96 protein-coding genes, 3 rRNA genes and 2 riboswitches (2 of these 101 cut by a window edge) are annotated in these 115343 nt (G+C 59.5%); of the genes, 19 read left to right on the top strand and 80 right to left on the bottom strand.

Translation table 11 applies throughout. The features are described 5' to 3' along the window. The 4 genes from K349_RS0107345 to K349_RS20085 all read left to right on the top strand — a co-directional run. Positions 1-694 carry the 3' portion of a FlgT C-terminal domain-containing protein gene (locus K349_RS0107345; protein ID WP_029165216.1) on the top strand. Its footprint begins 245 nt before the window's first position, so 694 of the gene's 939 nt are visible here — the last part of the coding sequence; its start codon lies beyond the left edge, outside the window; the stop codon is at positions 692-694. 3 nt (positions 695-697) lie between these two features. Then, complete coding sequence (locus K349_RS20080) at positions 698-1957, top strand: tetratricopeptide repeat protein (RefSeq protein WP_084460278.1); 1260 nt, start codon at positions 698-700, stop codon at positions 1955-1957. A 371-nt stretch (positions 1958-2328) separates the two neighbouring features. Then, a complete protein-coding gene (locus K349_RS0107355) occupies positions 2329-2997 on the top strand; it encodes a hypothetical protein (protein WP_157367326.1) in 669 nt (222 codons plus the stop codon). 145 nt (positions 2998-3142) lie between these two features. Then, positions 3143-3403, top strand: a complete 261-nt coding sequence (locus tag K349_RS20085; RefSeq protein WP_157367327.1) for a hypothetical protein — start codon at positions 3143-3145, stop codon at positions 3401-3403. Positions 3404-3561: 158 nt separating this feature from the next. On the opposite strand, the gene rrf is transcribed toward K349_RS20085, so the two are convergent. The 16 genes from rrf to K349_RS0107450 all read right to left on the bottom strand — a co-directional run bounded on the left by rrf (position 3562) and on the right by K349_RS0107450 (position 21289). After that, positions 3562-3677 (bottom strand): 5S ribosomal RNA (gene rrf / locus K349_RS0107365). A 49-nt stretch (positions 3678-3726) separates the two neighbouring features. After that, positions 3727-6699: ribosomal RNA gene (locus K349_RS0107370) — 23S ribosomal RNA — on the bottom strand. 89 nt (positions 6700-6788) lie between these two features. Next, positions 6789-8311, bottom strand: a 16S ribosomal RNA gene (locus K349_RS0107375). The 16S, 23S and 5S rRNA genes sit together here, the layout of an rRNA operon. Before the next feature lie 321 nt (positions 8312-8632). Continuing rightward, positions 8633-9796 carry a recombinase RecA gene (gene recA, locus K349_RS0107385; RefSeq protein ID WP_029165220.1) on the bottom strand — a complete coding sequence of 388 codons (1164 nt, stop codon included), beginning with the start codon at positions 9794-9796 and terminating at the stop codon, positions 8633-8635. Positions 9797-9808: 12 nt separating this feature from the next. Beyond that, entirely contained in the window at positions 9809-10393 is a 585-nt protein-coding gene (gene thpR / locus K349_RS0107390; protein ID WP_029165221.1) for an RNA 2',3'-cyclic phosphodiesterase, read from the bottom strand. 2 nt (positions 10394-10395) lie between these two features. Next, complete coding sequence (locus K349_RS0107395) at positions 10396-11610, bottom strand: nicotinamide-nucleotide amidohydrolase family protein (protein WP_029165222.1); 1215 nt, start codon at positions 11608-11610, stop codon at positions 10396-10398. A gap of 11 nt (positions 11611-11621) precedes the next feature. After that, the gene (locus K349_RS0107400) at positions 11622-12092 is read right to left on the bottom strand and encodes a phosphatidylglycerophosphatase A family protein (protein WP_029165223.1); all 471 of its coding nucleotides are present in this window, start codon (positions 12090-12092) and stop codon (positions 11622-11624) included. After that, on the bottom strand, positions 12089-13381 hold the full coding sequence (gene rimO, locus K349_RS0107405) for a 30S ribosomal protein S12 methylthiotransferase RimO (RefSeq protein WP_029165224.1): 1293 nt from the start codon (positions 13379-13381) through the stop codon (positions 12089-12091). Before rimO ends, K349_RS0107400 begins: the two co-directional genes overlap by 4 nt. A gap of 34 nt (positions 13382-13415) precedes the next feature. Beyond that, positions 13416-14384, bottom strand: a complete 969-nt coding sequence (locus tag K349_RS0107410; protein WP_029165225.1) for a helix-turn-helix domain-containing protein — start codon at positions 14382-14384, stop codon at positions 13416-13418. Beyond that, the gene (gene rpe, locus K349_RS0107415) at positions 14377-15075 is read right to left on the bottom strand and encodes a ribulose-phosphate 3-epimerase (protein WP_034265232.1); all 699 of its coding nucleotides are present in this window, start codon (positions 15073-15075) and stop codon (positions 14377-14379) included. Before rpe ends, K349_RS0107410 begins: the two co-directional genes overlap by 8 nt. Beyond that, complete coding sequence (locus K349_RS0107420) at positions 15072-16178, bottom strand: PASTA domain-containing protein (RefSeq protein ID WP_029165227.1); 1107 nt, start codon at positions 16176-16178, stop codon at positions 15072-15074. The genes rpe and K349_RS0107420 overlap by 4 nt, the downstream gene beginning before the upstream one ends. 115 nt (positions 16179-16293) lie before the next feature. Beyond that, positions 16294-17613: an RsmB/NOP family class I SAM-dependent RNA methyltransferase gene (locus K349_RS0107430; RefSeq protein WP_029165228.1), complete on the bottom strand. Its 1320-nt coding sequence runs from the start codon at positions 17611-17613 to the stop codon at positions 16294-16296. Further along, positions 17613-18308: a DUF6391 domain-containing protein gene (locus K349_RS0107435; RefSeq protein ID WP_034265347.1), complete on the bottom strand. Its 696-nt coding sequence runs from the start codon at positions 18306-18308 to the stop codon at positions 17613-17615. Before K349_RS0107435 ends, K349_RS0107430 begins: the two co-directional genes overlap by 1 nt. 140 nt (positions 18309-18448) lie before the next feature. After that, the gene (locus K349_RS0107440) at positions 18449-19147 is read right to left on the bottom strand and encodes a zinc metallopeptidase (protein WP_029165230.1); all 699 of its coding nucleotides are present in this window, start codon (positions 19145-19147) and stop codon (positions 18449-18451) included. Between the two features lie 124 nt (positions 19148-19271). Further along, positions 19272-20408 carry a DegT/DnrJ/EryC1/StrS family aminotransferase gene (locus K349_RS0107445; protein WP_029165231.1) on the bottom strand — a complete coding sequence of 379 codons (1137 nt, stop codon included), beginning with the start codon at positions 20406-20408 and terminating at the stop codon, positions 19272-19274. A gap of 200 nt (positions 20409-20608) precedes the next feature. Then, positions 20609-21289, bottom strand: a complete 681-nt coding sequence (locus K349_RS0107450; RefSeq protein WP_029165232.1) for a GntR family transcriptional regulator — start codon at positions 21287-21289, stop codon at positions 20609-20611. 164 nt (positions 21290-21453) lie between these two features. Here K349_RS0107450 and K349_RS18670 point away from each other — a divergent pair, with 164 nt between their 5' ends. Next, positions 21454-21669 (top strand): hypothetical protein, encoded by a 216-nt coding sequence (locus tag K349_RS18670; RefSeq protein WP_029165233.1) that lies wholly within the window; start codon positions 21454-21456, stop codon positions 21667-21669. Here K349_RS18670 and K349_RS17970 read toward each other — a convergent pair. Both K349_RS17970 and K349_RS0107465 read right to left on the bottom strand, forming a co-directional pair. Next, on the bottom strand, positions 21621-22187 hold the full coding sequence (locus K349_RS17970; RefSeq protein ID WP_029165234.1) for a citrate lyase holo-[acyl-carrier protein] synthase: 567 nt from the start codon (positions 22185-22187) through the stop codon (positions 21621-21623). The genes K349_RS18670 and K349_RS17970 overlap by 49 nt on opposite strands. Beyond that, a complete protein-coding gene (locus K349_RS0107465) occupies positions 22184-23542 on the bottom strand; it encodes an aminotransferase-like domain-containing protein (protein WP_029165235.1) in 1359 nt (452 codons plus the stop codon). The genes K349_RS17970 and K349_RS0107465 overlap by 4 nt, the downstream gene beginning before the upstream one ends. Positions 23543-23637: 95 nt before the next feature. Between K349_RS0107465 and K349_RS0107470 the strand changes: the two genes are divergently transcribed. Further along, positions 23638-24480, top strand: coding sequence for an HAD family hydrolase (locus K349_RS0107470; RefSeq protein ID WP_029165236.1), 843 nt, complete (start codon positions 23638-23640; stop codon positions 24478-24480). 5 nt (positions 24481-24485) lie between these two features. On the opposite strand, the gene citC is transcribed toward K349_RS0107470, so the two are convergent. From citC to K349_RS0107490, 4 genes are all read right to left on the bottom strand, one after another. Next, positions 24486-25574 carry a [citrate (pro-3S)-lyase] ligase gene (gene citC / locus K349_RS0107475; RefSeq protein WP_245588022.1) on the bottom strand — a complete coding sequence of 363 codons (1089 nt, stop codon included), beginning with the start codon at positions 25572-25574 and terminating at the stop codon, positions 24486-24488. A 110-nt stretch (positions 25575-25684) separates the two neighbouring features. Continuing rightward, entirely contained in the window at positions 25685-27166 is a 1482-nt protein-coding gene (locus K349_RS0107480) for an AMP-binding protein (protein ID WP_029165238.1), read from the bottom strand. 89 nt (positions 27167-27255) lie between these two features. Next, positions 27256-28449: a M20 metallopeptidase family protein gene (locus K349_RS0107485; protein ID WP_029165239.1), complete on the bottom strand. Its 1194-nt coding sequence runs from the start codon at positions 28447-28449 to the stop codon at positions 27256-27258. 49 nt (positions 28450-28498) lie between these two features. After that, entirely contained in the window at positions 28499-29893 is a 1395-nt protein-coding gene (locus tag K349_RS0107490; protein WP_157367328.1) for a type 1 glutamine amidotransferase family protein, read from the bottom strand. Between the two features lie 111 nt (positions 29894-30004). Here K349_RS0107490 and asnS point away from each other — a divergent pair, with 111 nt between their 5' ends. From asnS to K349_RS19875, 3 genes are all read left to right on the top strand, one after another. Beyond that, positions 30005-31309 carry an asparagine--tRNA ligase gene (gene asnS, locus K349_RS0107495; protein WP_029165241.1) on the top strand — a complete coding sequence of 435 codons (1305 nt, stop codon included), beginning with the start codon at positions 30005-30007 and terminating at the stop codon, positions 31307-31309. Positions 31310-31475: 166 nt separating this feature from the next. Then, a complete protein-coding gene (locus K349_RS0107500; RefSeq protein ID WP_029165242.1) occupies positions 31476-32279 on the top strand; it encodes an oxygen-binding di-iron domain-containing protein in 804 nt (267 codons plus the stop codon). 5 nt (positions 32280-32284) lie between these two features. Next, entirely contained in the window at positions 32285-33133 is an 849-nt protein-coding gene (locus K349_RS19875; RefSeq protein ID WP_157367329.1) for a methyl-accepting chemotaxis protein, read from the top strand. A 502-nt stretch (positions 33134-33635) separates the two neighbouring features. Here the strand turns inward: K349_RS19875 and K349_RS0107520 are convergent. The 9 genes from K349_RS0107520 to K349_RS0107580 all read right to left on the bottom strand — a co-directional run bounded on the left by K349_RS0107520 (position 33636) and on the right by K349_RS0107580 (position 44110). Beyond that, positions 33636-34592 (bottom strand): RluA family pseudouridine synthase, encoded by a 957-nt coding sequence (locus tag K349_RS0107520; RefSeq protein WP_029165244.1) that lies wholly within the window; start codon positions 34590-34592, stop codon positions 33636-33638. Between the two features lie 72 nt (positions 34593-34664). Further along, positions 34665-34859, bottom strand: coding sequence for an Rdx family protein (locus K349_RS18675; protein WP_034265239.1), 195 nt, complete (start codon positions 34857-34859; stop codon positions 34665-34667). A 53-nt stretch (positions 34860-34912) separates the two neighbouring features. After that, positions 34913-35965 carry a 3'-5' exoribonuclease YhaM family protein gene (locus K349_RS0107530; RefSeq protein ID WP_029165245.1) on the bottom strand — a complete coding sequence of 351 codons (1053 nt, stop codon included), beginning with the start codon at positions 35963-35965 and terminating at the stop codon, positions 34913-34915. Positions 35966-36204: 239 nt separating this feature from the next. Continuing rightward, positions 36205-36843: a histidine phosphatase family protein gene (locus K349_RS0107535; protein WP_029165246.1), complete on the bottom strand. Its 639-nt coding sequence runs from the start codon at positions 36841-36843 to the stop codon at positions 36205-36207. A gap of 3 nt (positions 36844-36846) precedes the next feature. Beyond that, complete coding sequence (serA, locus tag K349_RS0107540; protein ID WP_029165247.1) at positions 36847-38487, bottom strand: phosphoglycerate dehydrogenase; 1641 nt, start codon at positions 38485-38487, stop codon at positions 36847-36849. Between the two features lie 4 nt (positions 38488-38491). Continuing rightward, positions 38492-39634: a pyridoxal-phosphate-dependent aminotransferase family protein gene (locus K349_RS0107545; protein ID WP_029165248.1), complete on the bottom strand. Its 1143-nt coding sequence runs from the start codon at positions 39632-39634 to the stop codon at positions 38492-38494. Between the two features lie 515 nt (positions 39635-40149). Then, entirely contained in the window at positions 40150-41547 is a 1398-nt protein-coding gene (locus K349_RS0107555) for an HD domain-containing phosphohydrolase (RefSeq protein WP_029165250.1), read from the bottom strand. Positions 41548-42313: 766 nt separating this feature from the next. Continuing rightward, positions 42314-43552: a type III PLP-dependent enzyme gene (locus tag K349_RS0107575; RefSeq protein ID WP_051464288.1), complete on the bottom strand. Its 1239-nt coding sequence runs from the start codon at positions 43550-43552 to the stop codon at positions 42314-42316. A 156-nt stretch (positions 43553-43708) separates the two neighbouring features. Beyond that, entirely contained in the window at positions 43709-44110 is a 402-nt protein-coding gene (locus tag K349_RS0107580) for a hypothetical protein (protein ID WP_029165252.1), read from the bottom strand. Between the two features lie 409 nt (positions 44111-44519). Here K349_RS0107580 and K349_RS0107585 point away from each other — a divergent pair, with 409 nt between their 5' ends. From K349_RS0107585 to mnmE, 4 genes are all read left to right on the top strand, one after another. Beyond that, complete coding sequence (locus tag K349_RS0107585; protein ID WP_029165253.1) at positions 44520-45728, top strand: aminotransferase-like domain-containing protein; 1209 nt, start codon at positions 44520-44522, stop codon at positions 45726-45728. A gap of 295 nt (positions 45729-46023) precedes the next feature. Then, positions 46024-47232, top strand: a complete 1209-nt coding sequence (locus K349_RS0107590) for an aminotransferase-like domain-containing protein (protein WP_029165254.1) — start codon at positions 46024-46026, stop codon at positions 47230-47232. Between the two features lie 154 nt (positions 47233-47386). Continuing rightward, the gene (locus K349_RS0107595; protein WP_029165255.1) at positions 47387-48889 is read left to right on the top strand and encodes a leucyl aminopeptidase; all 1503 of its coding nucleotides are present in this window, start codon (positions 47387-47389) and stop codon (positions 48887-48889) included. A gap of 42 nt (positions 48890-48931) precedes the next feature. Continuing rightward, a complete protein-coding gene (mnmE, locus tag K349_RS0107600; RefSeq protein WP_029165256.1) occupies positions 48932-50389 on the top strand; it encodes a tRNA uridine-5-carboxymethylaminomethyl(34) synthesis GTPase MnmE in 1458 nt (485 codons plus the stop codon). A gap of 120 nt (positions 50390-50509) precedes the next feature. Here mnmE and cysK read toward each other — a convergent pair whose 3' ends face one another. From cysK to K349_RS0107690, 17 genes are all read right to left on the bottom strand, one after another. Next, entirely contained in the window at positions 50510-51439 is a 930-nt protein-coding gene (cysK, locus tag K349_RS0107605; RefSeq protein WP_029165257.1) for a cysteine synthase A, read from the bottom strand. Between the two features lie 2 nt (positions 51440-51441). Further along, entirely contained in the window at positions 51442-52104 is a 663-nt protein-coding gene (epsC, locus tag K349_RS0107610; protein WP_029165258.1) for a serine O-acetyltransferase EpsC, read from the bottom strand. Between the two features lie 487 nt (positions 52105-52591). Next, positions 52592-54679 carry an elongation factor G gene (gene fusA, locus K349_RS0107615; RefSeq protein WP_029165259.1) on the bottom strand — a complete coding sequence of 696 codons (2088 nt, stop codon included), beginning with the start codon at positions 54677-54679 and terminating at the stop codon, positions 52592-52594. Between the two features lie 202 nt (positions 54680-54881). Further along, positions 54882-56354 carry an Asp-tRNA(Asn)/Glu-tRNA(Gln) amidotransferase subunit GatB gene (gatB, locus tag K349_RS0107620; RefSeq protein WP_029165260.1) on the bottom strand — a complete coding sequence of 491 codons (1473 nt, stop codon included), beginning with the start codon at positions 56352-56354 and terminating at the stop codon, positions 54882-54884. After that, a complete protein-coding gene (gene gatA, locus K349_RS0107625; protein WP_029165261.1) occupies positions 56351-57847 on the bottom strand; it encodes an Asp-tRNA(Asn)/Glu-tRNA(Gln) amidotransferase subunit GatA in 1497 nt (498 codons plus the stop codon). Before gatA ends, gatB begins: the two co-directional genes overlap by 4 nt. Position 57848: 1 nt before the next feature. Then, positions 57849-58145, bottom strand: coding sequence for an Asp-tRNA(Asn)/Glu-tRNA(Gln) amidotransferase subunit GatC (gene gatC / locus K349_RS0107630; protein ID WP_029165262.1), 297 nt, complete (start codon positions 58143-58145; stop codon positions 57849-57851). Positions 58146-58158: 13 nt separating this feature from the next. Further along, positions 58159-60321, bottom strand: coding sequence for an NAD-dependent DNA ligase LigA (gene ligA / locus K349_RS0107635; RefSeq protein WP_029165263.1), 2163 nt, complete (start codon positions 60319-60321; stop codon positions 58159-58161). A 17-nt stretch (positions 60322-60338) separates the two neighbouring features. Further along, positions 60339-61850 (bottom strand): lysine--tRNA ligase, encoded by a 1512-nt coding sequence (lysS, locus tag K349_RS0107640; protein WP_034265243.1) that lies wholly within the window; start codon positions 61848-61850, stop codon positions 60339-60341. Beyond that, positions 61813-62901 (bottom strand): tRNA dihydrouridine synthase, encoded by a 1089-nt coding sequence (locus K349_RS0107645; RefSeq protein WP_029165265.1) that lies wholly within the window; start codon positions 62899-62901, stop codon positions 61813-61815. The genes lysS and K349_RS0107645 overlap by 38 nt, the downstream gene beginning before the upstream one ends. After that, a complete protein-coding gene (locus K349_RS0107650; protein WP_029165266.1) occupies positions 62888-63676 on the bottom strand; it encodes a type III pantothenate kinase in 789 nt (262 codons plus the stop codon). The genes K349_RS0107645 and K349_RS0107650 overlap by 14 nt, the downstream gene beginning before the upstream one ends. A 69-nt stretch (positions 63677-63745) precedes the next feature. After that, the gene (locus K349_RS17975) at positions 63746-65224 is read right to left on the bottom strand and encodes a ComEC/Rec2 family competence protein (RefSeq protein WP_157367332.1); all 1479 of its coding nucleotides are present in this window, start codon (positions 65222-65224) and stop codon (positions 63746-63748) included. A 50-nt stretch (positions 65225-65274) separates the two neighbouring features. After that, a complete protein-coding gene (locus K349_RS16750) occupies positions 65275-66003 on the bottom strand; it encodes a ComEA family DNA-binding protein (protein WP_029165268.1) in 729 nt (242 codons plus the stop codon). Between the two features lie 3 nt (positions 66004-66006). Continuing rightward, positions 66007-67479, bottom strand: coding sequence for a tRNA (N6-isopentenyl adenosine(37)-C2)-methylthiotransferase MiaB (gene miaB / locus K349_RS0107665; protein WP_029165269.1), 1473 nt, complete (start codon positions 67477-67479; stop codon positions 66007-66009). 77 nt (positions 67480-67556) lie between these two features. Further along, positions 67557-67718 (bottom strand): rubredoxin, encoded by a 162-nt coding sequence (gene rd, locus K349_RS18680; RefSeq protein WP_084460283.1) that lies wholly within the window; start codon positions 67716-67718, stop codon positions 67557-67559. Positions 67719-67841: 123 nt separating this feature from the next. Beyond that, complete coding sequence (locus K349_RS0107675; RefSeq protein WP_029165270.1) at positions 67842-68942, bottom strand: M24 family metallopeptidase; 1101 nt, start codon at positions 68940-68942, stop codon at positions 67842-67844. A gap of 112 nt (positions 68943-69054) precedes the next feature. After that, a complete protein-coding gene (locus K349_RS0107685) occupies positions 69055-70047 on the bottom strand; it encodes an AIR synthase related protein (RefSeq protein ID WP_029165271.1) in 993 nt (330 codons plus the stop codon). Then, positions 70044-70733, bottom strand: a complete 690-nt coding sequence (locus K349_RS0107690) for an epoxyqueuosine reductase QueH (protein WP_338022311.1) — start codon at positions 70731-70733, stop codon at positions 70044-70046. Before K349_RS0107690 ends, K349_RS0107685 begins: the two co-directional genes overlap by 4 nt. A 177-nt stretch (positions 70734-70910) precedes the next feature. On the opposite strand from K349_RS0107690, the gene K349_RS0107695 reads away from it, so the two are divergent. Continuing rightward, on the top strand, positions 70911-71546 hold the full coding sequence (locus tag K349_RS0107695; protein WP_029165273.1) for a lysophospholipid acyltransferase family protein: 636 nt from the start codon (positions 70911-70913) through the stop codon (positions 71544-71546). Positions 71547-71907: 361 nt separating this feature from the next. Here the strand turns inward: K349_RS0107695 and K349_RS0107705 are convergent, their stop codons facing one another. The 3 genes from K349_RS0107705 to K349_RS0107715 are packed head-to-tail and all read right to left on the bottom strand — an operon-like array spanning position 71908 to position 76067. Beyond that, positions 71908-73194: an MFS transporter gene (locus tag K349_RS0107705; RefSeq protein ID WP_029165275.1), complete on the bottom strand. Its 1287-nt coding sequence runs from the start codon at positions 73192-73194 to the stop codon at positions 71908-71910. Between the two features lie 12 nt (positions 73195-73206). Next, a complete protein-coding gene (locus K349_RS0107710) occupies positions 73207-74124 on the bottom strand; it encodes a tRNA (adenine-N1)-methyltransferase (RefSeq protein ID WP_029165276.1) in 918 nt (305 codons plus the stop codon). Beyond that, a complete protein-coding gene (locus K349_RS0107715; RefSeq protein ID WP_029165277.1) occupies positions 74121-76067 on the bottom strand; it encodes a transketolase in 1947 nt (648 codons plus the stop codon). Before K349_RS0107715 ends, K349_RS0107710 begins: the two co-directional genes overlap by 4 nt. Before the next feature lie 360 nt (positions 76068-76427). Between K349_RS0107715 and K349_RS17980 the strand changes: the two genes are divergently transcribed. Next, on the top strand, positions 76428-76994 hold the full coding sequence (locus K349_RS17980) for a carbonic anhydrase (protein WP_029165278.1): 567 nt from the start codon (positions 76428-76430) through the stop codon (positions 76992-76994). Positions 76995-77573: 579 nt separating this feature from the next. Here the strand turns inward: K349_RS17980 and ald are convergent. The 11 genes from ald to K349_RS0107795 all read right to left on the bottom strand — a co-directional run bounded on the left by ald (position 77574) and on the right by K349_RS0107795 (position 90358). Further along, positions 77574-78698 (bottom strand): alanine dehydrogenase, encoded by a 1125-nt coding sequence (gene ald, locus K349_RS0107735; protein WP_029165279.1) that lies wholly within the window; start codon positions 78696-78698, stop codon positions 77574-77576. A gap of 165 nt (positions 78699-78863) precedes the next feature. Continuing rightward, positions 78864-79988, bottom strand: coding sequence for an alanine racemase (gene alr, locus K349_RS0107740; protein ID WP_029165280.1), 1125 nt, complete (start codon positions 79986-79988; stop codon positions 78864-78866). Between the two features lie 58 nt (positions 79989-80046). Further along, positions 80047-81423 carry an alanine/glycine:cation symporter family protein gene (locus K349_RS0107745; RefSeq protein ID WP_029165281.1) on the bottom strand — a complete coding sequence of 459 codons (1377 nt, stop codon included), beginning with the start codon at positions 81421-81423 and terminating at the stop codon, positions 80047-80049. Positions 81424-81677: 254 nt separating this feature from the next. Further along, entirely contained in the window at positions 81678-82850 is a 1173-nt protein-coding gene (gene grdD, locus K349_RS0107750) for a glycine/sarcosine/betaine reductase complex component C subunit alpha (protein ID WP_029165282.1), read from the bottom strand. Between the two features lie 16 nt (positions 82851-82866). Continuing rightward, complete coding sequence (grdC, locus tag K349_RS0107755; protein ID WP_029165283.1) at positions 82867-84411, bottom strand: glycine/sarcosine/betaine reductase complex component C subunit beta; 1545 nt, start codon at positions 84409-84411, stop codon at positions 82867-82869. Positions 84412-84471: 60 nt separating this feature from the next. Then, positions 84472-85779 carry a glycine reductase complex selenoprotein B gene (gene grdB / locus K349_RS0107765; RefSeq protein WP_084460284.1) on the bottom strand — a complete coding sequence of 436 codons (1308 nt, stop codon included), beginning with the start codon at positions 85777-85779 and terminating at the stop codon, positions 84472-84474. Between the two features lie 30 nt (positions 85780-85809). Then, complete coding sequence (grdA, locus tag K349_RS0107770; RefSeq protein ID WP_084460285.1) at positions 85810-86286, bottom strand: glycine/sarcosine/betaine reductase complex selenoprotein A; 477 nt, start codon at positions 86284-86286, stop codon at positions 85810-85812. Positions 86287-86381: 95 nt separating this feature from the next. Continuing rightward, positions 86382-87668, bottom strand: a complete 1287-nt coding sequence (locus K349_RS0107780; RefSeq protein ID WP_029165288.1) for a glycine/sarcosine/betaine reductase component B subunit — start codon at positions 87666-87668, stop codon at positions 86382-86384. A 23-nt stretch (positions 87669-87691) separates the two neighbouring features. Then, positions 87692-88015: a thioredoxin family protein gene (locus K349_RS0107785; protein ID WP_029165289.1), complete on the bottom strand. Its 324-nt coding sequence runs from the start codon at positions 88013-88015 to the stop codon at positions 87692-87694. A gap of 146 nt (positions 88016-88161) precedes the next feature. After that, positions 88162-88566: a GrdX family protein gene (locus tag K349_RS0107790; protein WP_029165290.1), complete on the bottom strand. Its 405-nt coding sequence runs from the start codon at positions 88564-88566 to the stop codon at positions 88162-88164. Positions 88567-88598: 32 nt separating this feature from the next. After that, a riboswitch (glycine riboswitch) is annotated at positions 88599-88673 on the bottom strand. Positions 88674-88676: 3 nt separating this feature from the next. Then, positions 88677-88793: riboswitch (glycine riboswitch) on the bottom strand. A gap of 221 nt (positions 88794-89014) precedes the next feature. Then, positions 89015-90358, bottom strand: coding sequence for a sodium-dependent transporter (locus tag K349_RS0107795; RefSeq protein WP_029165291.1), 1344 nt, complete (start codon positions 90356-90358; stop codon positions 89015-89017). Positions 90359-90637: 279 nt separating this feature from the next. Here K349_RS0107795 and K349_RS16760 point away from each other — a divergent pair, with 279 nt between their 5' ends. The 3 genes from K349_RS16760 to hypE are packed head-to-tail and all read left to right on the top strand — an operon-like array spanning position 90638 to position 92995. Beyond that, positions 90638-90943, top strand: coding sequence for a HypC/HybG/HupF family hydrogenase formation chaperone (locus K349_RS16760; RefSeq protein ID WP_029165292.1), 306 nt, complete (start codon positions 90638-90640; stop codon positions 90941-90943). Then, positions 90936-92009 carry a hydrogenase formation protein HypD gene (gene hypD, locus K349_RS0107805; protein WP_029165293.1) on the top strand — a complete coding sequence of 358 codons (1074 nt, stop codon included), beginning with the start codon at positions 90936-90938 and terminating at the stop codon, positions 92007-92009. Before K349_RS16760 ends, hypD begins: the two co-directional genes overlap by 8 nt. Next, positions 92006-92995, top strand: a complete 990-nt coding sequence (hypE, locus tag K349_RS0107810; protein WP_029165294.1) for a hydrogenase expression/formation protein HypE — start codon at positions 92006-92008, stop codon at positions 92993-92995. The genes hypD and hypE overlap by 4 nt, the downstream gene beginning before the upstream one ends. A gap of 336 nt (positions 92996-93331) precedes the next feature. Here hypE and K349_RS0107815 read toward each other — a convergent pair whose 3' ends face one another. The 13 genes from K349_RS0107815 to K349_RS0107880 all read right to left on the bottom strand — a co-directional run bounded on the left by K349_RS0107815 (position 93332) and on the right by K349_RS0107880 (position 105941). Beyond that, complete coding sequence (locus tag K349_RS0107815) at positions 93332-94150, bottom strand: hypothetical protein (RefSeq protein ID WP_029165295.1); 819 nt, start codon at positions 94148-94150, stop codon at positions 93332-93334. Positions 94151-94774: 624 nt separating this feature from the next. After that, on the bottom strand, positions 94775-96256 hold the full coding sequence (locus K349_RS19880; RefSeq protein ID WP_029165296.1) for a S8 family serine peptidase: 1482 nt from the start codon (positions 96254-96256) through the stop codon (positions 94775-94777). Positions 96257-96315: 59 nt separating this feature from the next. After that, on the bottom strand, positions 96316-96789 hold the full coding sequence (locus K349_RS0107825) for a DEAD/DEAH box helicase family protein (protein WP_157367334.1): 474 nt from the start codon (positions 96787-96789) through the stop codon (positions 96316-96318). Between the two features lie 713 nt (positions 96790-97502). After that, complete coding sequence (locus tag K349_RS0107835; protein WP_029165298.1) at positions 97503-97769, bottom strand: stage V sporulation protein S; 267 nt, start codon at positions 97767-97769, stop codon at positions 97503-97505. A gap of 192 nt (positions 97770-97961) precedes the next feature. Next, the gene (locus K349_RS0107840) at positions 97962-98735 is read right to left on the bottom strand and encodes a TIGR00282 family metallophosphoesterase (RefSeq protein ID WP_029165299.1); all 774 of its coding nucleotides are present in this window, start codon (positions 98733-98735) and stop codon (positions 97962-97964) included. 2 nt (positions 98736-98737) lie between these two features. Then, on the bottom strand, positions 98738-100276 hold the full coding sequence (rny, locus tag K349_RS0107845) for a ribonuclease Y (RefSeq protein ID WP_029165300.1): 1539 nt from the start codon (positions 100274-100276) through the stop codon (positions 98738-98740). Between the two features lie 151 nt (positions 100277-100427). Then, on the bottom strand, positions 100428-100928 hold the full coding sequence (locus K349_RS0107850) for a DivIVA domain-containing protein (RefSeq protein ID WP_029165301.1): 501 nt from the start codon (positions 100926-100928) through the stop codon (positions 100428-100430). Beyond that, the gene (locus tag K349_RS0107855; RefSeq protein WP_029165302.1) at positions 100925-101371 is read right to left on the bottom strand and encodes a cell division protein SepF; all 447 of its coding nucleotides are present in this window, start codon (positions 101369-101371) and stop codon (positions 100925-100927) included. The genes K349_RS0107850 and K349_RS0107855 overlap by 4 nt, the downstream gene beginning before the upstream one ends. Next, a complete protein-coding gene (locus tag K349_RS0107860) occupies positions 101364-102116 on the bottom strand; it encodes a YggS family pyridoxal phosphate-dependent enzyme (protein WP_029165303.1) in 753 nt (250 codons plus the stop codon). The genes K349_RS0107855 and K349_RS0107860 overlap by 8 nt, the downstream gene beginning before the upstream one ends. Positions 102117-102207: 91 nt before the next feature. Further along, positions 102208-103143, bottom strand: coding sequence for an efflux RND transporter periplasmic adaptor subunit (locus K349_RS0107865; protein WP_029165304.1), 936 nt, complete (start codon positions 103141-103143; stop codon positions 102208-102210). Then, entirely contained in the window at positions 103140-103763 is a 624-nt protein-coding gene (locus tag K349_RS0107870) for an HAD family hydrolase (protein ID WP_029165305.1), read from the bottom strand. Before K349_RS0107870 ends, K349_RS0107865 begins: the two co-directional genes overlap by 4 nt. Continuing rightward, positions 103760-104935 (bottom strand): class I SAM-dependent rRNA methyltransferase, encoded by a 1176-nt coding sequence (locus tag K349_RS0107875; RefSeq protein ID WP_029165306.1) that lies wholly within the window; start codon positions 104933-104935, stop codon positions 103760-103762. The genes K349_RS0107870 and K349_RS0107875 overlap by 4 nt, the downstream gene beginning before the upstream one ends. A gap of 43 nt (positions 104936-104978) precedes the next feature. Then, on the bottom strand, positions 104979-105941 hold the full coding sequence (locus tag K349_RS0107880; protein ID WP_029165307.1) for a DUF72 domain-containing protein: 963 nt from the start codon (positions 105939-105941) through the stop codon (positions 104979-104981). Positions 105942-106424: 483 nt separating this feature from the next. Between K349_RS0107880 and K349_RS0107885 the strand changes: the two genes are divergently transcribed. Continuing rightward, on the top strand, positions 106425-108536 hold the full coding sequence (locus tag K349_RS0107885) for a glutamine synthetase III family protein (protein ID WP_029165308.1): 2112 nt from the start codon (positions 106425-106427) through the stop codon (positions 108534-108536). Positions 108537-108846: 310 nt separating this feature from the next. On the opposite strand, the gene K349_RS0107890 is transcribed toward K349_RS0107885, so the two are convergent. From K349_RS0107890 to K349_RS0107910, 5 genes are all read right to left on the bottom strand, one after another. After that, on the bottom strand, positions 108847-111600 hold the full coding sequence (locus K349_RS0107890; RefSeq protein ID WP_084460288.1) for a Synerg-CTERM sorting domain-containing protein: 2754 nt from the start codon (positions 111598-111600) through the stop codon (positions 108847-108849). A 262-nt stretch (positions 111601-111862) separates the two neighbouring features. After that, a complete protein-coding gene (locus K349_RS0107895) occupies positions 111863-112378 on the bottom strand; it encodes a type II secretion system protein (RefSeq protein WP_029165310.1) in 516 nt (171 codons plus the stop codon). After that, positions 112299-112727: a type II secretion system major pseudopilin GspG gene (gspG, locus tag K349_RS0107900; RefSeq protein ID WP_029165311.1), complete on the bottom strand. Its 429-nt coding sequence runs from the start codon at positions 112725-112727 to the stop codon at positions 112299-112301. The genes K349_RS0107895 and gspG overlap by 80 nt, the downstream gene beginning before the upstream one ends. 66 nt (positions 112728-112793) lie before the next feature. After that, positions 112794-113945 (bottom strand): type II secretion system F family protein, encoded by a 1152-nt coding sequence (locus K349_RS0107905; RefSeq protein WP_029165312.1) that lies wholly within the window; start codon positions 113943-113945, stop codon positions 112794-112796. A 5-nt stretch (positions 113946-113950) separates the two neighbouring features. Continuing rightward, a protein-coding gene (locus K349_RS0107910) for a GspE/PulE family protein (protein WP_029165313.1) crosses the window boundary here: on the bottom strand, positions 113951-115343 show its 3' portion. 164 nt of this gene lie beyond the right edge of the window; 1393 of the gene's 1557 nt are visible here — the last part of the coding sequence; its start codon lies off the right edge, out of view; the stop codon is at positions 113951-113953.

Here is a 115343-nt window from a genome sequence, read left to right on the forward strand (position 1 = left end):
TCCCTTGGCCGATGTCTCCACCCTGGATGAAGAAGACCGCGCGCTCTGGCTCTCCGGTGCACGAAGAGGCGAAGATTTCGCCGTGGAGGTCGAACTGTACCGTTTTCTCCCCAAGAGAACCGGCACTCCCATCCCCGTGGGAACGACCACCAAGGGATCCGTGGCGTTGCGGATGACCGTCTACGACGGGACTTCAGGCAGCGTCCGCAACAGGAGCGTCATCGAAGCGAAAGAGGCGCGCCTCACCTTTGACCCGGACTACGACCCCAGCAAATCCCCCTACTGGGAATCTTTTTCCCGCAGCGTGTACTGGGCGACCATCCAGCAGGCCTGCCGTCAGGCGGTGGACGATCTCGTACGGGGGTACACGGGGTTCCGTATTCTCGGGCGACTTATCGCCCCCACAGCAACTTCCACTAAGGAGAGGCGGGAATACATTCTCTCTCTCGGGAAATATGATTCTCTCAAAGTAGGCGACGTGCTTTCCGTCATGCGGAGCGACACCTATATCACTGTGGATCCCGAAAATCCCGTGGTCCTGCTTCCGCAGCTCATCGGCGAAGTGACCGTGACCTTCATCAAGGAACGGGAGGCGATCGTGGTCGTCACCAAAGAAGATTCCAAAAACCCCATCCGCTTGCGCGACCTGGTTTCCGTGCCGATCTACAAACCGAGGAAAGGAGAAGGTTTCTGAATCATGATTCGACGAATCGTTCCCTTCGCAAGGGGAAAGCAAGAGCAGGAGCTTCCTCCTCTCGGCAGATTCTTCTTCGGATGGCTTGCCTTTGTCTGTGCCTGGGGGATTCTCCTTTTTCCCTCCGGAACCACGGCAGCCCCTTCAGGACAAATATCCGTACAACAATCGGTTTCAGAAAACGAGGACGAGGATGTCCTTCGTCTCGCCTGGAAAGCAGGACAACAGCTGTGCCTTGAAGGACGGTTCACGAAAGCCGTCGCCTATCTCCGGCAGTACGTCAAGGAACGCCCGAGATCCGCGGACGGGTGGTATTGGCTTGGCAAGGCACAGGAAGGAGCAGGAAATCTCGAAAAAGCCCAGGAAGCCTACCGCACGGCACTCGAGGTGGACCCCGAATACCCGGCTCTTTCAAGGATCCTCGCCGCCCACGAGGACGGGAATGCACTTCCCCTTTGGGATCCCGCACAGCAACCCTTCGGTGCGCAACCGATAATCCCGAAAGGCCAGGCCTACTACATTGCGCCTCAGGTACACCCGGTGGAAATCCTTGTTCCCCAGGGTGTCGTACAGGGACCCGCTCCACAAATGCTCCCGATGGCGGCTCCAGGCACATTTCCACAGCAGGGCGGCGTGGTACCGATCATGCCGTCCCCACAGGGCATGGTCGTCCCACCTGGAGGAGTTCCCCGGATCGAACTTTCCGAACCGTTCCCGAGCCTGTCAGAACAGCAGGAACAACTGGAGCCGGTTTTTACCGATCCTTCCCCTTCCTCGAACAAACCGAGTTCGACACGGCCTCGGGTTCCTCTTTCCTCTCCCGTCGTTGTGAAACCCGCAACGCCGCTCCCGTCGGGAGAGCAACAGCATCCATCCTCCTCGAAGAGCGTACCTGTCTACGTTCCACCCGCACCAACGTCACAATCAGGGACATCGACAGCGACAGGAACACCTCTTCCCCAACAGAATCTTTCGCTTTCGCCGGCGCAACCCTCGGAAGAAGAAACCCCGATTCCTCAAACGCCTCTGTATATGCCGCCAGTTCCTTCCGAAGGCGCACCAACCGTTCCTCTTCAGGATCCGCCAACAATTCCGCCGGCGACACCGGGAAGTCCTGTTTTTCTGCCACCAACGCCGGCTACGCCGCAGCAACCCTCTCTGGACAGGTTTTCACCTTCGGCGACTACCGATTTGGAGAGCGTTCCCCAAGCACTTTCCGGAGACGTCTCACAGGATAACAACACTGCTCCCGACTCGGATTGAGCACGTTACTGGATCACCTTAAACATGTTATACTTATAAAATCTCTGAATAAGGCTACGTCAACCCCGCAGGGCGCCTCGCAGAGCCTGATGCGACCCGAGTCAAGGAAAAGCCAAAGGTCTTTATTCAGGGCTTCCTTACTAAAGAAGAGGCGATTCTTCCCTGCCGGAAGTTGCTGACAAGACTCTCGTGTTTTCCATGTGTTCTTGGGCGTCAAACGGGATATTTGCTCCGCGGCAAAGGTTTTCTTCGGGGAGCTTTTTGGACAAAGGTGTTTCGCAAAAGCTTTTTCAAGGATTTCACAACCGATGCAAGGAAGGTGACTGTCTATGCGTCGATTTGTTTTACTGCTTTTCGCAGTGGCTTTGTTCTTGGGGGCGTTGGCCGGCGGCGGAGAGTGCACCACCTATGTGGTCGAACCCATTCTGGTCGCACAACCCGTTTACGCTGGCATGACCTTTCATGTCTATCGTCCCGCGACGTTGCCTCAGGGGTGGTTTCTTACCTATGATGGTTACGCGGTGACCCAGGCACCGGGAGGCGTATGGTTTTACGGTTCCTCCGCCGGAAACGGTCACATCATTCGCACTGATTTCGTAGTGGGCGCCGTTGTGCCGACCGCAGTTGCCCTGGTTCCTTACGTTTCGATTCAGAGCACCCCATCACAGCAACCCGTCACCGTTGTGCAACCAGGCATGATGTCTCCCTCCTGGAGCAACAATGGGAATTTTCAAATGGTAGCCCGCTGGAGAGGCTTTGTGGATCGAATGGCAGTTCTGGACAAACCTCGCGTCCCCCTTGCATGGAAAGGCGACGAACCAACGGTGGTCTTTGCCTGGACGGGGCAAAGCTGGTATCAGATGAAGGCCCGGAAGGGTGAAACTGCTCCCCAGGTACTTCAGCGCCACCTTTATTCCCTGACGAGGATGGTAAAGACCAATCAATATTCCTGGAATGACCAGGAAACACCGCTTCTGGCAAATCAGTCGGTGCTCTGGGGCTTTTTGTGGATGGGGCACGTTGCCCCGATCAACTTCTGATCACAGCGAAACACATAGTTCATAGTTCCGGAAAAGACGACTCCACCGGCTCGTTGCAGGATCGGTGGAGTTTTTTCCCGGGAGCGCTCTTATTCGTTCGAAAGGTCGTCTGTTTTTTCGGGTCCGGTATGCCCGGATGAGTTCGGTGCTCGGCGTTCCGGTCTACTTCGCCCATCCCCATAGCCCCTGGGAACGGAGAAGCAATGAAAACACCAACGGCCTCCTCAACGGCCTCCTCAGGGAGTTCCTGCCCAAAGGAAAGGACTTCCGGAGCGCGAGCCGAGAGGCGTTGGATAAATACGTATCGCTCCTCAAAGAGCGGGCCACAAAAGTGCGGCAGATGGCGTACGATTGTGGAGACATCTCTGAATCCGGTTTTACCTCTGTTGCGTTTGGGAATCTCTGAATAAGGCTACGTCAACCCCGCGGGGCGCCTCGCAGAGCCTGATGCGACCCGAGTCAAGGGAAAGCGAAAGGTCTTTATTCAGGGCTTCCGTAGGAGAAGAAACGGCATGAAAAAAGAGATCCCGGAGATTTCTCTCCGGGATCTCTTCGATATTAGGTTTCTGGCAGTGACCTACTCTCCCACGGGTACCCCCCGCAGTACCATCGGCGCTGGAAGGCTTAACTTCCGGGTTCGGCATGGAGCCGGGTGTGTCCCCTCCGCCATGACCACCAGAAACCAATTCTTGCACCCGAAACATCTCAACAACCTGCGCAGCATTTCAAGAGGAAGAGGCCTCGGCGGATTAGTACCGGTCGACTCAACGGCTCTCACCGCTTACATCTCCGGCCTATCTACCCTGTCGTCTTCAGGCCGCCTTACCTGGCTCTCCAGTGGGGAATCTCATCTTGGGGTGGGCTTCCCGCTTAGATGCCTTCAGCGGTTATCCCTTCCGCACATGGCTACCCGGCTTATGCAGCTGGCGCCACAACCGGTACACTAGCGGTGCGTCCACTCCGGTCCTCTCGTACTAGGAGCAGCTCCCCTCAAATTCCCTACGCCCATGGTGGATAGGGACCGAACTGTCTCACGACGTTCTAAACCCAGCTCACGTACCGCTTTAATGGGCGAACAGACCAACCCTTGGGACCTGCTTCAGCCCCAGGATGCGACGAGCCGACATCGAGGTGCCAAACCTCCCCGTCGATGGGAACTCTCGGGGGAGATCAGCCTGTTATCCCCGGGGTAGCTTTTATCCGATGAGCGACGGCCTTTCCACACAGCACCGCCGGATCACTAGGACCAGCTTTCGCTCCTGCTCGAGATGTCTCTCTCACAGTCAGGCTACCTTATACCCTTGCGCTCAACGGGCGATTTCCATTCGCCCTGAGGTAACCTTCGCGCGCCTCCGTTACTCTTTGGGAGGCGACCGCCCCAGTCAAACTGCCCACCTGACACTGTCCGGCGCGCGGATTCACGCGACGCCGTTAGAATCCCAGCACATCAAGGGTGGTATCCCAACGTCGGCTCCACGAAAACCGAAGTCCTCGCTTCAATGCCTCCCACCTATCCTGTGCATGATCTACCGAAATCCAATATCAGGCTACAGTAAAGCTCCACGGGGTCTTTCCGTCCCACCACGGGTAACTGGCGTCTTTACCAGTACCACAATTTCGCCGGGTCCCTCGTCGAGACAGCGCCCAGATCGTTACGCCTTTCGTGCAGGTCGGAACTTACCCGACAAGGAATTTCGCTACCTTAGGACCGTTATAGTTACGGCCGCCGTTTACTGGGGCTTCGGTTCAAAGCTTCGCTTGCGCTGACCTCTCCCCTTAACCTTCCAGCACCGGGCAGGCGTCAGTCCCTATACGTCGCCTTACGGCTTATGCAGAGACCTGTGTTTTTAGTAAACAGTCGCCTGGGCCTGGGTTCTGCGGCCACCCTCAGCTCCAAAAGTCTTTTCTTCACCAGGGTGGCACCCCTTCTCCCGAAGTTACGGGGTTAACTTGCAGAGTTCCTTAACGAGGGTTTTCCCGTTCACCTTAGCCTGCTCAGCCAGCCCACCTGCGTCGGTTTACAGTACGGGCGCTCGATGTCCTCCCTAGCGGCTTTTCTCGGCAGTGGGGCGTCAATGTCTTCGCTTCCGTGGAAGCTCCGCGTCAGGTCTCAGGATTATGGACTCGCGGATTTGCCTACGAATCCTCCCTACGCCTTTGCACCGGGACGTCCATCACCCGGCACACCTAGCCTGCTGCGTCACCGCTTCGGTAATAACGGCCACCAAACGGGGCAGGAATGTCTACCTGCTGGCCATCGCCTACGCCTTTCGGCCTCGGCTTAGGTCCCGCCTAACCCTGGGCGGATCAACCTTCCCCAGGAATCCTTGGGCTTCCGGTGAACATGATTCTCACATGTTTCGCGCTACTCATGCCGGCATTCTCGCTTCCGTACGGTCCACCAAGCCTCACGACTCGACTTCTCCCCATACGGAACGCTCCCCTACTACCAAGATCTTCCGATCTCGATCCGAAGCTTCGGCTGCAAGCTTAGCCCCCCACATTTTCGGCGCGGCAACGCTCGACCAGTGAGCTATTACGCACTCTTTCAAGGGTGGCTGCTTCTAAGCCAACCTCCTGGCTGTCTGGGCGTCACCACATCCTTGTCACACTTAGCTTGCCATTCGGGGCCTTAGCTGTCGGTCTGGGTTGTTTCCCTCTCGACTACGGACCTTCTCACCCGCAGTCTCACTCCCATGGATCCGGTCTACGGTATTCGGAGTTCAGTTGGATTTGGTAGGTCCTGCGACCCCCGCACCCATCCGGTGCTCTACCCCCGTGACCTTCTGCCCATGAGGCTGCACCTCAATGCATTTCGGGGAGAACCAGCTATCACCCGACTCGATTAGCTTTTCACTCCTATCCACAGCTCATCCGAGACTTTTTCAACAGGCACCGGTTCGGTCCTCCAATCGGTTTTACCCGATCTTCAACCTGGCCATGGATAGATCGTCGGGCTTCGGGTCTTTTCCTCGCGACTCTACGCCCTCTTCGGACTCGGTTTCCCTGCGGCTCCGGACCTCCTAGTCCTTAACCTCGCCACGAAAAAAAACTCGCCGGCTCATTTTCCAAGAGGCACACCGTCACGGCTTGCGCCGCTCCGATTGCTTGTAGGCACGCGGTTTCAGGTCTCTTTCACTCCCCGCCAGGGGTGCTTTTCACCTTTCCCTCTCGGTACTGCTCCACTATCGGTCGCTTATGGTATTTAGCCTTGGAGGATGGGCCCCCCTGATTCAGACGGAATTTCACGTGCTCCGCCCTACTCGGGATCCGACTTCCGAAGGTCCGTTCCTTTCGCCTACGAGGCTTTCACTCTCTGCGGCAGGCTTTCCCAACACCTTTCGGCTAGAAACGAACTTGCTCACTTCGGGAAGACGCTGCGGCATCTTCGCATTCGGTCCCTCGACCCCGACTACGCAACGCCCGCAGGCTTGGCACGTACTCGGTTTAGGCTCTGCCCGTTTCGCTCACCACTACTCGGGGCATCTCTTCGATTTCTTCTCCTCCGGTTACTGAGATGTTTCACTTCACCGGGTTGCCGCCTCTTGCGAGGCGCCTCGTCTTCTACGAGGCGGGTTACCCCATTCGGGTATCCGCGGTTCTCGGGATGCTTGCTCCTCCCCGCGGCTTTTCGCAGCTTGCCACGCCCTTCTTCGGCCATAAGCGCCAAGGCATCCCCCGCGTGCCCTTGATACCTCTCCCTCTTGCTGCTGCTACGGTTGTCAAGATGCTTCGGGTTCTCTATACCCTACAAGTCCGAAGGCGCAGAGAGTGAATACGGGGCTCCTTAGAAAGGAGGTGATCCAGCCGCACCTTCCGGTACGGCTACCTTGTTACGACTTCACCCCCCTCACCAGACACACCTTCGACGGCTCCTCCCTCCGAAAAGGTTAGGCCACCGGCTTCGGGTGCACCCGACTCGGGTGGTGTGACGGGCGGTGTGTACAAGGCCCGGGAACGTATTCACCGCGGCTTGGCTGATCCGCGATTACTAGCGATTCCAGCTTCATGGAGTCGGGTTGCAGACTCCAATCCGAACTGGGAACGGCTTTCTTAGGATCCGCTCAGGGTCGCCCCTTCGCTTCCCGTTGTGCCGCCCATTGTAGCACGTGTGTCGCCCTGGACATAAGGGCCATGATGACTTGACGTCATCCCCACCTTCCTCCGGCTTGTCGCCGGCAGTCCGCCGAGAGTTCCCGCCCGTAGCGTTGGCAACTCGGCGCAGGGGTTGCGCTCGTTGCGGGACTTAACCCAACATCTCACGACACGAGCTGACGACAGCCATGCAGCACCTGTGCACGCTCCCTCACCGAAATGAGGGTCCTTCACCTTTCAGTTCCGTACTACGTGCATGTCAAACCCAGGTAAGGTTCTTCGGTTTGCATCGAATTAAACCACGTGCTCCACCGCTTGTGCGGGCCCCCGTCAATTCCTTTGAGTTTCAGTCTTGCGACCGTACTCCCCAGGCGGAATGCTTATCGCGTTAACTCCGGCACGGATGCCCGACGGCACCCACACCTAGCATTCATCGTTTACGGCTGGGACTACCGGGGTATCTAATCCCGTTCGCTCCCCCAGCTTTCGCACTTGAGCGTCAGTATCCGGCCAGGAAGCCGCCTTCGCCACTGGTGTTCCTCCCGATATCTACGCATTTCACCGCTACACCGGGAATTCCACTTCCCTCTCCGGTACTCCAGTCCGACGGTTTCGTCCGCAAACAAGGGTTGAGCCCTCGCCTTTCACAAACGACCTGTCGGTCCGCCTGCGTGCCCTTTACGCCCAGTGATTCCGGACAACGCTCGCCCCCTACGTATTACCGCGGCTGCTGGCACGTAGTTTGCCGGGGCTTCCTCGTGTGGTACCGTCACTCGCTTCTTCCCACACAACAGGAGTTTACATCCCGAGGGACTTCTTCCTCCACGCGGCGTCGCTGGGTCAGGGTTGCCCCCATTGCCCAATATTCCCCACTGCTGCCTCCCGTAGGAGTCTGGACCGTATCTCAGTTCCAGTGTGGCCGGTCGCCCTCTCAGGCCGGCTTGCCGTCTTCGCCTTGGTAGGCCGTTACCCCACCAACCAGCTGATAGCCCGCGAGTCCCTCCGGAAGCGGATCGCTCCCTTTCACCTCTCGGCTTATGGGGTCTTAGCAGTCGTTTCCAACTGTTGTCCCCCTCTTCCGGATAGGTCCTCACGCGTCACTCACCCGTCCGCCACTAACATCCGGCTTCAGCAAGCTTCCACCAAATGCCCGTCCGACTTGCATGTGTTAGGCACGCCGCCAGCGTTCGTCCTGAGCCAGGATCAAACTCTCCAGAGTTTTCCTGCTGCTCGCTCTTCGGCTTCCGCCGATAGGGCTTCCCCTTCACGCTTCACCATAAAAAGATTGCTCCCCTACGGCTCCACGACTCCGAGGGCGCCCTTCCCGTCTTTCTCTCTGCTGCCTTCGAACTTGTCAAGGTGCTGAAGCGTTGCTTGCTCCTCTTGGGAGCGCAAGGGATATTTTATCAGCCATCTCTAAAGCTGTCAACATCTCCTTTGGCTCAGTTTTTACACAGTTTTTCCGTGGCGAAAAGACGAGCAACCTCCACGGCAAAAGCCTCCACGCGGGGGGCACGGAGCAGGGCCGTGCCGGTTTGCATCAAGCGTTGTCCTTGTTTTCCTCTATCTGTATTTGCGAGACATCGAGATCAAGGATGCCCTCCTCGAGCAGAAGCTCGTCCGAGGGGTGCGAACTGCCTCCCTCCTCATCATCCGGAGAGGCGTCCGGAGGTGACAAATCGAGACCCATTCCCTGCGTTTTTCGGGCAAGCACTTCCTGGACGATCTCCGCAAGCAGTTCCGGGTGCTCCTGGAAGTATTTGGCGAGGTTGTCCTTTCCCTGCCCAAGGGTTTCCCCTTTATAGGCGAGCCAGGAGCCCTTACGTTTGATGACACCGATGTCCAGTGCCATATCCACCGCGGCCATTTCCCGGGGAACGCCTTTTCCGTAAACGAGAGTGGTATGAGCTGTCCGGAAAGGAGGCGCCAGTTTATTTTTCACTACTTTGATCCACAGTTCGTGCCCGATCGCGTCGTCTCCCTTGTTCATGGCTTTACCGCGCTTTACCTCGATGCGGAGGGAGCTGTAGAATTTCAACGCTCTTCCGCCGGTGGTGGTTTCCGAAGGGCCGGAACCGTATCCGGAAGAAATCTGGGCACGGAGCTGGTTGATGAAGACCACCACCGTCCTGCTTCGGGAAATGGAAGAAGTGAGACGACGTAACGCGTAAGACATGAGCCGCGCCTGGAGACCGACCTGCTGAGGATCTCCGATCTTCCCGTCGATCTCCGCCTGGGGACTGAGGGCGGCGACGGAGTCCACGACGACAATATCGACAGCCCCACTTCGGACGAGTGCGTCGAGAATGTAGAGCGCCTGTTCGCCGCTGTCCGGCTGAGACAGGTACATGGAAGCGATGTCCACCCCGACTGCGGCAGCCAGACGGGGATCCAGCGCATGCTCCGCATCGATGAAGGCAACGATGCCTCCCTGCTTCTGAGCCTCCGCCAGAGCATGAAGGGCGATGGTCGTCTTTCCCGACCCCTCCGGACCGAAGATTTCCACGACCCTCCCCCTTGGAAGTCCTCCGACACCGAGAGCAACGTCAAGTGGAAGAATTCCCGTAGGGATCACTTCCGTCTGCGGCAGATTAGCCTGTTCTCCCAGACGCATGATCGCTCCCTCGCCGAACTTGCTGCGGATATCTCCCAAAGCCTGGTCGAGAATATCTTCCCGAGTCAACTGATCCTTTCGTTTTGCCATCTTCCGATCCTCCTACGACGAGGGTAAAAGCGTCTGCTCGCTGATGGATGTATACACGGGACCCGTCGGTCGCAGATCGCTTTGCATAACCACAAGCGTGTTCCCGATCCATTCGACGCCATGAAGTGGATTCGACGAGAGAGATTCAAAAAGGGAAATGCTGCAGTCTCCTGGTTCTCTGGCTCTCGCAAGTGTCAGATGTGGCAGGAAACGCCGTTTTTCCCGGGGGATACCTTTCGTTTCCGCCACGCCCTCAACAAGCCGTTGGAGCTTTTCCAAAAGAACCACATCTCCCCCAATCCGAAGGCAAAGAACGCGAGGATCCCGCAAATGGGGCAACATCTCTACATTCTCGAGCCTGAGGGCGATTGCGGGGATTTTTTCTTCCTGTAGCGTTCTCCTCAGCGTTTCGCAGTAGTCGCAGAGGAGCGGATAAGGAAGGGCTCCGAGAAATTTGAGTGTCACGTGAAGCGCCTCGGGGCGTACCCATTTCAATGAAGGGGCCGTGTTCTTCAGCTCGCGTATCCATGCGGCAATCCTTTTCTGCAGATCATGCTGCAAGGGGAGGCACACAAAACTGCGAAGAAGCTCGTCCATGGTCATTTCTCCTTGACGCGACGCCACAACCACTCCAACGCCAGCGCTGTTGTCCTGGCGCGCACGAAGAAGCGATCTCCGAAAAGACGATGGAGTGTCGCTTCGGATCCTTTTTCGTCCGCGATGCCGATCCACACAGTTCCCACGGGTTTACGCGGCGAGCCTCCCGAAGGTCCCGCAATGCCGGTGACAGCCACGGCCATGTCACCTTTGCACACAGTCCTTGCCCCTTCTGCCATGGCGAGAACACACCGTTCGCTCACGGCTCCGTCCTCGCGGAGAATGGCTTCCGAAACCTCCAGGAGCCGCATCTTCATATCGTCGGCATAGCAGACAACACCACCCTTGAACACGGCGGAACACCCTGGTACGTCGGTGATTCTGGACGCGACGAGACCCCCTGTGCAGGATTCGGCAGTGGCAAACGTCACACCTCTTGCTTCCGCGGCACGCACAAGCGCCTCCTCAAGAGTCGACACTCCTGGTGGAAGGCAGTCGCAGGGCAACAGGTGACGCATTGTTTTCTCACCGGAGAGGACAGCCGCTTCTTCGCCTCTGAGCACGACGGTCACGCCTTCCGGGGATGGCAAAATGGAAACCGCCAGGGAAGAATCCGCAAGAAGCGGGGAAATGCGCGAGGCGAGAACCGTCTCTCCCATTCCGACCACGCGGATCTTCGTGGAGACTGTCGCCCCCTTCTCCAGAGAGGAAAATGTTTCATCCGCCATGGCCCGAAATTCCCAGGGCACTCCCGGAAGCGACAGAACCCTTGTACCGGAATGATCGAAGCAGATTCCCAACGCGGTTCCGAGAGGGTTGAAGATCGCTTCAGCGGAGGCGGGAATAGCCCCCTGCGAGAAACGCAATTCCTCGACGCGGCTCTTTCGTTCGAGATCTCCCTCGTACCGCTTGATCACCTCGTCGAAAAGAGGGGTCGGAAGCAGCTCCGCTTCCAGGAAAGTCGCCAAGGCGTTCCGGGTTTTGTCGTCATGGGTAGGACCGAGACCTCCGGAGAACACGAGAAGCTCCACAGATCCTATCCAGCGGTGACAAGCATTCACGATCGCCTTCACGTCGTCGGCGATGATCTCCATTCCCGCGATTTCCCATCCCAGAGCAGTAAGTTTTTCCGCAGCATAGCGGCAATTCTCCTCCCGACCGATTCCCCGGAGCAATTCATCACCAACGGCGACGAGAGCGGCTCTCCTGCGAAACATCACGGCACGGCTCATCCGAAGAACGAGGCGAAACCGCCCCGGAGGAACAGCCACAGGAATCCGTGGAGAATCAGGTTTGCACCGACTCCGGCGGCGATGTCATCCGCCATGATTCCCACGCCTCCGGGAAGTCTTTCCAGAGTACAGACCGGAAAAGGTTTCACAATGTCCAACACGCGAAAAAGGAACAGCGCCCCAAGAGCGTTCGCGGGAGCATGGCCGAACATGGCGATCCATGTTCCCACCACTTCGTCGACCACGACCTCCGGAGGATCGGGATTTTCCGTGCGGCGTGCATGAACATCGGAAGCTATACCGCCGACCACGGCGACCACCGCGATCGCCCACAGCGGAATCGGGACGAGAAGCGCAGCGAGAAAAGCCGCCACGGAACCCACCGTTCCAGGCATCGCCGTGAGGCGCCCCAGTCCCCCCAGTGTGGCCAGGGGTGTACACCATGCGTTACCCAAACTACTACTCATCGCGCAAGAGCCTCCCCTATCATGTCATGCTCCGTTACCTCGGTAATACGAACGGGAATGACCGTTCCAGGCAGAAGCATTCCGGCGCAACCGGCAACTTCGATTCCACCGTCCACTTCCGGAGCTTCACGGAACGAACGTCCCCAAGCGACGCCAGCGGCGGCGTCGTATTCCTCAACGAGGACCTCGAGTGTACGACCTTCGAAACGGAGCTGCCTTTCATAGGAAATATCCTCCTGAAGCCGCATAAGGCGGTCCAACCGCCCCTTCGCGATTTCCGCGGGAACCTGCTGCCCCAAAGACGCTGCGGGGGTTCCTTCCTCGTTGGAAAAGACGAACCCTCCCAGGCGGTCGAACCGAATTTCTTCGATAAAGCGCAGGAGATTCGAAAAAGCCTTCTCGTCCTCTCCCGGAAATCCCACCATGACGGTGGTGCGAAGGGTGAAATCGGGGTCCAACTCTCTCGCATAAAGAAGGCTCCTGGCAAAGACCGATCCCTCGCCCCTTCTGTTCATTGCGGAGAGGATGCGGGCATCCGCGTGCTGCACCGGAATATCCGCGTAGGGAAGAACCTGGGGAAAAGCCCGTAGGGCATCCCAGAAACGGCAATCGACCCGATCGGGATGGAGATAGAGCAGGCGGAGCCAGAGATGCGACGGTAAAGAGCGGGAAAGATCCGCCAAAAGAGGAAGCAGGGCGTTTTCACCGAAATCGGCACCGTACATGGTGAGATCCTGCGCCACTAGGCAGATTTCGCGAGCTCCCGCTTCCACAAGGCGCTCTGCTTCGGTAATTACCTCGGCAGGCGGAAGGCTTCTCAGGGGGCCTCGAATGGATGGAATCGTGCAATAACTACAGCGGTTGTCACACCCCTCGGCGATTTTCAGGTAACGCGACCAGGAAGAGATGCCGGGGAAGAGGGCACGACACGGATCGGCTGACGAAGGCACGCCGAGAAACGATTTGAGGGATTCCCACGCCTCAACGCCACCCCAAAAATCAACCAGGGGAAGCTCCTGACGAAGCTCTTTTTCATACCGTTCCACCAAACAGCCGAGGACTCCGATCTTCTTGATGGCCCCCTGATTTTTCAATTGTTCCAGGTCGAGGAGAACATCCACTCCCTCCTCGACGGCGGACGCGATAAAACCGCAGGTGTTCACGAGAACCATCTCCGCAGCGGAGACATCGTCGACGAGACAGTGTCCGCCCTCCCGGACAATGCCGGCGAAGCGCTCGCTGTCCACCTGATTTTTCGCACATCCGAGACTTAAAAGGTGGATTTTCATGCGCCGGATGCTTTCCGACCAAAGCGCTCCATGGTCATCGCATCTCCCCCTGGGGAGTAAAGCGAATCGTTCGGGGCTTGCCTGTTCCATCCGAAGCAGGAAGGCTCTTTCCCTGCCATGTGATCGTCACCACTGCAGGATTCCCCAACCGGACACTCGTTTCGGCGGACACGGAGAACTCCTTCGAGTCCCCCTTCTGCATCGTTCCTGTATAAAGGATCCGTTCTCCCTGGCGAACCTGTACCCAGCAGGCTCCTGCAGTCGCAACGCGAAGAAGATCCGTCGGCTCCTCCTGCGGTTGGGGGGTTGCCTGAGCCATCTCGTGAAGCCAGGGGAAATCGACACTTTTCACACCAGCGGCTCCCTCCGAGACAGGAGGAACTTCATCGGAGAGGGGCAGCAACACCTGCAGCGCATCGGGCGAAAGGTCCGGGCTCGGGAACATTTCGGAAAGCACTCGCGCCACTTCTGCGGGAGAAATTTCTGGGCTCGTCGTTCCAGTGCCGCCAACAACCTCCGGAAGGGATTCCGGAGTCTCTTCTTCCGGAATGTGGGGGGGAACCACCACCGCAGAGGGAGCTGTGCGCTCCGCGACACTGCGCCGTATCGTATCCCACTGACTCCAGGCAAATGCCACCGCCGCGATGACAAGCAACACGAGAAGAATGTAGGCACCCCTTCGGGTGACACGACGAAAGCCTTTCGTGGCGGTGGAATACGTACCCAATGCATGCGTGACGTTCGTCGCACCCGAAAGCGGGATTGCCCTCTCAAATGCGGGCCACAGGTCCTCCGCGTCAAGAAAGGACAGGTAAGATTTGACGAAACCGCGCACGTAGACTGCCGCTGGCAGGTCCTCCAAGCGTCCCTCTTCAATGGCGGAAAGGATGTGTTCTCTCACGCGCGTGTGCAAAGAAACCTCCGAGAGGGAAATGCCCTTTGCCAGCCTCATTTCCCGTGCTCTGGCGCCAAGCTCTCCAAAGGACACGTGTCCCTCATCCACGGTTCAACCCCCTCCTTCCCGCTTCCAGCAAAGCCTTCGCCGCCAGTTCCGGATGTGGCATACCGAACACGGAGTTCCCCGCCACGAGAACGTCACACCCGCTTTTCACGAGGCACTCCGCGTTCTCCGCGGAAACGCCGCCGTCAACCTCGATGAGAAACCGAAGCCCCTGCACCTCGCGGAAACGATGAAGCGCCTCGATTTTCGGCACAACTTCCGGCAGAAAGGATTGTCCTCCAAAACCCGGATTTACGGACATAACGAGCACTAAATCCACCAGATGAAGCACCGGGTACAGAAATTCCACCGGCGTTCCCGGATTGAGCGTGACACCCGGATGAACCCCCAATTCCCGAACGGATTGAAGGAGGCGATGAATGTGAGGCGTGGCCTCCACATGCACAGTGAGAACATCAGCCCCCTGAGTCGCGAAGGGAACGAAAAAGGATTCCGGAGAAACCACCATGAGGTGCACATCCATCGGCACTTCCGGGTAGGTACGTCGCAACGCCCCCAGAAACGCCGGACCAAAAGAGAGGTTCGGCACAAAATGTCCGTCCATGATATCCAGGTGAAGCCAGTGATGCGCTCCATTCAGTGCATCAATATGAGCACGTATCCCGAGTGGATCCGCCGCAAGCAAAGAAGGTGCGAGGAGAGGCCGGCGCTCCCTGGTTTGGAACAGATTCATCGATACCTGTCCTGCCACACGAAATCGCCTCCGAGGTAGATCGTCACCGCTGCTTCGCTTTGATAGGGCTCGTTGAGAGTGATGTATTCGCCGCCTTTGACTTCCTTTTTCAAGATCTGTCTCGTCCCCTTGACATCCACAATCTCGATGCGCAATTCCAGAGGCTTCGTCAAGGGAGGCACCTGATACCGTATTTTGGCCAGTTTCTTCACATCCTCGGGAGATGTCTGCGGTGGCGTCTGGGGGACCGGCGTCGGGCGAGCCGGTTCATTTCCCTGGGGCAACGGCTGGGAGGGTTGTTCCACCACGACGGTCTGCTGTCCCGGCTTTTGCTGTCCAGGGATTGTCACCGCTCCGGGAGCGGTGACTTCCTGTGAAGGCGTCTCCTTGGGTTTCTGGGCGGAGGCAACGATAATCTCCACTCGCGTTCCTTGGCTCACGGTTTTCCCAGCTGCGGGTTCCATGCGCATCACCACACCGGGAGGTGTGGTCTGCGTATAAAGATACCGCACAGTCCCAAGCTTGAGTCCCGAACCTTCGAGAAGACGCTTCGCCTCGGCTTCGCTCCGTCCCGCCAAATCCGGAACAACGGCGGTTCCGGCCTTGGCACCGCCAAGGCTCACGAGGAGATCCACTCGCGTCTCTCGGGGAACCGCTGCGGGAGCGGCAGGACTTTGAGCGACGATCACGCCGGGCGGCACCTGCGGGTTGGAGATCCGGATCACATCTCCCGCGGTGAATCCCTCTTCCTGCAGCGCTCTGAGGGCTTGCTCATATTCCATACCCCGGACGTCGGGAAGGGGAAAGCGCTGCCCGCCTTTGCTGACTTTGAGGATAAGGACTTTCCCGTTCTTCACAAGCGTCCCCGCGGTAGGCCATTGCGACAGCACCAGTCCGGACTTCTTGAGCGAATCGACCTGATCCACGCGCACGACCAATCCCATGCGCTGGGCGACATCCACCGCTTCGATGATGGACATTCCCTCCAAGGAAGGAACGGAAACCTCCTTACCTCCCCAAAAAACAGCGTAGACGGTGAACACTCCCGATCCCAAAACTACAAGAAACACGAGAAACAAGGTCAACGTGACTATTTTTTTCATGATTTTTTCGCTTCCTCCCCTTCCCGACCGCATTCCTCCGGAAGGCTGTCATTCCCGCATCCCTCACACGCCTCTTTTCCATTAAGAACGTGGTTCGTCATGCAAACACGGCTCGTCACTCCCGCTTTTTGAGCACACAGACATAAAAACCGTCAAGCCAGGGAAGAAGAGGCCATAACACCGCACCCCAAGGACGTCCCTTCTGGAAGGGTTTCCCTCCGGCAAAGGGTATGTCCACCACATTCCGGAAACGGCTCAGGGCATCCGCCACCACTTGTTCGTTTTCCTCCCGAAAGAGACTGCACGTAACGTACACTACATAGCCTCCCGGGGCAACCATCCGAACGGCTTTGGACAAAAGTTCCTTCTGAAGCTCCGCACAGAGAGACACATGCCTCTCCGAAAGTCGCCATTTCCCTTCCGGATGGCGTCCCCAGGTTCCGCTTCCCGTACACGGCGCGTCAAGGAGGACCATGCCCGGAGGCTCCTCCGGTTCGAGGACCAGGGCATCACCATGGGAAAGGCGTATCCTCTCCGAAAAGCCGAGACGCCTCATCTCCCTTTCGTGAGCCCTTGCCTTGCCTAGGGACAACTCCCATGCCTCGATTCTGGCTTCCGGCAGAAGTTGCGCCAACAGAGCCGTCTTACCGCCTCTTCCGGCACACATGTCAAGAACGCCCCGTCCCGCCTCCCAGAAAGAAGCGACAATCTTGCCGACAAGCATGGCGGATTCGCTTTGCAGGGAAACCCTTCCCGCAGCGAAACCGGGGAGCGCTGGAGGATGAAGCGTCGACGCCGTTCTCACACCGAAAGGAAGGAGCGGCGAAGGCCAGGCGCGAACACCGCAACACCGCAACTCCTCCAGATAGGCCGTGCGCTCCCCTTCGGAGGCAAGACGCAGGGAAGCAAAATTTTTCATAGCGAGAAGGCGGATCAGTCTTTTTGCCTGGGCCCCGCCGATTTCCCGCTCCCAAAGAGATGCCGCCCACTGGGGAATACCTCGGAAGAGCGCAAATTCCTTGAGGGTGGCACTCGATTTCAGATCTTCCATCAATGCAGGCGCCGTTTCCACGACCCCACGCAACACGGCATTGACGAAATTCGCCGCACCGTGTCCTCTGCGTCGCTTCATCTCCGACACGAGCGCGCTCACAAGCACTGCGGGTGCAAACGTCCGAAGCGAACAGAGACCTGCCGTTCCAAGAAGAAGGGCGGCTCGTTCATCCTTTCCCAGTTCCGCGAGAGGGCGTCTTACAAGTTTCTCCAGGAGATGCTCCCAGAGGGTTTTTCGCCGGAGCGCCTCGTATACGAGCGTCGTCGCAAGAGTCCGCTCCGTTCCCACAACATCCGCCGTCACTGCACGAAGTTTTTCCGACGCGAAAGCGCCTTTCTCTACTTCTTCCCAGACGAGAAGCGCCGCCTCGACACCCCGCATCAGAACAGGATCTCCGGTTCGCGAACGTCCCCGCGCTGGCGCGTGGCAATAAAAAGTTCCTCGGGAAGCACAAAGCGCATTCGCATGGAGTGCACAACCCTGTTCCCCCTGATCTCGATGCCCGCAATCTCCAGTCGCTCCACATCCACCGCCGTAGTCATGTATTTCTGCACAAACATTCCTGCCGCGGGGCCGATCAACTGAGCGAGAAAAAGAAGCAGCACGATGGAGAGAAAAGTGACGTGTCCCGACAGGACGAGAAGAAGAAGAAACAGGAGCGATGCAAGGGTATTCGTCACGATGATGGTTGTTCCGCACTTCCGGTGAAGCGCAAGGTGCACCTCTCCGTCACGCAGTCGACGAAGCGCCTGTCGAGCCGCCTCAATCACGACAGCAGGATCCAGAATGCCCCCCCTCAGGGAAAATCCATCGTCGCTGGCAAGTCCGGAAATGTTCAGGGGGCCGAAGCGTTCCTCCAGGACGTTTACCGTAGCATGTTCCAGTGCATGGTTGCGACGAACCGCCCTGTTCGTGAGAACACGAAAGATCCTCCGAGGGCCCTCGACAAGCCAGAAAAAGGAGTTCGCCGCAAAACCGAGTGGCAGGAGAAGCAGAAACAAGAACAGAAAGAAGAGGAGAAGCACAAGCCCTACCCACGGTAAAAGCAACAGGAAGAACCCGAAAATCAACAGCATGGAATGCACGGCAAGGGATCTCCTTTCTTGTCGGTCTCTGAATAATGAAAAACGGGGTGGCCAGCCACCCCATTATATAACGGTCTCGAGCATCCTCTTACAAAAGATTTTCCCGTTTCGGAACCGGTGTTGCATTTGTGTCAATCGTCTCGTCCGCCCACCATGCCACGAAGCAGAACCAGGCGGAGAAGTTGTGCGGCCGCCATCACCGTGGCCGCCACATAGGTCAGGGCAGCAGCGTTCAGTACCGCACGAGCGCCGCCGATTTCGTCGGGGGCCAGAATCTGTGTTTCGCTCAAAAGGCGCAGGGCCTTCGAGCTGGCGTCGAACTCCACCGGGAGCGTCACCAGATGAAAGACCACCACGCCGAGAAACACGAGGATGCCTACGTTCATGAGCGCCGGCGCTCTCATGATGAGCCCGATGAAGAAGAGGGGAAAGGCAAGACCCGATCCGATGTTCGCCACGGGAACGATGGCATTCCGCAGACGAAGCGGAGCATAGGCCTTCAAGTCCTGCACTGCATGTCCAACCTCGTGAGCCGCAACGCCGATAGCGGCAATACTGGTACTGTTGTAGACACTCTGGGAGAGGGAGAGGGATTTGGCCCTGGGGTCGTAATGGTCCGTCAGCTCTCCCGGAACCATGCCCACGGGAACACCCGAAAGGCCGAAACGATCGAGAAGAATCCGTGCCACCTGTCCTGCGGTGAGATTTCGTCGAGAAGCGACCTGGCTGTACCGGTGAAACGCCCCTTTCACCTTCATCTGTGCCCATATAGCCAGGAAAAGCGCCGGAAGAAGAAGGAGAAACGTGGAATCGAAGAAAAAGGGAAACATGGATATCACCTCCATAACGGGATCCAGAGAAAAGCGTCCTGCTTTCAATGCATACTACCGATGCGGACAATCATCCGCATCGGTAGTATATCCGAAAACAGCAAAAAGGACAAGATTGGTCAGTTTAGAGGTGATAAAACTCCGCGATGGTCGCGACGACCCACTCCTGTTCCTCTGCGGTGAGTTCCGGGAAGATGGGGAGAGCCAGGACATCCCGCGTCAACGCTTCTGCCACGGGCATGTCTCCCTCGCCGTAGCCGAGGAAGGCAAAACAGGGCTGCAGGTGGAGACAGAGCGGATAGTAGACCCGGGCGGCAATGCCCTTTTCGCCGAGGAATGCCAGAAGAGCATCCCGTCGCTCCGCCCGCACCACATACTGGTGATAGATATGATAGTTTTCCTTCATCTCTTCCGGAGGCGCGATGCGGTCGAGAAGCCCCGCCTCGGCGAAAAGGAGCCTGTAGCGCTCCGCCACCTGTCGCCGCTCCTCGTTCCAGGCGGAAACGTGGCGCAGACGGACCCGAAGAATGGCCGCCTGTATGGCGTCCAGGCGGCTGTTGAGCCCCATTTCCTTATGAAAGTAGGTACTGTCCGCGCCGTGCACGCGGAGGCGACGAAGACGTTCCGCACAGTCGCTACGGACGGTGGTGACCATGCCGCCATCACCGTAGCACCCGAGATTCTTCGTCGGGAAGAAGGAAAAACATCCCATATCGCCCACAGCACCGGAACGGAGCGGTTTCCCTTCAATATTCCGCCATGCGCCGAAGGATTGAGCACAATCCTCCACGAGAGCGATGTTTCGCTCTTCGAGAGGTTTTCGAAGCTCCTCCAGGGGAACCATCTGCCCAAAAAGATGGACGGGAATGACCGCTTTCGTCCGGGGAGTCACCTTTTCAAGGATCAGATCCGGGCGAATGTTGTACGTGCGGGGGTCCACGTCCGCGAAAACCGGGCGTGCCCCTGTGCGGACGATACAGCTTACCGTGGCGAAGAAGCTGAAAGGAGTGGTGATCACCTCGTCCCCCTCGCCGATCCCCAGCGTCATGAGGGCGAGAAGCAGCGCATCCGATCCCGACGCACATCCCACGGCGGAGGGAACCCCCAGATACTGCTCCACCTCCTCCTCCAGAGCCTTCACCTCAGGCCCCAGAATGAAATGCTGACTTTCAAGAACTTTCGCCAGAGCCTCGGTGATCTCATCCTTCACGCGAGCGTAATTCCTTTTCAGATCAAGCGTCGGCAGCGTTCGTGCACCCATGGAGGGCGCCCCCTTTCTCCTGTGGTGATGTGACTTCCGGAAAAGCTCCTTCGGTTTTTGAACCGGCAACGCTTCTTCGAACCCGCTAATATCTTCCCCGAGAAGACGCAAAGCGTGGCCTCCGAAAAAAAGGAGGCGCACCCCCCGAAGAGGCGCACCTCTCTGCATGTTTTTCATATCCAGTCAAGCGAGAACGACGCTCACTCCGTCTCCTTCTTCTGGGTGGCTTCCTCTTCGGGGCGACGGAGATCCTGCATGGAAAGCGCCAGGTGTTCCCGCATGAGCGCCACGGCCTTTTCTTCGTCCCGGAGACGTAACGCGTTCACGATGGCCCGGTGTTCGGCGATGCTGGGATTTGTCTCGATGTCATAGAAGGGGTCGTAGAAAACGATGTATACGTTGGTTCTCGCCAGAATGTTCTCCACATAGTCCGCCAAGACTCTGTTTCCGCTGGCCTCGGCGATGATCCGATGAAACGATTCGTTGACCTCGAGGTACAGTTCCAGGTTCTTCTCCTCGAAGGCGCGCTCTTCCGCGATGACGGTCTCCTCAAGGCGGCGGAGATGGCGATCCGAAAGACGTCCCACGGCAAGTCTGATCGCCAGAGATTCCAGCTGTTCGCGAACCACATAGGCGTCTTCGATCTCCCGCCTGCTCGGAGAAGCCAAACGGGCACCGCTGTTGGGAATGACAAGGACGAGTCCTTCACTGGCCAGCCGCCGCAGCGCCTCTCGCACGGGAGTCCGACTGACCCCCATCTGAACGGCGATATTGACCTCGGGAAGCCGCTGCCCCGGCTTGAGCTGCTTCGTGATGATCCGGTGGCGCAGTTCCTGGTATACATAATCGGCGGATGTAGTATATAATCTGGGTTCTCTCACGTCAGTGCCTCCTCGTCTTCGGGCCTGCTCTTAACTGCATAACTTTTGTGCATGTTTCCCAAACGCGCTGATTGTATCACCACCTGTCAGTGCACACAACTCTTTCCCCGAATGATGAAACACTTGCCTCGTGAGGAAAAAGAAAAACTTCTGGAGGGAATCTCATGCGTTTCGCCGTTTTGCTTTTTTCTCTCGGGTCGATCGTGGGATACGCCAAGGCTGTGGCTGGATTGGGGGGGTATTTTTTCGGAAAAGGGCGCCCGGATCTCATTATTCTGGGTATTCTTTGCGGCACACTGAGCGCCGGAATCGCCCTCTTGCTCTGGAAACGTTATCTCGTTGACGCGGGTACGGCGGAAAACCCTCCAAAAGAGCGCTGAACACTCTCCCCGTTGTCGCGGATCCGTGCCAGCAGCACCCGTACAGTCTCTCGGAGAACATGCATGGAATGGGTACCCCGCCGGGCACAACTTTTCGCATCATCCTCGCAAAGAAGACAACGCCTCGGAGGAAGCCCGAATTCCCTTCGGGACAAGGGGCCCTGAGGAACCACCACATCCGCGTCGAGAATCCTCCCCCAGGAAAGGCTCTCCTCCAGAAAAACGCAAAGCCGTTTGAGCGCATTCCCGTCAACTTCGCACAAGGCCATGCAAAGCGCGAGCCCCGCTCCATTTTCCAGCAGGCAACGGGCCAAAAAGCCCGCGCCGTCCGGGAGTGCCCTCCGAAACAACGTATAGGTGCGCAGAAGACACGACAAATCGCCCTCCATGCGTTTCGGATACCCGGGGATGTTCAGCGCCAACTGCACGATGACGGAAGCACCTCGTTCGAACAGACTTTCCTGGAGAAATCTCCGCTCGTCCCGGCCATCGAGGACGGAATGCACAATGACGTTCATGCGCCCAGCCTCCGGATCGCCGCGAGAATCTCCACGGCTTCCCGGATCCCCTTCGGTCCCTCGCAGCTCACGGAAAGACGGAGGGCCTCCACGGCATCGTCCTCGGGAAAGGTGAACACCCCTCCCGAGGCGACGAGAACCCCCTTCCGCCGCGCCGCCGCGGCAAGTTTCGAACCAGTGGTTCCAGGCGTGTGCAGCCAGAGATAAATGCCTCCCATGGGTTGCTCGAAATGCCATTCGGGGAGCATTCTTCGCAACTCTTCCGCCAAATGACGCATCCGCTGCGCCATGAGCGTCCGTGCGGCGGAGAGCGATTCTTCCAGATGGCCTTCCTCGATAAACCCGCGGACGAGATGCTGCACGAGAGACGAGGTCGCTCCCGAAATCTGCTCCTTCGCCGCACAAAAAGACGCCAGAATTTCCCGGGGGACGAGCACGTACCCCAAGCGTAATCCCGGAAAAAGAAGTTGGCTGAACGACCCGAGATAGAGAATCCGCTCCCCTTCCGCCATCGCCTTGAGAGCGGGAACGCTCGTCTCGCCGTAGCGGAGTTCTCCGTAGGCATCGTCTTCGATAATCCAAAACCGCCGTTCCACTGCAGCGGCAAGCACTTGTTCCCGAAGACGCAAGGAAAGAGTTCTTCCCGTGGGGTTCTGAAAACTGGGAATGAGATAGAGAACTTCCCCTTGGCGAACCCGCGTCAGGGCCTCGCCGAGAAATCGTTCCTCCATGGGCAGCAATCCCACGCCGATTCCGAGAGATCTGGCCAGGCCGAAAATCCGGGGATACGTAAAGCGCTCGACCCAGATTTTCCGGACACCCTGCGCGGCGAGGGTAGCCACGGCAAGATACAGTCCTTCCTGTGCTCCGGAGACCACCACCACGTCCTCCCACCTTGCGGGAATTCCTCTCGCCGCAGCATGGCGCACAAGAGCATGCCGAAGCCCCGTATCCCCCACAAGCGGACTTCCCAGAAGAACGTCCTCTCCGGAGGCGGCAAAAAGATCTCTGCTGAGCTTGCCGATCTGCCCTCCCGGAATGAGGCTGGGCGAAGGCAATCCCGAGGCCATATCGACATGTGGAAGAAACTCTTCTCGGGATGCACACGCACCGGACAGAGGGATCACGAAAGCACCGCTTCGACCCTCGATACGAAGCATCCCCTCGGATTCGAGGAGTGCATAGGCCTGCTCGACCGTAACGCGGCTCACGCCCAGGAATCTTGCGAGGGAACGCGCTCCAGGAAGGCGATGTCCCCCGGGAAAGGCACCGTGAGTGATCATGCGACTCAGGTGCGAGGCGATCTGGCGATACAGAGCTTGCGAGGATTCCCGATCCAGCGGAATTTCGATCATATATACATTCCCTCTCCGATCTGGTACCCTTCTTGCCGCCGGAGGCAAAGACACCTCTTGCCGGAAAACAATATCAACACAGAGGAGTCGGTCCCATGTATTCCCGAACCGTACCGGACAGCTTCATCTTCGACGTGGATGGCGTCCTCATCGATGTCCGTCGTTCCTATCCGGAAGTGATCCGCGAAGGTATCCGTCTCGGATGGCATCACCTGCTCGGCAGAAAGGACGCTCCTTCTTCACCCTTCTGCGACGAACATTTGCGCATCACCAAACGCCATCCTGGATTCAACGACGATTATGATATCGCCTGGGCTTTTCTGGCCGCCGCAGCCTCCTCGGGGAAAACATCTCTCGACGAGGCATCTCCCTCTCCGAAGGACTGGGAACGTACTCTCGACAGCTGTCCCCGGGACAAGGACATCGCATCCTGGGTCGTTGCCTCCTTCGGAGAGATCCCTTCCAGAGAAGAAACGAGACGCCTCTGCGAAGAACTCTACTTCGGCTCCGACTACGAGTGGATCCGGAAGGCGAGCCCCCGCTACGCCCGAGGGACAGGGCTATGGCGCAGCGAGACGCCCGAACTCTCCCTGCACTGGTCGTCTCTGCCCCTCCCCTGTGGCATCTACACGGGGCGCCCCAGGGACGAACTGGCTCTCGCGCTGGAAAAACTGGGCTGGAAGGACTTTCCTCCCCACCTGTGCATCACTCCCGAGGACGGCATCCTCAAACCATCTCCGGAAGGACTGCGCCTCCTGGCGGAACGAATGAAATCCCTTTTTCCGCTCTATTTTGGAGATGCCCAAAGCGACCTGGAAGCACAGCGCCGGTTCGGGAGGGGCCTCTTTGTCGCCATCGGCGACGTACTGACAAACCATTCCCCCCGCAGGAACTCCCTGCGGGAAGCGCTGAACGAGCTGGATGAACTCTGTCCGTAGTAAATTCAGTGGCGGGTCTCGCTCTTCCGCACTCGTTCCAGGATTTCGGCGGTAGAAGCGTCACGCAGATACGCCCAGGTCACATCGGGAACAAGGCGTCGCACGAGATCCCAATTTTCCTCGCGAAGCCCCTGCCGCACCGTGGAAGCCGAGATCGCCGCACCTCCTTCTTCGAGAGGAAGTCGCGGAAGTTCCACCACCTCGACACCAAGGGGGGGAAGAACCTCGCGCATGGCCTCGTTGTAGGTCCGCGTGATCGGGCAATAGGGTTCCGTCCCGACAAAACGGGTGTGAATGCCCAGCTCGCGACAGAAAAGTCTCGCGAAAAGCGTCACATCGAGTCGAGCCTGGATTCTTGCCTTCGCGAGATCATCGCGATCCTTGAGGAAATAGGAGGGAAATGTTGCGGGGGAGACTGCATAGTCACCACTCCGAAGAACCGTTACATTGCCGAGATGCGCCGTCCCCTCCTGGACAAGCCGCAGCCGGTCCTTAAAAGGGAAAACGGAAAGATCGGCTTCCACCACCACGACATAGAGATGCTCGCACGAAGCACTCGCCTGCTCCACAAGCCATAGGTGCCCTCTCGTGAAGGGGTTGCAGTTGACCACGATTCCTCCGATCCGGGCACCCGGTGGAGGAGAAGGGAAACATGCCTCCCGAACCTCCCGAAGATATCGCTTGTACGCCTCAACTCCCGGTTCTCCCATTTCAAGAAGCATCACGTGAGGATCGTAGCGTGCAAGTTCCACGAAGCCCAGAGCGAGAAATCGGTCTCCCGCCTCGGGTTTGGTGAAAACGAACAGGGATGTCCGCCCCAGGGAACGCGCCTCCCCCACCAGAAGAGAGACCACTTTCGAGGAAAGCCCCGCCTCTTTCCAGGCAGGATCCACCGCCACCATCTTGATGACCTTTCCCTCAAGGCTTCCCGTGGCGACGATCCTTCCTTCCGCATCTTCGAGAAAGACCGTTACCTCCGGATTCCCTTCGTAGAAAAGCCCATGGGCGGCGAGAAAGGATTCGAGCCGTCGCCGTTCTCCCGGAGAGAGACGGGAGCGAATCCGCACGTCGAAGGAATCGAACAACCGACTCACACTCCTTTTGGGAATCTCTGAATAAGGCTGCGCCAGCCCCGCAGGGCGCCTCGCAGAGCCTGATGCAACCCGAGTCAAGGGAAAGCGAAAGGCCTTTATTCAGAGCTTCCCTACCAATAACGAAGCTCGCGCTTCAGGATTTTTCCGATCCCGGACCGGGGCAATTCGTCCACGATGTCGATCTTTCTCGGAACCTTGTAATGCGCGAGATGCTCCTTGCAGTAGGCAATCAACTCCCGCGCTTCGACGGAAACTCCCTGGGAGGGAATGACGTACGCCTTCACGACTTCTCCGCTTACAGAGTGCGGAACACCCACGACAGCACACTCCCGAACGCCGGGATGTTCCAGAAGAACGCTTTCCACATCCTGAGGGTAGACATTGAATCCACCGACAATGATCGCGTCGCTCGCCCTGTCGAGAATGGAGAGATATCCCGCCTCATCCATGAAAACCACATCTCCCGTGTTGAACCACCCCTGGTCGAACCGGGCGGCCGAGAGTTGGGGAGCAAGAAAATACCCCTCCGTCACCGAAGGACCCTTGAGCCACAAAATCCCTTCTCCGCCTTGAGGAAGAACATTCCCCGCCTCGTCTCGAATCTGAACGGAATATCCGGAAAGGCAGGTTCCCACAGTACCCAATTTCCGTTCTTCCATGGAACGGTTCACGCTCACCACAGGCGACGTCTCGGTAAGACCGTATCCCTCCAGAGCCCCGACACCGAGCAGTTCCTGGCAGCGTCGATCGAGTTTCGTGGGAAAACGGTCACCCCCGGACACAAGCAGCCGGATCTGCCGCAGGGGCTCACCTCGTCTTCCGACGGCAGCCAGCAGAAGAGCGATGAGGGTGGGAACCCCGACCAGGATGGACGCATCAGCCCGGAGAATTGCGTCGAGAGTTCCCTCGGCGGGCATAAAGGAAGGCATCAGCACCTGAGAGAGCCCCATGACCAGGGGAAGAACACCGCACACGGTGAATCCGAGGGCGTGAAAGTTAGGGAGAACGTTCGTCATGATTTCTCCCTCCCTGAGATCTTGCACATGCGCCATGGAGGCAGTGACGTTGTCGAGGATGTTCGCATGGGACACGGGAACGGCTTTGGGAACCCCCGTCGTTCCAGAGGTGAAGAAGATGACCGCCGTGGCATTCCCCATGTCCGCTCCTTCACGACGAGGCATCTCCGAAAGAGGGCCCTCCAGAGGCATGGTCGCCGCGGGAATGCCCGCATTGACGAGCCTCTCGGCCAAAGATTCCATCCCCTGGGGAAGGACGGTGGAGAAAACGTCGGAAAAACGCAATGCCTTCTGGATGGCAGAAAATCCCGCCTGAATATTCAGGGGGATCACAGCTCCCCCAAGTCGCCATGTCGCAAGGGAAAGCGCCAGGAAAAGAGGGGAGTTCGGCAGGAGAAGCCCCAGGCGCTGTCCGGGCGAAAAACCGTTCCTCTCCAGTTGCACTGTGCACTGATCGGCCAAGCCGAGGAACGCCCCCCTGGACCACCATTCTCCCCTCCACCAAAGAGCTTTTTCGCCCAATTCCTCCCGACACCGTCGCATAACGTGCTCTTCGAGACGCCCAAGTGCACCCACTCTTCGCATCCTCCAGTCGATTTCAACTCCGTATCCCGACGATCCGCCCCTCTCACGCTCTCCGAAGGACGCGGAGGGGGAATCGCCGTTCACAACGTAAGAGCCAGAAAGGCCTGCCAGGCAGAGGCAAGATGGAGCAACTCCTCGGGAACGTCGTATTTCGGATGATGCAGACCATATTCCGCACCAGTCCCGAGAAGCATGAAATTCGAGGGACACTCGAGGGAGTAGAAAGAGAAATCCTCTCCGGCCAGAAGCGGACGATCCAGCACATGCGTCTCCTCCACACCGAAGAAATGCCGCGACAGTTCCAGAACCTGGCTTGTCAGCTCCACATCGTTCGACACGGGAGGATAGTTCCGCACGTATTCCACCCCGGCCGTACTGAGAAAGGCCCTGCAGACGTCGACGATCGCGCCTTCGAGCCGTTTCTGCATGCGATCCCGCAGGGCGGGGTCGAACGTGCGAAGCGTTCCCCACAGATGGGCCCTCTCGGGGATAACGTTGTAGGCATCGCCCGCTTCGATTTGCCCCACCGAGATCACCACACTGTCGAGAGGATCGACCTCTCGGCTCGTGAGGTGCTGCAACGCAAGAAGAACGTGGGCAGCAACCGCGATCGGGTCCACCCCCATATGGGGCGACGCCGCATGACATGCGGCACCCTGGATTTCCACGTGGAAACGATCCGAAAGCGCCGTGATGGGACCTGGGCGGGTGAAAAGCGTTCCATAGGGCAGCTTGGGCCAGAAATGCAACCCGAGCACCCGTTCGATGCCGAATTTGCCAATGATTCCCGCCTCGGTGAGAGCCCGGGCACCGCCCTTCCCCTCTTCCGCAGGCTGAAAGACGAACACCACAGGGTGCCGCAGCAGGTCCACCCGGGACGCAAGCAGCTCCGCCGCACCCAAGAGAGACGCCATATGTGCATCGTGGCCACAGGCGTGCATGATTCCGGGAATACACGAAGAAAACGAAAGGCCCGTTTCTTCCTCGAGCGCCAAGGCATCCATATCCGCCCGAAGCATTGTGGCTCCTCCCGGCAGGTTTTCCCCCAGAACGCCCACCACCGCCGTGGGAACACCGAACCCCTGAATCACCCGAATACCCTCTATGGAAGAAAGAACCTGAACGACCCTGGAAGCGGTGACGTTCTCCTCGTAGGCCAGTTCGGGAAATTGATGAAATTCTCTTCTCCATGCGATGATATCCTCGCCGAAGGACTCGGCCTCGGCGAGAAGATGGGGTCCCCAGGTCAACCAGTCTTCTCTTTGGTCCTTCATGGCAGATCTCCTTCCAGCACTCTCGTTTCTCCGATTCGAAACGGGCACACTACATTCCGGCAAGCCAGCGCCGGATCTCGTGAATGCAGTTCCAGGGTTCGATGCGAAGCTGCGTGATGATTCCCCGTTTCAGGCTCCAGGAATCGGTCAGCAGCTCCTTTCGGTCCTTCACATCGAGCACCGACCATTCCCCCGAGTGTTCCCGCTCCCCGGAGATGACCAGGTTCGGAGACCAGTACCCGCGCACCCGCTCTCCGCTTCGCAGCAGGGGACCGTTTCTGACGCACTGCGCCTCGACCCGGCAGAGAGGCTTCTCTTCTTTTCCCGACCGGTTCCCCCCGTTTCCGGAATAGCGAGCCTGTACCGGGAAAATGCCGAGCCCCGTCCATTCGCTTCCATCTCTTTCAAAAATTCGTTCCCCTGCAAGAGCGGCACAGTTGCCTTCCATGAGGAATGCCTTGTTTCCAAAGACAAACTGCCCCACGGCCCGCTTCAGGTTCGCATTGTTCAAAACCGCTCCACGGATGTACTGTTCGGCACCGTGAGGCACATACAAGACGTCCGCCTCGGAGGGAATCGTCTCGTCCGGGCGCACTTCCACAATCCAGGCTCCAAGTCGATGGAGCAGCCGTTCCAGGTTGTCCCCTCCCAATCCGAGAGCGGGATGGCGCAACACGACGACGTTCAGCGCCGCCGGAAACGGCTCCACCTCGAAGGAGAGGGGTGTCCATTCCGGTGCGAGTTTGCTCATCGCCGCCACGAGAGACCAGAAGATTTCATCCTCCATGGCACACAACTGCGCCACCGCACTGCGAAGGGAGAAAAAACGGGGAGAGGTGACTTCCTGCGTGAAAAGGACTTCCTTGAGGGGCAGCTCCCGACCGAGCGAGGCGGGGAAATATCCTGCGGCAATCCACGGGAGACGACGCCCCAGTTCGATCTCCAGAAGCTGATATTCCTTCGGGTTGAGCACCGCATTGAAACAGATAGCCATTTTGGGAATACGATCGAATTCCTGCAGTTGCCCGAAAAGGTTCTCCGCGGTTCTTGCAGCGAGGGCCGCTGCGGAATCCGCGTTGAGAACGGGCAAGAGAGGTGCATCCAAACATTGAGCAACCCGAAGCGTCCAGCGGTCGAGAAGGAGTTTGTCCTCACGCTCCCGCTCCGTCGCGAGAGGACCGACGATGAGATTCAACGCACTCGGATCGGCGGCGGATTCGAAGAGAAGTTGCAAGGGTTTTTCGCCACCCGCGAGAAAAGGTTCCAGGAGCGTCACTTCCTGCCGGCAGGCCCATCTGAGGAGACACAACGTGACCTCGTCCAACCCGGTGGCGAACAGGCGAAGAGGATATCCTCTTTCCCGGAGTGCCGCCGCGAAAAGGACCGAGACGGGAACCATACCAGAACGTCGCTCGTCGGCAAGTACCAAACGTGGAATATGCAAACCCCTTGCTCCTTTGTCCCGAGAATGTTCTATAGTGTATCATAGATTACAGTGCTCCAAGCGATATGGTGCCCTTTCCGCGAGGAAAGCACCCGAGGAGGTTGAGAACACATGCCCGTATCCTGCGTACAGATTCAAGCGTTGCCGCAACACATCGACGAAGAGGTCGTCGTCCGCGGATGGATGTACAACAAACGAAGCTCCGGCAAGATTCACTTTCTTCAGCTTCGGGACGGATCGGGGTTTGTTCAGGCCGTCATGGTGAAGAACGAGGTGGCGGAAGAGGAGTTCGAAAACGCCAAGAACCTCTGGTTTGAAGCATGCCTCGAAGTGACGGGAAAAGTCCGCGCCGATCAGCGCGCTCCTTCAGGCGTGGAACTCTCCGTGACGGCTCTCAAGGTTCTCCACAACCCAACGGAGGAATACCCCATCGGCAAAAAAGAACACGGCATCGATTTTCTTCTCGACCTCAGGCATCTGTGGCTTCGAAGTCAACGGCAGCACGCCATCATGAAGATCCGGGAACAGGTGATCTGGACAACCCGGGAATACCTGCGAAACAACGGATTCCTCCTCGTGGACAGTCCGATCATCACCGGTTCCATCGGCGAAGGAGCCTCGGGGCTCTTCGACCTCGACTATTTCGACATGGGGAAAGCCTATCTCGCCCAGACAGGACAACTCTACGCCGAAGCCGCCGCCGCTGCATACGGCAAAGTGTACACTTTCGGGCCCACCTTTCGGGCGGAGAAATCGAAGACACGGCGCCATCTCACCGAGTTCTGGATGGTGGAACCAGAAGTCGCCTTCTACGACCACGAGGACAACATGCATCTTCAGGAAAACCTCGTCTCCGCCATCGTGGAGCAGGTTCTCCTCCATTGCGGCAAGGAACTCGCGTTGCTCGAACGGAATGTCGAACCGCTGAAAAAGGTCGTTCCTCCCTTCTACCGCATCACCTACGACGACGCGGTAAAAAAACTCCACAGCCTTGGCAGCGATATCCGATACGGCGAGGATTTCGGCAATGACGACGAAACGATTCTCACCCAACAGTACGACAAGCCCGTCTTCGTCGAATGCTACCCGAAGAAGGTGAAAGCCTTCTACATGAAGGAACATCCCACGAATCCAGATCTTGTGCTCTGCGACGACCTCCTCGCGCCCGAAGGATACGGAGAAATCATCGGCGGTTCCCAGCGTGAGGACGATATGGAGCGACTCGTGGCGAGAATCCGCGAACAGGGGCTCCCGGAGGAATCCTACACGTGGTATCTTGATCTCAGACGCTACGGCACCTTCATCCACAGCGGATTCGGCATGGGAATCGAGCGGGTTGTGGCCTGGATCTGCGGCCTTCAGCACATCCGGGAAGCGATCCCCTGGCCCAGAACCATCTACCGGCTCAACCCCTGATATTCCGGACAGTGCTTTCGATCCGGTTCGTCGCAAAAACGCTTCTCCCCACGGTTTATTCCTCGCCAGTTACGGGGGAAAAATCAACCACGCGGCGCTCTTCGGCGAATTTCTCCGTCACCTTCTCCGGAGAGCAGAGAAACGACAGGGACAAGGAGTGAGAACCATGGCACAGTTCAGCACACTCAGCCTCTACGATGATCCGCGCCACAAGTATCTTCTGCTCGGATGGGAGGAACAGGAGGAAGAAGGAGTTGTCCAGACCAATCAGTACATGATCCTTCACGAGGACGAAGTGCTCCTCGTGGACCCGGGAGGCGCGCACGTCTTTCCCAGGGTTCTTGCGAACGTGGCGGAGAAGGTGAACATCTCTCACATCAGGAACATTTTCTACTCTCACCAGGATCCCGACGTCTCCTCGGGAATCACCCTGTGGCTTTCTCTGGCGGAAAACGCCAAGGTCCATATCTCCGGGCTCTGGGTGCGTTTTCTTCCCCATTTCGGCGTGTACGACCAGAAACGCATCGCCGCCATTCCGGACCAAGGGGGCTCCTTTACCCTCCGCGACGGGACACGTCTGGAACTCATCCCCTCTCACTTCCTCCACTCCACGGGACAGTTCTCCCTGTACGACCCCGTTTCGAAGATCCTTTTTACCGGAGATATTGGAGCGGCCATTTTTCCACCGGGAAAGCGCTATCCCGTGGTGGAGGACTTCGACGCGCACAGTAAACTCATGGAGGGATTCCACAAACGATACATGGCCTCCAATGCGGCATGCCGAAAATGGGTTGACATCGTTTCCTCCAGAGAGATTTCCGCCATCGCGCCCCAGCATGGGGCGGTCATGAAGGGCGATTCCGTTCGCCGCTTCTTCGACTGGTTCCGGGAACTCCGTTGCGGCGTCGATCTTCTCGATTCCCTCTACGGAGGCCATTCCCTTCGCCCCACGGGGCGCAGAGCGGGGTAATACTCATGGCGATGACGGACGGACAGAACGAGGCCATCCGGGAACTTTCGTCCACCTATTTTGGCGCGACCCTCATGAATTCCTTCATGGCCCAGCTCGACGAGGTCCTCGTCCGGAGGGTCCTGGCGGTACAGAACGAGCTTTCAGACATCTCGGAGAGATTCGCCGTCCTCAGCGAGGTGCTCGGAAAAACCGTGAATGAATTCGAGGCGAGCAGCCGGGAGGCACAGGACAATGTCCTGCGCATCAAGGACATGAACCAAACCCTGGAAGAAGAGTTGAGCAAGTCCGGAACGAATATCGACGGCATGAGCGCCGACGTGGCAAAGACCGTGGAGGCGACTTTCGGTACGCTCAACAGTTTTCTCGAAGTGGAGAAGATGTCCCAGGAAATCAACAAGATCGCCAAACAGACCAACCTGCTGGCCCTGAATGCCTCCATCGAGGCTGCGCGCGCGGGCGAACACGGCAGGGGGTTCGCCGTGGTCGCCTCGGAAGTACAGAAACTTTCCTTTCAAACCAAGGAAGCTTCGGACAAAATCGGAGAAAAAGTCCTCGAGATCTCCGGTTCTGTGAAGGAAGCGATCGAAAATGTGCAGCGCGTGAACGACATGTTCGGCGTGATCCGGGACTCTCTCGGTTCGTTCATGGACTTCCTGAACACGAACAAGGAATTCATGGGGCACCTCACCACCATCATGCACGACGCAAGCGGAAAGGTACGAAGCGGCTCCGTGGAGATGGACAATTCCGTGGAAATCATGAAGGACGCCATCTCCAAGTTCGAATCCATGGCGACCATCATCACCTCCATCGTCCGTGCTCAGAAGAACCTCAAGGAGATCAAACTCTGAGAAGAAAAGCACCAGGCAACGTGGCGCCCGGCCTTTTCCACGTGGGCGCGTTCTCTGCCCCGGATTCGTTCCACAGCGGAAAGGGGGCGCGCATGCGCCCCCTTTCTCGAAGGAATCGGTTGAATGGGAACGTCGAAGCGATACACTCCCTGCAGTTCTCAGAGAGAGCAGGCTCCTCCCGCTCTGGCAATCCGGGCTGTCTCCACGAGGAGCATGGTGTTCCAGAGAAACCCCTTCAGATCGACCCGCACCACATCGTCATGAAAGGTCATTTCCTCGGGAACGTACAGACGGACATTCCCGTCCTGGAGTACCGCATTTCCCTCTTCCGCGTCGGGCTTGCCGTTCTCGACGAGAGCGGCATACTGCGCAGCTCAACCACCACCGATACGTCGCACAATCACATGGGCGACGCCGCCCCATTTCTCGATTTTCTCCCGCGCCTTTTCCGTGAGTTCCAACGTGAGTTTGTTCATCCCTATCCACTCCCTTCCTGCAACCATTATACCCCCTCTAGGTAAACTTGCCAAGCAACCCCGGAAAGGGCCTTCCGAAAATCATGCGGAAGAGGCGCAACAAAGGTCCGTTCCGAGAGATGCTCTAGCGGTGGGACCAGAACAGGCAAAAAAAGTGCCCTGGCATGCAAAAGAGGACGCCTTGCCGCCGGAGAAAAAGGCCTGTACGTCGTGGACCCGTATTTCCCGTCCCCCACCACGGGATGTCCGATATGGGCGAGATGTACTCGGATCTGGTGTGAACGCCCGGTCAAAAGCCGTATCCTGGCCAGAGACATTCCCTCGACACAGGCAATGCGCTCGAACTCCGTCAATGCGTCGCTCCCCTGGTCGTCCACAGCGACGCTATTCGTGGCCCCATCCTTTCGGAGAGGAAGGTCGATCTTGCCGTATTCGGGAAGCGTTCCCTCCACGAGGGCCCAATAAATTTTCTCCACACCGCCGGAACGCCACGCATCGTGCAGAACCCTGGAGGCGCTTCGGGACAGGGAGAGAAGGAGCACTCCCGACGTGTTTCTGTCGAGGCGATGCACCGGAACGGCCAGTGAAGAGGTCTGCCCGTTCCGCAGAAGTTCTTCGGCGATACAGTCTCCTCCCGCCTCGGAAGGCTGGCTCAGGATGCCAGCGGGTTTGTTCGCCACGAGGACATGCTCGTCCGCATACAGAACGGGAATCGCCACTCGCTTCCCGGAGCGCACTGCGGAAAATCCCGTCTCTCCCGTCCGTTCTTTTTTTTCGGGAGAGGCTGGTTCCCAAGGAACAAGGATTTCCTGCCCTTCCTCCACATGGGCGGAACAGACTGTTTTTTTCCCCTCGACCCGCACAAGCCCTTTTCGAACGGCTCGCATGAGGGCTCCCAGGGGCACATCGGGGAAAAGTCCTCGTAAAACCCTGTCGAGACGTCGCCCGTGATCGTCCCGGGTGATTCGAAACGTCCTCCCCACTGCACTACACCTCCGAAAAAGAAGAAAGCGGCGGAAACGTTCCGCCGCTCCGATGTATCCGTACTTCCACCACTACAGTCGCTTCGCGACTTCCTCCACGAGAAATGCCGGATCCGGATGTTTTCCCGTGGCCTTTTTGCTGTACACCAGTTCGCCGTCCACGAAAAACTCGAACACACCCCCCCCAGAGGGAATCAGCTCCAACGAAGCGATGTCGTTCTTGAACCGCGCAAGCAATGCCTCGGCAACGCCGAGCGCTTTCGGCAGGTACCCTCAACTGGTACAATATTCCACTCGTATGCGCATCACGACTCCTCCTCTCACCGCTCTTCGGGTGCCTCCTGCGTGGAGTTGCCCCATTTCCAGTAACGCCTCTGGGTCACCGCATGATAGTCGCTCACACCGCCGGGCAAGGTGGTTTCCACGGCGGCGTCGTAGCAAAAGAGTCGAAAATCCAATTCGTCCGCCACCGAGACGATCAGGGCCTCCCGGGTGGCGGGAAGCACGGGTGAACCATATTCCTTCTCTCCATGGTGGCTCAGAATGATATGCCCCAGATGCATTGCCGTCACTTCATCCAGGCCGAAGGAATCGGCAAGGGATCGAAAGCGGGCGAAACCGAGGGGCACGTGGTCCAACACCGCTCCGGGCAGTGTCATGGCCGGAGCGGGAGTCAACCCGTAGGCATCGATCTTTCCGATGTCGTGGAGAAGACCTCCTCCGATCACGACATCGGAATCGAGCCGAGTGCCGCTCTTCACATAACTGTCCGCCATGGCCAGCGCGGACTCCGTCACCATCACCGTGTGCTCGAGCAGACCGTGCACGTAGGCATGATGATGGGTCACCGCCGCGGGTATGATCTGAAATCGATCCCAAAGTTCGCCGGAAAACACGCATTCGAGAAAGGAGCGCCTCCTGCCATTCGCCCGGGCGAGCAATTTCCAAAAACGCGCCTCCAGTTCTTCGAGGGGAATCGTCGATTTTCGGACAAAGAGGTGGGGGGGATATTTCTCCTGATCGACCAGATAGATTTCCTCGAAGACAAACTGCTGCTGGCCTCTGTAGGAATTTACCTTTCCCTTGACACCCACGGATGTTCCTTCAACGCTCCGGACAAACCCCTCATCGAGAGGGTTCACTTTCTTTTTCTGTCCCGCACCGGAGGAAAGATCGATCCAATCCGCGCTGCTCCAGATCTTGGCGTCGATGCCGCCGTCACCGTCCATGACGGAGCAGTTCCAATAGGGCTGTCCGTTCTTGGGGCTTACCTTGGGAGAAAGCCGCTGAAGCAGGAAGACGCCGCAGAAACTCTCGTTTTCTCCAAGCGCCTTTATCTGCCTTGTGCTGAGTCGTTGCTGCTCCGAACTCATGGAGTCACTCCTTCACAGTCATTGCCGGGAAGACGACAGGGTCCGAACGGGTGTCGCGGAAAACATCCTCCAGTGCTCTTTGGGAGACAGTGTACCTGAAGAGAGGTTCTCCGTCACCATTCTTCGTGCGGGAGCGTTCTCCATTCGTCGGAAACAGGAGTCACCTCTCCATCATGTGACGGCGGAAACGGTCGAAGCAAGGTGGGAAAAACCGTATCGCCGCTCCTCCCACCTTCGCCTCAGAGCCCTTTCTGCTCCTCCCGCACAAAGGCATCACCCATGTGGCACATGTCCCCTATGACGGAAAAACGCCATCCGCCCGAGCGTTCCTCAAGGACCGTGATACTTCCGTTTCCCAGTTGAAATTTCCAGAACCCCGAAAGGGGCATCTCCAGGAGATGACACAGAAGAACCTTGAGAACCGCATCGTGGGCCACGAGAAGCACCTCGTCCCCGCCCCGGCTTCGAATGTGCTCGAGAGCGTCCTTCGCCCGGCACAGAACATCTTCCAGAGATTCCCCGGTCTCTCCTGGCATCTGCACATCCTGGGGCATCTCATGCCAGCGCCGCAGCAATTCCGGCCAACGTCGCGCCACGTCGGCGGCGAGGAGTCCTTCCCATTCTCCATGGTCGATCTCCGCCGCACGAGGCAAAAGCTCCACGGAAAGGCCAAGACGGCATGCCACCGCCTCGGCGGTCTCTCTCGCCCGGGAAAGCGGACTGGCATAAACGTGATCGAGAGAACGGGCTCCAAAGGCTTCGCCCACGCGCCTCGCCTGTTCTCTTCCTCTCGGGTTGAGGGGAATGTCCTGTTTCCCCTGAAAGCGTCCTTCTTCGTTCCACGCAGTAACACCATGGCGTACCCAATACATGCGCATAGGTCACAGTTCCTCCGGAAAGGTCGTCACAGCCGCCCAAAGCAGATCCGCATCCTCGGACAGCTGCCGCATCACATCGGGAGCGATGTCGTTGTCGATTTGCAGGGCCGCAAGGGCGAGGCCGCTGCCGTTCTTGCGCCCCAGCGCGAAATTCGCGATGTTCACCCCGGCGTCGCCGAGCAGCGTCCCCACCTTACCGATGACACCGGGCCGGTCATGGTTGCTGAAGAGAAGCAGACGCCGTTCGGGGATGAACTCAATGGGGTAACCGTTCAGGCGGACCACGCGCTGTCGCCCTTCCTCCGTAACGGTCCCCTGAAGGGCAACACTCTCCCGATCTCCCTCCACGACGAGCTCCAGAAGATTCTTGTAGGTCCCGGATTCGCCCTTCCCTTCCTCGACGGAAAGATGCCGCTCCTCCGCCATGAGGGGAGCTGCCATATAGCTCACCTCGGGGCCGTGGCGGACTTCCAGCAGCCCCTTGAGAGCCGCCACCGTGTAGGGAGCGTAGCGGTAGGGGACATCGAAGTGGATGAGAGAGGAATCCTCCTTGAACAATCCTCCCTTGAGGAGAAGCCTGACCGATTTGGGCGCTCCCCGCAGAAGTTGCCCCGCGAGGTTGCCGAGTTTTCTCGCCAGGGAAAGGTACGTTTTTTCGAGGGGAGGGAGCTGTCCCTCCATGAAAGGAAGATTCACCGCGTGCTCGTAGGGAAATCCCTTGAGGGCGTTCACGAGATTCGACGTGGCGATCTGGGCCACCGCGGACTGGGCTTCCCTGGTGTTCGCTCCGATGTGCGGGGTGAGCACGATTCGGTCCCGTAGGTCCTCCGCCAGAAAAGGGTGTTCCTTTCCCGGGGGCTCTGCTCCATAGACATCAAACGCGATCCCCGCGAGCCGTCCCTCCCGAAGCGCTTCCGCACAGGCCCGCTCGTCCACGAGGCCACCCCGGGCGCAATTGACGAGAAAGCTCCCACGTTTCATGGCTCGCAGCGTTTTTTCGTCGATCATGCCCCTTGTCTCCGCCGTAAGAGGAACGTGGAGGGTCACCACATCCGCCAGGGCCAGGGCTCCGGGAAGCTCCTCCACGAGCGTCACTCCGAGCGATTCCGCCCGCGAGGCCGACACGTAAGGATCGAACGCGGAGACATCCATACCGAAGGAACGGGCGCGGAGGGCCACGTTTCCGCCGATCCTCCCCAGCCCCACGATGAGAAGACGTTTTCCGAAGAGCTGCGTTCCCATGAAGCGTTTGCGCTCCCACTCGCCGTCGAGAATGGACGTATGGGCCTGGGGGACTTTCCGGCAGAGCGCGAGGAGATTCGCCATGGTGAGCTCCGCCGCGGCGAGGGTGTTTCCCGTAGGAGCGTTGATGACCACCACGCCCCTCCGGCTCGCCTCGGCAATGTCGATGTTGTCCACGCCCACTCCGGCCCGGGCGATGACCTTCAGACGCGTCGCACGGAGCAGCAGTTCACGGTCGACGGGGGTTCCGCTTCTCGTGAGCAGCGCATCGTATCCCTCCACCGCGTCGAGGAGTTCCTCCCGCGACAGCCGGAGCCGCTGTTCCACCTGGATGTCGGGATCCCTTGCCAGCAGCTCCAATCCCGTCTCGTGAACAGGCTCCGTGACGAGTACCTTGAACATATCCTCACGCTCCTTCTCTGTTCCATGCCGCATACGCCGCCTCGAGAGCACCCGTTTTCGGATCGGCGCCGCACTCCCGAAGAGCCGCATAAAGACTTCCCAAATACAAGGCGATCTCCGGCCAGCCGAGATCACCGTAATGGGCGAAGCGGATCAGGTCCTCCTTGAGACATCCCTGTCCCTCCGCCACCTCGACTCCGAGTTCACGAAGCGTCTTCTGCAGCCGTTTCGACATGCCGGGAATCCGTAGCGCCGTCACGCCCCAGGAGCGGCGCGCCTCCTCCGCCACCAGAAGCGTGCACCCCAGAGCGCAGACTCCTTCCGCGAAGCTCCGGGCGAAACGCCTTCGTGCGGCGAACCACCGGGCGTGACCGTATTCGCCGAGGAAGGCCAGGGCTGCATCGAGAGCGTAAAAGAGCGTCACCGGAGGCGTATAGGGATTCTGTGGCTCCACCTTCTCGAGAAACGTCCGGTGTGCCCGCAAGTCGAAGAAAACGCTCCGGGAAGGTGTTTCCTCCACAGCCTTCCATGCTCTCGGGGAGAGCCAGACAAGGGCAACTCCGGGAGGCGTGAGCAACCCTTTCTGGGAACTGGAAGCCAGACCATCCACGCCCCAGGTTTCGGGAGAACAGGGCATGCATCCGAGACTGCTCACGGCATCGACGAGAACGAGAGGACGAGGTTCCGGCATGGCTCGAACGATCCGCCATATGGGATTCGTGACCCCCGTAGAGGTCTCGTTGTGAGTGAGCAGGACAAGCCGCGCATCTCCGTGTTCCTGAAGGGCTTCGCGGACCCGTTCCGGAGAAACGCTGCTCCCCCAGGGCACATCCACGGAAACGACCTCTCCCCCCATGCGGAGAGCGATATCCCGAAAACGATCGCCGAAGGCACCACAGGAAACGGAGAGGACTTTCATACCCGGGCGAAGCGTTCCACCGAGCATTCCCTCCAGCGCGCCGGTTCCCGAGCCTGGGAGAAGCAACACTGGTCCGTCCACACAAAGGAGGTCCCGAAGACGATTCTGAAGACGGCCGAGAAGGGAACCGAAATCCGGTTCCCGGTGACTCATCAGGGGTCTCGCCGCCGCGGCGGCGACCATGTCCGGAACCGGAACCGGACCGGGCGTACAGAGAAACTTTCCCATGAACATTCCTCCCGTCTGCGTATTTCCCTTCTCAACACCATGCCCTTCCGGGCCTGTTTCCCTCTTCGGACATGACATCTTTCCCGTCGAAAAACCCGAAGTTCCATTGCGAACGGAAAACGAACAAGAGGGCCGGAAAACTCTCCCGGCCCTCTTCCGCATCGTCGTGGTGGAATACGTTCCGAAATATCCGCTACTTCCACTCCTCCATTTGCGGTGCCGGGAAACGCGACATATCCTCTCCCCAAGACCGGGAAGAGGAGCAGATACCAGCGCCACAAAGAGATCGAGAGAAGAGCATCCAAAACATAACGACGCCTCCAGAAAAAAATGTTAGCGCCACTTATAGCACCAATCCGTGCCGTGGTCAAGGAGGATTTCTAAGGAATCTCTGAATAAGGCTGCGCCAGCCCCGCAGGGCGCCTCGCAGAGCCTGATGCGACCCGAGTCAAGGAAAAGCGAAAGGTCTTTATTCAGGGCTTCCCTAAACGAAAAGACAGTTTGACCGAAGTATGTCACCCTGTTTCAGGAAGGAAGGCGAATCCCTCATCGAAAAGGGCACAACAGGCCCCGGCGATATGGGGATCGTAGAGAGAGCCCGCCTTGCTCCGCACCTCGCCGAGAGCACTCTCGATGCCGAGAGACGGCCTGTAGGGCCTGTGGGAGAACATGGCCTCCACCACATCCGCCACAGCGAGCACCCGGGCTTCTACCATGATGGAATCCCCGCAAAGTCCTCTGGGATAGCCGGAACCGTTCAGGCGTTCATGGTGCTGGTGAACGATTCTGTCCAGCGGCCAGGGAAGGCGGACAGCACCGAGAATTTCCGCACCGACTTCGGGATGTGTTTTGATGATCATGTATTCGATGTCGGTCAACTTTCCAGGCTTGCTCAAAATTTCCGAGGGTATCTTGATCTTGCCGATGTCGTGCGTCAGAGACGCCATGAACACCGCATCGACCGTCTCCTTTCCCAGCTCGAGTTTTTCCGCGATGGCCTTGGCAAGCTCGGCCACGCGTCGCTGATGCCCCGCCGTATAAGGATCCCGAACCTCTACGAGCTTCGCCATGGTCCTTACCGTATCCCGCACGGACTCCTCCAGTCGCAGCAGGCTCTTCCGGAGATCCTCGTCCCGTTCGAGAAGACGCCGCTGCATCTCTTCGGATTCAGTGAGGTCCCGCAAAACAAGAACCGCTCCGACCAGCGCTCCCGACGTGGAGAAAATCGGCGAGGCGGAGACATTCACCGGCATGGAGACATGGGAGGCCGAGGCAAAAAAGGAAACACGGGTCGTACAGGAAACGCTCCTGCCTTCCCGCAATGCCAGCCCAAGAGGATCCACGTTCCCACCGTTGAAAGCGAGAAGCGTTCCGGCGGGCATTCCCGCAGCGCGCTCCTCTCCGACGCCGGTAACAAGCTCCGCCCGAGGATTCATCGTCTTCACCCTGCCATGGGCGTCGGTACTGATCACTGCATCTTCGAGACTTCGGAGTGTTCCGCGAAGCCATTGCTCCCCTTCCTTCAAAAGCCGCTCCATTTCGTGCTTTTTCAGTGCGACTTCGATGCTCGCCGGCAGAGTGAGATCGTCTACGGGCTTGAGCAGATATCCGTAAGGACTCGTCGCCTTGGCCCTCGCAATGGTTTCCTCATCTGCGTAGGCAGTGAGGTAGATGATGGGGACATCGAAACGGCTGAGTATTCGTTGCGCCGTTTCGATACCGTCCTCGCCTCCCTTGAGGCGGATATCCATGAGAATGAGGCGAAGAGGCGTGCGCTCCACGAAAGCGAGCGCCTCGTCTCCGGTACAGGCAACTCCCACCACGGAAAAACCGGCTCTCTCCAGCTTGTTCCGAAGATCCTGAGCAAAAATGAGCTCGTCCTCCACCAGAAGGATCGTTCTCTCGTCCGCCACGACGAGTCCCCCCTCTTCTTCTCTGCTACAGGAACCATTACCGCGAAGAAAACACGAGAAAAAAGACTGGGGTTTCGCCCGCACGGCGCAAGATGCCCCCGAGAACTCCCTCTTTCCCGACTCTCATTTTCCCAAATCTTTTCAACTTTCACAACACCTTTGCAAAAGAAGGGACTGTTGTTTCGGGGTCCTTGCGGAAGCCTTTCTCAAAAACAGCCGGTACGGCAGGAACGTTCCGGAACGCGCCGGAACAAGATGATGATAAAGAGGTGTCCGACTTTTTGCCCCGATGAGCGCTGAATCGTGAGAACCCAGCGGACCGGACGAACCCGCACAAGATCACTCGCACACTCTGGTTTCGGAAAAAGAGTTGCGGAACAGAGGACGCTCTTCGGGCACAAAAAACATCTCTCGGAAATCCATGAAGCACTCTCGTCAAAAATCTTGACACAAGGACACTTGACTAGCAAAATGAAGCATGCTAGAATGCAGTCGTGGGCAGGTTGATCGCCTTCCTCCAGGACAGTAAGGCACAGGTAAGCAGTTTCCAAGGCAGTGAGTGCCCCGTAATTGGACACGTAAAGTAGGGTAGGTAGGGTGTGGTTGAGCAGCGCATGAAGAAATCTCCTCAAGAAAGCACCTTTGCAAGTCACTTTCGGACGGAACGGAAGGCGACGACCTGCCCCTGAAAGACACGGAGACGACCGGGAAAATTTTCCCGGTCGTCTCCGTGTCTTTCTCCCGAAACCCCTTTCCGCATCCCCTGTCAGGGAGCGGGGAACTCCTTCTCGCAGAACTCTTCCTCGTCGAAAACGTAGGCTTTCAAGGGAGGAAATCCGTTGAAGTTCACCGAACAATAGCTTTGCGTGTATGCTCCGGTGGTAAAAAAGTACAGACGATCCCCCTCCTCGATGTCGGCGGGGAGTTCATATTTCTCGTTCTCGTAGAGAATATCCACACTATCACAGGTCGGACCAGCGAGAATGACATGCTGACAGGGTCCGGTCCGCTCGGAGTAGATGGGATACTTGATCGCCTCGTCGAGTGTCTCGATGAGGCCCCCGAATTTCCCCACATCCAGATAGACCCAGTTGTATTGGTTGAACTCTGACTTCTTGGCAATGAGTACCACTTCTGTGACGAGAATGCCCGCGTCTCCCGCGAGAAATCTTCCGGGCTCGACAAAGACGTCGGGTAACTCATCGCCGAAGTCCTCCCGGAGAAACCGGGTAATCTCCCGGGTGTAAACCTCCGTGGCAAGGGTCGGCGCCCGGTAGTTCGCCGGAAACCCTCCTCCGAGATTAATCATGCGAAGGGTAATCCCTTGTTCTTTCGTTGCGTCGAAGAGATACTTGCACGTCGCGATGGCGTGATCCCACTGGCCGATATCGCGCTGCTGCGACCCCACGTGAAAGGAAATGCCGTAGGGATCGAGACCGAGTTCCGCCGCCGAGAGGATGATGCGGTAGATCGTGTCGGGATGGGCACCGAATTTTCTCGAGAGCGGCCAATCCGCTCCGCTTCCGTCGGTGAGAATGCGAAAGAACACGCGAGACCCCGGAGCGTTTTCAGCGATCTTGAGAACATCGCTGTCAGAGTCGGTGGCGAAGAGGCGCACTCCCTTTTGGTACGCGTAGGCAATGTCACGGGCTTTCTTGATTGTGTTGCCGTAACTGAGACGATCCGGAGAAACACCGAGACGCAGCATCTGATCCAATTCATGGATGGACGCGATATCGAAACAGGCTCCCTTGTCGATGAGCATGCGTAGAATCTGCTCGTTCGGATTGGCCTTCACCGCGTAGTAGATCTTCGCGAAAGGCAATCCATCCTGCAGTTCCTGGTACTTCCGCGCCACTTTCCGCAGATCGATCACGAGAAAAGGAGTTTCCTTGTTCCGGCTGAACGTCTTGATACGTTGGAAACGCTCCTCCGAAATGTAACGCTCCAGATCGAACTCGAAATCCCTTGTGCTTTCCACGTACCGCTCTCCCTTCTTGCTCATTCCCCGAGGTCCTTCCCCGAAATGAGGATGTAGAAAAACAGGGTAAGTGTACGCGCTGGGAAAGGGATTCGCAACAACGGAAGGCCACGCGAGGCAACGGTTTTTCTGCTTTTGCCTCTCAATCCGATAACGGATCGGAGGAACGCTTTTCCTGTTTCAGACTCGAAGAACAAAGGTGGGGGAGAAGAACTCCTTGGTATAACGGGGGTTGTCATGCACTCGATAAGCCTGTCTGGCCGTATTTTCGCGCAATGCTCGAAAACCCGGACTCCATTCGGCGAAAACCGAACTGTCCGAGGAATACCCCTCTCCTACAAAAGAACTCGACGGAAGATGCGTCGCCTGCCGTGGAACAAGTCCGACCACTCGCCCCCCCGCAACCTGGGACGCACGAAACAGTGCTTCCCGGAGTTCCCTGGAAGGACTTCCTTCCACATCACCATGAGGATAAAAAGGGAAATGCACGTCCTTCCGCTGCTCGAGCCGTGCTTTTCGCCCGGGAGTGTACTGTTCGACGAATTCATCATAACTCGGCCACAGAAGCATCCTTGCGTTCATGGTCGTTCCGTCCCTGGTGGAGAGATATTTTTCATGTTTTATTCTATTCTAGCGAAGAAATAACACTGTGCAAGTCCCACCGTTCATGATTCTGAAGAATCAGACGAGACCGGGACAAAATCGACCGAACTCTCGAAAGCCGTACCATCGGATGGGACCGACGGGAGGACACTTTCTCAAGAAACCGCGAGTAAGGTCCAATGCACGTTCCTGCGTACAAAAGTGGTATACTGTCCTCGAAACAGGCAAAGAAGCGTATCGAACCCCCGGCGGAACACGCCGGGCTTTCGCAAAAAAAGGACACCGGACAAGAAACTTCCATCTCGAAAGGGAGTTTCGGCTGGGAAAAACGAGAGGGAGCAGCAAACATCCACAAGGAGCTTCATATCCTGCAAGAGGAGGAATCGTCATGTCCGCGCAAATGTGGGAGTCCCTGTACTCGGAGGTGGGGCGCACTCTGCAACCTTCGCCCATTCGGGAGCTGTTGAAGCTCACGAAAAAACCCGGCATGATCTCGTTCGCCGGGGGCATGCCCGACCCGGACATCTTTCCCGTGGCGGAATTCGAGGAGGCATCGGGAATCCTCGCGAACAGGGGGAAGGAAATTCTGCAGTACGGCGCCACCGAGGGATATGAGCCGCTCAAGGCTTTTCTCGCGGAATGGATGGCACCACGCATGGGACGTGTGACCGCTTCGGAGGAAATGTGCATCACCACAGGCTCGCAGCAGGTCATGGATCTTTTCGCCGCAGTCATGCTCGACCCCGGTGACGTCGTCATCGTCGAGGCTCCTACCTATCCAGGGGCACTTCATTCCCTGAAGAATCGCGGAGCCCGCTTCGTCTCCGTTCCCTGCGATGCGGAGGGCATGCAGGTGGATCTCCTTCCCGGCATCATCGAGTCCCTGCGCAAGGAAGACAAAAAAGTCAAGTTCATCTACTCCATCGTAAACTTCCAAAATCCCTCGGGAGTTACTCTGTCGGCGGCACGCCGGCGCACCCTCCTCGAAACGGCATGCAAATACGGTCTTCCCATCTTCGAGGACGATCCCTACGGCCATCTTCGCTTCGACGGCGAACACGAGCCCACGATCTTCTCCATGGACAAAGAAGGCATCGTCCTCTATGCCTGCTCTTTCTCGAAGATTCTCGCTCCGGGAACCCGCGTGGCCTGGGTTGTGGGTCCCAAGGACATCATCCGAAAAATGGTCATGGTCAAGCAGGGAAGCGATCTCTGCACCAGCGTGGTAGCACAGGCCCTGGTGTACGAATATTGCCGTCTCGGACATCTTGACGGATTCCTTCCCAAGATTCTTTCTCACTATCGGCACAAACGGGACGGCATGGCGAAGGCCTTCCGGGAGTACCTCCCGGAAAAGACGGAATATGCCGTTCCCCAGGGGGGCTTTTTCTTCTGGCTCCGCCTCCCCGGAATCGACACGAAAGAGCTTTTCTACAAGGCCGTGGATCGCGGCGTAGCCTTCGTCATCGGCGAATCCTTCTTCCCCGGTGGGGGCGGAAACGAGTTCGCCCGAACTTGCTTCACCTTCGCGAGCGAAACCGAGTGCGAAGAGGGGGCGAAACGACTGGCCCTCGCCATCGGCGACCTGGAAAAGTGACGTGCCATCCGCGTGGGAAACCGTGCGATACGAAAAATCTCCGCAGGCGAAAAGGGGGAACCGTGATACCCACTGGTGCAACGTCGTTATCCTTTTCTCCCCCGGATATCTGAATCGGGGATTTTCTTACAGAATTTCCCGAAAATCCGGGGGATAGGCTATTCCAGGAAAACTTCACGCTGCGTCCGAGAAAACGCACCGCGACGCTCCCACTTCTCCCTGAAACGGACATCCTACGCTCTATGCGGTATACTCCGACAAGAAAGACATAAACACACGATAAGGAGGCAGCAACATGACGTACTGGGAGAAGCTCTACAGTCGTACGGCCCTGGATCTGAAACCTTCACCGATCCGGGAGATGCTCCATGTGATCCGTAAGCCGGGTATGATCTCCTTTGCGGGAGGGATGCCCGACCCGGACATTTTTCCCGTGGAACAGTTCGCCGAAGCCTCGGGAATTCTCTCAAAGCAGGGACGAGACGTCCTGCAGTATGGCACCACCGAGGGATATGATCCTCTCAAGGAGTTCATCGCCACATGGACGGAACCCCGTATGGGGAGAAAAACGGACCCAGCCTCGGAAATTCTCGTCACCAGCGGCTCCACCCAGGTGGTGGACCTGCTGAACTGGTCCCTCGTGAACCCCGGGGATTGCATTGTCACCGAAGAGCCGACGTTCCTCGGATCGACGCTGAACATGCGCAACCACGGCGCGGAAATTCTCACCGTTCCCTGTGACGACGAGGGAATGAGAACGGACATCCTGGCCGAACTCCTCGAAAAAGCTCGCCGGGAAGGCAAAGCGGTCAAGTACATCTACTCCATCGTCAACTTCCACAATCCTCTCGGGTGCACCCTCTCGATGGAGAGGAGACAAAAACTTCTTGATCTGGCCTACACCTATGACGTCCCCATTCTTGAGGACGATCCCTACGGATACGTTCGCTTCGACGGTGAGCACCTTCCCTCTCTCTTCTCCCTTGACAACCGGGGCATCGTGCTTTTCGCCTGTTCTTTTTCGAAGATTCTCGCACCGGGGACACGCATCGGCTGGTGTGTCGGCAACAAGGAGATCATTCGCAAGATGGCGGTGTTCAAGCAAGGCGTGGATGTCTGCACCAGCGTGGTCTCTCAGGCCATGGTCTACGAATACTGCCGCCTCGGTTATCTGGAGAGCTTCCTTCCCCGGATCATCGACCATTACCGGAAAAAACGGGACGCCATGGAAGAAGCGTTCCGTCGCTTCCTCCCCCTTGAGGAAGTGTCCTGGGTGAAACCTCAGGGAGGGTTTTTCTACTGGTTGGAGACCCCTCGCATCGAGGCCAAAAAGCTCTTCGAGAAGGCCGTCGAGAACAACGTGGCCTTCGTTCTGGGTGAACCCTTCTATCCCAACGGGGGAGGACTCCACAATTTCCGCATGTGCTACACCTTTGCGTCCCCCGAACAGATCGACGAAGGATGTCGTCGCCTCGGCACCGCCATGAAGGAATTGCTGCGCTGAAAAAATTCTTTCCGGCCCTTTCGAGTCCTGACGATCTCCACTGGCTCGAACCATCCGCGTCACACACAGTTCCGGAAGAGCCGCCGGTTCCGAAGCGAAAGGATCCGCCAACGGATTCGAAAGACAGCACGATCATACGGGAGGTTCATTATTCATGTCCGTTTCCGTGTTCCCCGCGCCAGCAACACCCTCCGAATTCACGTCGGAGGCTCTCGGAATCACCCTTTTCGAGGAGGATCTTTCCCGCCTTGAAGAATTGGGAAATCCCTTGGCACCCCTTCTCGCCGAGGCTGCGGGACTCCATCGCTTCTCCGGCAAAAAGGAACAGGCGTTTTCCCTGCCGCTTCCGTCTTCCCTGGGGGTCTCCACCGTCCGCCGGGTCTATGTGGCGGGCATGGGACCCTCCGCCAAGGCGACTTGCGATTCCTGGCGCTTCGCCGCTGCGGGAATCGCAAAAAGCGCCGTCAGGGACAAGGTGACCGAACTGCTGCTCTGGAGCCCCGGCGCACTTGAACCCCCCTGCGGCATTCCGAAGGGCACCGCCACCAAAGCACTTGTAGAGGGAGCGCTTCTGGGAAACGACCGGGGTACCTCGTTCCGCACCAAAAGGGAGGACGACGACAACGGAGAAGCATCGCTCGCACGCCTTTCTGTCGCCGGAGGCACCGAAGAGGACTTGACCGCGGGACGCCTCTTCGCGGAGGCGCAGATCTACGCACGCCATCTCGCGAATGAACCGGGCAACATGGTAAATCCCTTGATCCTCGCCGAGCGGGCTCAGGCGCTTGCCCAGGCGGAAGGACTCGAATGCACCGTCTACGACGACACGGCGATCCGGGAGATGGGCATGGAAGGGCTCTGGTCTGTCGGCAAAGGATCCAAGACGCCTCCTCGCCTCATTCATCTCGTATACCGCCCCGACGGCACACCCCGAAAAAAAGTAGCCCTCGTCGGCAAGGGGCTTACCTTCGACAGCGGCGGCCTGAACATCAAGACAGAAGGACACATGCGCACCATGAAGGGCGACAAGAGCGGCGCCTGCGTCGTCCTGGGAACCATGCAGGCCCTGGCGCGCCTCCGCCCCGATCTGGAGGTGCACGCTCTCGTGGGCGCCGCGGAGAACATGCCCGATGGCGGTGCCTACCGCCCCGACGACGTGGTGCGTGCGAAAAACGGGAAAACCATCGAGATCGACAACACCGACGCGGAAGGGCGCGTCACTCTTGCGGACGTTCTCTGTTTCGCCTCGGAACTCGCGCCCTCCATGATCATCGACGTAGCCACCCTCACGGGTGCCTGCGTGGTGGCCCTCGGAGAGTATACGGCCGGGCTCTTCTCCAATTCCGACGCACTGGCGGAACGCATCTACGCGAAAGGAAAAGAGACAGGGGAACGTTTCTGGAGACTTCCCCTCGACGACGAGCGTCTGCGCAAGAAGATCTCCTCGCCCATCGCGGACGTGCTGAACTCCGGCGGCCGCTACGGCGGTGCCATCACCGCCGCCATGTTCCTTCAGGAATTCGTTGCGGAGGGGATCGACTGGGCGCACCTGGACATCGCCGGCGTGGACAACTACAAGGAACCCTACGGCTACTACGGCAAGGGAGCCACCGGCTTCGGCGTGCGGATCCTTCTGGAAGTGCTCCGGTCTCTCTAGCCGGAGGCGGCACGTTACGGACGCTCCGGGGAGAATGCGAACATGACGGACAGCGAAACATCCCGCGACGGGAACACCGTACCCCGAACTCCGCCGGATGCGTTTTTCCCTGAAGAAAGCGGCGATGGTGCGAAAGAAAGCACCATCGCCGCCATCGCCACCGCGCCCGGAGAGGCGGGCATCGCCATCGTCCGCCTCTCCGGACCGAAGGCCGGAGCACTCGCTTTGGCCCAATTCACCCCATTTTCCGGCACGAAGGAAACCATTTCCCCCCGCACGTTCCGCCTCGGCGTGTTCCAGGACGGCACAGGTCAGCCTCTCGACCAGGTGCTCTTCGTCCTCTTCGCCGCCCCCCGGAGCTACACCGGCGAGGAAGTGGCGGAACTCCACTGCCACGGAGGCACCCTCGCGGCAAAGCTCGTCCTGGCCGAACTCTTCACTTTGGGCGCCCGTCCTGCGGAACCCGGTGAATTCACCCGCCGGGCCTTTCTGAACGGGCGTATCGACCTCGCCCAGGCAGAAGCCGTTCTCTCGGTCATTCGCGCCCGGAGCGACGCGGCACTTCGAGCCGGCGTCCGTACACTCCAGGGGCGTTTTTCCTCGCGGCTCAGGCCCCTTCACGACAGCATCCTCCGTCTTTCCGGGCTCCTCGAAGCCTCACTGGATTTCCCCGAGGAAGAGCTCCCGGAGTGCACAAACGAGGGTGTGCTCCGGGAACTGTCGGCGCTCTCCGAGGCATTATCCCGCATCTATGAGCGCAGTCGCCAGGGAAATCTTCTCCGTGAGGGCGTTCGCGTAGCCCTGGTGGGGCGTCCGAACGTGGGAAAATCCTCGCTCCTCAACGCTTTTCTTCAGGAATCGCGGGCCATCGTGACCGCTGTTCCGGGGACGACCAGGGACATCATCGAGGAAGTTCTCACCCACAAGGGCGTGCCGCTGCGCCTCCTGGACACGGCGGGCATCCGCACTCCCGAAGGCCCCGTGGAGGCCCTGGGCATCGACCGGGCGAACCGCGCCTTCGAAGAAGCGGACATCCGGCTCTGGGTGGTGGACGGAAGCGAGCCCCTGACCCGCGAGGACGAGGAACTCGCCTCCCGACTGGCGCCACGCCCCCACCTGGTAGCGATCAACAAGGCGGACCTTCCGCTCAGGACAGGTCCGGAGGAGATACGCACCCTTCTGTGGGAAAGTACGATTGTCGTCCTTTCCGCCGAACGCGGAGAGGGTATCGAAGAATTGAAGGACGCCCTCGTGCGGCTCTGGGGAAACGATGCTTCCGACGATGAGGCACACAATGTCTCCTCCAGGCAGGTGGAGGAACTCCGCCTTGCTCTGGACGCCCTCTCCGCGGCGAAAGGCGCACTTTCCTCCGGCCTGGGGCAGGATGCGGCGGCCACGGCCATTGCTGAGGCCAGGGGCTGTCTGGAGCGGATCCTCGGTCTCTCCTGGGATGACGCGCTCCTCGACACGATCTTCAGCCGCTTCTGCATCGGGAAATGACTCAATCCACCCGACACGATCGAGGGACCCCCGCCTCGTATGGACAACGCCCCGGAGCAAAGGGGACCATGGAGAGCAATTCCCCCCTTACGCGCTCCCCTTCGTCGTCTTCTTCACGTTTCAGGTGAATGTTCCTCGAAAGACGCCCAAACTGAGATATTTGTCCCCCCGGTCTGGAGAAAGGGTGACCACTACGTCCTCCGGGGAAAAGAGTCGGGCGATGTGCCGCGCCGCCGTTACGTTCGCTCCCGTGGAGACCCCGCAGAAGAGCCCGAACTTTTCCGCAAGCCAGCGCGTGGCTTCGAAGGCATCTTCGGTGGACACGGAAAGAATCTCGTCCACCACATCCCTGTCGAAATTACGAGGCACAAATCCGGCCCCGATCCCCTGAATCCGGTGAGGACCAGGCGTTCCTCCACTGAGAACCGGGCTTTCCGAAGGTTCCACCGCCACGATGCGCACCTGGGGATACACGGCCTTGAGAGTACGTCCCGCACCGGAAAGAGTTCCCCCTGTACCGACTCCGGCGACGAACGCTCGGAGATGCGCACCTCTGAGGGCCGTCAGAATCTCTGGACCCGTGGTAACCTGATGTGCCCAGGGATTTCCAGGATTCGAAAACTGATCCGGCAGCAACCCTCCCGGAATTTCCTGAAGCAGCTCCTGCGCTCTCCGCACCGCACCTCCCATCCCTTCCGCAGCAGGAGTGAGAACGAGATCCGCCCCGAGGGCCGCCAGTACGGCCCGTCGTTCCAACGACATTGACTCGGGCATGGTAAAAATCACGCGAAGTCCGAGCGCCCGCCCCAACATGGCGAGGGCGATACCGGTATTGCCCGATGTCGGCTCCACCAGCACCGTTTCCGCGGAGAGCTTTCCTTCCGCCTCGGCGTAGCGGAGCATTCCCCAGGCAGCGCGGTCTTTCACGGATCCTCCCGGGTTGTTGCCCTCCAGCTTCACGAGAATCGTCGCACCACCCTCCGAAGGCAATCTCAAGAACGGCGTTTCGCCTATCCGAGACACGACCACAGCATTATCAACACGAAACATCCTCACGCAACTCCTCTCGCATCCGAATCCGCCGCATTCTCCAACTCTTTGAGCCTTTCGTGGAGCCTGTGGTACTCCTCCTCCAACGCGTCGAGGCGCTCCAAAAGGGTTTTCGGATTCCATAGGACTCTCCCACCATGCTTGATTGCAAAGGCGGGAAAACCCACTACGGTCGTTTCGGGGGGGACGTCTTCCACAACCACTGCCCCGGCTCCGATTCGTGCCCCCCTGCCCACGGTGATGTCTCCCAAAATTTTCGCGCCGCTACCGAGAAAGGCTCCCGCCTCCACGGTGGGATGGCGTTTCGCCCCGGCCTCGTTTCCTCGGGCACCGAGAGTGACTCCCTGGTAAATCGTCACCCCATCACCGACACGGGCGGTCTCGCCGATGACCACACCCATACCGTGATCGATGAACACCCCTTTTCCGATCTCGGCTCCGGGATGGATCTCGATGCCCGTGAACCAGCGCATCACCAGAGAGAGAAAGCGGGGAAGGACGGGCAGCCGCATTCTCTTGTGAAGAAAATGGAACAACCGATGCCCAAAAATTGCCCAAAAGCCAGGCGTACAGAGCACGATCTCGAAAAAACCCCGGAGTCCCGGCGGAATGGATGGATCCATTCGTCGTACGGAACGGTAATCTTCCCTCAACGTCGTCAACACGGCATCTTCCTCCTTGCTCTTTCCGAACACAAAAAATCGGGGGTTCTCCGCAGTTGCGGCAGAACCCCCGATTTTCGCCATTCCAACGGGATCTTACGCTATGACGCGTTTTCTTTCGGTTTTTCCGCAGCACCGCTATAGGCCGCCGCGGAGAGAAACCCGCGGTGGGAAACTAGACGTTTCTCCACCGACAACAACAGAAAACGTTCGTCAATAAAAGCATGATCCGCAATACCTCCTTCAAACACCGCTCCACAAGAAGAAGAACAAACTGCCGTCATTGTAGCGGCTTTTTCGATTCCGTCAAGTCCTCGATCTGTCCGACACACCCACAAATCCGTACACCGGACAGGCAAGCGCACGCCAATGGCGAAATTCGGGAAGATCCCTGGAGCCTCGGGAATAACGCATCGGCGGAAAAGGGCATCTCCCCAGGGAGTTTCCGGGAGAACGCCTCACCTCGCGGTCGTATCCCCTGCGGCGACAATCAGTCCTTCTCTTCCTCCGCCTGAGCCTGGTATTCGGCGACGACTTTCTTCGTCACTTCCGCAGGAGCCTCCTCATAATGGGAGAAGGCCATGGTGAAATTACCCCGCCCAGAGGTCATGGAGCGAAGGACGATGGCATAACGGAACATCTCTCCCATGGGAACCTGGGCCTTCACGACCTGGAGGCGCCCCTTGGAGTCGATACCCATGATACGCCCTCTCCGGCTGTTCATGTCCCCCATGACATCCCCCAGGTACTCCTCCGGCACCACCACTTCCACGTTCATGATAGGCTCCAAGAGAACGGGAGAGGCGCTCTTCATGGCTTCCTTGAACGCAAGGGATGCGGCGATCTTGAAGGCCATTTCCGAGGAATCCACGTCATGGTAGGAACCGAACACGAGGGAAGCCCGTATGTCCACCATGGGGTACCCCGCCAGATATCCCTTCGGAAGGGCTTCGCGCAATCCTTTTTCAACTGCGGGGATATAGGACTTGGGGACAACACCTCCCACAACCTTGTCCAGAAATTCGAATCCTGTCCCACGTTCCATCGGTTCGAACTCGATATGAGCGTCACCGTACTGTCCACGGCCTCCGGTCTGTTTCTTGTATTTTCCCTGTGCCTTGGCCTTCTTCTTGATGGTCTCCCGGTAGGGAACCCGCGGCGTACGGGTCTCCAACTCCACACCATACCGCTCCTTGATCCTGGAGAGCATGATGTCCAGATGCAGGTCACCCATGCCGGAGAGGATATTGTCGTTCGTCTCAGGGTCTTTCTTATAAGAAAGCGTTGCGTCCTCTTCGAGCATGCGGTGCAGCGACGTGGCGAGTTTGTCCTCGTCGGCTCGGCTCTTGGGCAGGACCGCCACGCTGTAGACCGGAAGCGGGAACTGGATGGGAGGAAAGGTGAGGGAGCATCCCTTGACGGCGAGCGTGTCGCCCACCACGGTGCTGTGAAGTTTCGGAATCGCCAGAATGTCTCCCACCACTATGTCCTTGGTGTCCTTGCCCTCCTTGCCGCACATGAGTTTGAAGGCGCTGACGCGTTCTTCCTCTCCTTTATTCACGTTGTAAATAGGCTGATCGGACGTGAGCGTCCCGGAAAAGACGCGGAGGAAGGAGAGCTTTCCCACGTAGGGGTCAACCATGACTTTGAAGCAGAGCGCCATGAAGGGACCTTTTGGGTCTGGGGCAACCTGGACCTCCTCGTCGCCCTTCAGCGCAGGACGAGGAGCCATTTCGAGAGGCGAGGGAAGGACATCCGCGACGATGTCAAGGAATTGGTAGATCCCTACGTTGGCTCCGCTGTCGCCGGGGATGACCGGAAAGAGACGCCGCTCGCGCACGGACTTGCGCAGCGCGGGAACGAGTTCCTCCATGCTGATCTGCTCCCCGTCGAGGTAGCGCATCATCAACTCGTCGTCCGCCTCGACGATGCACTCCACGAGAGACTCCCGGGCGGCTGCGACCGCATCGGCCATGTCGGCGGGAATCGGTCCCTCGCTCATGTCCTTGCTTCCGTCTCCCTTGTAGAGATAGGCTTTCCCGGAGAGAAGGTCCGCCACGCCCTTGAAGGTCGTCTCCTTTCCGATGGGGAGGAAGAGGGGCATGGCGCGCTCCGTCATGTACTGGCGGATCTCGCCGAGAGAGCGCTCGAAATCCGCGTTTTCCCGTGCCATTTTGCTCAGGAAGAAAACGACGGGGATATTGAAATCCTCCGAGAATTCCCAGGCTTTTTCGGTCTGGACCTCCACGCCGTGCACGCCGCTCACCACCATGACCGCCGCGTCGGCAACGCGCATGGAACTGCGCATGTCGCCAATGAAGTCCGCATAGCCTGGCGCATCGAGCAGATACAGGGTCTTGCCCTTGTACGGCAGGGTCGCCACCGATGCGTTGATGGAGATCTGGCGCTTCTGTTCCTCGGAACTGAAATCGCTGACGGTGTTGCCATCCTCGATCTTCCCCATACGGGTCGTCACGCCGGCATCGAACAACGCAACCTCGGTAAGCGTCGTCTTACCCGATCCTCCATGTCCGACAACGACGACAGCCCTGATATCCTCGGGTTTTCGCGTCCCCATACGTCCATTCCTCCTCGTTGCAACATTTTGGGTCACCTTCAGTACACACACAACCACATGTATGCCTGCGGCAAGATTACCACAGCGCTACAGGTATGTTACGTCCCCGAACAAACTCCGTCAATGCGGCAGGCCCGAGCCATTGCGACAGTGCCAACTCCGCCTGCTCCCGGGAAAGGGGAAAACCGGACAGCGGAAACGGTCACTGCTCTCCGCGGAGCATGTCCTCGAGAAACTGCAGCACGCTCTCCGGATTCGCCTGTCCCCGGGCCTTCCGCATGACAAGCCCCTGGAGAAATCTGATCTTCTTGCCCTTGACGTCTCCTCCGGAACGGATTTCCGTGACCACATCGGCGTTCTCTTCCAGGACGGACTGCAGAAGGTCCTTCAGAGCATTCTCTCCGAGATTTCCCGAGGCAATGCCGCACCGCCGGGAAGCCTTTTCAAAGGAGAGGTTTTCTTTGCGCATCGCATCGAACACCTCTCTCGCCGCCGTCACAGACAACTCACGGCGCTCCACCGCGGCGAGAAGCGATGCCAGTTCCACCGCCGCGACGGGGAATGCGGCCATGCCACCCCCCACTTCATTGAGAACACGAAGAACTTCCGTGCGGATCCAGTTCGCCGCACGGGAAGGGGTAACCCCGGCACTCACAAGGGCATCGAAGTATTCCGCCAGGCACCGATCCTCCAGAAAAACGCCCACGTCGTCGCCGGAAAGACCGAAGGTGGAAGCATAGCGCTCCCGTCGCATCCAGGGTAACTCGGGAAGAGTCGCGGCAATGGACGTCACCCAGGATTCCTCGAAAAAGAGTGGTGGAAGATCCGGATCGGGGAAGTAGCGGTAATCGTGGGCCTCTTCCTTGCTCCGCGAGGAACGGGTGTGCCCCGAAACATCGTCCCAGTGGCGCGTTTCCTGAAAAACGGTCTCTCCCTTTTCCAGGACGGCGGTCTGGCGGACAATCTCGAAATCGAGAGCGCGCTCCAAGGCACGGAGAGAGTTCATGTTCTTGATCTCCACCTTGCTTCCCCAGCGCCCGTCGGAGCACTTCACGGAAATGTTCGCATCCACCCGGAGCGACCCCGATTCCATGTCTCCGTCGGACACGTCGAGACAGCGCACGAGACGGCGGAGTTCCGCCACATATTCGCGGGCCTCCCGGGGAGTACGGATGTCCGGCTCGGAGACGATCTCCATGAGCGGAATACCCGCCCGGTTGTAGTCCGCCAGGGAATGGTCCGCCCCGGAAAGCCTGCCGTCACCGCAGGCATGAACAAGTTTTCCCGCGTCCTCCTCCATGTGCACCCTCGTGATGCGGATGCGGTGGACAGCCCCGTCCGTTCGGACGTCCAGGGAGCCGCCCAGGCCGAGGGGAAGGTCGTATTGGCTGATCTGGTATGCCTTGGGGAGATCCGGATAGAAATAGTTCTTCCTGTGAAAGCGGGTCCCCCTCTGTACGGAGCATCCCAGCGCGAGGGCAGTACGGAGGGTGAACTCCACGGCCCTCGCATTCGGCACGGGCAACGTTCCGGGAAGACCGAGGCAGACGGGACAGACGTTCGAGTTGGGAACAACCCCTATGTATCCGGTAGGGCAGGCGCAAAATAGCTTTGTCGCCGTGGCGAGCTGCACGTGGATCTCAAGACCGATCACAGGTGTGTAGGAACGGGTCACGACTGTTCACCTCCCTTGGAGTGCGTCTTCGCCTCAAGAGGCGCAATCCGTGGTATGCCGAAATGAGATTCGAGCACGGCGGCGATTCCGAGAAGCTGCTGCTCGCTCCATGCTTTTCCCACGAGCTGCACGCTCAGAGGAAGGCCGTTTCCGGCGTACCCCGTACAGAGGGAGAGCCCGGGTAAGCCCGCGAGGTTCACGGGAAGAGTGAAGACATCCGTCAGGTACATGCGAATGGGATCGTCCACCAGTTCGCCCCTGGAGAAGGGAAGACAGGGCGACGTAGGCAGGAGAATTGCATCCACGCCGGAAAAAACCTGCGCGAATTCCTGCACGATGCGGCGCCGAACCTTCTGAGCGGTCAGGTAGTACGCATCGTAATATCCGGAACTCAGCACATAGGTGCCGGTGAGAATCCGTCGCTTCACTTCCTTGCCGAATCCGGCGCCACGGGTCCGAAAATACTGCTCCAGCAGCGTGTCGCCTTCGGCGCGAAGCCCGTAGCGGACCCCATCGTAGCGGGCGAGATTGGAACTGGCCTCGGCGGGAGCCAGAATGTAGTAACAGGCCAAGCCGAACTCGATGGTGATGGGCAGGGAGATGTCCACCAACTCGGCCCCCGAATCCTGGCAGATCCTGGCCGCGTGAACCAGCGTGTTGCGCAGCTCCGGATCCACGTCGAATCCGGAGAATTCCTTCACCAGCCCGATTCGCCTGCCCCGGAGCGAATCGGTCATCATGGCGTCGAGATACCGCGGGCGCGATTCGGTGCCGCACGTGGCATCCCTCGGGTCCGGCGCGGCGATGACGTCGAGGGCGAGAGCCAGATCGCCCACATCCCGTGCGAAGGGGCCTATCTGGTCGAGAGACGAGGCAAAGGCCACAAGACCGTAACGGCTCACAAGACCGTAGGTGGGTTTGAGCCCGTGAACACCGCAAAAGGCGGCGGGCTGCCGGATGGATCCGCCCGTATCGCTGCCCAGCGCGAGCGGCGCAAAACCGGCGGCGACAGAGGCGGCGCTTCCTCCCGAACTGCCTCCGGGCACGCGGGAGAAATCCCAGGGATTCGCGGTGAAACCGAACGCGGAGTGTTCCGTGGAGCTTCCCATGGCAAACTCGTCCATGTTGGCCTTGCCGAGGATCACCGCTCCCGCCGCCTCGAGAGACGTGACCACCGAGGCATCGTAGGGGGGGATCCAATTCTCCAGCATTCTGCTGCCGCAGGTGGTCCGCACTCCCCTGGTGCACATGTTGTCCTTCAGGACCACCGGAACACCCGCCAAAAGCCCCGGCTCCTCACCGCGGGCATGCCGCTCGTCCAGCTCCGCCGCCCTACGCCGGGCTTCTTTTTCTGTCACGGTGAGCAGAGCGAAAATCTCCGGATTGTGGGCCTTCAACCTGGCAAGATGTGTCTCCACGACCTCGGAGACGGAAAGCTCCCCGCGCACCACCGCTTCGGTGATACGCCACGCGGGCAACTGCCAGAGTTCCATGTCACTCCGCCTCCCCGAGAATGCGCGGAACCCGGAAGAAATCGCCCTCCCGGACCGGCGCCGCATTGAGGGCCTCATCCCGGAGATCCCATGTCCTGGGGATGTCGTCCCGCAGGAGTGTCTTCCTGACCTCGTCCATGGCGAAGGGATCCACGTCGGTCACATCGAGGCGTTCCAGTGAATGGAACTGCGCGAGAATGTCATTGAAATGCCTCTGGAAGGAAGGGATCTCCTCCTCGTGGACTTCCAGCCGTATCAGGGCGGCCACGCGCCGTACCTCGTCCTCGGAAACAGTCATGCACAACGCCTCCTCACTCAGGAAGACCCGAAACATCCTCCACCTCCGGCGCCGGAGAGGCCGCGAAGGGAAAATCGTCGTTCCGGAACGGTTTGATCATCTGCCAAAATTCCTCCTCGGAAACAATCCTGCAGCCGAGGGCCGTCGCTTTCTGGAATTTACTTCCCGGGTTGCGGCCCACGACGACGAAGGATGTTTTCGCACTCACACTCGAGGTGGGAACGCCGCCAAGACGCTTCACCAGTTCCTCCACCTCTCCGCGGGTCGCTCGCTCGAGATCCCCGGTGAAAACGATCCGCATGCCGAGGAAGGGACGTTCCATCGGAAAATCCGCATCCTCCTCCGGAGAGGAAGCCGCTTCCATCTCCCAGGCAACGCCCTTTTCCCTGAGGCGCCGGAGCATGATTCGGTTCTCCGGATCCTCCACAAAGGCTCGCACCGACGCAGCGATGCGGGGACCGACACCGTCCACGGCGGCGAGTTCCTCCTCCGTCGCGGTCAGAAGAGCCTCCATTCCGCGGAATCGCTCGACGATCAGCTCCGCGGTCCTGCTCCCCACGTGCCGGATACCCAGCGCAGCGAGTAGTCGGGCAGGAGGACGGCGGCGGGACGCTTCGATGGCCGCGACCAGCTTCCGGGCCGAGGTCTCTCCCATGCGCTCCAATCCGGCAAGATCCTCTGTGCGAAGATCGTAGAGATCCGCCAGGTTCCGAACCAAGTTCCGTTCCACGAGCTGGTCCACAAGCTTTTCCCCAAGGCCGCGGATATCCATGCCGCTTCGCGAGGCGAAATGACGGAGTCCTTCCTTGATCTGGGCGGGGCAGGATCTATTGGGACAGCGAAGCGCCACCTCGTCGGGCAAGGTCACCACCGGAGAACCGCAGACAGGACAGGTTCGGGGGAGCAGAAAGGGGGGTGGATCGTCTTTTCGGGCATCCCGATCCACCCGGACGATCTCCGGGATGATCTCCCCCGCCTTTCGGACCCACACATAGTCCCCCACGCGAACGTCTTTGCGCGCAACCTCGTCCTGGTTGTGGAGACTCGCCCGCTGGACCACCGTGCCCGCGAGATGAACAGGCTCGAGAATCGCCACGGGGGTGAGAGTTCCCGTGCGGCCCACGGAGACGACGATCTCCCGAAGAAGCGTTCGCTTTTCCTCCGCGGGATACTTGAAGGCCACTGCCCAGCGGGGTGCCTTGGCAGTCCGTCCCAGAACATCCCAGAGACGGAGGTCGTCCGCCTTGATCACCACACCATCAGTGACGTAGGGCAAAGAAAAGCGCGCCTCCTTCCAATGAGCAATGAACGCGCAGACCTGATCCAAAGACTCGACCCTCCGGGACGAATCCTGAACGGGAAAACCGAGATCCCGGAGCCATTCAAGCGTCTCGATCTGGCCTGCAAGCCCCCGCTGAATTGCATCGGGGACAAAATAGGCGAAGAAACGGAGTTTTCGCGATGCCGTCACGGCAGGGTCAAGCTGGCGCAACGCTCCTGCGGCGGCGTTGCGTGGATTGGCGAAGAGCGGCTCCTCCCGCTCCTCCCGCTCTTCGTTAAGAGCGGCGAAATCCTCCCGGCGCATGTAGACCTCTCCGCGGACCTCCAGTCGTCCGGGAACAGTCTTGCGGAGGGCAAGGGGGAGACCTCGGAGGGTTCTGAGATTCGCCGTCACATCTTCGCCGACGAGGCCGTCACCTCGGGTGGCTCCGCGGACGAAAAGACCGTCCTCGTACAGCAGGGAGACCGCCAGACCGTCGATCTTGAGTTCGCAGGCGAAACCGCGGAGGCCATCCCGCCACAGGTGTCCCTCCGCTTCACGGAGGCTTCGTGCCCAGAAGGCCCGAAGTTCCTCCTCGGAGAAGACGTTGTCCAGGCTGAGCATGGGTGAGAGGTGCGCGACCTTGACGAACCCCTCTCGAGGTGCTCCGCCGACCCTCCGGGTGGGTGAATCGGGCGTGACCAGGTTCGGATGTTTCGCCTCCAACTGCTGCAATTCCCGGAGAAGCGCATCGTAGACATCATCCTGAAGCTCCGGCGCATCCTCCACATAGTACAGGTATTCCGCCCGGGTGATGGCGCTGCGAAGCTCCAGAATGCGGTGCGCCGCTTCGTCCTCCGTGGCACCCGAACCGTTGTTTCCGCCCCCCGGGCGCAGGTCATCTCTGTCGGGCATGAGGACGCAACCCCCGGTCATTCCCGCGGACGCATGGCTGGGAAGAGGATCACGTCCCGAATGGAGCGGGAGTCGGTGAGAAACATGACGAGACGGTCGATGCCGATGCCCAGTCCACCCGTGGGAGGAAGCCCGTACTCCAGGGCGGTGACGAAGTCCTCGTCGAAGGCGTGGGCCTCCTCGTCGCCGGCCTCTTTCTTCGCCTGCTGATCCAGGAAGCGCTCCTTCTGGTCGAAGGGATCGTTGAGTTCGCTGAAGGCGTTGGCCACTTCCTTGCCGTAGACGAAGAGTTCGAAGCGGTTGGTATAGTCCGGATTGTCCGGATCACGCTTGGCCAGGGGAGAAATCTCCACGGGATGCTTGAGCACGAAGGTGGGCTGCACGAGCTTCTCCTCGACGAATTCCTCGAAGAAGCGACTCAGGAGCAGAAAACGGCTTTCCTTTCCCGTGATCTCGAGCCCTTTCCGCTTCGCCGCCGCCCGGGCCTCCTCGTCGGTCTCGAAGGCGCCGAAATCCACGCCGCAATGGTCCTTCACGAGGTCCATCATGGTGGCTCTGCGGAAGGGAGGCTCGAAACTGAGAGGCGTTCCCTGGTAGACCGTCTCCCTTGCCCCGACTTCCTCCGCGGCGGCCACGATGATTTCCTCCGTGAGGTTCATCATGTCCTCGTAGTTTGCGTAGGCCCAGTACACCTCCATGGCGGTGAACTCCGGATTGTGCATGGTGTCGACACCCTCGTTGCGGAAGTTCTTGCCGATCTCGTACACCCGGCCGAACATTCCCACGATGAGGCGTTTGAGGTACAGCTCCGTGGCGATCCGGAGATACATCTCCTGGCTCAGTGCGTTGTGGAAAGTGATGAAAGGTCGTGCGTTGGCGCCGCCGGCAATGCTGGAGAGGATGGGAGTCTCCACCTCGAGCGTTCCGTGATTCTCCAGCACGCGTCGCACCGTGTTGATGATGCGGGAGCGCTTCCGGAACGTCTCCCGCACCTCGGGGTTGGCGATGAGATCCACATAGCGCTGGCGATAGCGCACTTCCGTGTCCTTCAAGCCGTGCCATTTTTCCGGCAGGGGACGCATGGCCTTGGAGAGGAGCGTGAAGGATTCCACGAGAATCGTCAGTTCCCCCCGTTGCGTCCGGAAGGGATGCCCCACCACGCCGAGAAAATCCCCCATGTCCACCCATTTCTTGAAAAAGCCGTACTCCTTCTCACCGAGAACGTCGAACTGGAAGCAGAGCTGAAGACGGCACGTCTCGTCCTCCATGTGCGCGAAGGAGGCCTTGCCGTGCTTGCGCAGGGTCATGACGCGACCGGCGGTGACGATCCGGGCGTCCTCCGCGTGCTCGTTCTCCTGAAGTCCGCCATAGGTCTCGAGAACGTGGGCAAGAGAGTGCTCCCGGAGGAAGCGCTCCTGGACGAAGGGGTCGTACCCTTCCTCGTTCCGCAGGCGTTCAAGTTTTTCCCTGCGCTGGGAGAGAATCTCCTCCTCAGGCATCTGTGTGCTCTTCTGTTCCTTCTCCTCCATAATCGTCGCTCCCTTCAACCGTTTCCTGCCATGCGCGCAGCACCGCCGCCACATCGTCCACCGTTCGCAGCGTACTGATGGTGGTGCGTAAATGGGCCGCTCCACGCGTGCCTTTAAACATACCCGAGAGAAAGCGCTTCATCAAGGAGAGCGCTCCTCTTTCTCCCTCCCGCTCCTCCATGCGAAATCCAAGCTCCATCAGAAGGCCGACGCGATCGGCCGGCGAGGGCAGACAGAGCGCCGGTTCCACAGGATATTTCAGTGCGGCGAGGCTTCGGGGAACCAGAAAAGGATCCCGCATCCCTCCCCTGGCAACGAGAACCCCCACACAACCTCGACGGAGGTACTCCAGCACATCCTCCACCCGGTAGACATCGCCGCTGCCGCTGATTTTTCCCGGAAAAGCACGGGCGATGCGCTCCACCGCATCCCGATCGGCCTTTCCGGCGTAGAGCTGTTTCTGGGTTCTTCCGTGCACGGAGACATGGTCTGCCCCAGCCTCGAAGAGCATCTCCACGAAGTTCTCCGTGGACAGGGGATATCCCTCGGCACAGAGGCGTATCTTCACCCATACGGGAAGGCCGAACTCCCCGAGGGCTTTCACCATGGCTTCCGCGATGTCCGGGGTTTCGAGAAGCCGGGCGCCCTCGCCCCGGCGAAAGACCTTCCGCACCGGGCAGGCCATGTTGAGCTGCAGCACCTGCGGGAGAGCACCCCTGGTCAGTGCGACGGCGGCCCCTCGACGAACATCCTCGGCACCGCAGCCAAAAAACTGGAGCACGAGAGGCGCCTCTCCCACCTCGGGAAGCATGCGCACCGTGGTACGGTTGCCGTGAAGAAGCCCGGAAAGACTGATCATCTCCGTGTGAGTCAATCCTGCGCCGAGACGGCGAAACATCTCCCGCACGGGAAAGGTGCTCACGTCGGCGAGCGGCGCAAGCCAGAGCGGGTTCGCCACGGAAACACCGCCCACGAAGATGCCGCCCGTCGCGCGTTCCAAAGGGCATTCCGTCTCCGTCACGAGGCGGGCAGGCCTCTCAGGCAAGGACATGGGCACTCCTGTCGGGGCAATTCCGAAGGAAGAGCAGGCGCAATCCCTCCAGAGTAAGCCAGGGCTCCACCGTGCCGATGGTCTCGGAGAAGGGAGCCACCGCCAACGCCTGCCCTCCCGTCGCCACGAGGGGTGTCCGTACTCCCAGCTCCGCCCAGATTCGCCGCGCCAGGGAGTCCACGAGCCCCGCATAGCCGAAGAGAATGCCCGACTGGATGGATTCCATGGTCGTGCGCCCGATGACCGAGGGCGGCGCCTCCAGGGCGACCTTCGGCAGTTTCGCCGTCTTTCCGAAGAGCGCCTCCATGCTCACGGAAAGTCCCGGAGCGATCGTTCCTCCGAGATAGGCCCCGTCTCCATCCACCACATCGAGCGTGAGGGCCGTGCCAAAATCGGCAATGATGAGGGGAAATCCGAATTTCGCCACACCTGCGACAGCATTCACAATCCGGTCCGCTCCCACTTCAGCGGGAGCACGGTAACGAATCTCCATTCCCAAATCAAGGGAAAGTCCCACCTTGAGACATTCGATGTTCAGGGCGTTGCGGATTCCCTCCTGCCAGGGCGCCTCCAGGGGAGGAACGACACCCGCCGCAATGGCACCCCGGATACGGCTCGGGGCAACCCCTGCCATCTGCATCAGGTTCAGAAGGAAGATCGTCAGTTCATCCGCGGTACGCCTCTCGGACATGAGGCGCCAGGAGTGACGCAACACCTCTCCTTCGTAGATGCCCACCACGGTATTCGTGTTTCCCACATCCAGCACGAGCAACATCGTCTTTCCACCTCCGCATCCACCACCGACACGAGGAACGCGTTTTGTTCCCCTTTCGGTCCTCCGGCGTCATGCTCCGAAGAACGCCATGACACTTCCGCTCAGGATGATCGAGATCAGGAATGTCCGTCTCCGGTCGATTCCGCAACTTCCAAGGACAAGAGCCGTCACCAGAAAGACCGTTCCGCCTCCCAGCAGCCGCGACCATTCCAGCGAGGCGGAAAGGAGCGTCGCCGCACCGTCGGCGCCTTTTTCCCACCAGAGGAAGAGCCATTCCATCGCTCCTGCGGCATATTCGCCACCGGGAATTCCCAAAAGGGCCGGCAACGCCGCAAGGGAAGCAAGGGGGAGCAGGACAGCGAAGACCGGAATGGCAACCATGTTCACAAGTGCGCCCGCAAGAGGAACGGGACCGAACACGGAGGCGCTGATGCCCGCCGTGGCGATCCATGCCAGCAGTCCCGCCGCGATTCCCTGTCGTGCCACGGAGAGAGCGCTTTCCTCATTTCCGCCGGGTTTGCCCGCGTCCCGTCGCCCGAGAAGATCCGCATAGGCTCCGAGAACGAGAACCGCCGTGACGGAAAGACGCCACCCCACATCCTGAAACCACCAGGGGCGCCACAACAGAAGCCCTGCGGCGACAACCGCGACGGCGTTCGTCACACCGCTTTTCCTGCCGAGGAACGCTCCCGTCAGAAAAAGCTGCACCATCGCCGCAGCACGAAGTGCACTCGGCCCTGCTCCGGCGAGGAGGGCATATCCCCACACAAGCCCCCCCGCAAGGAACATCCCGAGACGTCTTTTTCCCAGGAGGACCCAGACGAGAGCAGCCACGAGACCGACATGAAATCCCGAGACGGCCAGAAGGTGAGAAGTCCCCCACCGTCGATGCAGTTCCGCAAGCTCCGGATCCCGGCCTCCGAGCCACGCGGCGAGGAGGTGGCCCCGAACGCGACGTGGCAGCTCCAGCAGGATACGACGACGCAGAACGGAGCGCCAGGCGGCGAGGCTCGCTCCGGAAGCGCCCTCGTTGCGAACCGAGTAGGGACGCAACACTGCACGGACACCTCTCGCCCACCAGAAGGGACGCATGTCCAAGGAGCCGTTTCCTCTTTCCAGTGGTTCCGCATATCCCTGCACGGACAGACGGTCACCCTCTCTGTGGCCCCCGAAGGGCGACACGAAGAGAAGAAACCGCCCCTGGGGCAGATCGAGGAGAAGAGCCCGCATCCTGCCCCAAGGGCGCTCGAGCGTGACCGTTCCCGTTCCCGAAACGCCTCCGGCGAAGCGAGGAGGTGTCACCATCCTCCAGGCGAGGAAAACGCATCCCAGTGCGGTGACGAGAAAAAGCGTTCCCATAACGGCACCGTTCCATCTTGCGAGCGCACTGCCACTGCCGACTGTTTCTCCGGGTTCCGGAAAAGACTGCGTTCCCGCCGCGACATCCGTGCCCGTCCCGCTCCCAAGCAGGAGCAATCCCGCCGCAAGCAGAACTCCGACCCCCGTCGCGGGAATCGCCGGGACGCCCAAAGCAGAAACCCAAAGCACGGCGCTCCAGGAAAAAAGCGGAAGCAATGCCGGACAAAGGGCGACGAACTTCACGGGCCTACGGTCACAAAATCCTTCAAGGCTTCGAACTTCTTGGAACCGATGCCCCGCACGCGCTGCAAATCCTCAATCCTGCCGAAGGGACCGCGAGCCTCACGGTCCGCCACGATGGCCGCCGCAGTCTTGGGGCCCACACCGGGAAGCTTTTCCAGATCCGCCTCCGTGGCAGTGTTGAGGTTGATTTTGACCGCGCTCCCCCCCGTTCCCACGGAGCCAGGCCTTGGCGGCACGGAGGGGGCGGAAGCACCGGCGGACGGGACTCCTCCGGAAGAATCGTGCCGTGGCTCCTCGCCTTTCCGCGGCACATGGAAATGAACCCCATCCGCCAGGGGTGCCGCGAGATTCACCGCTTCCGTATCCGCCTCGCCGGAAAAGCCGCCCGCCCGTTCAAGGGCCGCATAGACCCTCGACCCCGCAGGGAGGGCATAGACACCGGGACGGATCACGGCGCCGGTGACGTAGACGAACCACTCCTCCGGAACGGATGCGGAAGGCCGTACAGGAGACGGCGCCGAAATCCTCGCGTTGTCGCTTCCGGAACCGGTTTTTTCCTCCGGGTTCTCCCGGGTGCTCAGAAAAGGCAACGCGGAGCCCGCTTCGGTCGTGGGTGCTCCTCCGTGCCATCTTCCCGCAAAGAGGCCAACAAGCCCCCAGGCGGCGAGAAGACAGGCCACCCCAGCGGCAAGAACGAGCATCCCCCGGATCCGTGGAGAGAACATCGCTTACACGTCCTTTTCCGGGCAAAAACAGCAGGCACAGGAAGAGGAGCCACAGGGTATCACCGCCGAGAGGACCTCCGGCGGCGTTCCCGGGGCCATGCCCGACGGAGGAGCGGTGTTTCCGGCGGAAACGCCCCGTAGAGGACGACGATCCGCAGAAGGAAGGATTCGACCTCTCAGACACCAGTGCTCACCCTGGAGGATTTCCACGTGAACGAAATGTCCCAGGAGCGTCTCGGGAGCCTTCACCAGAACGACCTTGTCGTGAGGCGTGCGCCCCTGGAGGAGCCCACCGCCACGGGGAGCATGACCGTCCAGAAGCACCTCGAACACTCTTCCTTCGAGGCTTTTGTTGATTTCCAGGGAGATCTCGCGCTGCAGCGCATTCACGACGCGAAGACGCTCCTGTTTCACTTCCTCCGAGAGATGGCCTTCCATGGACGCCGCCCGCGTACCTTCCCGGATCGAATAGGAGGCGGTGTGCACCATGTCGAAGCGGAACCGCTCGAGACATGCGCAGGACGCACGAAAATCCTCCTCGCGCTCCCCTGGAAAACCCACGATGAGATCGCTGGTGATCCCCGGAGCGACGAGGGTGCTTCGGAGCTTGTCGATGAGAAGGGCATATCGCTCCACGGAATATCCCCGGTTCATGAGAGCGAGAATACGATCGCTTCCCGCCTGGAGAGGAAGGTTAAGGGACGGGCAGACGGCGGGTTCCTCCGCCATGACGGCGATGACATCGTCGGTGAGATCCTTTGGATGGTTGGTGGCGAAGCGGAGGCGTTTCACGCCGGAAAGGCGTGCCGCCTGCCGCAACAGGAACGCGAACGTCCACCCTTCCGCGGCGCCGTCGGTGCCGTAGCTGTTGACGTTCTGTCCGAGAAGCGTTATTTCCTGGACGCCATCGTCCACGAGCGCCCGAATTTCATCGAGGATCTCCCCGGGAGAGCGGGACTGAAAACGCCCCCGCACATAGGGGACGATGCAGTAAGAACAGTAGTTGTCGCAGCCGTGGGCGATGGAGACAAACCCTTTCCAGGGGTTGTCGCGTCTTGTCGGAGGCACGCAGAGATCACGCACCTCCCGGGGATCTTCGTCGAGGAGAAGGCGGAGCGCTCCGTCGGCAAGGCTCTTCTCCAAAGCCTCGGGGAGATCTCCCAGATGACGGGGACCCACCACGACCCGAATCCAGGGAAAACGACGGGCCATGCGCTCGCCCACACGAGCAGCCATGCACCCCGCCACGGCAACAAGGGGGTATTCCGCACCCTTTCGTTCCGCACCAACCCTCCCCAGCTCGCTCCACACCTTCTGTTCCGCCTTGTCGCGGATGCTACAAGTGAGAAAGACGAGCACCCGTGCTTCCTCCTGCGACGTCTCGGTCCAGCCTCGTTCGACGAAGGCTGTGCGGAGACGGTCCGCGTCATAGACGTTCATCTGACATCCGAACACCCGCAGGGAAAAGGACGTCACAGAAAACACACCTCCCAAAAAAGAAAGACGGAGGCCCGTAGGCCTCCGGCGCGTCCGCCTTCAAACGACTCTCAAGCCTACTCCGCAGGTTCGAACATGTCCTTGGCAACACCGCAAACAGGGCAAACCCAATCCTCGGGAATATCTTCGAAGGCCGTTCCCGGTGCGATACCGGAATCGGGATCTCCGTTAGCAGGATCATACACGTACCCACATACCGTGCAAATGTACTTCTTCATGCGTCAAGGCCTCCTCTCGGCTGAAAAAGTTGTACGCCTCCGGCAATTATAGAAGCCCCTGAGGTAAAACACAACCGAAGAGAAACTCGTCCGGCACGGAACGAACGGAAAGGGCACCTGCCGTCAGATCACGAAGAGTTCCCTGGACAGATACTCGGTAAGGCAGACCGCACCGCTCTCTTCCATGAGGTAGTTATCCTCGACGCGCACGCCGCCCCGTCCCTCAAGATAGACGCCCGGTTCCACCGTCACCACATCCCCCACCTCCAGGATCTCCTCCGACCGGAAGGAAAGACGCGGTGCCTCGTGGACCGAAAGGCCGATGCCGTGTCCGAGGCCGTGGGAAAAACACTCGCCCATGCCCGCCGCAACGATGACGTTTCTCGCAGCCTCGTCCACCTCCCGCACGGCGGATCCCGTGCGGAGCGCCGCACTCCCTTTCGCCTGGGCCTCCAGGATCAGGGCATGCATGTTCCGCGCCCAGGGATCCGCTTCTCCCAGGGAAATAGTGCGGGTGATGTCGCACACGTACCCTTCGTAGCGAGCACCGAAGTCGACGGTGACCCATTCCCCACGCTCCATGGAGCGATCCGTGGGACGCCCGTGGGGCAAAGCACTTCTCGGACCCGAGGCCACGATGAAATCCATGGTTCCCCAGCCACCATCCGCTCCGGCTTCCCGGAGCAGAAACTCCAGAAGGGCCGCAACACGGCGTTCCGTCATTCCCGGCTCCAGCCGCTTGAGCATCTCGAGAAAAGCGAAGGATGCCCGCTTCGCCGCCTCCTCGATAAGACGACGCTCCTGTGCATCCTTGCGACGGCGGAGCCGGGGAAGCAGGTCCGACACGTCCTCCCACCACACCCCCATGTCCGCAAGCCTCCGGTACGTGGCGAAGCTGACCTTGTCTCCCTCGAATCCCACGGACTTGAGATGCCTACGCCGCAAAAGATCACCGAGGACATCCAGAAGCCCCTGTCCCTCCTGAGGCACCAGGGAGAAGGGGCTCTGACGGCGCGCCTGGGCGAGATATCTTCCGTCCGTCACGAGAACCGCATCGTCCCCGGTGACGAGAAGTGCGCCGCTCGTCCCCCGGAATCCCGAAAGGTAATAGACGCTCTCCCAATTCACACCCTCTTGAAGCAGAAGAACGAGGGCATCCACGTTCCGTTCCGCGAGTAAAGCCTGCACCGCGATAACCCGACGCCACACATGCTCTCCCGCCATCAAAGATTGCCTCCGTCGCTCAAATCGCCCTCCCGAACCGTCGTCGCACTTTTCCCGCAACAGCGGGCGAGAAAGAAAAAGCACAGAGCGGAAGAAGGGAACAAAAGGCACATCAACGAGGCACCTCCATAACCAGCAGTCTCCAGAGTTCCTCCCTCGCGTCGAAGGAAACGTTTCCTCCTGCCTCCACGAGATTTCCCACCACGGAAAAGGGAATGCCCACTCCGGAGAGGCAACGGCACGCCTCGTCCAGATGCTCCGGGGGCAGCACCGCGAGGAGCACACCGGAGGAGATGAGGTGCAGCGGATCGAAAGCGAGCGTTTGTGCACAGCGACGCGTGAGCGGATGCACAGTCACCGTTTCGGGCAGGAGCCGAACCTCGGCCCGGGAGAGGCGTGCAAGCTCTCCGAGTCCTCCGAGAAATCCCCCCTCCGTCGGATCGTGAAGAAAGCGTGCCCAGGGACGAAGAATCCTTGCCTCGGGCAACACGGACAAAAAGTCGCCCCAGGAACGGATCTCCCGGATTTCTTCCTGGGTACAGCAGACGGCGAGAAGGTCCGGGCGGTCCGCGGCGAGAATGGACATCCCCTCCAGGCCGACGTGCTTGGTCATGAGGAGCACATCCCCAGGCCGCATCTCCTCTGCTCGAAGACAGCGCTCCGCATAGCCGAGAAGCGTTCCCGAGAGCACCGGCGCGGCATAGCGGTCGGAAAACTCCGTATGCCCCCCCACAATGGCGATGTTCAGTTCCAGGCAGGCCTCGTGCATCTCCTCCATGAACGCCGCCGCGTCGCGCTCGGTCATGTTGCGGGGGAGAATCATGGTCACCAGTAAATACGCCGGTTCACCCCCCTTGGAAGCCACGTCGTTGGCGTTCACATGCACGAGCAGTCGCCCCGCCCCTTTCGCGGCCCCCACCACCGGATCGGAGGCGACCACGAGAAACGGTCCTCCCGGAAGGGCGATGACCGCCGCATCCTCCCCAACGGCGGGACCGACCAGTACATCCTTCCGGGGACTTCCCCGAAAGGCGAGGATATGCTCCTCCAGCGCCCGAGGAGCCATTTTCCCCGTCGGCGCCCTAGAATCTCTCTCGATGGTCATGAAAACTCAACTCCTCCGTTCCTCTCGTTGCGGCTGTACAGACATCCGCAATATCCCTGGCGGTAGAGACCGAGACGACGGCTTTCCTCCACGGAGCGTGCGAAACCGTTTCCCTTCCGCCAGATTCGATGAAGCCACCGAAGTCCGAACTGTTCCGCCACGGCGACTCCGATACGGTTGATCTCGTCGGGGTTCTTGTGGGGACTGATGGTGAGAGTCGTGCAGAGAACGCGGCATCCCCGGCGCAGAGCCTCCCGGGCGGCGTTCTCAAGTTGAAGCCGAAAACAGCGCCGACAGCGCTCGCCTCCCTCCGGCTCCGCCTCAAAGGGAGCAAGAAGACGAAACCACTCCTCCGGCGCGTAGTGCTCCACCACAAGACGCCGATGTTCCGAGGCAAGGCGTCGCACTGCGGCGAGGCGCAAGAGGTATTCCTCTTCGGGATGGATGTTCCCTCCATAAAAATACCCCGTAACAGTGAAGGGTTCCTCCTCCAGCGTCGGCCAAGGAATCGTCCCATCGGGCGCACAGCAGAGATGCAGAAGAAGCCCTTCCGTCTCCTTCCGCAGTTCCCCCCCACTGTCCTTCGACAGCGGCAAACCCGGCACGCCCCCTTCCGGGAAGAGACGTCCCGCAGCCCCGTTCCACCTGATGTTCTCCCCCGTTCCCTCGCGAAGACGCTTCCGCACGGATCGACAGACCTCCATACCGGCAGAATTTTTCGAGCAGGAAGTATCCTGTCGGATGCGCCCCGCTCCCACCTGTGCTACTGTCTTTTTCATCCCGGTCCGGAAAGCGAACCGTCAGGAACATCAGAAGAAAAAACGCTTTCCGAACACGTTCTTTTCGTCAGGAGGTTTTCCACAATGCTCTATTTCTTGGTGAAATGGTTCTGCCGTCTCGTCTTCACCGTCTACAACCGGCTCCAGGTGGAACAACGCGACCGGATTCCTCCCGGAAAGCCTCTCCTCCTCGCCTGTAACCACTGCAGTTACCTCGATCCCCTCGTCGTAGGCGCCGTCTTTCCCTACAGGCTCTCCTACGTGGCCTGGGACGATCTTTTTCGAAGGCCCGTTCTGAAGTGGCTCATTCCCCATCTGGGAGCGATCCCCGTCTCGCAGGAGGACCACCAGAGCGCGGCGGCAATCCTCAAATTTCTCCTCGGACTTCTTGCCGAAGGCGAACGGGTTCTCATCTTTCCCGAGGGAAAGCGATCCCTGGACGGACAGCTCCAGCCCCTCGAAGGAGGAGTGGCGCTTCTCGCCCTGAAGATGGGCGTACCCGTCCTTCCCCTCTTCGTGAAAGGTACCTTCGAGGCCATGGCTCCCACCATGAAGATTCCCCGTCCTAGGAAGATCCGCCTCCGCTACGGTGAGCCTCTCGATCCCGCGATACTTCCTTCGGACATCCCCGAGCGGGAACGCCGCGCACAGTTTCTCAGGCTTCTGGAGCAGCGTTTTCGTGCCCTTGAGGCCGAAATGCAAAGCACCGCGAAACCATGAGCCCCTCCGCACATGCACCGGCGGCCTCTCAGGAAGTCCCTTCTCAAAGGAAAGGGCTTTCGGAACGTGGGCCGAGAGGAGCCGGATCAGTACGCATCGCTCCTCAACACAACAGGTCACGAAAGTCCCTCGGATGGCGCACTCCGGCGAAGGTCGCCCGGGAGCCGGCTCCACCTCTGTCGCGGTTGGATCGACAATCCGAGCAGAAAAAAGGAACTCCTCCGCGGCACACGACAAAAGGCGAACCGTCTGTTCTTCGAGAACCGTCTCGGAAATGCCGCAAGAGGGAAACCAAAACAGTTTGCGGCTTCGAAGCACTCCAGATAAGAAGAATGCCTTTCCGGACATACGGACACGCTACTCAGGAACTCTTCGAAGCCTCTTCCACAAGACACTCCTCCGTCGCGTTCTTTCTTTCGCGCATCGGCACCTCGACTTTCCGGAGCAGCACCATGCCCGTCAGAAAGAAAAGGACGAGAACGGGAGCACCCACACGAAGCGAGCCGAACAGATCCGCGAGAAGAGCAAACAGAAAGGGTCCCAAAATGCCCGCAAATTTGCTCGACATGTCGTAGAAACCAAAGTACTCCGCGCTCCGCTCGGGGGAAATGAGTTCCGCGTAGAGAGAGCGAGAGAGGGCCTGCGCCCCTCCCTGGACAACCCCGATGGAGAGGGCGAGAACCCAGAAGTGCCAGACCCCATGGACGAAGAGAATACCCAGGCTGATCACGCTATATCCCGCAAGACTCGTGAGCAGCGCCCTTTTCGTTCCCCAGACTTCCGCGAGCCTACCGAAGAGCATGGTGCAGGGAATGCCCACGAACTGGGTCGCCACAAGAGCGCCGAGCAGATGTCCTTCGGCGATCCCCAGAGAACTGCCGAAAATGACACCCATTTTCATGATCGTGCCGATACCGTCGTTATAAAGCCAGAAGGCGACGAGAAAACGCAACTGGTTGGGGTGTTCCCGCATGGACCGAAGCGTGTTCAGGGGACGGCGCCAGACGGCACTGATATCTGCATCCTCCGCCTCGGCGGGCGGCTCGGGCACCCGCCTCAGAAGCGGAAGCGTGAGAAGAGCCCACCAGAGGGCGACACTCACGAAAGCGAGACGAAACCCCAACAGTCCGGGCAGGAGAAACACCATGGCGACATTTGCGACCAGCAGAACACCACCACCGAGATATCCGAAGGCGTATCCGGCCGAGGAAAGTCCGGAGCGCTCCTCCGGGGGCGCGAGATACACGAGAAACGCATCGTAAAAGATGGATGCCAGGGAAAAGGACGCTATTCCCGCCGCCAGAAGCACCAGCCCTGGGCTCCAGGTCCCTTGGGAGAGAAAAGCCATTCCTCCCGTCGCCGCGACACCCGTGGCAGTGAAAACTGCAAGCCCAAGCTTGCGCTTCCCCCGAAGATCTCCGAAGGATCCCGCGAAGGGAGCGATGACGGCGGAGAAAAGCAGCGCACCTCCCGCCACATATCCCCACAAAGCCGCCCCCCGGGCCTCCCCAAGGGGCACCGCGAGAATGCGGGCGTAGAAAAGCGGAAAAAGCACCGCCATGATCGTGGTGGCAAAAGCGGAATTGCCGACATCGTAGAGCACCCAAGCTCTCTGGCAGGGGTTTCGCAGAAAACGTCTCCACTCCATGAGAAACTCCGATCACTCCCGAGACGCCGGGAGCACCTCGCCGTCCTCTTCTCCGACATCCTCCGCCAGGGGAGCGACGTCGGAAGGCGTGCCGCACGCTTCATTCGATGCGGCATCGACAAGCACCTCCGGATGGGCACAGGTTACCGAGGAAGCGAAGATCAAGAATCCCGTATGCCCCACCATGAGATCCTCCGGGCGAATGCGCCGTGGATTCGTCTTGTATCCCCGGAGAAGGATCTCCACCACTTCGATCTGCACGAAGGCATTCGCCTCAAGCGCCTCCAGCGTCTGCTGGATCTGATTGAAAGTGGGCACCAGGATTCCCAGGCGACGCCCCGGCGCAAGGGCACGCTTCGCCTCGGGAATGTACTCCCAGGGATTCTGGAGATCCAGAAAAACCGCGTCGGCTCCCTCCTCGTCGAATCCCTCTCCACCGTCGAGATCGCGCACCTTGAAAACCACCCGGTCGGCGACACCGAATCGTTCGCAGTTGGACCGGGCAAGCTCCGAGAAGGGTTCCCGCCGCTCGTAGCTCACCACCCGCCCCGAAGGTCCCACAAAGGTGGCGAGGATGGTGGTGAAACTCCCGGAACCGCTGCCGCACTCCACCACCGTTGCTCCGGGAAACACGTCCAGGTGCAGCAACAAATATCCTGCTTCCTTGGGATAGATGATCTGGGTGTTTCGTTTGAGACGTCGGGTGTATTCCCCAAGACTCGGCTTGAGCACGAGAAAAGGACGTCCCAGATGCGTGTATATAGTCTCGCCGTAGCCGGAATCGAGGATCGTGTCGTGGGGAATCTTGCCGAGATGGCTTCCCTGGACCGCTCCGGGCTGGAGCCGCACAAGATAGGTCTCACCCTTCGCCGGAGAAAGAAGGAGCACGAGGTCGCCTTCCTTGAGGCGGGACGCGTCTCCAAGGGTCATGAACGGGAACCCGCCAGGCGGCGCACGCCTTCGGCGATCTGTTCCGGAGCAAGCCCCATGGCCGCAAAGACATCCCCCGACGGGCCGGAATCACCGTAACGGTGCACTCCGAAGGAGGCGAAACGCGGCGCGAGTCCGGCATGGAGCAGTCCGAGCCCCACCGAAGCGCCGAGGCCGCTCGCCACGTGATGGTCCTCGTAGGTCACCACCAGTCCTGTGGCAGCCGCGTCACGAAGCATCTCCTCCTCGAGTGCGAGAGGACAGGAAACGACGAGGACCTTCACGGAAAACCCTTCGGCGGCGAGGAGTTCCCGCACCGCGAGAGCTCTCCAGGCCATATGGCCCATGCAGAGGATCGCCCCGTCCGTTCCATCCCGCAGGAGATCCGCTTTGCCGTAACGGAAAACGTATCCGTCACCGTAAAAAGGGGTCCCGTCCTCCCGGAGCAGCACCGGGAGCTTGCTGCGCCCCATGGCGAGACACACGTTGCCTCGCTCGGAAAGAGCGTACCGGGTAGCCTTGTCGGTCTGGTTGGGATCCGCAGGCACGACGAGTTTCCAGCCGAAGGTGTTCCGAAGAAGCCCCACGTAGTCGATACACTGATGCGTCATGCCATCCTCGCCCACGTCAAGCCCCACGTGGGTGAGAACCAGCTTGAGATTCGTTCCGTTGATGTCGTTGAGGCGCTGTTGGTTGTAGACTTCGCAGATGCCGAAGACACCGAAGTCCGCCCAGAGGGGAACCACTCCGCCGAGACTCGCGGCACCCGCCGTGGCGGCGGTGGAATGCTCCTGGATACCCGCTTGAATGAACCAATCGGGACACTTTTTGGCAAAGCCGTCCACTTTCACCGAACCGGCAAGATCGCAGTCGAAGACGACGAGGGGCGTCCGCCCATCCCGCTTGTAGTTGCGCTCGCCCACGTCGGCGAGGGCCTTTCCGAAAGCGGAACGATTGTCTGTTTTGTCCGCCGCTCCGTAGCAAAAGGGCTCTCCCGAATCGAGCACCACCGGGGGAAGCGGGGGGCGTTTCCCTTGCGGCGGCGGCGTGGTTCTACGCCGACGAGCCTCCGCAAGAAGTTCCGGATCCCCGCCCAGTTCTTCCATGGCACGGACATAGAGTTCTCCCGTCGCAGCCTTGCCGTGATAGTCGGGGCGATCCTCCATGAAGCTCACACCATGCCCCATTTTCGTTCGACAGAACAGCACCGTGGGCAGGTCGTCCGTCGCCGCGTCCCGGAGCGACGCGTAGAGCTGCCGCACATCGTGACCATCGCACTCGAGAACGCGCCATCCATCGGCCTCCCAGAGGGACCGGAGGGACGCGGGCATGATCTCCCCCGTTCTCCCGGAAATCTGGATGTCGTTGCAATCGATCAGGGCCGTGAGATTGCTCAGCTTCTCCTTGGAGGCCATGCGCCGCGCCTCCGCGATCTGCCCCTTCACCTGCTCTCCATCACCCATAAGGACGAAAACACGGCCGTCCTTTCCCCGGATCCTCTGCGCCAGAGCGTAGCCGACGCCCGCGGAGAGCCCCTGACCGAGATTTCCGCTCCCCCAGTCAATGCCGGGGACATCCCGCTCCACATGTCCCTGGAAAGGGCTGCCGCAAGACCGGAAATGGGCCAGAACATCCCCGGACTCCACAAATCCCCAGGCAGCAAGAGCCGCATAAGCCCCCGGAGAGGTATGACCGTGACTCACCACCACGAAATCCCTATCGATTTCTCCCCAGTTTTCGGGCGTCACCTTCGCAACACCGTACACAAGAAGATACATCTCCAGACTGGAGAGCGAGCCCGCGGGATGTCCACTGTCGGCAAGGGTAGTCATGGTGACGATCCAGGAACGGCACCGTTTCGCCGCCGCCTCGATCCGGGATACCGTCGCCTCGTCCGGCTCCGGAATGGGGAAATCTCGCAGGTTCACATCGTGCAGTATCATCGTTCCATCGCTCCTCCGCCACAATCGTTCCAAAACGCCCTTCATCCCCCGCGAGGGGGGTGCGACAATCGCGACCATTATAGACGTCCCGCCCCGTTTGGTACACCGAGCACGAGCGGGTTATACTGAAAGAGAGGGAGGAAAACACCCGACATCCCGGTCTTTTCTCCGGAGATGCGATATCGAGAAACAAGATCTTCGTTCTTCAGGCCGTCCTCATTCATTCTTTGGGGAATCTCTGAATAAGACTACGTCAGCCCCGCAGGGCGCCTCGCAGAGCCTGACGCGACCCGAGTCAAGGGAAAGCGAAAGGTCTTTCTTCAGAGCTTCTTTACTTTTCACAACAAGGAGGAACCACCGATGAGAAGGTTACAGCAGGGCTACACCACGTTTCTCGCAAAAAACGAGACGGCTTTCTACGAAAAGATCGCCCAGGGACAGCATCCGCATAGCTTCATCATCTCCTGTTCGGACAGCAGGATCGTGCCGGAGCACATCTTCGGCGCCGCACCGGGAGAACTCTTCGTACTCCGCAACGTGGGCAATCTCGTCACCCCGGAAAATCCCGCCTTCGCCGCGGCACTCACCTACGCCGTCTCCCACCTGAACGTGGAGAACGTGGTCGTCCTCTGTCACGGGGATTGCGGCGCCGTAAAAGGGTCAAAACATCCGGATCACCTTGAGACGGAACTGCAGGAATGGCTCGCGGAAGACCCTTATGACGGAGACACTCTGGAGGCTGCGATCAAGCGCAACGGCATCCGTCAGTTCGAACGGCTCCGGGAGCTTCCCCTCATCCGGCAGGGACAGGTCACGAGAGGGCTCCGCATTCTCCTCCTCTTCTTCGATATCGCCACACGGCGCCTGGAGCGGTTCGAGCATGGAGCATGGGAACCATTTCTGGAAGAACACTCCCCGGACGCATAGACGAAAAACCTTCCAAACCCCTTGCGACCCTTTCGTTGAGTGCAGTCCAGAAGCAAAGACAAGGTCTCGCGAAAGCAACGTCTCCCTGCCGGAAACAGTGCGGAAACCAGACCACCAGCGGCATCCTCAGGGAGTTCCTGCCCAAGGGAAAGGATTTCCGGAGCGTGAGTCGAGAGGAGTTGGATCAGTACGTGTCGCTCCTCAACAACAGGCCGCGAAAGTACCTCGAGTGGCACACTCCGACGGAGCCTCATCGGGAGCTGACTCCACCCCCGTTGCGTTTGCATTGACGATCCAAACCCTGATTGAAGCGTACAGTCACATTCCGCCGTGGAAGCTGATGGTTTCGATCACTGACTTGTGTGACCGATCCCTCTCAGAGATGGCAGAAAGAAAATCGTGGAACAAGTAAAGGAGAAAATCCAAAAAAGCGGAAAGGGGTGTGATCGCCACACCCCTTCCGCTGTTTCCATGAATTCTCTTCCCGCAACTCCCCGACCGCGTTTTTCCCAGGAAGAACCCCTCGCATCAGAAAACGGATGCGGAGACAGTGGAAGAACTTCCCGACGGAAAACGTTCTCAGCAGCCGAGGACCTCCTTTGCGCACTTGTAGAGATTGTTCATGCCGAACGCCGCCGCCACGGGCTCGAAGGTGATGATCCCCTTGTACATGTTGAGTCCTTTGCACAAGGGAACACTTTCCTTGCACGCCTGTTCCACACCCTTATTGGCGAGCTGGAGACCGTACTTGATGGTGTAATTGTTGAGAGCGAAAGTGGAAGAACGGGCATAGGCGCCGGGCATGTTGGCCACACAGTAGTGCACCACGTTGTCCACAACATAGATGGGGTCGCTGTGCGTAGTCGCCCGGGAGGTCTCGAAACAACCGCCCTGGTCGATGGCAACGTCCACCAGGACCGAGCCGGGCTTCATCATCTTGAGATGTTCCCGCTTGACGAGCTTGGGAGCTTTCGCGCCAGGGATGAGCACCGCGCCGATGACGATATCCGCTTCCTTCAGGCCATCCTCGAGGGTGTGACTGTCGCTGTACACCGGGAAGACATTCGCGGGAAGCACGTTGCCGAGGTACTCGAGCCGGTTGGGATTCACGTCCAGAATGGTCACTTTCGCGCCGAGTCCCGCGGCGACTTTCGCGGCATTCATACCCACCACACCGCCACCGAGGACGAGCACGTTCGCCGGGGCGACGCCGGGCACGCCCGTGGGAAGCAGTCCCCTGCCACCCTGTGCCTTGGCAAGGTAAAACGCGCCCATAAGAGCGGACATGCGACCCGCGACTTCGCTCATGGGTTTGAGAAGGGGCAGAGAGCCGTCCGCTTCCTGTACCGTCTCGTAGGCAAGGGCGATGATCTTCTTGTTCAGGCACGCCTTGGTAAGTTCCTCGTCGGCGGCGAAGTGGAAATAAGTGTAAACAAGCTGCTCGGGCTTCATGAGGTCGTATTCCTGGGGAAGGGGCTCCTTGACCTTCACGATCATCTCCGCCGCATTCCAAACTTCCTGGGCAGTATCGAGAATCTTGCCGCCCGCAGCGACGTATTCCTCGTTGGTGATGCCCGAACCGAGTCCGGCATCCTTCTGTACGAACACCTCATGCCCCGCCGACACGTAGGCCTTCACCGCAGCGGGAATCAATCCTACCCGATATTCGTGGTTCTTGATCTCCTTGGGGCACCCGATCTTCATGAAAATACGCCTCCTTGAATTGGTGTTGAGTGGACATGCACCACGAATCCGCCGTTTTCCGAAAAAAACGCCCTTCGGAGAAGGCGGCTTTCGTTTCTCCGGTTCCGTTCCTCCGATCATTGTGCAGGAAATACTCGAGATTCTCCGGGAGAAATGCCGTTCGCCTCACTGACCGTGCGAGTAATACCGCGGAACACGCGGCATGAACAGATTCGGAATCTCATAATTGATCGTGCCGAGCAAAGCCGCCATTTCCTCGGGAGAAATGCGGTCGTCTCCCTGGCTTCCAAGGAGGACAACCTCATCCCCTACCCGTACGTTCGGAATGTGCGTCACGTTCACCATGATCTGGTCCATACAGATGCTTCCCACGAGGGGAGCGCGCTCACCCCGGATGAGGACCTGCGCTTTCATGGCAAGCGACCTCGGATAACCGTCCGCGTATCCCAGAGGAAGCACGGCGATCCGCTCCGCTCCCCTCGTCATGTAGCGCAGACCGTACCCGACACCCCACCCCTGTGGCAGCTCACGGAGAGCCGCCACGGCAGTCTTCACGGAAAAAACCTCCTTCAACTCGAAGGGGTGTTCGCAAAAGTTCGACGGCCACATACCGTAAAGGATCAGCCCGGGGCGGACCGCGTCCAAATGCATCTCCGGGTAGTTGAGCGTTCCCGCGCTGTTGCACACATGGCGCAGCCGCACTCCCACTCCCGAAACCCGTAACTGCTCCAGGGCATCCCCATAGCGACGGAACTGTAAGTGAGTGTACTCACGATCACGTTCGTCGGCAACGGCAAAATGCGTAAACACCCCTTCACAGTCAAGCCCCGGAAGCCCTCGAAGTTGTTCCGCCACTCCAGCGATTTCTTCGGGAAGAAATCCGATACGCCCCATTCCTGTATCGATCTTCAGATGAACCAACGCGGATCGTCCGCTCTTTCGGGCTGCATCGGAGAGCGCCCGGGCGAATTCGAGATCCGTGACAGTCGCGGCGATGTTCCGCTGCACATATTCCTCCGCCACATCCCTGGGAGAAGGCCCCAGAACCAGAAGCGGATCCGCCATTCCCTTTTCGCGCAAGACGATGGCCTCGTCGGGGGTTGCCACGGCGAAACGCTGACACCCAACCTGTTGCAGGGCTTCCACGACGGCGAAAACACCCATCCCGTACCCGTCTGCCTTGACCACGCCCATGACCTGGGTTCCCGTTCCCACGTACTGACGTATGACACGAAAGTTCTGCTGGAGATTGTCCAGACGGACATCCATTCTCGTAGGTCGATAGGCCATGACGCTTCTCCTTTCGTCCCGGACGGGGAGGCTCGTTCCCCGTCCGGGCGAATCGTTCCTACTTCAGAAGACCGCCTCTGTGCTTGTCGTCGAAATCCTTCACCAGCTTTCGGAGTTCGCCGGAGAGCCAGAGAAGGGCAATGAGGTTGGGAATGGCCATGAGACCGTTCATAGTATCCGCCATATCCCAGATGTGCTTGAGGAAGTTACCGCCGCCGCCGTAGGCGCCAATGATGATGACAATGATCCAGAGAACCTTGTACACGGGAATGACCTTCACGCCGAAGATGTACTGGGCACCGGTCTCACCGTACCAGTACCAGCCGAGGATCGTGGAGAAGGCGAACATGGACAGCCCCAGGGAGAGAATCATGACTCCCGTGTCTCCGAGAACGATTTTGAAACCGGAAAGCGTGAGCTGGGCTCCCGTGAGATCCGGATTCGCCGTGAGCACGCCCGTGGTGAGAATGGTGAGCGCCGTGAGGGTGCAGATGACGATGGTGTCGGTGAAGACCTCGAAGAGGCCGTACACGCCCTGGCGGACGGGATGGTCGACCTGGGCCGTGGCATGCACCAGCGGCGCGGAACCGAGCCCCGCCTCATTGGAGAAGACGCCCCGGGCAATTCCCTTGGTAAGGGCGATCTTCACGCTCCATCCTGCCACGGCACCCGGCATGGCCATGGGATCACTGAAGGCGTACTTCACCGCATTAGCTAGGGCACCGGGGATTTGATCCATATGATGGACAAGCACAAGAATAGCACCGATGATGTAGAAGATCGCCATGAAGGGAACGAGATAGGTGGTCACATCGGAGATGCGCTTCAAGCCGCCGACGATGACGAGCCCCGTGAGAATCGCGATGGCGATGCCGGTGTAGAGATGGGGAATGCCGAAGCCGAGATTCAGGCCCTCGGCAGTGGAGTTGGCCTGAATGGCGTTGCCGATGCCGAAGGCGGCGAAGGTGGTGAAGAAGGCGAAAAGCCAGGCAAGCCACTTCTGTCCGACCGCTTTTTCAAGAATATACATGGTACCGCCGCGCCAGTTGCCGAGGGGATCCTTTTCACGGTACCGCACCGCCAGCGTCACTTCCGCGAACTTGGTGGTCATGCCGAAAATCGCGGAGATGAGCATCCAGAAAAGTGCACCCGGACCTCCCAGATGAAGTGCCGTGGCGACACCGGCGATGTTTCCGGTACCCACCGTGGAGGCCAGGGCCGTGGCGAGAGCGGCGAAGGAGGAAATGGATCCTTCGTTTTCTGTCTTCTTACCGAGTTTTCCGAAAACTTCCTTGAACATAAAACCGAAATAGCGAAGCTGGGGAAAGCCGAGGACAAAGGTCAGGTAAACGCCGGTGCCCACGAGAAGCGTGAGCATCCAGGGCCCCCATACGATTCCGTTGACAAGGTCGTTGATCCTCATGACCGATTCCATTTGTCATCCTCCTTTTGTTCATCGGGATGCAAAATGACAGAACGACGCAGAAAAACTCCCATGAAAACGTGAGATGCGTTCCATGTCACCTTTCCTTCAAACGAATCATCCTGGACCTCCGTGATCCGCTCTCCAGTCCGAACATGATCCACCCCCCTTCAGGGAAGTTGTGCCCCACTCCACAAAAAAGTATAGCTCTTTTCATCTGCGTATTCTATATGGAATAGACAATCTTCTCGTGCATCTCTCGTCGATCAGCAATATCCTCCCCGCCGCAAAAGTTCCTCCGCCGTCTCCTTATGGCGCCCGGGAATCTTGACGACCGGTCCGGTACATCCCATGGCGGATTCCGCGTAGATACCCGCCTTCCACAGCTCCCGCACCGCCTCTTCGATGGAGAGCACGTCCAGACCGTGAATTTCTTCATCGGTGGGTTCGGCTGGAGGCGCAACCACCAGTTCGGCCACACCTTGCGCCCGCACGGCAAAATCTTCGAGAATCGCGTCGAGTCCGGCTTTACGGGCCGCGCTGAGTTCCTCCTGGACAAGACGGGGCAATGCTCCCCGAACCGTCCGGGCCGTGAGAGCGATGGCTCCGGCAATGACGGGAGCGCCGCTCGCCCGGGAGATGATGGAGACGATTCGATCCCATCCCTCTCCGCAGGAGGGACCGTATCCCCATCCAGTTGCCTCGTAGCCCCCACCGGTGGTGAAGGCGGCAAACATTTTCATGAGCACGTTTCCCGTGAGACTGTCCGCAACGCACACGTCCACGGCACCCGCCAGAATATCGTTTCCCCGGAGAATCGCGCCGCCATCCCTGCGTACGCTGCTACCGAAAGTGAGCGCGTATCCCTTTTCCTGAAGTTTCTTCAGCGCCTTGAAAACCGTCTGGGCACCTTCCACGTTCAGAATGCCCACGGTGGGATCGGCAATACCCGACGCCTTCGCCGTGGCGATACCGTAAAACGTGTTGCGAAGCATGGCTTCCACGCGGTTCGCCGAGGCCGTTCCCGTGGTGGAGGCAAGAAACATCCCCTTTCCCCGCGCGGGCGTGAGAACCTTGCCGATGGTCGTCACACCCAGAGGAAAGGGATAGTGCAAGGCTACACAGCCCTGGATCTCTCCTTCGTCGAGGGCCTTCTCCATGGCCCGGGAGATGTCCTCTTCGCAGTCCGGCGTCTCGATCCACGAGAGTTCTTTCGCACCTTCGCCGGCGCTCCGGGGACCGATCATGACCACCTGAACGGGCGAGGATTCCTGGGCGAGCAACGCTCCCCGGAGCAGTTCCTCCGGCCCGAGTTCGCTCCCCGACGCCAACAGACCGATCCGGACCTTGGGGCCTGTATCGCCCCGTTCCACTGCACGCGCAGCATCCACGATCTCCCTCAGGGCCGTTCCGAGGAGCCGTTTTGTGTCTTTCGTCATAATAAAAAGCCCCTCCTTACGCCTCCTGCTTCCCGAGGGAAGCCGCGAGGTCGGACAGCGCCTCCAGAAGAAGCGCTTTCACATCCTCCTTCGTGAGCGACTCCACCGACGCCTTCTTCGCCTGGGGCGGTTCGAGGAGGAAGGACGCGCCGTCGGAAAGATTCGTGAGTCGGGCGAGGAAGAGACTCCCCTTGCCGATGATCATGGCCCTCCTGATTCGTCCTTCCTTGATCCAGTCGCAGGCGTGTCCCACAAAGGGAACCCCCGAGGGAATATGCCCCTGGGTGTGGGCGAATCCGGGAACGCCTCGTTTTTTGACGAAGTCGTTCATGTCCCCCTTTTCTAGCTGTTTCTTCATGACCGCCAGGGCGGCGATCATTTTAAAATTCGCCTCGGGGACGTTTCCAGCTCCTGCGGGAACGGTGATTTCAGGAATCTGAAGCTCCGCCGCGTATTTGTCCACATCGGAAAAGCCGAGCCCGAGCTTCTCCAGGGGATCCCAGACGAGAGCCCCCGTGATGGCCTGAGGCGCCGCCCCTGCCGCGACCGTGTGTTTTCCCAGAGCATCCAGGCGGATCACCGGACTGACACCGTCCTCGGGAGTGAGGAGCACGGCGAAATTGCCGAGACAGTCCTCCAGGGAAGGAAGACCTTTCTTTACGTGATCCCGGCTGTTCATGCAAAGCTTCGGAACCGCACCACCCGCGAGGACGACACAGTTCTTCCGCGCTCCGGCGGCGACCTGGGATGCTCCGGCGATCATGGCGTTCACCGGACCGGCACAGAAGGCCCGCACGTCGAAGCCACTAGCGTTGACGCATCCCGCAATCTCCGCCACCGCCTTAGCGAAGTTTCCTCCGCCCCGCTGGTTCATGTCCCCCGCGGCTTCCTCGGAACACTCCACGACGAAATCCACGTCCTCCGGGGCGATATCCGCGTTCTTGAAAAGGTGCAGGAGGGCAAGCACGCCACCGGCCTTGCAGGCAAGATTCTCCAAGAGCACGTAGGCTTCGAGGCACTCGTCCACATCATGTCCCTGACGCACGCATCCCACGGGAACTCCTTCGGAATAGAGAAGCAACGCATGATGTGTCTCCGCCTCGCCCCGAATCTCCTCGGAGGTATGCCCTTTTTCCAGGCGGGCAAGAAGAGCGGGCGTCATCAAAGGATGCGCGGCCAGCTTCTCCCGAATCCTGGTGGCGAAGGATTCCTCGAGCCAAACCAAATCGAAGACATCGCACATGTCCAACAGTCCGAGAAATTCATCCTCGGGCATGATCTCGCCGTATTTGCCGAACCGCGACGCACCTTCCAGGCGATGGGAGTACCAGGGCTGGGGATGCGCCTCCAGGGCGTTCAGATCCATGCCGCCGATGTAGGCCTGGTTGGCCGGATAGGCCAATGCTTCTTCGAAGCGCTGCAGCGTTCCGGGGAGTTGCTTCAGAAACTCCGATTCTCCCTTCGTTTTTCGTTCCACATAAGGGGTATTGCCATAGTGCAGAGCGAGCTCAGGCACGTGGTTCAGGCAATAGGCGTATCCCTTGACGGCAACGTTGGACATACGAGTGCCTCCTCTTGAAAAGAGTAAAAAAGGGCCGGGGGGTATCCCCCGACCCTCCGTTCATTCGGAGAAGACGGTCTGTTCCGAAATCTCCGTTTGAAGCGCCTTGAGTGCCTTTTCGACGAGTTTCCGGCGAATGATTTTTTCCTCCGCCGGTGTTTTCGTGGGATCCCCGAGCGGATGGGGAATGGCGACGGCGGGAACGATCCGGTTCGCGCCGACCGTGAGAGAGATGGGAACGATCGTACATACGTGAACAACGGGGAATCCTGCACGTTCGATTTCCTTGACCATCGTTGCGCCGCAACGAGTGCAGGTTCCTCAGGTGGAGGTGAGAATCACCGCGTCCACGCCGTCCTTCTTGAGCTTCGCCGCGATTTCAGCCCCGAAACGCTTGGCATTGGCCACGGGCGTTCCGTTGCCTACGGTGGTGAAGAATTTTCCGTAGAGCTTCTTGAAGACACCCTCTTTTTCCATCTCCCGCATCACATCAACGGGAAGCACCCGGTTCGGGTCGTTGTTGGCGTAGGTGGGGTCATAACCGCCGTGGGCCGTCTCGTGGCTGGACGCAGTGAGGCGGTCGAACTCCTCGAGACCGTATTCGCCGTACTTGGTCGCGCTGGAAGCCTCGATATGGTCGGGATTTCCCTTGGGGCAAATTCCTCCGGAAGTGACCAGCGCAATGGTGGCATTCGCCAGATCCTTCAGGGGCGGACTCGGGGGCACCCTGTCGAAGACCGGCATGGGGTACTCCGTGACGAAGGGCTTCCCCGCGAGCTTGTTCACCAACATTTCCACGGCACGCTCCGCACCTGTGACATCGGTGAAGAAATTCTTCCGAAGCCCCTGCTCGAGGTACCCTTCCGCCTCCGGCGAGCCCAGCTCTTCCTTCCGGAGAAGCTTCAGCGTAAGACGAGCCATGGCGGGAACCGCATCCTTCATGCCCCGGGCACTGTCAGCGGTCTTCGCGATGATTACGCTCTTGCGGAACATGTCCACCCCCGGGTTCTCCGGGTACATACCGGTCACGGCGGGAATGCCGAGTTCCTTGGACACGGCCGCGCACACCGCACCCGCCGCAGTTCCATAACGCCCGGCGTTGAAGGCCGGTCCTGCAACCACCGCGTCGGGATTGCAGCTCCGGATCATCTGGAGAATGTCCGCGGTGGCCTTCTCCATATTTTCCGCGAAATAGCCGTCACCGCAGATCACTGTGGCAACCACCTGGGCGTCGCTGCCGAGAGCGGCCGCAAGAGCCTGCCCAGGGCCGACCACACCCTGCCGCAGTTCCGGGGGAACATCCGCCTTGTCCTCTCCCCCGATACCGGCAAAGAACTGGTTGATATAATGCACTACACGGAAGGACATGAGGTTCCCTCCTCCATTTCGTTCCCAAGATTACAGGGGATATTTGGCGTATTGTTCCCGCATGTTCTTGACGGCCTGGCCCAGTTTTTCCGTGTCGAGGACCATTTCCATCATGCTGATCTGTTCCTCCCAGGCAGCCTCGTCGGCCTCCTGGCGAATCTCCGGTTCGAAGACGTGATAGACCGCGAGCCCCAACGGGGCTCCAGCCAGAGGACCTGCATAGGTGGGATCGCCGTTGGTCACCGTTTCGGCATAGATCTCGGCACCCTCCGGGTCGGAAGAACCAAGAACGACCACAACGTTTTCCGCACCGAACTTTTCAGCGGCGTCCTTGACACGCTGCTGATTCTGCAGGTCCATGGCTCCCGCGGCGGTTCAGACGAAACACTCCGTCACCGAGAAGACGATGTCCGCACCACTCTTTTTCAAGCAGGCTTCCATGGCGGGTCCCGCCACGCCGTCCCGTTCGCCGAGAAGGATCAATTTCTTTCCGGCCAACGCTCCCATGGTTCCACCTCCTCATTTTTCCTTACTTCAATGCGTCGCTCCGAAGGAGCAAACGCATCGGGCCTCTTCCGCGCCGCCAGGCGACACCGGAATGATCACTTCGTGCAGGCGCTGATCTTGGAGAATCCGAGTTCGCTCGTCGCCCCCGTGATGGCCTGCAGCTCCACGAGAACAGAGCCATCCTTCCGAAGAGCGCCCTCATATCCGCCGGCAATGACGTTGACGAAAGCGGGAAAACCGATGACCTTCTCCATGGGAGGCAGGAGGATCATCTCGTTGGCGTTGCCCCCCGTAACCACCGCATCCGCCTCTTTACAGGCATCGGCCAGAGACTGGCTCGCACCATCCCGACCGGCGTACTCGTCGGTGATGAGCACCGTCTTTATTCCCGCGTTCTCCGCCTTGCGGCAGTTCATGATGAGATCCGTGTCGGGATTGCCGAATCCTTCTTCGCTGATGATCAGCCCTTCCACGCCGAGCATGGAGGCGAGCTTCACCGCGTAGGAGGAACTGCGTTTCTTATCCGCGAGCGTGACATTCTCGTTGGTGATGACGCATCCTACGAAGTTGATGTCCTTGCCGTGCCGTGCATAGAGCGCGCGAATTACGGGGTTGTTCTGGTGCGAGAAGGTACTGTTCTTGTCACAGGCGGAGACGCAGTTCCCGGAAACGATGGCCCCGTCCATCACCTCGTTGGGATGGATTAGCGTGGGAAGAATTTTTTTCGCGTCCACGCCGTACACGTAGGTGTCGTGAAGCAATCCCTGGGACTGGAGCATATAGAGATAGGCGACCTTGGGCAGACCCGCGTGGGACGTCATGGCCACGCTGAAAGGCGGCAGCTCGTAGCTCTCCACTACATCCGCCCTGGCGGTCTTCACCGCCGAGGCAAGATAATGAGCGACCCGGAATCCCGCCATGCGACAGGCGTTCTCGTAATCGTGTTTCTCCAGACCCTCCACGGGGGTGAAGACCAACACCAAGTTGAATGTCTCGGAAAAGGGCGTGTAGGCAGCGCCCGGACCGGACATATCCACAATACCCTCCTGAAAGCCCACGATCTGTCCGCAGGTAACCACCGCGGCGCCGTCGAGCACAAGGGTTTTGCCGCTTCCGACGGTCTCCACGTCGCCGATGAAACCCGGGAACACTTCTCCAGGTCCCTCGAGTTTGCACCGAGGCTGCACCACATCCTTCACGGGCGTGATACGCGTCCGCTCTCCGGGACGAGCCACATCGACGGCAACCTCGGCAAACCGGGAATCCGTACGGAGCATTTCCAGAACAGTCTTTTCATCGACTGTGAGCACACCGCCCTTCAGGGCAGTGACGGATCCCAATTCCAATCCGGTAATGCTGATCTTGTGCAGTTCCAGTCTCACCGCTTGTCCCCCCCAACGGGATGTTACGCCTGCAGGAGTTTCTCCGTGTTCTCCCGAATCGATTCGAGGGTCACCTCCCCCCCGGTGATACGGGATACGAGTTCTCCTGCCTTATAGAAAAGAAACGTGGGCACGCCCATGACCTTGAGGGAAATGACCAGCCGGCGATTTTCCGCCACATTCAGCTTGCAGAAGGTCACCCTCCCTTCGTACTCCTTCGCCAGTTCCTCCACCTGGGGCAAAAGAGCCAGACAGGGACCACATTTCGGTCCCCACAAGTCCACCACCACCGGAATTTCACTCTGAAGCACGACGCTGTCGAACGACTCCTTGTCCACCTCGATCACTCTCGTCACCTCCTTTCCGCAAGCGCTCCTTCCACGTCGCTCCTTGCATTCGCGACAACGCGCCTCTCTCACCGCCGATGAAAGCTCCGCCTCCAGCCCTGCAGTTCCGTGCTCAGAGTTCCTTAACTAAGAAGAAAAATGTTTTCCTAGGGGATCCAAAGATGGTCCCGGAGAAGGCTTTCTTTCATGAGTTCCATATCGAGAAAGGCCAAGTCCTCCAGTGCCTCCGAAGAAAAACCGGAACCGGAACCCGTTGCCGGTACTTGCCTCGGAAGAGCATGGAGAACCAGAGCCTCCTCCAGCAACTTCAGGGAATCCATGTCGACCGGTGCGGGAGAGATGGCGGGTTTCCGCAGAAGGACGGAACGGAACGGTTGTTGCGACGGACGGAAATTGCCGTAAAGAGGATGTGTGAGAAGGCGCCACCCCTGGTGGACGAGATCCCTCGCAGCGATAAAAACATCCTGCGCCACCCCCTCGATGAAACGAGAAGAGGATACATGTCCGACGATGCGGGCGTTATTGGTTATCAACACAACATCGACAGTCATAGGTCATTCCCCCCTTACGGGACGACGGCCTACTCTGTCCTGGTGCCCCGGAGATTCGCGCGGGCGCGCTTGCTCCTTAGGCGGGCGCGGGCGCACCCTTTCCAGAGATCCCTCCCGTCGCAATCCTTCCGCCTGAGAGATTCAGCCCGTGGGCTTTGCACCTTCGGCGCTCCGCATCCTTTTTCAATCCGATTTCCGGAATACGAAGACTCTCTTGCGACGCTCTTCGGGATGAGCCATTCTGTATCAATCATACCACTTGTTCACAAAAGGTCAACAAAAACCCCGTTTCGTTTCTTTATAATACATATTCATCATTGGAATGTTTTGATAACCTGACCTCTTCCCGATCACCTTGTCTCCGCGCCCTCGGAAATCATTGCGTTCCGAGGACGCGGAGACGTTTTTCAGTACAGGCGCTTCTTTCCGGAAAAGTGGATCCCTCAGGCTACCACTTGAGGCCCGAGAAGAAGATGTAGGCGATCGCCACGGGAGCGACGATGCGGCAGATCCATACCCAGGCGGTCATGAAACCGAAAGGAATGGTGCCGTTGTTTGTGATTTCCTTCTCGGCTCCGTCAAGCCACACCCAGCCCACGAAGAGAGAGATAAAGATTCCACCGAGAGGCAGCAACACATTTGACGAAACAAAGTCCACCGCATCCAGAAAATCCTTCCCCGCCACCTGGGGAATATGTCCTCCGAGGGAAAGCGCGGAGGGAACACCCAGAAGGAAAATGACCAGTCCCAGAATCCACGTCGCCTTGGGACGGCTCCAGCCGAGTTCGTCCTTGAAGTAGGCCACGCAGACCTCGAGGAGCGAGATAGCGGAGGTGATGGCCGCGAGGAAGAGCAGGAAGAAGAAGAGCGCCGACCAGATCATGCCACCGGGCATCTTGGCGAACACGCTGGGAAGGGTGATGAAGGTGAGACCCGGTCCCGCTCCGGGTTCGACGCCGAAGGCGAACACCGCGGGGAAAATGACGAGCCCTGCCAGAAAAGCGACGCACGTGTCGAGGAAGGACACCGTCACGGCTGCGGAGGGAAGCACTTCTTTCTTGGACAGATAACTGCCGTAGGTGATCATGCATCCCATGCCGAGGGAGAGAGAGAAGAAGCCTTGTCCCAGCGCGGCGAGAAAGACGCCTCCATGCACCTTGGAGAAATCGGGCTTGAGATAGAACTCGAGCCCCTTGCCCGCACCCTCAAGCGTGACCGAACGAACGATGAGGATGAGGAGAATGAGGAAGAGTCCGGGCATCATCCATTTGCAATATTGCTCGATGCCGCTTCCGATCCCTTTGTAGACGATCCAGATAGTCATGAGCATGAAGATGGCCTGCCAAAGGATCACCTGGGTGGGATTGCTCACGAAGGCGCCGAAGGCGTCTCCCGCCTTCCCTTCGGCGGCAATGGCGATAAGCCCCGTGAAGGATTTAACCATGTAGGCGAGTGTCCACCCGGCCACCACACCGTAGAACGAAAGGATCAAGAATCCCGCGATAACGCCCATCCATCCCACGAGAGGCCAAGCCCCACCCTTGATCTTTTTGAAGGAACCGACCGCGTTGAGCCCTGCGTTGCGTCCGATGGCGAACTCCGCCAGCATGACCGAGACTCCGATGGTGAAGACGATGGCGAGATAGATGACCACGAAGGCGCCACCACCGTTGGCCCCGACCATATAGGGGAATTTCCAGATGTTGCCCAGCCCCACGGCGGATCCCGCCGCCGCAAAAATAAAGCCCATCCTGCTGCCCCACTGTTCGCGCTGTTCGATCCCGTTGCTCATAATCCCCCTCCTCGACGTCTCAAAGTCGTGCATGTACGACGCGCAAACATCTCCCGTTTCAAGGATTCCGGTGCCGATGTCGTTCTTTCTCCCGCATCACCTCCCCTGCCTCCACTTTAAACCGCACATATTCCTCTGTATTTTAGTACAAGCCAAAAGCCAAGACAATGGTTCCTTCAGGAGGTACAATACTTTCCGAAATATAAACAGCGGAAAGCCCCGTCAAAACACTGGCCCCGCCGGGACCACTCAATTTTGATCATCCAAGGAGAAAATTCCATGTGCCTTGCAATTCCCCATCGAATCGTGGCCATTACGGACGGACGGACCTGTCGCGCCCGGGCGGGAAACGTGGAAGTCCTCGTTCGGACCGACCTGCTTTCCTCCGTGCAGATCGGAGACAGCATTCTGGTCCATGCCGGCTTCGCCATCGAGAAACTCCAGGAAGAGGACGGGAGGGAACTGGAGTCTCTCTGGGAGGAGATCCGTGCGCTCGAAGCCACTCTTTCCCCGGAGCCAGCCTCCGATTCCGCCGGCATTTCCCTCGGCCTGTCCGACGACTCCGAACGCATGAACAATGCCTGAACGCACAGTTCCCTCCTTCGGCAAACTGCTGGCACATCTCGTCTCGCGTCCAACGATCCTCATGGAGGTCTGCGGTACCCACACGGTCTCCATTTTCCGAAGCGGCATCCGGTCCCTCCTCCCCGAAGGGCTCACGCTTCTCTCCGGCCCCGGATGCCCCGTGTGCGTCACCGATCAGAGCGAGATCGACGCGGCTCTTTCTCTGGCGTCTCTTTCCGGAGTGACCGTCACCACCTTCGGAGACCTGTTGCGCGTTCCCGGGCGGGATGGCTCTCTCCTGGACACGAGGGGACGGAGCGCGGACGTGCGCATCGTCACCTCCGCCTTTCAAGCTCTGGAGACAGCCCTTCGGGAACCAGAACGGCAGGTGGTCTTTCTCGCGCCGGGCTTCGAGACCACCGCACCTTCCACGGCGGCGGTCGTCCTGGAGGCGGCGGAAAAGAAGACAGCCAATTTTTCCGTCCTCTCCCTCCACAAACTCGTTCCGCCGGTGCTGCGCGTCCTCGCGGCCGATCCCGAGCTGGCCGTGGATGGACTGCTTCTTCCCGGTCACGTGAGCGTCATCCTCGGCGAAGCGCCCTATTCCTTCCTTTCCGAGCGACACGGCATCGCCTGCGCCATCGCCGGCTTCGAGGCCGAAGAAATCCTGCTCGGCCTGACGGAGCTGCTTCGGCAGATCCGCACAAACAGGCCCACAGTGCGCTCCCTCTACGGAAAAGCAGTGCGCCCTGAAGGAAACGCGAGAGCCCGGGAACTGATGGAGCGCGTCTTCCGCCCTGTGGACGCGCCGTGGCGGGGACTCGGCGTGATCCCATCCTCAGGACTCGCTCTGCGGGAAGAATTCCTTCCGTGGGACGCCGCGCAACGCTTTCCTCTTCCGACAAACCCCGCACAGGTGGAGACGGGGTGCCGCTGCGGGGACATCCTCACGGGGAAATTGACTCCTCCGGAATGCCCGCTCTTCGACAATCCCTGCACTCCCGCATCGCCGGTAGGTCCCTGCATGGTCTCCAGCGAAGGAAGCTGCGCCGCACACTATCGCTACGCCCTGCGAGGCACGCCATGAGCCGCCTGACGCTCGGACACGGCAGCGGCGGAAGACTGACCCAGCAGCTCGTGCACCGTATCGCCGAGTGCTTCCCCCTCACCGGACACGATATGGAAGATTGCGCCATCACACCGGACGGCTCGGGGGCGACCATGGACGGATTCACCGTCACACCCCGCTTCTTTCCGGGGGGCAACCTCGGCAAGCTCGCCGCCTGCGGCGTCGCGAACGACCTCGCCGTCCGCGGCGTTCGTCCGGAACAGCTTCTGCTCAGTGTCATCGCGGAGGAAGGATTCGACGAAGAGGAGCTTCTGGCGCATCTCCGAAGCGCCGGAGCCGTGTGCGGCGCCCTGGAGATGCGCCTCGTGGGCGGAGACACCAAAGTGGTTCCCCGAGGCGCCGTGGACGGGCTTTTTCTCTCCGCCTGCGCCTTGGGCAGAGAAGAGCCCCGCAGAGAAGAACGACTCGGAGCCGCCAGGCTGCAGCCCGGGGACACGATTCTCCTCACCGGTCCAGCCGGACGGCACGGTGCAGCCATCGCCGCGGCACGCTACGAATTGGACGTCCCGGGGCTCGCCAGCGATTGCGCCGCCCTGTGGCCGTTGCTTGCTCCCCTGCTGTCGCTCCCCGGGCTCCGGGCCATGCGGGACTGCACTCGGGGAGGCGTGGGGACCGTCCTCTGCGAATGGGCGGAAAGCCGCCACCTCGGCATCTCCGTGGAGGAAAGGGCCTTTCCGGTCGATCCGGGGGTTGTCTCCGTCGCCGATCTTCTCGGTCTGGATTCCCTCTATCTCGCCTGTGAAGGAACCGCCGTCGTGGCAATCGCTCCCGGGGAGACTGCCGAGGCTCTCCGCCTCCTTCGAAGCCACCCTCTCGGGGCGGAGGCTGCGGAAATCGGCGTCATCACGGAGGAGCATCCGAACCTGGTGAGCCTGACCACCCGCATCGGAGGCCGGCGCCTCGTGGACATGCCCGTGGGTGAACTGCTTCCCCGCATTTGCTGAGTGAAAACGGCAGCGGACGCACGTAAACGGGCCGGGCTGCTTCAGCCCGGCCCGCAACGTCTCTACCGCCGCAATTACCACCTACGCATCTGATGTACTTTAGGGTGTACGCTCAACACGGCGAGGCTGTTCCCGCACGCCGCAAGAAGTTCCTCCGCGCTTTTTCCGTCGGAACGGAGAAAAAGCGGGCGCAAAAAAGAGTAAGGAAACCCTGATCAAGTAGGCATCGCCCTCTCTCGATTGTCGATTGCATCGCCTTTTTCCGAGATCGGCACGGCATTTTTCAGAGGCTCCGTAAAACTCTTTTCCCCACCCACGCTGTCATTTCTCCCGTCGTTATGCCGATGTCCCCATCGCTCCCTCGAGAGCACCGATCAATTCCTCCAGAAAGGTCCGGAGAGCCTGACGCAGGCCGTCCGAGGGCTCCGTCTCCACGGGCGTCCAGCCCGCAAACCACTTCGGTGGCTCGATGGGCTCCAGAGTAGCGCCCTCCGTACCGCGCAAACGGAACCAGTCGCCCTCCTCGTTCATGTAGTAACGGCTGGTGCCGCCCTGAAGCGGCTCCGGGGGAACCACCTCCCGATAGGACACACCGTCGATCTCCGTCCACTCTCCCCACTGATAGGAGAGATTCGGCGTCCCACCCGTCACGGGCGTCTCCTCCTCCCTGTCGAGAGGCGGGGGACCACCCATCTCTGGGGAATACCACGCGGGAGCCTCGATGGGAGCGAGCACCGCACCCGGACAGGACGCGAGGCTGTACCATCCTCCCGCCTCGTCCATGTAATACGCGGGGCCCCCTCGGGAAGTCCCCTCCGGCGGATAGGCCCGGCAATACTTCGCTCCGTCCACTTCCACCCAGTCCCCCCATTGAAGAACCCCCTCCTCGCCCGGAGGAGTCAGCTCCCAGGATGGAACGGGCTTTGCGGTGAAAACGGGCCCGTCCGTGATGGGAAACGGCGAGGATTTCGTCGAGGCGGCGAGAGCTTTCTCCACCAGGCTTTCAAACACCGGGGAGAGCGCTCCTGCTCCGCCGCTTCCGTCTCCCTTCAGAGACACTTCCTGGTCGCGCAGCTTCTGTCGTATCTCCGCGAGCCTCGCCACATGCTGTTCCGTCAACAAAGACTGCACGCCGCTCCATTTCGGATCGGACACGTCCCATTCCCCCGTTTCCTCGGCGCGTTGCGCCGGAAAAATCGTCCCTGTTCCACAAGGAATTCTCCACCACTCCGGTTTCCGTTTCGGTCGTGACGCAACCGGACTTGACGAACCAGTTCGCAGAGAATGTGGCAACGATCATCAAGAGCGGGCACCAAAGGGGCCAAAGGGGCCACATGGACCGTCGTTTCCAGGAAGACTTCCGCTGAGCGCTGGGTGGTCCGAGCTGCCGCGTCACCTCGACTCGATGCGGCAATCGTACCTTTCTCAAGCGTACCTCTATGAACAGAACAACTACCGGCGGGCAGTGCTTAGCGAACATCTAAGGAAGCTCTGCATAAAGGCCTTTCGCTTTCCCTTAACTCGGGTCGCGTCGGGATCTTCGAGGCGCCCTGCGGGGCTGACGCAGTCTTATTCAGAGGCTCTCTAAAAATTTAATTCCTCCCTTCCCTGACCTGCCGTTTCGACCTCGAAAAATGAAAATCTTTGATAGGACAAAAAATGGAAAGCCGCCTCGAACACTGCGGCGGCTTTCCGGGACAGTACAGATGTTTTTCCGCGGCGCTCTCCCACGAGAAAAGGACGGGAGCCTGCGGCGCTCTCTCCGAAGAGCGTCCCGCGCTAGCGTTTTCCGCTCAACAGGAGCAACGGAACCAGAAGCAGAAGCATGCCGGGCACGACACCCACGGAACAACCGCCACCACCGCCACCACCGGACGAAGGAGTGGGAGGGACAGTAGGCGTCAGAGTACCTGTGGGCGCACTACTCATCGCCGCAGCAACGTTCAAATCGCCCCCCGTGGCAACCTTTCCTGCCAGTTCGGGGTTAACGTTCACTGCACCGAGAATGCGAGCCTTGATCTGTGCCGCTGTCTCCGCAGGATATCGGGCCGCCAGAAGCGCCGCCGCACCGACCACATGGGGCGTCGCCATGGATGTTCCGCCTTTAAGACCGTATCCACCGTCGAAAGTGGTGCTGAGAATAGCAACACCCGGAGCGGCGAGATGCACAAAGGTCGGGCTATAGTTGGAAAAGTCGCCTTTCTCGCCGAAGCGATCGATGGCCGCAACGGTGATCATTCCATCGAACTGGAAACAGGCCGGATAGGGACGCTCTCCTCGATAGTCATAGTCGGGGTCGTCTGGGTTCGACCCGGGGCCGCCGGGATTGTCGATATCCTGGTATTCGTTTCCAGCGGCGACCACGACGAGAACGCCCGCGTCACAGACCGCCTGGATCGCATGGCCGTAAGGACTCGCAGAGGGATTCGTCACGATAGGAGCCCATCCTCCTAGAGACATGTTGACCACGCGGACATTCAGCCCACCGTTTTTCTGCCCAAGCACGTAGTTGAGTCCGGCGATGATCGCGTCGGTCGTACCGCTGCCCTCGGAGTTCAGAGCTTTGACCGCCAACAGTTTGACGTTCCAGTTCACGCCCGCCACACCTACACCATTGTTCCCTACAGCGCCGATGGTGCCCGCCACGTGGGTTCCGTGTCCTTGGTCATCCCGCGGATCCGTGGGATCGGGCGCTCCTTCGACGTAGTTCCGCCCATAAAACCCCTCCAGATCGCGTCCCATGTTCGCCGCGAGATCTTCGTGATCGTACGCGATTCCAGTGTCGATCACCACCACGTAGACCGCGTCGCTTCCCGTCGTGGCGTCCCACGCCGAGGGGGCGTCGATGCGCGCCATTCCCCAAAGTTCCCCGTAGCGCGGATCATTGGGTTCCACCGTGGCATGGACGATGTAGTTGGGACTCGCTCCGAGCACTGCGTCGTTTTCCTCGACCGCCGCAAGGAGCTCCTCCGTGCTTTTTACGTCAGAGCGGAGCAACAGGATGCTTTTTCCCGTCACCGCTGCCAGAGAGGAATAGGTGCGCACCGCCCGGGCTCCGACGGACTCCGCAAAGGCGGACGCCTGAGCGGCGAGGGCAGCTTCGAAGGAAACACCGTTCGCCTGGATGTTCGCGGAAGGAGCCTCTCGGAGGAGAACAAGAACCTCACCGGGGACATAGTCCGGAGAGGCTGCAGCACTCACCGATCCGACACAAAAAACGAGGAGCAACAGGCAGAAAAAGGCAACTCCGATCTTCTTCACGGCACATCACCACTTTCGTCGGTTTTTTGGAAGAAATCCGTTGTGTTTCCAGAAAAAGATCAGGGCGTAGAGATCAACTTCTGTTCCCGGTTCGGCGTCACGGACTCAATGAGCAGATCCTGCTCGAGAAGAGACCGTAACTTCTCCTCTATCCTCTGATCCTTCGCCGCCAAATCACTTCGGACGTGGAACATGCCCTTTCCCGTCGTTTCCGCGATCGCATCGTACGTGCGTAGAACCACAAGGCCGTAGCGATTCGCCAGATATTCCCCCTGCATTTCGAGCATCAACGCCGCAAGAGCGCGCCGCGTTTCGCCAGTGCTCGTGGTTATTCGGGATTTGGCGTGAAACAGAACGATGTATTCTCCGGCGACCGTCTTCTCCTGGGACCCTGAACCGACAACGACGGCGGAAGTTTCCGCCTGCCCCTCAAAAGGCACGGAGACAACCACCCCCAATGCAATCAACAGAAGCATAAAGAGGAGATATCCTCTCCCGACTCTCGATCCACGACATTCATGTCTTCGCATCACTTCATTCCCTCCTCCTTTTTCTCTTCTCGTCCTTTTTTCTTCCTCCTTTCTCGAAATGGTTTTTCCGAGCTGCCGCGCAAAGAGAGAAATCCATCCCTCTCGGAGAAATAAGAGAGATGGTGCGAAAGAATATTTAGGGAAGTTCTGAACAAAGATCTTTCGCTTTTCCTTGACTCGGGTCGCATCAGGCTCTGCGAGGCGCCCTGCGGGGCTGACGTAGCCTTATTCAGAGATTCCTTAGAGCAACTCTTTTGATAGGATACTCGAAACGACAATCCCTGACCAGGTGACGCAAGGTCGAATTCGCTCTCGAAACAGGATACTCGAGTTAAGGAAGCCCTGAATAAAGACCTTTCGCTTTCCCTTGACTCGGGTCGCATCGGGCTCTGCGAGGCGCCCTGCGGGGCTGACGTAGCCTTATTCAGAGATTCCTTAAGAAGAGAAGGTACGAAGCCCCTCCTCTCACCCTACCGCACATACCGTTCGGTATACGGCGGCTCGCAGAAGCAACGGAATGTTTGATACACGGAACTCAAGCTCACCAGCTCCCGCAAAGAAAAAGAGAGGGGCTCCCCCGTGGGGAGCCCCTCTCGCTTGCAGAAACAAATCCTCTTTACAGATCCTCTTTCTCGGTCGGACCCATGTCGCCCGCGCCGTTTTTCGGCCGTCACGGCCAAACGCAGACACGCTCTCCGAAAAGTGTGTCTCTCTTTCTATCTGTTTCGGATCATAAGCTTCACGGCGGTGCGGCTCTGGCCGTCGATTTCGATGTCCGCAAACGCGGGAACGCAACAGATGTCCAGCCCGTTCGGCGCGAGATAGCCCCGCGCGATGGCGATGGATTTGACGCCCTGATTCACCGCTCCCGCACCTATGGCCTGAATCTCCACTTCCTTGCCAGCCCGGACGATGGAGGCAATCGCACCCGCTACTGCGTTGGGATTGCTGTTGGCACTGACCTTAAGCATTTCTACCGTCATGACTCCGGCACCTCCCTGAGGGCTCGCTTTTTTCCTGTGACAGCCTCTGGAACTCCTCCGCCCCGCGTACTCGATTTCGACAGCAGCTTCGAGCCTGGTTCATCCATGTGGATCGGCTCCGGCATCGTCTTCCCGAGAGCCTTTGCACGGTCCCCCGTCAAACATTCGAGGCGCTGCAACAGAGGAAGACCGTCACAGACGGATCTGCAAGCGCCGTATATGGAGAGCCCTTCCCGTCTCCTCATCGATGTCAACCACCACGCCGCAGAGGCGAAGGTCGCTCTCGCAGACGGAAAATTTGGAGGGCAGACCCGTCAGAAACCGAGAGAGCGTCGTCTCTTTCTCCATGCCGATGACGCCGCCGTGTCCTCCCGTCATGCCCACGTCCGAGAGAATCGCCGTACCACCGGGAAGAACATCTTCGTCGGCGGTCTGTACGTGCGTATGAGTCCCCACTACCGCCGAAACGCGCCCCTCGAGATACCGAAAAAGAGCATATTTCTCGGATGTGGCCTCGGCGTGAAAATCGACGAAGACCGCCTGCTCGGAAATTCGCCCGAGCAGGAGATCCGCCGTCCGAAAAGGACAATCAAGGGGAGGCATGAATGTCCTGCCCTGCAGGTTCAGCACCGCCATGCGGGCGCCGCCCCGCTCGAGAACGGTCCACCCCTGACCGGGGCAACCCTCGGGATAGTTCGCGGGCCGCAACACTCGGTTTTCTCCCGCGAGAACGGGAAGAAACTCCTTCTTGTCCCAGATGTGGTTTCCTCCGGTAAGACAATCGACCCCCAGAGCGAACAGTTCCTCCATCACCTTCTCGGTGAGGCCGAAACCGGCCGCCGCGTTCTCGCCGTTGGCGAGGACGAACGTGAAGGGACCGTCTTCCTCTCGAATGCGTGGAAGGAGTTCCCGCACGAGATCCCTTCCGGGCCTGCCCACCACGTCACCGATAAAAAGAATGCGCATGATTATTTCGCGTACTCCACTGCCCGGGTTTCCCGAACCACCGTGATCTTGATCTGTCCTGGATATTTCATCTCGTCCTCGATCTTCCTCGCCACATCGAAGGCAATTTTCTGGATCGACCCATCGTCGGTGAGGTTGGGAACGACCATGACCCGCACCTCGCGCCCCGCCTGGATGGCAAAGGCCTTGGAGACACCCTGAAATGTCTTGGCCAGGCTTTCCAATTTCTCCAGGCGTTTGATATAGGCATCCAGGCTCTCCCGGCGCGCTCCCGGCCGGGAGGCACTCACCGCGTCGGCGGCGGCGACGAGAACCGCATACACCGTCTGGGGCTCCTCGTCCTCGTGATGGGAGGCAATGGCGTTCACCACCTCCTGCGGTTCGCCGGCCTTACGGGCGAGTTCCGCTCCGATGACTGCATGGGGACCTTCCACCTGATGGTCCACGGCCTTGCCGATGTCGTGGAGCAGACCCGCCCTGCGGGCGAGGGATTCATCGAGCCCCAGTTCGGCGGCCATCATGCCCGTGAGGTGCGCCACCTCCAGACTGTGCAGGAGGGAATTTTGTCCGTAGCTCGTCCGGAATCTGAGCTGCCCCACGAGACGCACCAGATCCTGGTGCATGTTCTTGACTCCCGTGTCGAGAAGGGCCTCTTCGCCGGCTTCGAGGATTTGCTCCTCTACCTCGCGCTGGGCCTTCTCCACAAGCTCCTCGATCCGGGCAGGGTGTATCCGGCCATCCACGATGAGCCTTTCGAGGGAACGCCGGGCAACTTCCCGGCGGACGGGGTCGAAACTGCTCACGGTGACCGCTTCGGGCGTGTCGTCCACAATGAGATCCACGCCGGTGAGGGTTTCGAAGGCGCGGATGTTGCGTCCCTCTCTGCCGATGATGCGCCCCTTCATTTCGTCGGAGGGAAGGTTCACCACGCTCACGGCCACCTCCGACGTGTGTTCCACCGCACAGCGCTGAATCGCGGTGGAGATGATCTCCGCGGCCTTCTTGTCGGCTTCGCGCTTGGCCTTCTCCTCAAGCTCCTTGAGGCGAAGTCCGATGATGTGATCGGCCTCCCGCTCCACCTCCGCAAGGAGAACCTGCTGCGCCTGCTCCCTCGTCATCCCCGCCACTTCTTCGAGTCGGCGCACCTGCTCCATCTTGATCGTCTCGATCTCCTCCATGCGGGACTTCAGCGTGTCCTGACTGATTTTGAGCTCTTCTTCCTTGCGGGCAAGGGCATCGAGCTTGCGGTCGAGATTCTCTTCCTTCTGTTCCAGGCGACGCTCCACTCGCTGCTGTTCGTTCCGCCGGTCCTTGATTTCCTTCTCGACGTCCTGGCGAAGCCGAAGGGCTTCCTCCTTCGCTTCCGTGAGGATTTCCCTCTTCCGTTGCTCCGCCTGTGATTCCGCGTCCTTGAGCATCCGTTCAGTCTGGGCTCGCGCTCCGTCGAGACGTTTCTCTTCGAAGGCCTTGCGAAGGAAATATCCCGCCGCAAAGCCGACTGCGACACCCGCCGCAATCAACAACATCTGCATCAGTTGCATCGATGTCTCACCCCTTATGGAATTGTCAAAGTTCGGCCTCTCTATGGAATCAATGGTCCATATCCTCTGGAAGCCATTGGTCTATTGTACTGGTTCGGACGCATCGTCACAAGTGCGGCAAGAGGAAGACGAGTGAGGAAATGCCTCTCTCTCAAGGTTCGGACAGGGAAGATGTTCCTCCCTCCGAATCGGCATCCTCGTTTTGTGTTTCAAGGAGGGAATCAAACCGGGAAAGAAGCGCCCGCAGCTCGCCCACGAGATCCCGACGCACGTCCCGGACGCGGGCGAGTTCTCTCCGGGCTGTCTCCACCTGGTTGCGGGCTTCGCCGATCAGATGTTCGGCCCTGGCCTGGGCCTCGGCGATGACGGCATCGGCCTGTCGTTCCGCCGCACGGACCCGCTCCTCCGCGCTCCTCTGCGCCATGAGAAGCGCCTCCTGCAGCGACTCCTTGAGTCCCCGATATTCCTTCATCTGCTCTTCAAGCTGCTGGATGCGCCGCTGCTGTTCCCTGTACTGCTCCGCATAGGCGTGAATACTTCCCGCCACCTGGTCGAGAAAGGAATCCACCTCGCTCTGGTCGTATCCCCGAAGCGCACGTTTGAACTCCTGATTGGCCACGTCCATGGCGGAAAGCAGTTCCTTCTCGCTCACGGTTCCTCCTCCCCTCTGGGTCCAACCTGCACCTGCGATCGTCCCTCGTCGTTTTCCGCCCCTTCGTCTTTTTTCTCCGTGCGGGCCGTGTCCCACTCCTCCAAAACCGTCACATCCGAAAGCGCAAGAAAGACTCCGGGAGCGATCCGCCGCACGTCCCCTTTTTCCGCGTAGGCAACGCTGCAGACGAAGTCGAGAATGTTCTGTCCGACGCCGCGTTCGCAGGTGCGAAGATCCATCAGGACGAGACGCCCCTGCCGGAGCGCTTCACCGAGGGCCTCCCGGCGTTCGATGCAGGCGGACCCCCTGCAGAGGATCAGCGTGGCTCCGGAAGGCGACGGTTCGAGCACGCGCCGCTTTCGTTCCTGAAGAACATCGTCCTCCACGGCGAGATCCTCCACTTCTTCGAGAATGCCCAGTCGAACGAGAAGTCGCTCAAACATCCTCCGTCCCTCCTCTCGGGCCAAAAATCGCGCTGCCGATTCGCACCATCGTGCTCCCCTCCCGAATGGCCAAAGCGAAATCGCCACTCATGCCCATGGAAAGCTCCGGAAAGGGGTGTCCGAAACGGCGGGCCAGATCGTCCCGAAGCGTCCGTAAGCGGACAAAGGCCGCTGCCGTCTCGCGTTCGCCTCCCTCCAGGGGACCGACGGTCATGAGCCCCTCCACGGAAAGGAAGGGACACTTTTCGAGGAGATGCTCCGTCAGCGCCGGAGCCGCCTCAGGGGGAACACCATGTTTGCTCGCCTCTCCCGAAGTGTTCACTTCGAGCAGCACCGAAAGCGTCCTCCCATCCTCGCCGGCGATTCGGGAGAGATCTTCGCCGAGCCGGGCGGAATCGACACTCTGGATGCACGAAAAGAGTTCCATCGCCTTTCTGGCCTTGTTTCGCTGAAGATGGCCCACCAGATGCCATGGAATCCATGGCTGCGGCACGCCACGATGACGGAGTTCCGCCTCCCAGGCCGGCCGTTTTGCCAACGCCTCCTGAACGCGGCTTTCCCCCAGGACATCCGCTCCTCCCAGAGCCGCGGCGATCATGGCGGAAACGGGGTGATACTTCGATACGGCCACAAGACGTATCGAGGCGACATCCCGGCAGGCCTGTTCGGCCGCTTCGGCCATGCACTCCCGGACCTCCCGGATGCGGCGCCGCACCATTGTTGCAACATCCTCGTTCCGAATCATCCTCGGATCCTCCCGAAATTCCTCTCTTCCAGAGCACAGGCAACGCCCCAGGAGACGGCCTCTCTCCCGACATGCTCCGTTCCTCTAGAATCTACCACAGTTTCACCCGTCCTTCCCGGGCGTCTTCAGCAGAGAGAAGAACCAGCGCCCCGGGAACAAGCCCTTCCGTGACGAGGAAACGGCGCTCAGAAATGGGAAGCCCCGTAACTTCCTGGAAGCGCACGCTCGATCCCGTCACGAGAAACACGCCTTCCCGCATGTTCCGGACGGTCACCGCCCCCTGGGGAATCACCACGCCCGTCATGGCCGCTCCCTCGAGAATCCACTGCGCGTTCCGACGGGGCAAGAGTTCCAGCGGAAACACAGGAAGGGAGCAATAGACCTTTGTCCGCACGCCGAAATGCTTCGCCGTCCGTATCACGGCCACGATCGGCGAGACGTCCTTCCCTGTCCGGACGGAGAGAACGTTACGCCGCACATCACGGTCCACTGCGGGAGTCCGCGTCACATAGGCCACGAAACGGAGATCCTGGGGCATCGGAAGAAATTTGCCCAGGGGGTCGCCTTTTTTGATCCGGGATCCGGAAGAAATGAACCTGACCTGCGGCGCTGAAGGAATCGGTCCATCTCCTTCCCAGATGGCACCGAAAAACCACGAATTCTCCTTGCCGTCCAGAGCGGGAACAAAATACCCCGCGCCGGGAGCCCGGAACGCCTTTCCTCCGATCATCGCCAGAACCTCTCCCTTGGCGGCCCGAAAAGGAGCGTTTCCACGGGGAAAATGTACCTCCCCGTCCCGATCCGCCCGAAGAACTTCCTCCCGCCAAAGGAGCGCCACCTCGAGGGGGTGTTCCTCCACGTGCATCCACGGCTGTGCCCAGGCAACCCGGGGATGCATGTCCTGATAGTGACGCCACCACGCGAGATACAGGGCAACGGCCCCAGCCACGAGAATCGCCACGATAAACCACCAGGTCCATCGTCGCAACGTCTCACGAAGATTCCGACGTGGCGTGGCATCGCTCACGGCAGGTCCGTCACCTCCTGGAGGCGGTCCACCGTGCACCACGCACCGGCGGCGAGAAGCTCCGGCGCCCCGAAGTTACCCGTGGTGATCCCCACGCCACGGACTCCTGCAGCGGCAGCGGCCTGCATGTCCACATCCGTGTCACCCACATAAAGAGTTTCTTCCGCGGCACTGCCGAGGATGGACAGGGCGCGTTCCAGCGCATCGGGAAAGGGTTTCGGCCTCGCGATGTCCTCGAGCCCGACGACGACATCGCAAAGAGCGTCCAGAGAAACACACTCCACCACCCGGCGGGCGAAACGACGGTTCGAGACGACCCCGGTGCGGCACCCCCGCTCCCGCAATGTCCGAAGCGTGGGAACGGCATCGTCGAACACCCGCAGTCCCGCGTACTCCTCCTCCCGGCAACGCTCCCGGTAAATGTCGAGCCACCGAGGCTCGTAGCTTCCCCAAAGACGCACCAGAGCATCTTCCATGGGAAGACCGATGGTCGCGAGGACCTCCTCTTCCGTGACGGCACGTAAATTTCCTTCCAGGGCAACCATGTTCAGACAGCGGGTGATGGCAGGAGCACTGTTCACGAGGGTCATGTCGAAATCGAAAAGCACCGTGGTCGTCACGGCGTCACCTCCAGTACGAAGCCTTTCAGGTATCCCGTCTCCGGCACCTGGGCAAGAACGGGATGATCCGCTCCCTGGCGCAGCTCCGCCAGGATGCAAAGTTCCCTTCCCGCATCCCGCGCCGCATCGTCCAGCGTGGCGCGGAGCATTTCCCCGCTGAATGCGGCGCTGCAGGAGAAGAAAAAGAGCGTCCCTCCAGGCGTCAGCATCTTGAGTGTCCGCAAGGCGAGTTCTTTGTATCCCCGGCGGGCCGCTTCAATCTGATTCTTTCCCGGTGCGAAGGGGGGTGGATCCACCACAGCGACATCAAAGCGCTCTCCGGCCCGCTCCAGATTCCGGAGCACCTCGAAGGCATTGCCGCACATCCGCCGCAGCCTGTCCGGAAGCCCGTTGCGAAGGCGATCCTCCTCAGCCGCAGCCAATGCCTCTTCGGACTGGTCCAGCGCCACCACTTCCGCCGCACCGAAGGAAAGGGCGTGGAGGCCGAAAGCTCCCTGGTAGCAGAAGGCATCGAGAACACGAGCACCCGGAGCGAGTCCGCGGAGGAGACGCGGAAAGGCCCGCACGTCCAGATACGCTCCTGTTTTCTGTCCTCCCAGCGGACGCACGCCTGCCAGAAGATCTCCGTACCGCACGGGAATCACCGCATCCTCCGAGAGGGTGCCTTCAAGGACGCACCGTTCCCGGGGGAAACCCTCCCTTTCGGCAACGCGCACATCGTTGCGCAGCACCACCGCCTCGGGAGCGAGAGACTCCCGCAGCACATCCAGCAGAAGCCCCTTGTTTCTGTGCCATCCCGCGGAGAGCATCTGTACCACCGCCACGGGACCGTAGACATCCACCACGAGCCCGGGCAATCCGTCGCCTTCGCCGGAGATGAGGCGATAGGCATCCTCCCCGGCACACCAGATCCGACGCCGTCGGCGTGCCGCCGCAAACCGTTTCCGAAGAAGCTCTTCCAAAACCGGACGAGCCTCGGTCCAGGCAAGAACACGACAACACAGAGAGGCCCCGGGATTCCAGAATCCCCATCCCAGCACGTGCCGACGATCTCCGAATGCAAGCAGCTCTCCCGAAGGCGCCTCGGGAAAACCCGCCGCATGGCCACGAAAAAGCCAGGGATGCCTTGCAAGAACACGATCCATTCCCTTGGCGTTCAGGACAAGGCGCATGGCCCCTCGTGCCTCCCTCCGTTTTCCACACCATGTTGGAGCGTCACGAAACCGGTCCTGAAGAGACTTCATCCTCCTCCATACCCTCGAACCGCATCTGCTCTCCCGCCGAAGTCGCCGGAAGAAGCCCGAGCAGGACTTTCATCGACAGGGCGTTCCGTACCGCAAAATCCGCGGCACAATTGTTGAAGAGCACGAAAACCCGCCCTTCACTCCCCAGCTCCGAGAGGATTCGCTCCTTCCAGGAACGAAGCTCCTCCATGGAATAATTGTAGCCGAAGCGCTCCGCAACGGAAGCCCCCGGCTTTTTCCACGCTTCGACATTACGCCCATGGAAACGAAGGACCGTTCCCCATGAAGCGGTGCGAAACCAGTGGGGCGGCACCGTCCAGGAAAGCTCCGGCTCGTCCACGGCCACATAGGCGAGATTCTCCTGCCGAAGAACATCGAGAAAGGACTCCCGCGCCGCCTCTTCGATCCACGAGCGATGCCGCACTTCCACCGCCGCTTTCATGGGACGACAGACCTCGGCGACGCGCCGCAGATACGCGAGGCGTCGTTCCTCGAAACGAAACCAGGGAGGAAGCTGAAAAAGCAGGTACCCGAGCCGCCCCAAAGAATGCAGCGGCAGCACCGCCCGGTGAAAACGCTCCCAGAGTGCGCTCCGGAGCGCCAGGGGAAGGTCCTCCAGGCTCGGGCGCTCCACCGAGACGGGAACGGCTTCTCTTGCCCAGGGAGGAAAGTGCGCCCGGGGAACGCGATGATACGTGAAGAGCCCGAACACCTTGATATTGAACAGAAAATTCCGGGGCGTCCTCGCCACCCAGCGATAGGCCGCATCTTCCCGGGGAATCGCATAATAAGAGCTGTCCACCTCCACGGTGTCGAAACGGGACGCGTAATATCCCAACCGCCCCCGGGCATCCCGGATACCCTCGGGATACCAGCCGCTTCCGACGAGTCCCTTGTCCGTCCAGGAACACGTTCCCACGCGCAGCTCTCCCACGGATGCCCGCCCCCTCCGCACTTTTTTCGCTTTCTGCCGAAGCAAGACCGGCATCGTTTGATTATAGTGGTTGCGTACTGCTTCTCAAACCCGTTTCTTCTCCGGGTTCACCTCCTTCCGGACATTCAGGCAGAAGTCTTGAGGAAGCTCTGAATAAAGACCTTTCGCTTTTCCTTGACTCGGGTCGCATCAGGCTCTGCGAGGCGCCCTGCGGGGCTGACACAGCCTTATTCAGAGACTCCTTGAAAAATATCGCCTCCGTCGTTTCGAACCGAACAAATGTCCTCTTTCGCACCCACCACACACAGAGAAACTCGCTTTCGCATAAAGACGAATGTATACTATTATTTGCTTTTTTCGGACCGATTTATAGCATATTTTCTGGGGTCCTTATTGCAAGCAAGTCAGTTTTATGGTACATTTCCGGCCATTGAGAAAAAGATACGGACACTCACCATCCAGATGATCGAGGGGGTTTTACGGATGAAAGACAAAAGGCCGTCGGAAATGTTCGGAGAACTCGTTTTCTCTCGGCGGGTCATGGCAGGCAGAATACCAAAGGATGTGAACGAAAAACTCCAGGCCGCCATCGAAGGGCGGGAGAAACTCGACAACTCCGTCGCGGGGATCGTCGCCGCCGCGATGAAGGAATGGGCGCTCTCGAAAGGCGCCACCCACTACACGCACTGGTTCCACCCCCGAACGGACCTCACGGCGGAAAAGCACATGGCTTTTCTCAATGTGGACAACGAAGGACTTCCCCTCGAATCCTTCTCGGGAGGCGAACTCATCCAGAGCGAGCCCGACGCCTCCTCTCTCCCCTCGGGGGGAATGCGCTCCACCTTCGAGGCCAGGGGATACACCGCCTGGGATCCCACCAGCCCCGCCTTCGTCGTCGGCAATGGAGACGGCGCCACGCTCTGCATTCCCTCAGTGTTCTTTTCCTATGACGGAACCCCCCTGGACATGAAGACTCCCCTCCTGCGGGCCATCAACGCCATCGAAGAACGGGCGCTTCGCCTGCTTCGGCTCTTCGGCAACCGGGGAGTCAAATGGGTGCACGCCACGGTGGGAGCGGAACAGGAGTTCTTTCTCGTCGACGAGGAACTCGCAAGAAAACGCCCGGATCTGCTTTTCTGCGGCCGCACGCTTTTGGGCAATCTGCCGCCCAAAGGACAACAGATGGAGGATCACTACTTCGGATCCATCCATCCCCGCGTTCTCGCCTGCATGGAAGAGATGGAGGACGAGCTCGCGAGGCTCGGCATCGTCATCCGGACAAGGCACAACGAAGTAGGTCCCGGACAGTTCGAGTTCGCGCCCCAGTTTTCCGAGGCCAATCTCGCCGCCGACCAGAACCAGATCATGATGGACATCATGCGCAAGACAGCTCGCAAGCATGGCTTTCGGCTTCTTCTCCACGAGAAGCCCTTCGCGGGGCTCAACGGAAGCGGCAAACACACGAATTTCTCCCTTCAGGACAGCGAAGGGCGCAATCTTCTGAATCCTTCCGTGAGCAATCAGAAGCGGGGACTCCAGTTCCTCGCCTTCCTGGGGGCACTTCTGCTCGGCGCCTCCAAACACGGCGGTCTTCTCAGGGCTTGCATCGCCTCTCCCGGAAACATGCATCGTCTCGGAGGCAATGAAGCTCCTCCGGCAATCATGAGCGTCTACCTCGGCGATTTTCTGAACCGCCTTCTGGAGGACATCGAAGAAGGTCTGCCCGAATTCGGAAACGTCAAGGGAGAGATCGATCTCGGTCTGAGCAGACTCCCCGCCATCCGTTCCGACAACTCGGACCGCAACCGAACCGCTCCCATCGCCTTCACGGGGAACAAGTTCGAATTCCGCGCCCCCGGCGCACCTCAGTCCCTCGGAGGGCCCCTGACGGCACTCTTCTCCCTCTGGGCATGGGGCATCGAAGAGGTCGCGAATCGGCTCGAAGCGAACCTGAACGCAGGAAAGGAACTTCCCGACGCCGCGCTTGACGTGATCCGCCATGCCGCCGCGACAAGCCGCAACGTGCGTTTCGAAGGAAACTGCTACACCCAGGAATGGGCCGAGGAAGCACAACGCAGGGGACTCCCCGTGGCTCACAGCACTCCCGAAGCGCTGCGCCTCTTCCTCACGCCCGAGAACCGCTCCCTGCTGGCCGATCTCGGCGTCATGAGCGAGCGGGAGATTCACGCCTACTACGAGACGCGACTTCACCAGTTCAACACGACCATGAACATCGACATGGGCGTTCTCGCCTCCATGGTCCGCGAGGGCGTGCTTCCCGCGCTGGCAAAACAGATCGCCCTCGAGGGAAACGCCCTTTCCCACCTTCCCGCCGCTGCGGCGGAAGGCCCCTGCGGTGTCGTCCTCGAAAAACTGGGACGTCTCAAGGCGGATCTCCACGAGGCAGTACAGCGTCTCGAAGCGCTGCAGGCGGACCTGGACACGCTCCCTCTCGAGGAAGAGGCGGAGGGAATGGTCCGCAAGGCACTTCCCCTTCTGGAGGGCATCCGCGGCCTGTGCAACGAAGTGGAGCGCAACGTGGCGCTGGAGTTTTGGCCCTACCCACGCTATCGGGAACTCGCCACCCTCAAATAGCCCAACTTCCCGGACGGCGGGCTTACCCCACCTGTCGTCCACTACCCCCATACCCCACAGCGCAGCGGCAAGGCCGGGCAATTGCCCGGCCTTGCCGCTGCGCTGCGTAGACGACACACACGACTCGCCGTTCTTTCTCCGTTTCTTCAGCCTAATCCACTGGGAGGAAAGAACAGTGAGGAAACACCACCATTCCTCCATGTTCCTCCACCCCACCGGGGAATGAAACGGAATCCCGAAAAAACGGAAGAGCCCCGAAGGGCTCTCCCGTGGTGTTACAAGGTATAACGTGTTGCCGGTTCGCGGACTACTACTTCTTCAGCAGAACCGCGAGAGGCGCCAGAAGCAACAGGGCCAGAGGCGCGAAGCCCGTGTTGCAACCGCTGCTACCGCCGCCACCGCCAGTGGTGGGCGTGGGCGCGTCGGCCAGCTTGCAGACAGCAACCTTGAACTCCACCTTGCCTTCCTCGTCGCTGAGGTCGAAGTCGCCACCGTCGGCGATTTCATACTCGTCAACCGCTGCAAGGGCGAAGTCGCTGGCGGTGGGAAGTTCGAGGGTCTCCCACGTGCCGTCCGTTTTCTGGGCGACAATAAGGTACTCCGAGTAGGCAGTCACTTCGATGATGGCGCCCTTCGTGCTGTCCTCGGGATGTCCAGTAACGGTATCCGCTGCGAGTTCAACGGAGCACACCTTACCCTCGGGGACGAGTTTCTCGGCTTCGGCCTTCTCCTCATCGGAGAGATCTTCCGTCGTGTAACCCTCCTGGAGGTTCTTGTACGCAACACCCTCTTCGGGAGTGGGCGTCACGGTGGGCTCGGAAGCGCACTTCGTCATGAGCGCGAAGGGATCGACGAAGGTGCGATCCGCAACGCCGTCGTAGATCACGAAGTAACCGTTCTTGGCGATGACGGACTCAGAACCGGCAGGTGCGGGACCGTCAACGAGAACGACATAGAAGGAAAGCTCCAGGGTCAGACCCGCATTCCACGCCGCCTTCACAGAGTAGGTCTTGTCCTCCATGGGGAAGAGGCGGAAGAAGTTGTTGATACCCATGGGAGTCCCCGCCGCTTTCGCCTTCTCAACCAGGTCGGTGACGACAGTGCCTGCCCGGTCGGAGAACTTGGCGATCGTGAGAACGTCGAAGAGCTTGTTCACAGGGCCAGCGTCGATGGCGGGCAGCGCGGCAAACGCCTCGGTGATCGCCGTCGCAGTCGCTGCGGACTTCGTCTGAATTTCGTTCTTCGTAAAGACGGCAGCTACCCGGAAGGGAGTGATGACCGTCTTCTCAGGATGCGTGTCGGTAAAGGTGACGGTGATCTCGCCTTCCTTGAAGATGACGTTGTTACAGGGAGGCGTCAGGCCGATGACACAATCCGTCGTCGCCTGGGGCTTGCAGCCCTCTTCACAGATGTCCATCATGTCGGCTACTTCGACACCCAGAGTCTCGGCAACAGCTTCGTACACAGGATCGGACAGCGTCTTTCCGTAGAACGTAAAGTGCTTGTTCTGGCAGGGATCGCTGACGATATTGTTCTCAAGGCACACGGAGTCGTACCAAATCTGGGGCTGCATCTTTGTTTCCTGGCAGAAGTTCGGGGCAACCTGCTCCCAGTCACCAGAGACAACCCAACCGCCGTCTTCAATATTCCCCGCAGGCTTCCACGCCTTATAAATCATGTGCACCGGCAGGAACTCCCCGTCGTCGTCCATGAATGCATCCGCAGGAACACCGAAATAGGTGGCGAACTTGGGAGTGATGTCCTTGCTCAGAGAATGAGCCGTCATCGTCGTTCCCTTGCCATAGAACTTTTCCAGCAAGGAAGCAGGCGCCGAATCCGTGTTGACAACAAACGCGGGGCGATCGATCTTCGTAGACCAAGCCAGCGTGTTGCCGGATGTCTTGTCCTTCCGCGTGTTGCCATACAGGTACTGATAGGGCGTTGCAGTAGCGGAATCAAAATCACCAATCTGCAGATCGTACTTCTTCGCATTATCCCATTCGAAGTAGTTCATCTCGTCCTTCAGGAGGAAGCGGTTCTTGTAACCAGCAGCCGCATCCGTACCTTCGCGAACGAGGGACCAACCGTGATGGGGAAGGCCATCATCGTATACGTCGTTATCCGCCTGCATGTAATAGGTTGTCCGATTCCAGATGGACTCGACGACCCAATCCCGGTTGTACTCCTCTTTCGTGTCGGGATGGACGAACTTCTCCACGACGAAGGGACCGAGATTAAGCACGTGGGTTCCCCACTGAGTCCAATCCTGATAACTCTTCGTCCCCCAGATGATCATGTCGTCGCGATGAGCGAACGTCGCATAGGGGTCATACGTGGAGGGAAGGAACTGCCACGCCTTCTCGATGCCGCAGTCAAGAATGCCGACAAAAAGGTCGAAACTGAAAAGATCCGCGGAGAGAACGGTGGTCTGATCACTGGAGAGCGTGCTCACGTAGACCGTCGTTTTGTAGACGTCGCTGCACTCGACGGGGCAGCACCCCTGCCAATAAACGGCAACATCCGCAGAATCCTGGGACACGATAGACGTAGTGGTCACATAGGGCGTACCGGGCTTCCAAGAGAACTCATCGGCGTATTTGCTCGCGTAGTCCTTCTCTTTTCCGGACACATACGCCTTCTCGAAACGAAGCTGAACACCGTAAATAGGACCCATACTGGCATCAGCACTCACAACAACATTGAACTCCTGGAAGCGACCAGGGTCATTGTTTTTTGTGGTCTGCGTTCCCCGAATCAACATGAAATCAAAGTCCTCATCGGGAGAAACGGCAATAAACTGCGGAGAATCCGCACTCAGATTCACCAGCAGCATCGGCTTCGTGTCGTCGGTATACTTCTCCAATGTCACGAAATTACGCGAGGAGTCATAAGTCCCCACCGTAACATCCGTGTTCCTGCCATTCGTTGCAGGATCCTGATTCACCGCAAAGGGACCGGGCTTCACGTGTGCATCCGGACCATCAAACCATGCAGCGCTTGCGGGTCCGACGAGCAATGCAAGGCAAAGAGCTACTGCCATGAAGATTGCCTGCGTCCTTTTCACTCACTACCACTCCTTCCATGTTCTTGCCCTAAAGACGATTCCGCTGCGTTCCGTAAAACCGCCTTGCCTTACCCAGTTCTTCGCTCCGCACCACCCCCTCGGAAGCTATAAGGCCATTTCCTGCTGTGCTGTCCTGTCCGTTTTCTCTCCACGCAAGCTCCGAGCCTGAGGGAGCGTGGATTTTGCGTGGATTCTACCATCATCCTTTGGGCCGATCAAGCCCGAAAGCACCTCCAGATACTACCTTTTCTTGCGCTTTTCGTCAATTCTTTCCGGTGTTTCCCTCCTGCAACACAAGTCCTGTCACGGCAACGAGCCAGCTTCTTCTTTCCCGATCCTGCCCCCTCTCGATCCGCCAGGGCGAGGCACTTCCGTCCGGGGCGACATAACAGGAGGCGGGCTCCGCCCGCCAATCCGCGCCTTCGGGGATCCACTGCATCGAAAGCGGTCGCCACTCTTCTTCCCTGCCGCTCCCGCCCCCGGCGGAAATCGCCGCCGTGATGCGTCCACTCTCGACGGAAAGCCGCACCACCCGAAATTCGCCGGCGCGGTCCGCCGCCTCCCAGAGCAAGCGCTGCAGCAGGCGGGCGTCCGGTTCGGTACGGGCAAGGACGCGGGGAATCACCACCAGCGCGAGAACCGACAGAATGCCCAGCACCACCGCAAGTTCGAGGAGAGTGAATCCCCGGGACGACAGGTTACCAGTTCGTAATGTCCGCGTTGCTTCCCTCTCCTCCCTCCACGCCGTCGGGCCCCAGGGAGAGCAGGTCGATCTCACCGTGATCACCGGGATTGCGATAGAGGTAGGGATTGCCCCAGGGGTCTACGGGAACCTTCTTGAGATAGCCGCCGGAACGCCAGTTTTTGGGCTCCGGGGCGAGGGTCGGCTTGGTCACAAGGGCGGCGATGCCCTGTTCCGTGGTGGGATAAAAACCGTTGTCGAGACGGAAGAGATCCAGAGCCTGCTCGATCTCCTTGATCTGCACGCTCGCGGCGGTGCGCCGGGCCTGTTCGCCCTGCCCCATCACGCGGGGCACCACCAATGTGGCGAGCAGTCCCAGAATGACCACCACGACCATGACCTCCACCAGGGTGAACCCCGGCCTGCGCGCGCGTCGATGCGCCAAAGCAAAGCACCTCCAAGATAGTGGTCTCGGGGCATTGTACCACAGGAGCGTATCCAATGCCACTCTTCATTTAACAAAGGTGGAAATATCGAAAATAGGAAGCAGAACGGCGACGACGACAAAACCCACCATGCCCCCCATGACAACGACCATAATCGGTTCGAGGAGGTTCGTCAAGCGCTCCATCTGCTCTTCCGCGATCTCCCAGGCGTTCTCTCCCGTGCGGCGCAACGCCTCGGCGAGTTCACCCCCCATTTCGCCCACCCGGACCATGTAGACGACTTCTTCCGCAAAGGCACCGCTCTTCTCGAGCGCCGCGGCAAAACGCAGTCCTCCCTTGACGAGGTCCGCCACGGTGCGCCATCGTTCGCTGTTCCGGTCCATGGAGGCGGCGAGCTGGAGCCCCTGCACGAGGGGAATTCCCGCATCGCACAGCGTCGCCAGATGGGAGAAGACCAGGGAGAGGGCGATACGCTCCTGCAAGCCTCTCAGAAACGGCACGGGAATGCGGGCCAGGCGGCGCCGAAAGAGAAAACCCAAGAGCGCTCCCGCCAGCGCAAGGGGAAGAAACCACTCCCGGGCGAAGCCGGAGATGGCGAGAAGAATCCGCGTGGGCAGGGGAAGGGTCTGTCCGATCTCGGCGAAGAGTTCGGTCATCTTGGGCACCACGTAGGAAAGGAGAAAGGTCACGACGGCCCCGCCCACCAGGAGCATCACCAGCGGATAGGTGAGCGCCCCCCGAACCTTGCGGCGGAGGGAGAGTTCCAGCCGATAGAGCGACGCGGCCTTGTCGAGCACCGTGGGAAGGGCACCCCCGTTCTCGCCGGATTCGACGATGCCCACGAGCCCCTCCCGGAAAACGCCGAGATCGCGCATGCCCGCGGAAACCTTGCGCCCCGCCTGGACGCTCTCCAGCAGCTCGCCGTACACGGCGGCCACGGCCCGGTCCGGAGACTGGCGGGAAAGAAGTTTCAGCGCGTCCGTGAGGGTGAGCCCTCCTTTCAAATAGGAAGCGAGACTCTTGCAGAAGAAGACGTGTCCTTCCAGGGAAAGGCGCCGGAGACGCTTTTTTTTCGTGGCCCGTTCCTGGGCGATGGAGACCACCACAAGCCCCCGCCCCTCGAGCTGGAACACCGCCCCGGCCTGGGAAGAGGCCTCCAGTGTGCCCTGTTTGGACCTGCCGGCGCCGTCGTAGGCGGTGTAGCGAAAGACGGGCACGACGCTCAGCCCTCCCCTGCCACCCGGAGCAGTTCCTCCGGTGTGGTCAGTCCCGCGCTCACCTTGGCGAAGCCCAGTTCCCAGAGAGTGCGCAATCCCTTTTCCCTGGCCAGTGTCCGCAGCGCTCCGCCCGGGCGCGACGCGGCGATGGCCTCCTGCATCTCGCCGTCCACCACGAATTGCTCGTAAAGGCCGACGCGCCCGCGATATCCCGTGTTCCGGCAATGGTCACATCCGTGCCCCCTCCAGGCCTTTTCGAGCCCTCGCCGGGCAAGCAGGGATGGCACGGCGGCCTCCTCGCGGCACTTGGGACAGATGCGCCGCACAAGGCGCTGGGCCACCACCCCGATGAGCGATCCCGAGACCAGGTAGGGCTCGATGCCCATGTCGGTGAGACGCGTGACGGCGCTGGTGCTGTCGTTGGTGTGCAGTGTGGAGAGCACCAGGTGTCCCGTGAGGGATGCCTGGACGCCGATGTGGGCGGTCTCGAAATCCCGCATCTCTCCCACCATGACGATATCCGGGTCCTGGCGCAGAATGGAGCGCAGCGCCGAGGCAAAGGTGACTCCCGCCTTCTCGTTGACCTGGATCTGGGCCACGCCGGGGAGATCGTACTCCACGGGGTCCTCCACGGTGATGACGTTCACCTCGGGACGGGCCAGGGTCCGGAGCATGGCGTAGAGCGTGGTGGTCTTTCCCGACCCCGTGGGGCCGGTGAGGAGGATCATGCCGTAGGGGCGGGCGATGAGCGATTCCAGAGAGGTGCGTTCTTCCTCCGCCATGCCGAGATCCTCCAGGGAGAGAAGCCCCTGGGCCTTGTCGAGGATGCGGAGAGCCAGGCGTTCCCCGTGCTGGGTAGGGACACTTCCCACGCGGATGTCCACGTCCCTGTCTCCCAGAGAGATGCCGATGCGCCCGTCCTGGGGAACAAAGCGCTCGGCGATGTCCATGCGGGCCATGACCTTGATCCGGCTCGTCAGGGGAGCCTGATGCCCCTTGGGAAGGCGGAGTTTTTCCAGGAGCACTCCGTCGATGCGGTAGCGGATGACCAGACTGTCCTCAAAGGGTTCGATATGGATGTCCGTGGCCCTTTCGCGGATCGCCTCCTGGATCACGCCGTTCACGAGCCGGATGACCGGCGCGTCCACGGAATCGGAGAGCACGTCCTCCCGGACGAGGTCCGACAGATCCTCCACGGCCTCGATGGCGCCGGTGGTCTCCTCGCCGAGGGAACTCCGCATGTCGTAGAGCGCCCGGATCAGCTCGGCGATGCGTTCCTGGGGGTGAAGTTCCACCTCCACGGAGCGGTTGAGGAACGCCCCGAGGATCTGGGCCGTGGCGTACTGCTCCAGCGAGGAGATGGCCACGACGAGAAGATCTCCGGAGGTGCGGATGGGC

Origin of the sequence: Aminiphilus circumscriptus DSM 16581 (assembly GCF_000526375.1) — a bacterium.
In the GTDB taxonomy this organism is placed as follows: domain Bacteria; phylum Synergistota; class Synergistia; order Synergistales; family Aminiphilaceae; genus Aminiphilus; species Aminiphilus circumscriptus.

Excerpts from the sequence above, each read along its gene's own strand:
- K349_RS20080 (WP_084460278.1), top strand. The coding sequence starts at position 698 with ATGATTCGACGAATCGTTCCCTTCGCAAGGGGAAAGCAAGAGCAGGAG.
- recA (WP_029165220.1), bottom strand. The coding sequence starts at position 9,796 with ATGGCAAAACGAAAGGATCAGTTGACTCGGGAAGATATTCTCGACCAG.
- thpR (WP_029165221.1), bottom strand. The coding sequence starts at position 10,393 with ATGGACGAGCTTCTTCGCAGTTTTGTGTGCCTCCCCTTGCAGCATGAT.
- K349_RS0107395 (WP_029165222.1), bottom strand. The coding sequence starts at position 11,610 with ATGTTTCGCAGGAGAGCCGCTCTCGTCGCCGTTGGTGATGAATTGCTC.
- K349_RS0107400 (WP_029165223.1), bottom strand. The coding sequence starts at position 12,092 with ATGAGTAGTAGTTTGGGTAACGCATGGTGTACACCCCTGGCCACACTG.
- rimO (WP_029165224.1), bottom strand. The coding sequence starts at position 13,381 with ATGAAAATCCACCTTTTAAGTCTCGGATGTGCGAAAAATCAGGTGGAC.
- rpe (WP_034265232.1), bottom strand. The coding sequence starts at position 15,075 with ATGAATCTGTTCCAAACCAGGGAGCGCCGGCCTCTCCTCGCACCTTCT.
- K349_RS0107420 (WP_029165227.1), bottom strand. The coding sequence starts at position 16,178 with ATGAAAAAAATAGTCACGTTGACCTTGTTTCTCGTGTTTCTTGTAGTT.
- K349_RS0107430 (WP_029165228.1), bottom strand. The coding sequence starts at position 17,613 with ATGCGGGGTGTCGAGGCGGCGCTTCTCGTCTGGGAAGAAGTAGAGAAA.
- K349_RS0107435 (WP_034265347.1), bottom strand. The coding sequence starts at position 18,308 with ATGCTGTTGATTTTCGGGTTCTTCCTGTTGCTTTTACCGTGGGTAGGG.
- K349_RS0107440 (WP_029165230.1), bottom strand. The coding sequence starts at position 19,147 with ATGTTTCCCTTTTTCTTCGATTCCACGTTTCTCCTTCTTCTTCCGGCG.
- K349_RS0107445 (WP_029165231.1), bottom strand. The coding sequence starts at position 20,408 with ATGGGTGCACGAACGCTGCCGACGCTTGATCTGAAAAGGAATTACGCT.
- K349_RS18670 (WP_029165233.1), top strand. The coding sequence starts at position 21,454 with ATGCGTTTCGCCGTTTTGCTTTTTTCTCTCGGGTCGATCGTGGGATAC.
- K349_RS17970 (WP_029165234.1), bottom strand. The coding sequence starts at position 22,187 with ATGAACGTCATTGTGCATTCCGTCCTCGATGGCCGGGACGAGCGGAGA.
- K349_RS0107465 (WP_029165235.1), bottom strand. The coding sequence starts at position 23,542 with ATGATCGAAATTCCGCTGGATCGGGAATCCTCGCAAGCTCTGTATCGC.
- K349_RS0107470 (WP_029165236.1), top strand. The coding sequence starts at position 23,638 with ATGTATTCCCGAACCGTACCGGACAGCTTCATCTTCGACGTGGATGGC.
- K349_RS0107485 (WP_029165239.1), bottom strand. The coding sequence starts at position 28,449 with ATGAAGGACCAAAGAGAAGACTGGTTGACCTGGGGACCCCATCTTCTC.
- asnS (WP_029165241.1), top strand. The coding sequence starts at position 30,005 with ATGCCCGTATCCTGCGTACAGATTCAAGCGTTGCCGCAACACATCGAC.
- K349_RS0107500 (WP_029165242.1), top strand. The coding sequence starts at position 31,476 with ATGGCACAGTTCAGCACACTCAGCCTCTACGATGATCCGCGCCACAAG.
- K349_RS19875 (WP_157367329.1), top strand. The coding sequence starts at position 32,285 with ATGGCGATGACGGACGGACAGAACGAGGCCATCCGGGAACTTTCGTCC.
- K349_RS0107530 (WP_029165245.1), bottom strand. The coding sequence starts at position 35,965 with ATGAGTTCGGAGCAGCAACGACTCAGCACAAGGCAGATAAAGGCGCTT.
- K349_RS0107535 (WP_029165246.1), bottom strand. The coding sequence starts at position 36,843 with ATGCGCATGTATTGGGTACGCCATGGTGTTACTGCGTGGAACGAAGAA.
- serA (WP_029165247.1), bottom strand. The coding sequence starts at position 38,487 with ATGTTCAAGGTACTCGTCACGGAGCCTGTTCACGAGACGGGATTGGAG.
- K349_RS0107545 (WP_029165248.1), bottom strand. The coding sequence starts at position 39,634 with ATGGGAAAGTTTCTCTGTACGCCCGGTCCGGTTCCGGTTCCGGACATG.
- K349_RS0107575 (WP_051464288.1), bottom strand. The coding sequence starts at position 43,552 with ATGAGCAAGAAGGGAGAGCGGTACGTGGAAAGCACAAGGGATTTCGAG.
- K349_RS0107580 (WP_029165252.1), bottom strand. The coding sequence starts at position 44,110 with ATGAACGCAAGGATGCTTCTGTGGCCGAGTTATGATGAATTCGTCGAA.
- K349_RS0107585 (WP_029165253.1), top strand. The coding sequence starts at position 44,520 with ATGTCCGCGCAAATGTGGGAGTCCCTGTACTCGGAGGTGGGGCGCACT.
- K349_RS0107590 (WP_029165254.1), top strand. The coding sequence starts at position 46,024 with ATGACGTACTGGGAGAAGCTCTACAGTCGTACGGCCCTGGATCTGAAA.
- K349_RS0107595 (WP_029165255.1), top strand. The coding sequence starts at position 47,387 with ATGTCCGTTTCCGTGTTCCCCGCGCCAGCAACACCCTCCGAATTCACG.
- mnmE (WP_029165256.1), top strand. The coding sequence starts at position 48,932 with ATGACGGACAGCGAAACATCCCGCGACGGGAACACCGTACCCCGAACT.
- cysK (WP_029165257.1), bottom strand. The coding sequence starts at position 51,439 with ATGTTTCGTGTTGATAATGCTGTGGTCGTGTCTCGGATAGGCGAAACG.
- fusA (WP_029165259.1), bottom strand. The coding sequence starts at position 54,679 with ATGGGGACGCGAAAACCCGAGGATATCAGGGCTGTCGTCGTTGTCGGA.
- gatA (WP_029165261.1), bottom strand. The coding sequence starts at position 57,847 with ATGGAACTCTGGCAGTTGCCCGCGTGGCGTATCACCGAAGCGGTGGTG.
- gatC (WP_029165262.1), bottom strand. The coding sequence starts at position 58,145 with ATGACTGTTTCCGAGGACGAGGTACGGCGCGTGGCCGCCCTGATACGG.
- ligA (WP_029165263.1), bottom strand. The coding sequence starts at position 60,321 with ATGCCCGACAGAGATGACCTGCGCCCGGGGGGCGGAAACAACGGTTCG.
- lysS (WP_034265243.1), bottom strand. The coding sequence starts at position 61,850 with ATGGAGGAGAAGGAACAGAAGAGCACACAGATGCCTGAGGAGGAGATT.
- K349_RS0107645 (WP_029165265.1), bottom strand. The coding sequence starts at position 62,901 with ATGTCCTTGCCTGAGAGGCCTGCCCGCCTCGTGACGGAGACGGAATGC.
- K349_RS0107650 (WP_029165266.1), bottom strand. The coding sequence starts at position 63,676 with ATGTTGCTCGTGCTGGATGTGGGAAACACGAATACCGTGGTGGGCATC.
- K349_RS16750 (WP_029165268.1), bottom strand. The coding sequence starts at position 66,003 with ATGTTCTCTCCACGGATCCGGGGGATGCTCGTTCTTGCCGCTGGGGTG.
- rd (WP_084460283.1), bottom strand. The coding sequence starts at position 67,718 with ATGAAGAAGTACATTTGCACGGTATGTGGGTACGTGTATGATCCTGCT.
- K349_RS0107675 (WP_029165270.1), bottom strand. The coding sequence starts at position 68,942 with ATGGCGGGAGAGCATGTGTGGCGTCGGGTTATCGCGGTGCAGGCTTTA.
- K349_RS0107685 (WP_029165271.1), bottom strand. The coding sequence starts at position 70,047 with ATGACCATCGAGAGAGATTCTAGGGCGCCGACGGGGAAAATGGCTCCT.
- K349_RS0107695 (WP_029165273.1), top strand. The coding sequence starts at position 70,911 with ATGCTCTATTTCTTGGTGAAATGGTTCTGCCGTCTCGTCTTCACCGTC.
- K349_RS0107705 (WP_029165275.1), bottom strand. The coding sequence starts at position 73,194 with ATGGAGTGGAGACGTTTTCTGCGAAACCCCTGCCAGAGAGCTTGGGTG.
- K349_RS0107710 (WP_029165276.1), bottom strand. The coding sequence starts at position 74,124 with ATGACCCTTGGAGACGCGTCCCGCCTCAAGGAAGGCGACCTCGTGCTC.
- K349_RS0107715 (WP_029165277.1), bottom strand. The coding sequence starts at position 76,067 with ATGATACTGCACGATGTGAACCTGCGAGATTTCCCCATTCCGGAGCCG.
- K349_RS17980 (WP_029165278.1), top strand. The coding sequence starts at position 76,428 with ATGAGAAGGTTACAGCAGGGCTACACCACGTTTCTCGCAAAAAACGAG.
- ald (WP_029165279.1), bottom strand. The coding sequence starts at position 78,698 with ATGAAGATCGGGTGCCCCAAGGAGATCAAGAACCACGAATATCGGGTA.
- alr (WP_029165280.1), bottom strand. The coding sequence starts at position 79,988 with ATGGCCTATCGACCTACGAGAATGGATGTCCGTCTGGACAATCTCCAG.
- K349_RS0107745 (WP_029165281.1), bottom strand. The coding sequence starts at position 81,423 with ATGGAATCGGTCATGAGGATCAACGACCTTGTCAACGGAATCGTATGG.
- grdD (WP_029165282.1), bottom strand. The coding sequence starts at position 82,850 with ATGACGAAAGACACAAAACGGCTCCTCGGAACGGCCCTGAGGGAGATC.
- grdC (WP_029165283.1), bottom strand. The coding sequence starts at position 84,411 with ATGTCCAACGTTGCCGTCAAGGGATACGCCTATTGCCTGAACCACGTG.
- K349_RS0107790 (WP_029165290.1), bottom strand. The coding sequence starts at position 88,566 with ATGACTGTCGATGTTGTGTTGATAACCAATAACGCCCGCATCGTCGGA.
- K349_RS0107795 (WP_029165291.1), bottom strand. The coding sequence starts at position 90,358 with ATGAGCAACGGGATCGAACAGCGCGAACAGTGGGGCAGCAGGATGGGC.
- K349_RS16760 (WP_029165292.1), top strand. The coding sequence starts at position 90,638 with ATGTGCCTTGCAATTCCCCATCGAATCGTGGCCATTACGGACGGACGG.
- hypD (WP_029165293.1), top strand. The coding sequence starts at position 90,936 with ATGCCTGAACGCACAGTTCCCTCCTTCGGCAAACTGCTGGCACATCTC.
- hypE (WP_029165294.1), top strand. The coding sequence starts at position 92,006 with ATGAGCCGCCTGACGCTCGGACACGGCAGCGGCGGAAGACTGACCCAG.
- K349_RS0107835 (WP_029165298.1), bottom strand. The coding sequence starts at position 97,769 with ATGACGGTAGAAATGCTTAAGGTCAGTGCCAACAGCAATCCCAACGCA.
- K349_RS0107840 (WP_029165299.1), bottom strand. The coding sequence starts at position 98,735 with ATGCGCATTCTTTTTATCGGTGACGTGGTGGGCAGGCCCGGAAGGGAT.
- rny (WP_029165300.1), bottom strand. The coding sequence starts at position 100,276 with ATGCAACTGATGCAGATGTTGTTGATTGCGGCGGGTGTCGCAGTCGGC.
- K349_RS0107855 (WP_029165302.1), bottom strand. The coding sequence starts at position 101,371 with ATGTTTGAGCGACTTCTCGTTCGACTGGGCATTCTCGAAGAAGTGGAG.
- K349_RS0107860 (WP_029165303.1), bottom strand. The coding sequence starts at position 102,116 with ATGATTCGGAACGAGGATGTTGCAACAATGGTGCGGCGCCGCATCCGG.
- K349_RS0107875 (WP_029165306.1), bottom strand. The coding sequence starts at position 104,935 with ATGCGCCTTGTCCTGAACGCCAAGGGAATGGATCGTGTTCTTGCAAGG.
- K349_RS0107885 (WP_029165308.1), top strand. The coding sequence starts at position 106,425 with ATGAAAGACAAAAGGCCGTCGGAAATGTTCGGAGAACTCGTTTTCTCT.